This is a genomic window from Chthoniobacterales bacterium, from assembly GCA_035274845.1.
GTDB lineage: Bacteria > Verrucomicrobiota > Verrucomicrobiia > Chthoniobacterales > UBA10450 > AV80.
This window is the reverse complement of record DATENU010000011.1, coordinates 230686-346028: the sequence shown is the minus strand read 5'-3', so window position 1 is coordinate 346028 and position 115343 is coordinate 230686. Positions and strand designations below refer to the sequence as shown.

The window sequence follows — 115343 nt, the reverse complement described above, 5'->3', positions numbered from 1 at the left end:
GCCGGCGGAACGAGGGCTGGTCGAGAAGTTCGAAGATCTGCCGTTTGGGTTTGAGCAGATTGCGCCGCCCTGGTTTGAAATGAGAGCGGAATGGAGCTTTGTGCATCTGCTTGGCTATCTCAGAACGTGGTCGGCGACACAGCGGTTCTTGGCGACTGAGAAGCGCGACCCCTTGGAAGACGTCGAGGAAGAATTGCGGAGGGCTTGGGGAGACGAACCGCGGCGCGTGGTTTGGCCGTTAACGGTCAAGGCAGGCAAAGTCTGAAAATGTCGGAGGGGCTTTGCGCCCCGACCGGGTGCCACCCAAAGGCGCCTTCCACATTGGAAGAGCGACTTACTTGCTTTTCCGCGCCAGCTTTTTTACGGCGGCGTGGCGCCGGGCAAATTCGGTGAAGGGCATTGCCGGCGAGCCCATGACTTTGGTGTCGTCGGGCACATCGGCCAGCACCGCGCTCTTGGCGGCGACCTGAACCCGATGGCCAATCTTGAGGTGGCCGGAAAAGCCGCTTTGACCCGCGACGAAAACGTGGTCGCCCAGCTCGGTGGAACCCGCAATGCCGACTTGCGAGACGAGGAGGCAATGCTTCCCGACCTTCACGTTGTGGCCGATCTGGACCAGGTTGTCGATCTTGGTCCCCTCGCCTATGACGGTTTCGCCCAGGGCGGCGCGGTCGATGGTCGTGCCGGAACCGATCTCGACGTCGTCCTCGATTCGAACAATCCCGATCTGCGGAATCTTGTGATGTCTCCCCTCGTGCATGGCGAAGCCATAGCCGTCCGACCCGATGACGACACCGGCGTGAATGATGCAACGCCGGCCGATGCGCGTGCCGTCATAGATGACGACGTTCGGATAAATAATGCAGTCGTCACCAATCACGGAGCCCGCCTCAATGGAAACACCGTGAAAAATGGTGACATTGTTTCCGATCACGACGTCGTCACCGATGACGGCGAAATGACCGAGGGTGACATTCTCGCCGAGCTTCGCGGATGAAGCGACGACGGCTCTGGACGAAATTCCTGCGGGCACCGGGCGGTTCGAGAACCAGCGCGTCATGACTTTCGCGAAAGCGAAATACGGATCATCCACCCTAATCCAGCGAGGATCGTCACCTTCGAGTTTTCGAGGAACGAGAATGGCGCCAGCCTTGGTGGCGGCGAGTTCGGCGGCGTATTTGCGATTGCTGAGAAAGCTAAGCTGGTCCGCCGCAGCCGAGGCCAGCGGCGCTACCGATGCGATGGATTGATCGCGCGGACCAGCGAACTGGCCACCGACCACATCGACGATTTCTCCCATGGAAACAGCAGGCATCGGCGGAATTGTAGAGCGATCGGCGCAAATGGAAAGCGCCAGAGCGAACAGGCTGGAAGCCTGGCGGCCGAGTCAGGCTGGAAGCCTAACCTCCACCTCTCGAAAAGCTTGAATAGTTTTGCCCTTCCAGCGTTCTATAAAGCTATGAAAAGAACACTGTTCAGTTTGATGGCCGCAGGGAGCATTGCTCTGAGCGGCTTAGTCTTCGCCGGCAGCCCTTCGAGTTACCAGGTCACGGGACCTGTCACCGCGGTAGATGACAGCATGATCACCGTGATGAAGGGCAAGGAAAAGTTTGAGGTAGCACGCGATTCCAGCACGAAAGTGACGGGCGATCTCAAAGTCGGGGACAAGGTGACAATCATGTACACCATGACTGCGAAGGAAATTGAAGTGAAGAGCGCAGCCAAGGCGGACAAATCGGCCAAGAAAGACGACAAGGCAGCCGCAAGCCCAAGCGCTGCGCCGAAGAAGTAATCAAGGAACGCCGGTCAATAGACCGCGTTTGAAGAGGGGGCGGTTTGCCCTTCGGTTGGACTCAGGGCCTTGAGCCTGTCGAAACGGGAAAGCGCCCCTCCTTGGGGGACGGCGCAACGCGCCGTCCCTACCTCCCCTTCCCTCCGAGAAAACTGCCCAAAATGCCGCGCACGATCTGACGGCCCATCTGGCTGGTCGCAGCGCGGGTAGCGCTTTTGAGCATGCTCGTGGCGAACGAATCATGGACGGCGCCACGAGGGCCGATGGTCGGCTTGAAGGCTCCGCTAATCGTGTCGAAAATCGATGGCTGCGCGCCCTCACTGCCAGGAGCCGTCGGCGCCGTGGAGGTGGGAGTCGGAGCGGGCGGCGCGCCAGCCGTCACCGCTTTGTCGGTCGCGCGTGCCTGCAATTTTTCGTAGGCCGACTCGCGGTCCACGGCTTTTTCATAATGCCCGGCAATGCTGGACGACTGGATGATCTGTTTGCGTTGTTCGGGTGTGATAGCGCCTACCTGGCTCCGCGGCGGAACGATCTTCGCGCGGTCAACAATCGTTGGTTTGCCTTCTTCATCCAAGGTCGAGACGAGCGCCTCGCCTACCCCAAGCTCCGTGAGAACTTTTTCGACCTTGAGTTTGGGATTCTGGCGAAATGTCTGCGCCGCCGCCGTAACCGCCTTTTGATCGCGCGGGGTAAATGCGCGCAAGGCATGCTGGACCCGATTGCCGAGCTGCCCGAGGACGACGTCGGGGATATCGAGCGGATTCTGGCTCACGAAATAAACGCCAACCCCTTTCGACCGAATCAACCGGACCATCTGCTCGATTTTTTGTTCCACCGCGGGCTCGATGTCGGAGAAGATCAAATGCGCTTCGTCGAAGAAGAAGACTAATTTTGGTTTTTCCGGGTCGCCGATTTCGGGCAGACGCTCGAAAAGCTCCGACAGCAGCCAAAGCAGAAAGGTCGCGTAAACCCTCGGCGACTGCTGCATTAGTTTCTCCGCGGCGAGAATGTTGACGACCCCGCGGCCGCTCTGCGTTTGGATCAGATCGTCAAGATCGAGCGCCGGTTCGCCGAAAAACTTGTCCGCGCCCTGGGTCTCGAGCTCGAGGAGACTACGCTGGATCGCGCCGGCGCTCGCGGCGGAGACGTTGCCGTATTTGGTTTTGAACTGCTCGGCGTTATCCGCGACGAACTGGAGCATCGAGCGCAGGTCCTTCAAATCGAGGAGGAGCAGGCCGTTTTCGTCGGCGATGCGAAACACCATGTTGAGCACGCCTTCCTGGGTATCATTCAAACTCATCAGCCGCCCCAAGAGAAGCGGCCCCATCTCGGAAACGGTGGCGCGGACCGGGTGACCATTCTCACCGAAGACATCCCAGAAAACAACGGGACACGCTTCGCCTTTGAAATCGGAGATCCCGAGCTCCTTCGCGCGGTCGACGACCTTGGGATTATTACCTCCGGCCTGGCTCATCCCGGCCAGATCCCCTTTTACGTCAGCCATGAAGACCGGGATGCCGCGACTGCTGAAATTCTCAGCCAAAGTTTGCAGGGTCACCGTTTTGCCAGTTCCGGTGGCGCCGGCGATGAGACCGTGGCGGTTCGCCATTTTCGGCAGGAGATAAATCGGTTCTCTACCTTGAGCGATCAGGATTGGGTCGGTCATGATGAGACCAATTTTGCGCGAGAGGATTGGCAGTGTCCAGCACTGCGGCTGTGGCCCTACTGAGAGCTACTCCGCAGCGACTGGCTCGGCGGTGATTTCGGTCAGGGACGGATCGGGCGGCGTCACGTCAATCGGCGCAGGATCGATGGAGATGATGGCAAAACGGCGAGTCTCATGCTCGTCGGTAAGCGTGACTATTTCGCCGAGCTTGTGGCCGAGCAACGCCTGGCCAATTGCCGTCTGATACGAAATGATGCCGCGATCCGGGTCGCCGTCCCACGCGCCGAGGACCGAATAGGTTTCTTCCTTGCCGGTGTCCGCCTCGCGCAAACCGACCACGGTGCCGATGGAGACCTGCGACGTGTCGGGGCTTTCGAAGGCGGTTCCCCGCGCGTTGTGAAGCGCAATTTCCAATTCCGACTTGCGCCGCATTAGAACGGCCTGCATTTCCTTCGCCGCCTTGAACTCGAAGTTCTCGCGGAGATCGCCGTAGGAACGAGCAATGCCGATCTCCTTGCTGTTCTCGGGAATTTTCTTGTTCACGAGCTCTTCGTATTCCGCTTTGCGTTTCTCAAGACTGCTCCAGGAGACTACCAGCGCGGCACTCTTCTCTTCCTTTTGCTCGCCGGTGATCACGCTCTCCAGCTCAGGATAAAGCTTAATGATGCGCGCCAGGAGCGAGCGTTTCGTCAGCTCGTCGAATACCGGGGTCAACATCAGGCGGCGCATGGCGTCCCGGGCGAGGCTCACTTCCGCGCCGTCGAAAATATCGGGAATCAATTCGCGATCGTCGAGCAGGAGATCGCGCAGTTTGCTTCCGCGGCTGGTTTCGTTGTGCTGGTCGCGTTCGAGCGCCGAGAGGATCGCACCGAGCAGGTCGGGAGTGATCAGGTCGCGCCATTCTCCGGCGCGCTCCTTGCAAAGCCAGACGAGCGTTTCGCTCGTCACCGAATGCTCACGAATGCCGCGCTGCAAAAAGGCGCGCAATTCGTCCTGTCGTCCATTTTCGGCAAAGACCCGCGGCAACTGCAGCACCACTCGAGCGTGATTGCTTTGCATGAGTTGCAGGGCGCGCGTGGTCCAAGTCGGGCCAAGCGCAGCCGGCAGGGCCTGCAGGACGCGACGTTCCTTGGAGGCCGGAAGCTTGGGCAGAATCGTGATGAGCCGGGTTTCCTCGTCCGCGATCAGGCGAGCCAGCGTAAGACTGAGATTCGTGGTTTTGAGCTTTGGGCTGCGCTCCAGCAAATCGTCGCGCGCCATCACGAGTTCGAAAACCAGCACAGGATTCAGCCGTTGATTGCGCGCCGCGGCTTCTTCAATCGTGTTAACGATCGGCTGTAACTGCGCCTCCGGTTTGTCGAACTCATTGTGGAACTTAATGATCTGATCGAGCGCGGCGGCCTGCTCCTTCGGCTGGCGGGCCTGTTTAAAGAATGCAATCAGCTCATCCGCTCGCGACACCTTCTCGCCTCGCAACTGGATCGGTTCGTTTTTCTTGGTCGGAATAAAGAAGTAGCCTTCCTTATTCAGGAGCTTCTTGGTCGAATCCCACCAGCGCTTCCACTCCGGCTCGCTAAAAATATCGCCCAGCATCAGTTGGCTGATCTGCGTCAGGGTGGCCGATCCCCCGAGACTTTCGAGAATGTTGCGCATGACCGCCGTGGGATCTTTTTTCACCAGCTCCCTGATTCCGCTGAGGTCGTTAGCTTTCTTGGCGAGAAAATGCTCCGGCGGAATCACCGTCAGATTTTCCGACGCATAGGAAAGCTGCATCGGATGCGCCTTCTTCCCCGGAAAATCGATCAGGATCTGGTTGAGGAGAAGATTCCACTCCGCCACCCGGCCGAATCCCCAGCTTTTGTGCAAACAAAATGTGCCGGGCTGGAGTTTTTCGAGTTGGTCCGCCTGGCGGGCGGTGAGCTTTCCTGATTCAACGAGCTTTTCCAATTCTGCATCCATGCGGGTCGAACAAGCTACGGAGAACCCCCCGGTGCGCGAGAGAAAATTGGTTTCGGGACGCAAACCGACATCGTTCGCCCGGGGAGAACCTTGGTTCGCTCCGGCGGCTAAATGGCGCCCAGGATGTGCTTTATCCCGCGGACAGGAATAACGACCCAATCAGGACGGTTATTGAGCTCATAACCGATTTCGTAAACCGCTTTATCCAGCAGGTAGGCCTCGAGCAGAATCTCAAAGTCGCCCTGATCGGAGGGAATGAACGGCGCCCCATCGGTGGCGTTGAGATAACTCTGCAAAAACGTGCTGCTCATCTGGCGATACCAAAGGTCGGCCCAGCGTTCGAGAAAAGGAACGTCCTCCACCCGCATCGCCGGTTGCCAGAGCGCGCTGTAAGCGGCGTATTGGAATGAGCGCATCATCCCGGCGACGTCCCGCAACGCCGACCGCTTCAATTTCCTTTCACCCAACGCGCGGGCGGGCTCACCTTCGAAATCGAGAATGACAAAATCCTTTCCCGTGGAGAGCACCTGGCCGAGGTGATAGTCGCCGTGAATCCGGATCTTGGTCGCGTTCGCACGTCGATCGAGAATGCGCTGTTCCTGGGCGAGTATTTTCTTTTCCGCGGAGAGGACCTCGGCCGCTTCGTTTCGAAAAGCATCAGGCAGCGTCGGCATTTTCTTTTCGAGCAACGCAAAGGCCCGGCGCAACGAGGCGCGCATATTCTGGTAAACAGAGCGCTGCGCCATCGCGTTGAAATTCTCGGGGGCGAAGCCAGGTTCGTCGGCGCTGCTGGCGAGGGCCTGGTGAAGTTCCCCCGTGCGGCGGCCGAGCAGTTTTGCTTTCTCGGGATAGATTCCGCCGATTAATTCTTCGAGAAGCGGACCAGGCGGGGTCGTCTGGCTTTGTAAATCTGCTTTTCGGGTCAGGACCCGCTCGTAATAACGGCCCACGGCATCGAGGGTCAGCGTCCAGGCATCCCCTTCATTCGCCACCGCGCTTTGGAGCAGGCAAACAACGGTCGGGGCGGTTTTGTTCCGGCGATATTCGATGGCGCCAAGAAACGCCGGGACATTCGGGAATTTCGCACGCTCGGTCAGAAACCGCGTGACCTCGACATCGGGGTTAACGCCGTCCTCGAGTTTCCGATAGAGCTTCAGGAAGAACCGATTCTCGAAAAGCATCGATGAATTGCTTTGCTCAGCGCTGAGCGGCTGAGACGCTGGCACCGCAGACCGCGCATCTTCCGGCAGAGCCGTGCTCGTCAGCCCGGCGACACTCCCCTTCGCTCCAGGCACGGACCGGCTCGCGGTCATCAGCGTGAACAGGCCGCGGCGAAATGACTCGTCGTAAATCGCGTCATACAAAATCGCATCGCTCTCGCCGTGGAGACGGGCGATCACTGCGTGCTGAGCGGAGCGCTCGATGGCGCGGGCCGCATCGTCCCGCGCGATCTGGACTGGGAGCGCATACGTTTCAGTCGGTCCGTCGAGATAACTGACTTCGACGAACCAGATTTGCGCGGCCTCCTGCTTATCTGAGATGGGGATTTGCTCTACGATCCGCATCTCGCGCAACGTTCGCGCCTTCGCGCCAAACCAGCGGCAATTACGAATGTAAATCGGCAAGACCTCACGCTCGATTCGCGAACGCTGTCCATTATCCAGAAGCGCGTCCACCGTCGGGGCGGGATCCAGGGCGGGGATCCTGCGTTCCTTGGAAGCGACCGACGCAGCCGGTTCCGAGCGGAGAACAAACCAGTAATGCGAATGAGGACCCAGCGTGATGACGTACGGCGATTTCCCGATGCGTGGGAAATAGTTCTGGCTAAAAACCTCCATTAGCGCGCAACCGCTGAAGCGAGAGAGGTCGAGCTCCACCGCCTGAGCGAAGCGCGAGAGATTGACGACCACCAGGATCGTCTCCTCTTCGTGACGCCGAAGAAAGGCGAGCACCTTGTTATTCTCCGGATGAAGGAATTCGAGCGACCCGCGGGAAAACGCTCGAAAGTTCTTGCGCATGGCGATGACTCGCCGGGTCCACCAGAGCAGGGACGAGAGGTTCTTCTGCTGGTTTTCGACGTTGATCGCTTCGTAGTGGTATTCCGGATCGATCGTGATCGGCAAATAGAGCTGCTGGGGGTTTGCCTTTGAGAACCCCGCGTTGCGGTCCGGACTCCATTGCATCGGCGTGCGGCAACCGTTGCGATCGCCGAGGTAAAAATTGTCGCCCATCCCAATCTCGTCGCCGTAGTACAAGACCGGCGTGCCCGGCATCGAGAAGAGAAGGATGTTGAGGAGCTCGATCTTGCGGCGGCTGTTGGCCAGGAGGGGCGCGAGCCGCCGGCGAATGCCGAGATTGATCCGCGCCGTGGGATCGTTCGCATAAACGCGCCACATGTAATCGCGCTCCTCGTCGGTCACCATTTCAAGCGTGAGCTCGTCGTGATTGCGCAGGAACATCGCCCACTGGCAGGTGTCCGGTATCGCCGGCGTCTGATCGAGGATGTCGATGATCGGAAACCGGTCCTCCATTTGGAGCGCCATGAACATCCGCGGCATAAGGGGGAAATGGAAATTCATGTGCGACTCGTCGCCTCTCCCAAAGTAGGCGACGGCGTCCTCGGGCCATTGATTCGCTTCGGCCAGCAGCATTCGGCCGCTGAACTTTGCGTCGACGTGGGCCCGCAGTTTGACCAGGTATTCGTGCGTTTCCCGCAAATTTTCGCAGCTGGTTCCTTCGCGCTCGTAAAGGTACGGGACAGCGTCGAGACGCAATCCGTCGACACCCAGGTTGAGCCAAAAATCGAGGACCTTCTCCACGGCCTCGTGGACTTCGGGATTGTCGAAATTCAGGTCAGGCTGATGTGAATAAAAGCGGTGCCAGTAATACGCTTTAGCGACCGGATCCCAGGCCCAGTTTGAAGTCTCGAAGTCCTTAAAGATGATCCGCGCTTCCTTGTACTTCTCCGGCGTATCGCTCCAGACATACATCTCACGCTCGCGCGAGCCCCGCCCGGCGCGCCTCGACTTTTGGAACCACGGATTTTGGTCGGAGGTGTGATTGATGACGAGTTCCGTGATAACGCGCAAACCGCGATCGTGGGCCGCGTCCAGGAAGGCGCGAAAATCGTCGAGGGTGCCAAAGTTCGGATTTACGTCGTAATAATCGGCGATGTCGTATCCATCATCGCGCATGGGCGACGGATAAAACGGAAGCAACCAAAGCGCGGTGACGCCCAGTTCCTGAAGATAATCGAGCTTCTCGATCAGCCCGCGAAAATCGCCAATCCCGTCGCCATCGCTGTCGTGGAACGTTTTGACATGGAGCTCGTAGATGACGGCGTCTTTGTACCAAAGCACGTCATCAACCTGGGTCGGGTTCGCCATGAGACTAGACAGTTGGCGCAAGAAGGCTGGACGCGCAATTGCATTGATCCTCTTCTGTAGCCGTCGCCCTGTGGGCGACGTTCTTATCAGCGACGATTTCCCTCGCGCTTCGCACAGCGAAGCGGCTACAGAAGAATTACTTCTTCGGCATGGCCATGGCGTGCGCGGCGACGCATTGCCATTCGCCGTTTCGCTCCACCCAAGTGTCGGTAAACCGATAGGTGTGTGAGAACGACTTGCCGCCCTTGGTCTTGCCGGTCTCTTTGGCGATGCCGGTGACGACCGCAACGTTGGGCCCAAAGGTGCGAACCGTCATGTCGCTCGAGACGGCAGAGGTGTAAGTGTTGTTGTCTCGTTTCGCTTCGGCCAGAAGCGTGGCCTTATCCCCCGTCTTGCCGCTGGAGGAGGTCCCGATGAAATCGTCCGCGACCATCTTTTCGATGGCGGACGTGTCGTGAGTCAGGAGTGCCGCCTCCCAATGTGATTCCAAGCTCTTCAATTTCGACGCCACCGATCCATCGTCCGCGGCGGAGACATCAACACTTGGCGATGCCTTCGGAGTGGGGCTCGCCGAAGGCATTGCGGTCGGTTTTGGCACCGAAGTCGGCGTGGGGGTCGCAACTGGAGTTGGCTTGGGGGTCGGCTTCGGAGTGGCCGTCGGCTTTGGCTTCGGAGTGGCGGTTGGCTTCGGAGTGGGAGTCGCGGTGGCTTTCGGTCTTGGAGTCGGGCTCGGCCGGGGAGTGGAGATCACCGGCGGCGTTGTTCTGGGCGGAAAGGGACCGGTCGGGGCGAAAGTTTCCGTGGTAATTGGCCGGGGGGTGGTGGGCGCGGTGACCTTCGGCGGGGGACTCAAGGGAACGACCGGGCGAGGGGTGGTCGCGGAGAGTGTGTCCGCCGCTGGAGTCGAGGCAGGAACGGACCGAGGTGTGTTTGCGGTGGGTGGTGTCGTAATCGAGTCCGTGACCGATGTCTTCGGAGTCGCGATCGTGATGGGCGTGGTAGCCGGCGTTTCGGCCGGCAGGAGCGACAAGCTCTCGAAGGGGCTCGGAAGAGGAGTGGCCATCTCGAACGGCTCGGGGGAAGCGGTTTCGAGCGGCTTGACCGAGGCGCTCGGCTTGGCGATGGCGCTCGCCGATGGTCTCGGTTTTGGCGAGGGCGAAGGCGAGGGCGTTTCCACCGGAGCGGCTGGACTCCTCTGAAGGAAGGGCGTGGACGCCGCATCCTGCGCTCGAACGAGAGCGGCGGTGAGGAAAATTGCAGTCGCGAGAACGAGTGAGCGCATGATGATCATCAGATTTTTCTTGGCGGAATTGTTGTGCAGACGCTAGCCCGCGCGCGTCCGAGGGGTCAAGCTGAATACAGTTGGACGGCATTGGCAGTTGCCGCTAGATGTCCCTACTTCATGAGAGGGAACGCACTGGCCAAAAGGGAAATGGAGATCAATAAACCATGGCTCTAGAATTCACTTCCACGACCGGAGCTGACGAAGCGCCGGCCGCGCGAATGCCGGCAGCCGCACCGCCGTTGGAGCCGGGCGCGCCGACCGACCTGGAGCTGATGAACGCCATTCAACGCGAGGATCCCGAAGCGCTTTCGCTTTTGTACGATCGTTACAACGGCATTCTCAAGGCGCTGATCCTGCGCGTGATCCACAACGAAGCCGAGGCAGACGATCTGCTGCAGGAAATCTTCATGGAGATCTGGAACCAGGCTAAGAACTTCTCCGCCCAAAAAGGGAAACCGCTCGGCTGGATGGTTACCCTCGCCCGCCGCCGCGCGATCGACGGTTTGAGGAAAAAGCAGGCTTACGCCCGCGCTGGAGAACGCCTCCAGAGTGAAACCGAGCAGCAGCCCGAGGCCTGGGTCCATAACGCCACCGAGGAGGAGATCGCCTTCAGCGACACCCGCGTCCTGGTCCGGCGGGTGATCAGCACCCTCCCCCCCGCCCAACAGGAGGCCATAAATTATGCATTTTTTCGCGGCATGAGTCAGCGCGAAATCGCCGCAAAAACGAATACTCCGTTGGGAACAGTGAAAACACGCCTCGAACTGGGCCTGAAAAAGATATATGACGGCCTTAAGGAGCTACGAGATGAGCTTTGACGACTTCCAGAACAAGGCGCGTCTGTATGTGATTGGGGCGCTTGAACCAGAAGAGCTTGAGGAGTTTGAGCAAGCCCGGAAGGACCTCGGACAAAAGGGCGAAGACTACATAACCGAGTGCTACTCAATGCATGAAGCCTTCGCGCTCAGTCTCCGGCCCGCCAAGTCATCCGACGCCCTGAAAGAGCGTTTGATGACGATGGTCCGCAACCGGCAAGCATAACCCGATCCGGCCCATTGCCATGAACGGGCCCCTGCCGCGGGGAGCCGGCTAGATTTGCAGTTCCTGCAAAATAAACTCCTGCAGAAAGCCGTAGAAGTTTACCTGGAAAAGACCGAGATCGCGGCGTGATCCGATGGGCGACCGGTAATGATCGCAAAGCTCGCCGTCGGTAAAGTTGTATTTCGCGGCGATAACCAGACGGGCTTGATTCAAGGCGTTCAACCATGCCTCGGCATTGGCGGCCGGGATGCGCAAGGTGCAATTGGCGAATGGCTTTGTGCTTCCGTTGAGCTGCTGGAGATCGGCCGCCACCGTTTCCGTAGCGGTCTGAAAAAGTCGCCGTAGTTCCGGCTCGACGTAAACCTTCCACTCAGCGCAAAGCTCCCGCTCTGAGGCCGGCGCTGGCGAACTGAAAAGACGCTGGTGAGCGCTTTCCGCTCCCTCGGTGTTCGTGCTTTCCGGAATCTGCCGTAACAGCTCAGCCAGAAACGGATCGAGCTCGGAAATCTCGATGCAATCGTCCTGGCGGCGAAACTCCATTTCAGTTGGTCCGTTCGAGCGTAGCCAGGAGCAGGTAGCCGTGCAGCTGCTGGACATACAGCTCGGCGCGCTCCCGCATTCCGCTCCACAGGATGGAACGGCCCAGTTGATGGACTTCGAGCATATGGCGCTCCGCCTTTTCTTTCGTTAACCCGAAGACTTTTTGGAAAACCATCGTCACGTAACTCATCAAATTGACCGGGTCATTGTGGACGACGACTTGCCAGGGGAGATCGATTTCTTCCTCGGCGCGAGTCTCCTGCTCGATCGCCGGATTTTCTACTCCTGACACAAAGGAACTGGACATCGGGGCAAAACGGTTGCGTTGGAATCAGTTGCCCGGAGCTACCCTCGCCATCCCTCGCGTGGCCGCCCACTCATTCTTAAGGCTACCACAGGCTGGGTTCGGTTCAACCGGACGCCCTTAGCGGCAGGAAGCCATCAGTTTTTCCTGGATGCGCTTCATTTCTGCGGCCCCGGCCGGAGTCTTGTCGTCGAAGCCGTGCAAATGAAGCAAGCCATGGACAATGTATAACCGGACCTCGTGCTCGAGCGATGTACTAAAGCCGCGGGCCTGGTTTCGCGCTGTCTCTGCGCTGACGACAATTTCACCGTGCTGAAATGTGATCACATCGGTAGGCCCGGGTTGCTGGAGAAAACGAATATGCAATTCCGCCATTCGCCGATCGGAAACCAGGATGACGTTTAGTTCCTGAAGGTCTGTCAGAATCCCGGACTTCCGGCCCGATAATTTCAGGCATTGCCGCAACGCGCGCTGCGCGAAGTCCTGAAGCGCGACGAGCTTGATCGGCACAATGCGTTGCCGGTTCCAGACTGTGATCGTTGGCTCTCGATCAGGCATGGGAGCGCTCCCGCGATCGAGGTTGAGATGCCGCAATCTCTTTTAGCGAAGTGTACAGCTCCTGCCACCGCGGAGTGACGGCACCGGCAGCCATGGCACGTCGCAGCGGTTCGCCCCAAATCGGCTCAATCTCCAGGGGACGGCGGGCCTCAAAATCAATCAGCGTAGAGGGCTTGTAAGCGCCCATCGCTTCGGTCCGCCTAATCTGCTCCGCGGCAGCGTCCGCTGACAGCGCATATCCGCAGGCATTCGCGGCCGCGATGACTTCGTCCATTAGAGCCAGGGTGGCCTCGCGCAGGTGATCGTCGGCCAGGACCGCGGCCGTATCGATGCCGCCGGCCGTGATTGTGAGACCGTTGAACGGAATGTTCCAAACCAGTTTGCGCCAGCGCTCGAGCAACAGGTTGTCCAGAACCCGGCAAACGACGCCGCTTTCCTGGAACTCCGAAGCCACCTCGTGAGTGCGGGGGAGCGGGCCACCGTTGAATTCGCCGATGGTCAGATGTCCGTGACCGTATTCTTCGATCACCCCTCGCGAAACGCGATTGAGACAAACGAAGCAAAGCCCGCCGAGAACACGATCCGCTCCGAAATGTCCGGCGAGAAATTCTTCGTTGCCGAGACCGTTTTGCAGCGTCAGCAGCATTGTTTTTTCGTGGAGCAACGGCGGAATCAACTCCACGAGATCTGCGTTGGAAGTCGCCTTCACCGCTATCAGAACGAGATCGCACGGACCGATCGCGCTGCTGGAAGCGTAATGTTTGATCTTCGGCACCTGCAGATTTCCTTCCGTGCTCCGAAGGCTGAGCCCGGACTCGCGGATTTCCTCCACATCGCCGCGCATCAGGAAGTGCACGTCCCGTCCGGAATGGGCGAGCTTCGCTCCGTAATAGCAGCCAATGGCTCCGGAGCCGACCACGGCGATACGAAAAGGATGAAGCATTTAGCTCTTCGCCGCTAAAGTGGCCGGCCTTCAGACTGAAAGTTCCGGGTGATGAGCCGCGCGCCCTTGTTGAACGTCACGTAAGCCCAGGCCCATTGCATGAGCACTGCAATGCGATTGCGAAAGCCGACCAGGAAAATGATGTGAACGAAAAGCCAGGCCAGCCAGGCTAGCCACCCGCTAAAGTGGACAAAATTGAGGTCCGCCACCGCCTTGTTCCGGCCAATCGTGGCCATGCTTCCCTTGTTCCAATAAACAAAGCGTTGCGGCTTTCGATCCTCCATCATGGCGATGATATTTCGCGCGGCGTGCCGGCCCTGCTGCATCGCCACCGGAGAAACGCCCGGCAAAGGTTTGCCACCCTGCGGCGTGAAGCTGGCCAGGTCGCCGATTACCTGCACTTCGGGATGACCCGGGATACTCAAGTCCGAGTTCACGATCACGCGGCCTGCCTTATCAACCGGAACGCCCATGGTTTTCCCCACGAACGAAGCGGTGTTCCCGGCCGCCCAAATCTTTACGCGACAGGGAATGAATTCGTCTCCCACTTCCAGGCCCTCCTCGGTGAGATTCTTGGCGTGAATTCCAGTCCGCACTTCGACGCCGAGATCCTGGAGCTGCTTTAAGGCGCTGGCGGAAAGGTCTTCCGGGAAACTGGAGATCACCCGTTCGTCGCCCTCAACCAAAACGACCCGCGCGCTCGATGGATCGATGTGCTTAAAGTCCTTGTCCAGCGTGTAACGGGCGATCTCGGCGATCGCTCCCGCCATTTCAACCCCGGTCGGCCCGCCGCCAATAATCACGAAAGTCATGGCCGCCGCTTTCGCCGCTTCGTCCGTAATCTTTTCCGCGTACTCAAAGGCGAGGAGCAAGCGCCGCCGGATTTCCACCGCGTCCTCGAGACTCTTCAATCCGGGCGCCAATTTCTCCCATTCGTCGTGGCCGAAATAGGAATGACGCGCGCCCGTCGCGAGAATGAGATAATCATATCCGATTTGCCGGTCGCCGAGGCTAACTGTCCTGGCTGCCACGTCGACCGACTTGACTTCGGCCAGGATAACCTCGGTGTTCTTGCACTGGCCCAAAATCCCCCGGATTGGCGCGGCAATATCCGCGGGCGAAAGCGCTGCCGTGGCCACCTCGTAAAGAAGCGGCTGAAATAGATGGTGATTTGTCCGGTCGATCACCGTCATCTGGACGGCTTCTTTGGTCAGCATTTTGGCCGCCTCCAAGCCGCCAAATCCGGCGCCGACAATCACGACGTGCGGTTTCCGCGGATTCGCGTTCTCCATCGGCGCAACTTCCTATGTTGGGAATGGGAAGCGAGCGATTTGTTCCCGGAAAGCGGTTGTCAGGATGCGAAACTGCCTCTATCTTCCGCCCCTTATGCCGAAAGCGATTGCGCGGAGCAAAACTCGAAAATCTGTGGCGAAGCGGTTCAAAATCACCGGGACGGGCAAGGTCCGGCGTCAACACGCCTCCCGCAGGCATCTTCTCTCCTCGAAAAGCGCCAAGCGTAAACGCCATATGGCGAAGTCGGCGGAGGTGGACAAGACGGACACCTACCGGATCAAATCGAACCTGCCATTCGCCTGATCCCTCGGCTTCAGGCGGAGCCGGCGATCTAATAGGCGTTGCCGCGCCGGGAGTGCCCTCGAATCGGAAGAAAGTCCGTTGCGCGATGACTCTCTTTCGCGAACAGTCTGTTTCCGTCAGGGGCTATGGACTGAGGACTTACGAACCCCGCCAGAGCAGGAATGCAGCAACGGTAGTCTGATCCTCCTTGCCGTAGTTCTCTGGCGGACTTTTTTTTCTTTGTAGGCCGTATCTGGGAAACGGCAACATGAGTGAGCGGCGTCTGATACAGTCGCCCTGCAACAATGAAATTGCTAAAGGTCGAGACAGCGCGTTTTCGCATAGTGGTTGAGAAATGCGGCCAGCCGGAGGTGCACACGCTCTGGCAAAAACCGAAGACGGACCGGCATTTCCAGTCGCTTCTCAAAAACCACCGCGTTATGACAGTGCGCCCAACGGGTAGCGGAACCGATTTTGGGGAAGTCGGTTTCCAGCAAAAACCGGATGCGCGCTTTTTGGTCTTTCCAAAATCGCTCAAGCGGTTCGAAGGCAAGCGTATCGTGGGAATCGATTGGGAACTGGTGCAAAGTTGAGCCATGAGCGACAGCATCATCGACGAGGGAAGATTCTCGCAGGCCGCGCTCAGCCCGGACGATCTGGCTCGCTATTCACGGCATCTTATTCTGCCGGAAATCGGCCCCACGGGCCAGCGCCGCATCAGGGCGGCGCGGGTCTTGTGTCTTGGCGCGGGAGGGCTTGGCTCGCCCGTGGCGCTCTATCTGGCCGCTGCCGGCGTCGGCACCATTGGACTGGTTGATTTCGATCGAGTCGATCTTTCGAATCTGCAACGGCAGATTCTGTATGGAACAGGCGACGTCGGAAAAAAGAAAGCGGAGGCGGCCGCGACTCGCCTCCGCGAGGCAAATCCGGAAATCGAGATCATCTCGCACGAATGCCGGTTCACGAGCGAAAACGCGATGCAGATCGTTCCATCCTACGACCTGGTCATCGACGGCTCCGATAATTTTCCGACGCGTTACCTTTCCAACGACGTTTGCGTGTTCGCGCGCAAACCAAATATCTACGGATCGGTTTTTCGTTTTGAAGGACAAGCGAGCGTTTTTGCGCCGCATCTCGGAGGGCCCTGCTATCGCTGCCTTTTTCCGGAACCGCCGCCGCCGGGAGCTGCTCCCAGTTGTGCCGAGGCAGGTGTGTTGGGGGTGCTGCCGGGAATCATCGGGTTAATCCAGGCGACCGAGGCGCTCAAATTGATCGTGGGCGCCGGCGAGACCCTCGCAGGCCGTCTGCTCCACTTCGATGCCCTGCAAATGAGATTTCGCGAATTCAAATTGCGCCGCGATCCGGAATGCCCGGTCTGTGGCGATAATCCCACCATTTTCGCGTCGATTGATTACGAGGAATTTTGCCGGGGACCTGTCGAGAAGGATTGGTTCGCCGTGGAAGAGGAGATTTCGCCCATGACCGTTAGAGAACTAAAAAGAAAAATGACTGATGGCGGAGCGTTCACGCTGATTGATGTGCGCGAGCCGTATGAATACGAGATCGCGCGGATCCCAGGTTCCCGCCTGATTCCCCTGGGCGAACTGGAACAGCGCATGGCCGAGCTTCCCCGAAGCGGGGCGCTGATATTTCAATGTCACAGCGGGGGCAGAAGCGCGGCGGCCGCGCGCCTGGCGCAGGAGGCCGGCTTCGAAAATGTTTACAATCTCGAGGGGGGAATTGACGCCTGGTCCGTTGAGATAGACCCGACCGTGCCGCGATATTGAAGTTGGAGTCGGCACGCCATCGTGCCGGGGGGCCAAGCGACGATTACTCCCAACGGCCTGAGGGCAGGCCGTCTCCATAGGGCCTTCTCTGCGGGATTGTGCTACCGCGCTTCCTGTAATGCTTGCGCCAGCATTTCGGCGCTCGGCGCCTCACTCCACCGCCGGACCAAACGCCCGTGCCCGTCAAAGATGAAAACGGCGAATTCCGAGGAGGTCGGGGAAATTCCTAATTGCGTGCAAGGTTTGCCGTCGAAGTCCGCCACCACAAAAATGTCCTCCCTCGGATTTCGGGTCAGGTGCCGCTCCGTATAGGTTTTCTGCAATTCTTTCGCCTCCGCATCCAGCCGATGGCGGATCATGGCCGAGATCATGCCCCGAAACGGAGGGAAAATGTTCTGCTGAAAATTTACCAGCGTGATCAGCCGGAATTTCGGATCGCCGTAATACTGTCGCGGAACGCGATCCCCGACCGCCTGCGCATTCTCTTCATCCTTTCGCGTCGCGACGGTGATAATCGTGACGTGGCCATCCGCGGTAGAGAGCTGGCGCCGGTCGACGTCAGTAAAGGTCAGCGGATAAGTATTCCCGACGCGCATCTGGACGGCCTGAAGGGTGGCCGTCATGGCCCAGGCAATGAGGAAAAAATATTGCCCGGCGCGCGGAATCGCGCGTAAGGAAACACGATGAGGCGTGGTGACACCGTTGTGGTTCATGCGACAAGTAAACATCTCATGTTTGTGACTCGTTTCCTGAAGAACTTCGGGACTGCTCTTCTCCTTGGCCTTGTTCTCACCTGGATCGGCTGCGACCGGATGATCACTCCCCGGAGCGCGCAAATCATCAAAGACGCCGAAGCCAAAACCGCGGACGGCAATCATCTCCGGGCGATCACGCTTTACGAAAGCGCCCTCGACGATTCGCCGCGCGCCGCGGACATCCACTACCGGCTGGCGCTTCTTTATGACGACAAGATGCACGATCCGCTCAACGCGTTACACCACTTCAAGCGATACCTGACGCTCGCTCCCAACGGTCCGCACGCGGCCGAGGTCAAAAACTTCATGAAGAAGGACGAGATCGAGCTGGGGACGAGTTTGTCGGGCGATTCCGTCGTGAGCCGGGCGGAAGCGGCCCGGTTGAAAAATGAGAACCTGGCGCTGCACAAAGAGATGGATGAATATCGCGCCCGCCATCCGACCGAGAAAGCAGCCGAGATCAAACCGCCGGACAAAAAAAGCGGACCACCGGCAAAGACTTACGTCGTCCGCGAGGGCGACACGCTGGCGTCGATCTCGCGAAAATTCTACAAATCCTCCGGCCGCTGGAAAAAAATCCAGAACGCCAACAAGAGTTTGATCGACGACCCGGCCAAGCTAAAGCCCGGGATGACGCTGACGATCCCGTGAGGAGACATTGGTCGCGAAAGTTAAGGGCGTCCTTTGAGGCCTTTTTTAACGATGTAATCCTTGTATCTTGATCTCCCCGCATGACCACCATCACTCGCATAGCCCCCGATGTCGGTTGGCTGCCCGTCAGCTTCGTGAACGTCTACTTCATCGGCCGGCCCGGCGGCGCGTGGACTTTGATTGACGCCGGTCTTCCAGGCCGAACAACTCAAATTCTGGAGGCGGCGGAAGCCCGGTTTGGCGCCGGCGCGCGGCCGGAAGCGATCGTTCTTACCCATGGACACTTCGATCATGCCGGTTCGGCCCTGCCGCTCGCGGAACATTGGGACGTCCCGATTTATGCCCATCGTCTCGAACTACCCTATCTCAACGGAAAATCGGAATACCCGCCTCCCGATCCGACCGTGGGCGGCGCGATCGCGTTCCTTTCCCGCTTTATGCCGTCGGGATCGCGCAACCTTGGCGGCCGGTTGCGTGAGTTGCAGCCAAACGAAGTGCCCGGCCTGGCTGGTTGGGAATGGCTGGCAACACCGGGCCATTCTCCGGGCCACGTCTCGTTCTTTCGTCCGTCCGATCGAGTTCTTCTCGCTGGGGACGCTTTCGCCACCATGAACATGGATTCGTGGAGCGGACTGGTGACGGGCAAGCAAACTCTCTCCCGCGCCGGGACTCCATTTAACACGGATTGGGAAGCGACACGGCTCTCAGTCAAAGAACTGGCGAAGCTGCGACCGAATGTCGCAGGGTGCGGACATGGCATCCCGCGTCGCGATGCGGAATTGCCGGCTCGAATGGAACGCTTCGTGGAAAGGTTTCGCGCCCCTCTACGCGGGCGTTATGTCCGTCAGCCGGCCCGCACAGATGAGATGGGAATTGTCTCGTTGCCGCCTGCGCCTTTCGATCCGGTCCCGTTCGCCACGGCCGCCGCGCTCATCCTGGCCGGTGTTGCTCTCGGAGCTGGGTATCTCGACGATCAGCGAAGGAAATAGCGCCAAGGCGCTCTGCTTTTGGTAGGGACGCCGCGCTGCGGCGTCCGTAACGTTTTCGCAGCAGTTGTCGGGTTTCTTCGGACGCCGCAGCGCGGCGTCCCTACCCTGGCCTAAGACAGCTCCAGCAGACTTCGCTGCCAGGGAACCAGCAGTGACGTGCTCTGGCTTTCATCCGCGGCCACGGCATCCAACGCTCCCCGGGGCGCAATAAACGACGGCTCGAGCCCATGTTTGTCCGCCACTGCATCGCGACGCCGTCGCAGCTCTTCGGCGGCCCGCTCCATCTCCCGCGTCGGGCGCGTCCCCGAACGCCGCCGGCGAACCGGCCATTCGGATTCCGGCAAACGCAACGCCCTTTCCGCCGCATCGCGAAAACCCTGACGCCGACGCGCGGAAAAATGGCGATGATCGGGAATTTCGCCGGCCGCGAAAGCTTCGGCCGCGCGCAATAACAGATGGTTTTGCAAAATGTGAAAGGCCGGACGGTCCGCTGCCTGGGCTTCCCTGTCGCGCCATTGCCAGAGCTCCCGCAAAATGGCTGAGGCAAGCCCGCCAAGTTTTCCCGAGCCGGAAATCCGCCACACTTCCTCTTCGTCTCGCACGCGGCGCACCGCCGTTTGCTCGAGGGCCCGCTCGCAGGATTGGCGAAACCATTCCAACCGACCGTGATCGCGCAATTCCGTCTCCAGCTTCTCCGCCAGCGGCAGGAGATAACGCGTGTCGTTCATGGCGTATTCCGCCATGTGATGAGGCAGTGGACGCTTGGCCCAGTTTGCCTTTTGCGAGCCTTTCACGAGCTCGACTCCAAAGTAACGCTCCACCAGCGCCGCCAGGCTAAACGCGCGGATCCCCAGCAGGCGCGCCGCGATCACCGTGTCGAAAATTCGGGAAGCAACAAAATCGAGGCTTCGGCGCAAGAGACGCAGATCGAAATCAGCGCCCTGCAAGACGATCTCCTTTGGCGCTAGAGCCGCCGCGAGCGGCGCCAGATCGACTTTCGCCAGCGGATCGATCAGGAAATCACCGCCCGGAACACTGATCTGGATCAGGCAAAGCTTCTCGAAATAGCAGTGCAGACTGTCGGCCTCTGTGTCGACGGCAACGCGATCGAGCGTTTCCAGTTTCGGAAGCAGCTCCGCGAGTTGTTCGTCGGTTTCAATCATTCTTCAAAATTCCAAATCCCAGGCACCAAATCCAGATAACATCCAATATTCAAATCCCGAATTCTTGCTCGGAGTCGCCGTTTTTTTCATTTCGCCGGATTGTGATTTGAAAATTCCTTGGGATTTGGTTTTTGGATCTTGGGATTTCTGCTCAGCGGAGTCCGCTGAGCAGCAGCTCGGCGTTCGTTTTCGTCGCCTGCAGGTTGTCGATCAGTTTCTCCATCGCCTCGATCGGCGGCAGCGCGGCCATCGCCTTGCGAAGCAATTGCACGCGTTCCCATTCCTCGGGGTGGTAAAGCAAATCCTCCCGGCGCGTCGCGGATTGCATGCAATGGATCGCGGGATAAAGCCGCTTTTCCACCAGCGAGCGATCGAGATGCAGTTCCATGTTCCCCGTGCCCTTGAATTCCTCGAAAATCACCTGGTCCATCTTGCTGCCGGTATCGACCAGGGCCGTAGCGACAATCGTCAGGCTGCCGCCCTCCTCGCAATTACGGGCCGCGCCAAAAAACTTCTTGGGTTTTAGAAGCGCTTTTGCTTCCACGCCGCCGGACATCGTGCGGCCTTTGCCGGTCTGGAGAGAATTATAACCCCGCGCCAATCGCGTGATGCTGTCGAGCAGGATCACCACGTCCTTCCTCTTTTCGACCAGGCGTTTTGCCCGTTCGAGCACCAGCTCGGCAACTTCGACATGGCGCCGTGAATTCTCGTCAAAGGTCGAATTATAAACGTCGCAATCCACTTCGCGCTGCAGGTCGGTGACCTCTTCTGGCCGCTCGTCCACCAGCAGAATGATAAGGACGATCTCGGGATGATTTACCCGAATCGCCTTCGCGATCTCTTTCAACAAAATCGTTTTTCCCACCCGCGGCGCCGCCACGATCAAACCACGCTGACCGCGCCCCAGCGGAGTGAGCAAATCCACCGCTCGCGCGCTGATCGAATTCGTCTTGGCGTTCTCCAGCAAGATTCGCCCCTGCGGATAAAGCGGCGTCAGATTGTCGAACGCGGTCGGGGCTTCCCATTCTTCCGCGGGAACGCCTTCGATGGTCGTGATCTCATCGAGCATGATCAGCTTCTCGCGATCGCGCGGCAGCCGCAAGGTTCCGCTGATTTTCTGGGCCGGGCGCAACTGTAATTTCTGGATAACGGCTCGTGGCACTCCCACGTCTTCCGGCACCGGAAGAAAATTCAGGCGCGGCCAGCGGAGGACACCGAATGAATCAGGGCCGATATCGAGAAAACCATTCGTCGTGATCGGAATTCGGCGGCCCAGGGCGGCGCGAAGCAGGTCGAGAACGAGATGATGTCGCGAACGGCCGGCGTGGACCCGCAGCTCAAAAGTTCGGCAGAGCTTTTCGATCTCAGCCGCATCAAGGGCTTGGAGCTCATTGAGGTCGAGGCTCGCGGGAAGGACCGGGCCCTCACGGGTCGCTTCAGGCAGGTCTGCCGCGGCCGTGTTCCCGGCATGCTTCGGGGTTGCGTCTGCCGCCGACGCGGCAGCAGGCGCCTCCTCCGGAGTTGTTTCGCTTTCGTTCATCTAAGTTCTAACGTCCCTCGGTCCACAGTCGCGTCAGCAAACGCGCCTGCTCTGCCAGCGGTTCGCGTCCGCCGTTGTTCCAAACCACGTGGTCGGCCCGACTGATCTTTTCTTTGAGTGGCATTTGCGCATCGATCATCTGTTGCGCTGTCATTCGATCCAGGGAAGCTCCCCGCCGCACAAGGCGCTCGAGCTGCACCTCAGGCGAGCAGGCCACGACCACGACCTGGTCGCACAACGTTTCACCGCCGGTTTCATAAAGAAGAGGAATGTCAGCAAAAAATAGCTCGGTGGAGTGGCGACAGCGTTCGGCTTCGAGGCTCCACTGACGGCGGATGCGCGGATGCAGGATTTGCTCCAGCGCGCGTTTCTTTTCCGCGTCGGCAAACACTATCGAGCGGATCGCCGCCCGGTTCAAGTCCCCGCCGCCAGAATAAACGGATGGGCCGAATTCTGCCTCGATCAGTCCCCTCACCTCCGGGTCGCGATCGGCCAGTTCTCGCGCGGCCACATCGGCGTCAAAGAACCGCGCCCTCGGAACGATCTCGCGCAAGGCGGCCACGAAGCACGTTTTCCCCGTCGAAATTCCTCCCGTAATTCCTATAGCCGGCATGCGCAGATATGAACACCTCTCGCTTCGCTGCGGCAATGTCGAAACCCTGGATCGACGTTATTTAGCGAAAACAACCATCCAATATTCCTAGGCGACGGCCTCTCGGATAATGAGCCCGGACTTCTCCAATCCCTCGAGGATTTCGCCGATCCGGTCCGCGGACACGCTTTCAACTGCTGATGCCACCTCATGGCCATAAAAACGTCGCCTCCGGGCAATGTATTTGAGCGCGAGCGTTCCCTCAACGGGCAACTCGGTTCGTCTGGTTTTTCGGCCGATCTTCGTGATCAACCGGACCTTCTTCTCGCCGTCCGCTTCGATCACCTGCGTGCGATACTTGAGTGCTCTTAGCTCAAATGACGCCGTTAGCGATGCGCCCCACTTCGCCAGCAGGTCGTCGGCGCTCATCCGATCCGCTGCAGTCTGGACTTCTTGGATCAACTTCTTCAAGCGCTGCCGCTTCTGGTCCTGCCCGGCGGTCGACCCAAGACCAAAGGCTAGTTCACGAGCGTCATCAACTGCGTTCAAGTGCGCCTTGATTTCATCGCCAAGCAGGTCACCCCATGAAGGCGGCTCGACGGTGTAAAGAAGCGATAGCGATGGCTCGTGATTGACAGTCGCATGCCAATAGCCCGGATGCAGATACACGAGGGTGCCTGCGCGCGCCTCGAAGCTCTTGGATCCTCTCGGCATCTTCGACGGCAAGGGCTGCCTTGTATAAGCCGCCATTTCGGGGTCCACCTCCATCCCAACACTCCAGCCAGCGTGCGGATGCCTGAGATGAGTATTCTTTGCCATTCGCCATTCTTTGGCGCCAATTAGTTGGATGTTGATAGTCACGTTTGGATCAAAATGAACTGCCGAGCCCGCTCCCTTTGATACGAACGCCTCAAAGAACACCTCGTCTCCTCTCAGGCCCAAATCGAGTTCGAGACGGCGGGCAAACGGTTCGAGGGCAGGGACGTGCTCTTCCACATGCGACAGGTAAAGGGTGTAGCCGCTCTCATAAAAATCCGATAACTGGTGCGCCTCGGCTTTAATCAATGGGTTCTTGGTATCCCGCGGCGCCCAAGCTTCCGCGGTGCCGCGCCACACCTCCAGGATTGCCTCGATACTCCGGAGTGCTGGAATTTCCGCGATTTGGCTGAACCGTTTTATCGAACCGTGCCCGACGTACGGTTGCTTTTGCCAGTACTTGGCCATGAACTCGCCCGGCGACAGCGGATGCAGCAGTTCAGCCAGTCCGAATGTTCTCATCGTTAGCCTCCATTACCAGCCATCAGAACTCACCGAAGATTCCGCCCCTCAGGCAGAGCTTTCGGGCTGGAGAGAGGCACGTCATTACGAGAGGGGTTTCTGGGGGAAGGGTCGCATGAAAAATGGGCAGAAATGGTGCTCACTTTCAATCCTAAAGTGCAAGCGGCCACATCGGCGTCAAAGAACCGTGCCTCCGGAGCGTCTGGTTAAACGAGCCGCGCCAGGCGTTCCGCTACTTTCGGACTCGAGGCCTACGGTGCGCCGCGATCGTAGACTTCCACAACACCGACGCCGGTGCCGTTGTCCGCTCCGGAAAGGAGCGCGGTGTAAGCGCCCGGTGGCAGGGTGGCCGCGATCGCGGATTCGAGCTGGTTTGTCGGCGCCAGGCCAGCGGCGGTCAGTTCCGCCGCCTGGGCCGGGCTGTCCTGCCAATTGTTGTTCGAAACCAGGAGCGTTCCATTGCTATCCCGCAATTCCAGCATCGGATTCGCCAGCGCGTTCGGCACCCCAAAGCTGGTCAAGCTCGGCCCGATTCCGCGCGCAACGATTCTATCACTCGCGCTATTACCTCCCAACTGGAAGCCGGCGATTACGATGTCGGCCCCAGTGCCGACAAGACCTCGCGTGCTGATATTAGCCAGCTTCGAGGGAAGAGACTGGCCGACATCATAAACCTCAACGACGCCAATCCCGACCCCGTTATTTTTTCCCTTGATAATGGCTGTGTAGGCTCCGGGAGGCAGGGTCGCACAAATGGCTGATTCGAGACTATTCGACGGCTGAAGGGAGCCACCAAAGTCAAAACAACCGCTTTCCGGCCAATTATCGTTCGTCATGGTGGCAAACCCTGCTGGACCGTGCAGCTCGAGCATGGGATCGGCCAGCGGATTCGGAACTCCAAAACTCGCCAAGGAAGGTCCGAGACCCCGGATGAGGACCGATTTGAGAGAGGTGCCGGTAACAATAAAGCCCGCGATCCCCACATTATCACCGGTCTGGACATTCAGGCGCGTCGAGAGATTGAGAGGCTGCGACGCGGGGGTAGGTGTAGCCGTCGGCGTCGAGGTTGGCGCTGGAGTTGACGAAGCCGTAGCGGTTGGAGTCGGGGCCGGGGTTCCCGTCGGTGCCGGCGTGGCAGTCGGCGTTGGCGTCGGACTGCCGCAGGTCCCATCCGAAGCCGGAGCTTGAATCGGAACGGTCATCGGCGTCCCGGTCTTGAAGAAACCAACCGTCGCATTGGCTGACTGCGGCGGCTCGGGCGAATCGAAACGGAAAGTGTAGGACGTGCTCCAGCGAACCGCATTCGCGTTCTGGTTTTGCGCAAACGTCTCCGTGGTCCAGGTCACATCGCTGGCCGTCTGGGCGGGAGTCCAAGGGGTGTTGCTATAGCCTGTGTTGCCCACCGTGCCATCGTTGGCGAAACCGGGACTGTTTTGCGGCGCATGAAAACCGACGTTACTTACCGTGGCCTGGCATCCCAGCGGAACACTGAGCGACTGCACCGCGCGATCGAGGTTCTGATTGTAGATAACGTACTCGTAATGATAGAGCCCGGACGTCGGGCCCGAGACTTTGTAAGCAATGAAGGCACGGCCATCGACGCCGGGCGCGGGCTCGATGGGGACCACCGTCGCTCCCGTCCAGGCGTTGACTGCCGGGGACATTCGAACTGTGGAACCCACCGTGCTGAACGAAAAGCTGGTCGTGCCGGTCACATTGAAACGCCGGTAGGAAGCGTTGTTATACATGTTGCATTGCCCGGGATGGCTTTGGCACCAGGTGTACTCGTGCGGGGCGACGTACTGGACCTCCGCATAATAGGTGGCGCCCGGATTCAGCGACGTGTTCAAATCGGCCATTTCCACCGTGAGCCGATGGGCAACCCCGTTATGGGTGTGGCCGGTATGGCTGTTCGCCGTTGAAGGGAAGGCGCCCGTGAACGGATTGATCCAGGCTCGCGAGCCTAATTGGGTAAAGAGCGCGCCCGTGCTGGCCGCGTAGGTGTCGGAGCAGTTCTGCCCAAGCCTCGACTGGTCTGGATATTCCTGGCAGGCGGTGCTACAGACCTGGAACTGGTCGGCCCCGAACGCATGCTTTGCCCAGCCCTCACCGATTTGCTCGAAACGCTCGGTGTTGCTTGCTCCGCCGTTGACTCGGTAGAGACTCTGCATAATCACCGGATGATCGACATTCGGCAGCTGGAAGAAATTGATTGGCTCGTCGCCCTTATTGCAGGAGGTCGGTGCACAGGTAAGCGCTATCTGCGTGCCGACAGTGCTACCGGAAACTTGCACCAGCCCGGAGAGGTCTCCGGTAATGATATCGGGTCCCGGGACAAGAGCGCCATCTGGATCGCTCTCAGCCGGCAGGGTGGTTGAGCGGGCCGCGCCGTTGACCAGCGTCGTGACCTGGATCGGAGACACGTTCGTGCTGACGGAAATTTCGCCCACCATCGCACCCGCATCCGCTGGCCGGCCCACCTTGGCCGCATAATCCCGCGACATCAACAGCCTTCCGCTCTCGATCTTCAGTGAACGGGTCGCGGCATCGTATTCGTAGAGATGTCCTTCGACATTGAAAAAGGCAAAGCCCGTTTTCGCGTCGCGCACCACCAGGTCATTTGATTCGTTCGGGGCGATTTGTTCCAGGACGAGCTGGCCGGATGACGAATTCAGCGGCTCCGGAAGAATGACGGAGTTCTGGCCGATCAACGGCATCGACCCGGCCTCGGGTCCACGGAGCGCGTCGTTAAAAACCTTGATCGTGAAAAAGGAATTGGGCGCCACGTCGAAACGGAGCGTTTCCCGTTTCGCTTCCGAGGCGTCAGTGCGTTTCCCATTGAGCCGGTCCAAATCGAGATTCATCGCCACACTTCCCTTCGTGACGACCATTTTTTCGAAGGTCCCAGTCTGCCCGTTTGAATTTTCCTGCGGAACACGACCCGCGGATTTCTGCCAGCAAAAGGCGACGAGCAAAAGCAACGGCAGCGTGAAGTAAGCGAATATTTTTCTAAGCATTGTCGTAATCCTGCGGTTTATGTCTGTTCGGAAAGCGAGGCATCCCTTCCGTCAAGACGACGGTTCGCGCGTAACGCGAGCTCTGAGAGACATCTTACATAGGATGCGCACCAAAGCAGTTTCTTTTTTCAATTTTCTCTTACTCCCGCGCTCCGGAAAAAATGCGTCAGTCCAGCTTGTAGACCTCCACCAAACCGACGCCGGTCTGGCCGTTTTTGCCGGCCACGATGGCGGTGTAGCTCCCCGGCGGAAGAATGGTGATCACGATCGATTCGAGATCGTTCGAGGGTGCCAGGCCCGTCGCTCGGATTTCGGTTTCCTGCGACTGGCCCGTCGAATCGTTGATCTTCCAATTGTCGTTCGTGGCAATCGGGTCGCCATTGGCGTTGCGCAAAACAAGAGTGGGATCCGGTAACGTTTGCGGGACAGACAAGGAGGGACCGATCGCGCGCATCAACACTTTGCCGCTACCCGTGCCGGCCGGTCCGAGAATCAAACCGCCGATCATGACATTGTTGCCCATATCGACAAATCCGCGCGTGCTGATGTTGCCCAGCTTCGAGGCGCTTGCCTGGTCGAGGTCGTACGCTTCGACCAAGCCGATGCCGGTCCCGTCATTCGCTCCTCTGACGATCGCGGTGTAGGCGCCGGGCGGCAGCGTCTGGACCATGGCCGACTCCAGGTCGCTCGTTGGAGCAAGTCCGGTCGCCCGGAGCTCAGCCTCCTGCGACTGGCCGGTCGCGTCATTGATTTTCCAGTTGCTGTTGGTCACCACACTGCCGTTCGGGAAATGCAATTCCAGGGTTGGATCGGATAACGCGCCTGAAATCGGCACTGATGGGCCCATCCCCCTCAGCATTACTTTCTTCGAGAAACCCCCGGTAATGATGAGGCCGCCGATCAATACGTTGTCGCCGGTCAGGACATTGAGCCGGGTGGCAATGTTTAGTAACTGGGTCGGAGCGGCGCCCCCGACCAGATCGTAGCCCACGACATCGAGGTTAATGCCTTCGGGCGACGTGGCGGTGACATCCGAATACTGGCCCGGGCAGCTTGAAGCATTTTGGACATACGGGTTGACCTGCGGGCAGGGATCACTGAGCCAATCTCCGAAATCCTGGCCGGCAGTCTGGTTGAAATCGACGATGTTGGTCTGGCCGCCGTTGATCGAAAAATAGCGCGAGCCACTGCTCGTCGTGTTGCGCACCCCGGGGGAAGCCCAACTGAAGAGGTCCTGGGGTTCAAGATTGGAACTGACTCCGATGTACGATGAGAGACCGAGGACCTCATCGATCTCGTGTTCGAGAGAGCGGACCGCATCGAATTTGTTCGACGGGGTCGGACGGGTAAACTGGAAGCCGACGCTGGAATTCAAGGTCACGATCCCATCGTACGGACCGCCCGCTCCGACATTCCCGTTGGAAAACATTGCGGGCGGGGTGTTCAACCCGACGGCCCGGCCATCCGCGCTCGAGGGCTCCACCGAAGTGGAGAGCGGGCTCGTCGGCAGGGTGGCATTTGCGCTGCTGTCATTCGCCGTTTTCGCATCCGCTCGAAGCGCGTTCACGTAGGTGTTCCACGGGATCGTATAAAAAACGAACCGGCTCGAAGCGACGACGCCGGCAGGCAAGGGGGTACCGCCGGGATTGGTCGACGCAAACCGGAAATAGATCGAGACCGTCATCGACTCGCTAAACAGGGCCTGATAATTCGCGATGGCCTGGTTGATGGCCGATTGAATCGCGGCCGAGTTTGGATTGCTCGTGATCGAAGTGTCGAAGGTCGGATTGATCACGAGCCCGGTGGTGGGAACCTGCGGGGCGGATCCTGCCTGAGGCTTCAAAGTTGGGGCGGTATAAGATTCAGGCTCCCCGGCGGTAGCGGGCGGCGGGTTGTTTGCGAGAACGCTGCGCTCTCTCACTCCCATGTCATAGGGCGGGACCGTGATCGGCGAACCCCCGACGTCGCCCTTCGACTGCGGCACTCCCATCACCCCCACACTAAGCACGACGAAGAGCGGCAAAATCGCTCGCGCAGCCCGGCAAAGTGCGGCTGTTATCGGCAAACGCAGCGCATTGAAGGGCATCATCATGAGCGAATACACGGTAAAGTAATCGCTCCCGGCGTATCGAATAGGAGAATCCCATTCTTTAAGCCAGCAAACGAGCAGTGTATTTACGCGAACTACGGAACGTGTCAACCGCCGCTTTTCCGCCCTAAATGCTATTTCTTCGTGAACGGCACCTCAGGCAGGATCGGAGGTTCGATCACATCCTCCGACTCTTCGATTTCTTCATTCGAGTTTACCGGTTGGCCTCCGGGACTGATCAGGCGTGCCGTCACGAAGATGATGAGGTTCCGTTTGATATGTTGATCGATGTTGGTGCGAAAGAGGCGGCCAACCAGAGGGATGTCTCCGAGGAACGGGGTGCGGTCTTCGGTCTTTTGCACGTCTTCGCGCATCAGGCCGCCCAGCACCACGGTCTGCCCGTCCCAGATACTGACGCTTGTGGTTACCTTGCGCGTGCTAAAAATCGGCTGGTTGATGACATTTGGCGTGATGACGTTTTGGGGGGTCGTTCTAACAACGCTCGCCACCGTGTCCAGGAAAGATGAGGAAGGTGAGAGGATCGGACTGCCATAATTAATGAAGCCCTCGAACTCGACCACCTGAGGCACGAGATTCAAATCGATCGTGATGCCGTCCGGGCCAATGACGGGTTCCACCTCCAGGGTCACACCGGTGTTGCGCGTCTCGAAGGCCGTCGGCGTCGTGGGAGTAACCGGCACGCTGGTGGTCGAGCCAATTGGAATAAGGTCTCCGACAACGTTGGTGCTGTCCGTTTTCACCGCCCCAACCGTCTGCGGGATCTGCGGCGGCTGAAATTGCGTCGGATAACGAAACTCCCGAACGATCTCGATGATGGCGCGCTGTCCGCTCTTGGTCATGACCCGCGGCGCGGAAAGAAGATCGACCCCCTTCTTCTGATTGAGCGCGCGCACCACAACTTGAAATTGCGGATCCGTCAACAATCCACCGAGCCCAAAGATGCCGGGAGTCAGTGCCTGGGAAGCGCTGACTCCCTGCAGCAGGGAATCAATCGCGCTGCCATTGATCGCCAGATTCCCACTGCGATTCCCTGCCGTCACCGGATTCAAACCGGAGACCGGAAATGGATAATCCGCCTGGTTGACCGCCGTCCCAGTCCCGGTGGTGCCGCCGTTGCCGGCCAACTGGTTGTTGCCCCCAAAAGTGAACGGGCCCAGGAGCCAATCGAAACCCAATCCTTTGAGATTGGTTTGGGTGATTTCGACAAATTTTGCTTCGATCTCCACCTGTTTCGGCCCGGAGATGTTGGCCTGCTCCACGATCGCGTCCACCAGCTCAAGGTTGTCGGTGGTGTTCCGCACGATGAGGCGACTGGTTTGCGGAAGAAAGTTCGCGCTCGATCCGGGCACCGAAAAGGAAACACCCTGGCCCTGCAAAAACTCCTTCGCGCCTTCGCGGTTTACGAGCAAACGGCCGCCCGTTGATTCCTGCGTGTCCTTGGCGGTTCCAGTCATGGTCAATGCCGCTTTGGCGCCGGTGGTCGAGGGTTGATTCAAGGCCGAGCCACTCGGATTGAGCGATCCACTGATAAACCCCGGAGGCACCCGATATTGTTTCGTGATCAACTCATTGCTCAGTTCGCTCAGGGGAACGATCGAGACGGCATAGGGCTCGATCTTCACTTTCAGGCCGGCCTGGCTGGCGATGTAACGCAACGCTTCTCCCAAAGGAATTTGATTGAGCGTGATGGTAATCCGCGCGTCGGCCGGCAAATGTGGGGCTGCTGCAACAGACTCGTTAGGCTCCGCGGAATGATCTGCCGCCGCCGGGCTCGAGGTCGCGATCGTTTCGACATGAGCGCCCGGCGCGTTCAGACGCAGAACAATATCGACGCCCTTGCGCCCGTCCGCTCCGGGGTCGTTTTCCTCGGCCTGTTGCCGGAGGAATTCGAAGGCTTCGCGAACGCTTGCGTCCCGGAATTCGATTCGCGGAATGACGATCGTGTTCAATTTGTGCGTGATGCGCGCGGTCCCCGTCGCGTCTCTCGGAAACGTGTCGGTGTTAGTTCCGATGGTCTCGCCATATTTTTTCACCGGCTCTTCCCAGGCCTTTTGCACCTGCCACAACTGGCGCGAACGCGTTTCGTTGTAGGCTTCCTCGCCGTAGTGCGTTTTCGTCAGATTGATTTTCTCTTCCCCTCGCCGCGCCGCGACGTTGTAGGGATCGAGATTCAGGACCTGCTCGTATTTCTTAAACGCGAGGTCGTAACGCCCGCTGTTGTAATAGCCGTCGGCGTCGCTCAGCAGTTTCTTCACTTCCTCGACCCTGGCGATAAACCTCGGTCCAATGGTCCGGTTGAAATATCCGGGCTCCTGGAGGTGGGCCAGCAACTCAGCCGCGGGCCGGCAATTCGGATCGTAGCGATTGCCCAGAATTTCCCGGCAAATCGCTTCCGCCTCGGCGTATTTGCCCTCGGCAATCCGCTGCTCAGCCAGCTTGAGTCCGCTCGCACAAAATCCGCTCACGGCTTCGTCGTGAGGTTTTTCGCTTACCAGGGCGTCCGGCAGATATTGCAACGCCAGCCGAAACTCCTCGTGGGCCACGACAAAATTCCGTTCCGCCATGGCCGCCTTGCCCCGTGCGAGCGCTTCTTCGCCTCGCGGAAACGCCGCCTGGCGCCGCGCCGCTTCACGATCCGCGACCGTGCGGCTGTTTTGGGCGAACACCACCGCGCAGGACAGTTGCACAATTGCCATCGCGATGAATTTCCATGACCAGCTGTCTGATGTTGTTTTCATAAGGGGGGAACCAAGTAGGGGGTCTTATTTCTAACTAGGAGGGCCGCTTTCCAAGACGCCCTCCCAAATCTTTCTCCTCGGGTGCACGTTCTTCATGGGGTAAGCGGACCTACTTCGATCGTTTCGTTCGGCTTTTGCAGGTCGACGATTACGGCTTTGTCCGGATGTACTTCCACCAGCCGGTATTTGATTTGCCCTTCCGGATTCAAACTGAACTCGTGGTCCTTCCTTACCGCGAACTCTCGCCGCGTTCCCCAGAGATAGACAAAATTCGCCACCACCTCCGGGGAGATCATCACCTTCTCCTTCACCAGGCTGAATTGCTCGCGCGCTTCCAAATTCTCGAGAAGCAACTCGGAGACATCGACTTTCGTGCCGTAGCGGTTCGTCTCGTATTTCTCGCTGAATTTCACGAGCCGGAACTTGGTCCCGCGAATGACATCGCCGATCCTGAGAAACTGCGTCGGCTCTTTCAGGTCATTCGAGTTCAACGCAAAGGTGTCGTTGACCCAGGAAGCGAAAACGAGATGGAACGGCTCCCGGGCGGATGATTTCATCCTGAGCTTCGCGATGAAGGCCGGATGTGAAGCCTTGTCCCTCGGATCGGTACGGTATTGCCATTCCTCGAGGTTATTGAAGCCGTCGGCATCCGGATCCTGCCGAAGGACATCCGCTTCTGCGATGGGCAGGGCGAACTGTTCCAGCCAGTCGTTAGGCACGGGCGGATGGATGTCCGCGGATTGCAACGTTGCCGGCAAGCCATTCGCGCCGATAAAATGTTTCTCGGGAACGAAAAGGCCGGAACGGCCATTGAAAGTCCATTGGGCCGGCCGCCGCAGGCTCTCCATCGCTTCCCTCATTTCGACTGCTTTCGTCGGTGGCGACGCGTTCTTGGGCGGAGGCGACGACGGCCGCGCTGAAAATTCTGCGCTGAATCCAGAGAGATTGCGCACGATGAAGAACGCCGAACCCAGGAGAAATAATACGGCTACGAGCGCCGCCCCCCGATCGTAATGAGCGCGGATCCAGGTCATAAATTCTTCTGTAGCCGCGTCCCTGTGGGACGCGTGAGAGAAAACGTCGCGCACAGAGCGTTTGATGCGCGTCCCACAGGGACGCGGCTACAGCAAAGGCAGCGCACCGCCGTTTTCAAAACACGAACCTCACAATCTCGATTTTCGCCGTCGTCTCGATCCGCTCGTTTCCCACAATGAAATTGAGCCCAGGTTGCGGAGAAGACTTTGCGGCTGGAGGCCCAGGCGGAGTGGTGGAAATAATCCCCGGCGTGGCCTCCGGGACGGGCTCGTGCGGAGGCCCCTTCAGCTTCTCGTTTCGGACATGCAAAAGCCGAATGATGCAGAATTGCTCTTTCGCGCCGGCAATTTGATTGAGGACCCGGCGAGCCGCGGCCGGAGTGGAGACAAACGTGGCTTCCACGACGTTGCGGGCGAATGGTGGGGGCGGCGGCCTCGCTGACGTCGTGGTAATCGCCGGCGAAGGGGTTGGAATCGTCGATAGCGATCCCTGCTCTTCCGGCAACGGCGTCCGACGAAAAGCAGTCAACGCCTCTATCTGGTCTTCGATCAAATCATTCAGGAACCACTCGATCTGGCTGAGCTCCTGCCCCAGCAGCGGCGCCGCGAATTCATTCGGCAGCGCGGCGGCAAATTCTTCGAACCCCAGATAGAACTTGTCCGGCAACTTTACCTTACTGGCCCGCGCCTTCTGGACGATCGCGGACACCGCCACCCGAAGACGGGATTGGAATTCGTTCGGCTTCATCGCGGTCGCTGGCGCCACGCGCGATCTCAACTCCTCTTTGAGTTTGGCGAGCGCGATCGCGTACTCCTCAGCGTCTGCTTTCACCGTCCGCAGATTTTCCTCGCTGGGATACGGCGTGAGCCGTTCCAGTCGGTTCAGCTCCGCCGAGGTGCGATCGAATCGCATTCGGGCCGCATCCCAATGGCTCTTCGTGCTGAAGAGAAACCAGGCGGCTCCCAGCGCACCGGGCGCAAATAAAATGAGAAGCGCGCCGAGGAAACGGTTCGCGCGAAGCCAGTTCGTCAACGCTTTCATGGCAACGAAACCGCCTTCCTCAAATCGAGGCGCAGCTCATAGGGAAAGGCCCACTCCGTCTCATTCGGCGTGGCCGGCTTGATCACCTTGGCCTGGTTATTCGGATCGATGGCAAACCAGGGCGACTCGACCAGGTTGCGAAAATAATCGACCACCACTTCCTGTTGCCTTGGATTGAACAAATAGAGACCGCGCACCAGCAGACCGTCCAGGGCCGGCGGCGATGGAGTTGTTCCCGGGCGCAAGGGCGACACCGCCGGCATCGGCGCCGCGATCGGCCGGGTCGGGTAATGGTCTGAAGAGGCGATCTCTTTCCCGTTCGACGTCGGCACAAGTTCGGTGATCCAGATGTCTTCCCTGGGCAGGCGGGCATTGAGGTCCTCAATGATCTGAGGCCAGAAATTGCGATCGTTGATCGCGGCCACGAGCGGCCCGGAAACGCCATCCAGCGCCCCGGTTTCCTTACGCACCCCGTTCAATTGCCTTTCGATGCGTTGCAGCGCTTCAACCTTTTCCTGGAGACGCGCCGTGGCGCGGTCCGCGGCCTGCCTCGCCCAACTGAAATAGGCGCCCCAACTCAGCAGCCCCAGGACGAAGCAGGCCGCCGCCAGCACAAAATACGGGCGGCGCCGCTCCAGTTCCTGCCGCCGCGCGACGCTGGACGGCCGCAGATTTAGCTTCATCGGGGAAGGGTGCGCGGCCCGCAGAGCGAGACCCACCGGTTCGCCCAGCAGATGGCGGCACTTGGGATCCAGAGCCGCTGAGCCGGCGATGGCCACTTTGCGCAGAGGATCAAAAAAATCGACCGGCAGTTGCAGCTTTTCCTGAAAGAATTCCAGAATGCCCGGCGTGCCGGCCACGCCACCGGCGAGAAAAACGTGTTCCGGGCGATTACCGCGTTGCTGGGAGCAGTAATGCCCAATCGAGCGCGTCACTTCCGCGTGCAACCGCCCCAGGAGGTTCTGGGTAATTTTTGCCACCCGGGCAGCATCCTCATTCGTCGAAGGCTCTTCCCCATTGGAGCCGGCTACCGGATTGCGCTTCTTACGAATTTCGGCTGCGGCAAATGATTCCCCAAATTCCCGGACGATGGCGGCGGTCGCTGAGCTTCCGCCCAGGGGAACACTGCGCGTGAAGATTTTGCCGGGCTCGACAAAGAGCAGGTTCGTCGTGCGCGCCCCGATATCGACGAGGAGCGAGCATCCGTTCAACTCGCCATAACTGAATTGAAAGGCGTTATAGACCGCCATCGTCGCCAGATCCACAACCCGGGTCCGCAGTCCCGTTGCTTCCACGGCACGATTGATCTCGTCCAGCACCTCCGCCTTTACGGCGACGAGCACCACTTCGATTTGCTGACCGGCGCCGCCGCCAACAAGCTGGTAATCCCAGACCACTTCCTCGAGCGGGAACGGAACGTTTTGTTGCGCTTCGAAGGCGATGATCCGTTCGGTTTTTTCCTGGCCGATAGCGGGCAGTTCGACGAACCGCGAGAAGACGCATTCTTCGGCAATGGTGTAATTGACGTCGCCGCTCGTGATCTGAAGCTCTCTCAGCATGTCGCCAACCGCCGCCGTAACCTGGGCTGGCGTTATCCCTTTGCTGGCTGGTTCGACAAAAACGTCGCGCGATAAATAGCGGCACAGAATCAACCCGCCTGGCGGCTGGGCGCGAAACTCCGCGAGCTCGATGCTCTGCGAACCAAGATTGAGCGTGATGATGCGTGTCCGGGGGGACATGGCGAAGGGGGAACTGGATTGAGTTCCATGATTTGGTCGTAGCGCGTCAGATAAGGCAAGCCGAAAAGACGAAACGTTTGCAGTTGACTGCGCGCTTCGAGCCAACCACGATCAAGTCACCCCTTCGAATTTCCTCCCGCCCCCAATCCGCTCACCCCTTCCTCCGCCCCCCACCCCAAAAACAACCCACAGAAAGAAACCCCTGGAAAACCCCACAATGAAAACGAAACCCTCGCTTGTTCGCTCAATCGGCGCCCTCCTCGGGCTCCTGGTGTTGGCCGCGCTCCCAACCGCCCTGGGAGATCTTTGCAATCCGGCTCATGATCCAACTTGTGAACTGTATTACGGCAACCCCGTGACCGTTGAACTGGAAACGGATTGTCCCGTCGCTGCGACCATCTTTTATACCATAACCTTTAACGTGGCGAACAATACCGATCCTTGCCACTTTGGAAGCACCCCATGTAGCGACGGCGTTACCCATGCGGTTCCCAATGGCACCCACGTTCCAATTGGAAGCAGTGGCAGCACCCATATCCGGATGGTTGCCTGGAAACTGGGCATGTATGACTCAAACGTAGTAGTTTGCGACCAGACGCCCTAATGACGGGCGGCCTCGGGCCGTTGCTCGTCAGATTTGCTTTCGGACCCGTCGCCCGCGCCCAGCGACGGGTCGGCAGCCGCGGAAATAATCGATCGTCTTCACGATTCCCTCTCCGAAATTAACCTTCGGCTCCCAGCCGAGGACCTAGCGAGCCCGGGTGAGCAGCCGCTCAACGGGGGCCGGGGAGGTGTGGCTCCATCTTCAACACGGCTTCAATGTTATCCTTGATTCCGCGCCGAACCACCCAGCCTTTTCCCTCGAGACCTTCCGGCCCCTTGATATCCGTCCATTTCCCGTCTGCTTTCAAGACGGCGAGGCGGGAGCAGCCATAATATTGCGCCTGGTCGCCGCCTGGTTCGTCGAGATGCGCGAAGGAAAGCGCCATCGTGCCATCAGCAATCTGATAAATGAGCAGGTGCAGCAGAACCGAAGCGCCGAGGTTCGGACTATCGGCTGTAGAATTGCCCGCGATCAGCACCTCCTGCGCTCGCTTAACGGCAAGCCAATCCCACTCATGGTTTAGCTCCGAATGAATTACTCTGATCCCGGAGAGATGGGTCCCGGTCAACTGCGCGCGGACCACGATCCATCCTTTGACCGGGGAAATGAGCAGACTCTGGTAGAACTTGGGACTGATCGTTCTTTGCAATACCCGCGTCGGAATGACACGCATCTCCGGCAGAGTCCGAGTCTGGGCAGCGAAAGCGCTATCGACGAAAACGGCGCAGATCACGCCGAGGAATAAGGTGAGGAGACCGGATTTTGTCGGCGATGAGGTTTTCATAAGAGGAGAGATTTACTTTCTGGGTTGTGGCGGCCGAAAAACGCTATCGAATGCTCCCCAGCCCTATCTGGTGTCCCTCGAAACCCCAAGCACAAAATCCGAAATCCCAGGAAAATTCCAAAGCACCCAGTAGGGCGAGGTGATCGGCGTTGACTCCCTCTGCGCGGGAACTTTTGCCGAGATTCAAGCGACGGCGGTTACAAACCGCCGTTGCTTTTGGGGCGGTTTGAAAAGCGCCCCTCCTTGGTTTTCAAATCGGGGAAGCAAACTGCTTTTTCCCCTTTTTGGATTTTGAGGCTTACCTGGGATTTGGGATTTCGAATCGGCGTTAGACGATTCGTTCGCCCAGCTCGCCGCGCTCCAGGCAGCCCTTGAAATAGTCGATCGTTTTCACGATCCCCTCCTCGAACTTCACCTTCGGTTCCCAACCGAGCACTTTCTTCGCGCGCGTGATGTCCGGCTGGCGGACTTTCGGGTCGTCCACCGGCAACGGCTTGTATTCGATCTGCGATTTCGTTCCGGTGATCCGAATAATCTCTTCCGCGAATTGTTTGATCGTCATTTCCCGCGGGTTCCCGATGTTCACCGGCTCATGAAAATCGCTCATCGCCAGCCGGAAAATTCCATCGATTAGATCCGACACGTAACAGAACGAGCGCGTCTGCGAGCCATCGCCAAAGATGGTGAGCGGCGTCTCGCTCAACGCCTGGCCGATGAACGCCGGCACCACCCGCCCGTCGCGCAACCGCATCCGCGGGCCGTAAGTGTTGAAGATCCGGACGATCTTGGTGTCGATCCCGTGATAGCGGTGGTATGCCATCGTCATCGCCTCGGCGAACCGCTTCGCTTCATCGTAAACGCCGCGGGGTCCGATCGGGTTCACGTTCCCCCAGTAATCTTCCGTCTGCGGATGAACGAGCGGATCGCCGTAGCATTCCGAGGTGGAAGCGAGGACGAATGTCGCCTTCTTCGCCTTGGCGAGCCCGAGCGTGTTGTGCGTCCCAAGCGCGCCGACTTTCAACGTCGGGATCGGCAGTTCCAGGTAATCGATCGGGCTGGCGGGCGAGGCGAAATGGAACACGTAATCGATTTCCTCCTCGACCAGGATGTAGCTCGAGACGTTGTGTTTGATGAACCGGAAATTCTCGTTCCCGCCCAGATGCGCGATGTTCGCCGGGTTCCCCGTGATGAGGTTATCGATCGCAATGACCCGATGCCCCTCCCCCAGGAGCCGGTCCGTCAAATGCGATCCCAAAAACCCCGCCCCACCGGTGACGACTGAAACTTTTTGTGCGGACATGCTCCGCATTTCTTAATTCGAGACCGATTCCTTGGCGAGCGATTTTCGGTTGCCAAGGTGGATCGAGCGCTCCGCCGCTCGATAATTGAAGCCCCGCAGCCGAAACACATCATCGAGCGGCGGAGCGCTCGATCCACTTGGGCCTGTCTTCACGTCGTCATCACTCGGGCAAGGCGACTTTCTAATTGTCGCCAGGGACGGTAAGAATATGCTCCGGCCAGGTTCCCGCTGCGAGCTTATCTATACAGCCGGCCGAGTCAGGCTGAATGTCATCAGGCTCAACATTCATGAGCGAGGATCCCCTCCAGTATGCTGGGTTTGGCGTACGTTTCCTTGCTAACCTGTTGGATTTCGTCTTTTTCTTGCCGCTCTTGGCATTGACCACCTGGGCCAGTTCAAACTTCCGCCTCTTCGGGGTTTACTACATTTCGCCGGGGACGTTGTTCGGATTGTTTTACCATGTCTACCTCGTCCAGCGTTACGGCGGCACCCCAGGAAAGCTTATCGCTGGCATTCGCATCCGCAGGTTGGACGGCGAAACAACTGGATATCGCGAGGCGGTCCTGCGCTACCTTCCGGACGCCGTTCTTGGCGTTCTTGCCGCCGTCGCTATGATTCTTCCGAGGCTTCAGGTCAGCGATGCCGAATATAAGTCTCTGCCCTTTCGGGAAGTGAACAGGCGCATGATTCAATTGGCGCCTGCATGGGCCACGCCTTTGCGGTGGATTACGCATACTTGGGTCTTGAGCGAGCTCGTCGTATTGCTGACTAACCACAACGACGTGCGATCCACGATTTCATAGCAGGAACGGTGGTTGTTCAAACATCGGTCAACCAACCGCTCCAGCCAGCAGCCCCCCGGTAATCAATTGAACAAGGGAGAACTGGCAGGCGGTTCACCTCGCCACCGCGAGTCCGTCCAACCGGCGGACACGGCGAATTCGTCTCCTGAGAATCTTTAAATCTCGGCGGTTTGCTTCGGGTAGACTAGGCGCTGGCAATTCGATACGATTACCTCGTGAGACTTGTTCTCCCCATCGTCGTTGCCGGATTGGTCGCTGCGCAAGCGGTGGCGGCCACAGACCATCCATCAGTTGGTGAATTGCTGGCCTTGAAGGGACCGGCGTTGTTCAAAGCGGCCGATGACGCGGATTCCTCGCTTGAAGAATATTCCACCGCGGACTTGATCAGGATGACAGCGAAGCTGGGCGACGAACAAAAAAATGCCTCCGACAAAGATCTTCCAACTCCCTGGATAGTATTCTCCCGCTTCTTCGAGGCAGCCTGCGAGAAAGCGACCTCGAAAGAGCTGGACCAGGTCATCGACATTTACGTGCGGCTCCCGCAGGGGGCGAATGCCAAGACATTTCCTTTTCCGACGTTGGCCGCGGCCTGGATTGCGCGCGAGATCGCCCCTCTGGATCTAAAGGTAACCATCCCGCAGGAAGACATATCGCCTAACCCAAGCATTCAGGATGCATCGCCGGAATTGATTTCCGCGTGGAAGCTTTACAAAAACGCCACGCGCAAGGCGGACAAGCTCCTGCAAAGAGAACCGGACGCGCGCACGATCAGCTTCCAGACAAATGAAGCAGCGTTTCATCGACTGATCGATGACGTGCTCCTGAAGCGCGGCGACAAATTAGTCGAACGACTGGCTGAATTCACGTGGGGCGGCTGGTGTGGAACGGGCGCTGGTTCCCTGGGCGAACCACAGTCGATCGGAGAGTTCATGGCGCTCTTGCAGGAGCGCCGTCTCGACGAAGCCGTGGGAGCCGCGATTCGAATGGCAACCGAAAGGCCCGTTAGGGTTGGGGACAAGAATCCGAGTGCCCGAATTCAGTTTTTGAAAAAGTGCGGCCTCGATTGGGAAGCAATTCTCGCCGGAAGCTTATTGAAGGTCGACGATTCTGAATTCCCTGGCCTCTGGTACACACCGTCGCTTACCGAACTTGCGGCTTACGGTTCCGAACGCTCCTTGGCGTTCATCTCCGAACTAGCGCTGCGGGCAAACCCCAGAGAACGGCGCGAGTACACTTATGCTTTGATGGCTTTTCTCCCGCCGGATCCTGACAAGCTTGTTTGGTCATCGGGCGACATTATTCGTCCGGTCGCGATCACAATCCCTACTGAAGCGAAGGCCAGGATTGTCAGCCTTCTGCGTACTTTTGCCGAATCGAATCCGGACCGGGACATAGCAGAAGCGATTGTGGCTGCTCTGGCCCGCGCCAACTCCCCGGAGACGAAACCCGCCTTGCGTGTTTTGTTAAATAATCCGTCTGAGCGAGTCGCCGAAGACGCCGCAAAGGCGCTCAGAAAACTGGGCGAAGATGTCCCTCCACCTGCCCGCCGGCCGGTTCGGTTCAGAATTCTTGCCAACGGCAAACCGCTTCCGTCTGGCACTTCAGTGAACTGGGGGCTTTTCGCAGGGACTTGCCTCCTCTCCGCTTTCGCTGACGTGGACTCAACGGGCATTCTCAACCTGGCTCGCGAGAATTTTGTGAATCGTCGCGATGCCATCACCATCGAACTCCGTAACGGCGAGTTCAGGGACGTAAAGGCGCTGACTTTTTCCGTGCAGCTTCCGATTCCACAGAATTTGGATGAACTGACAGACGTGAACGTCGACGTGGTCGCGATGCGATTGCAGATTGAGCCAAGCCGCAAGCAGTCTCCGGAGCAATCCGAGGCGCGAGTACGTATTCAGAAACATAACAAACCGGATAGTGAGGAGGGCGAAGCTTATTGGGACCTGCCAATGAACGAATTTCAAGCGCCTCTTGCCGAGCCCGTCGTTTTCTCTATCCAGAAGGGCACGTATAACCTGGAGGTTCTGGCATCTGGCTCGGCACGACATCGCAGCCTATTCGACGCGGTAATGCCTGAAGGAGCAATCCACGTTTCCCTCGCCCCGGGCGCAGATCTCCGTTTCGAGCCGATCCGCCCCGATGGCGAACGCGAGACTTCATGGATCCTTCTCCAGGGCGGCAAGGAAGTTCCTGATTATCGCGTGATTCTCGACGAGGACAAGCCTTACCGAGGACTGCCGATCGGCTATTATGTTCTCCACATTAATTCGAGCGTCGAAGAAGCGGCGCGACGGGGCGACGATTTTGCGCCGCTCCAGCCTTATGCCGGCAAAGATATTCCCTTCCGGATCACAGCGGATACTCCGGTGATCGATCTCGGCGAAATTCGCCTCGACCCGGTTAAGTAATCCGTGATTTCGATGTTTCATTAGAGTCTCTCGCATGAACTCCGGTCAGAAGCGGGCCATGGCAACATTGTTGGTTCTGCCGAGCCTTGCGCTTTACGGATGCACACGTTCGCGTGAGGCTGCGGGAGAAATTCGGCGCGCGTCACTTCACTCCGGCGTTTGCACAATTCACCACGTCCCGCTTCGCCGGGTTACGATGTACGAATTCAGTGACTCCGTGCCATCGGATCCGAACCTGACGACTTACAAACTTGAGAGGCAATTTCCAAACGCCGAACTAAGACTCGAGCTCAAGAAGTCGCGTGAGTACCGCAAGGCTGTAAAAGGGGCGGTGTGTTCGGTCTGTCGGCAGCAAAGCGAGAAATACCTTGCCAGTCATCCCGATGCACCGTGATCCGATGCATGACCGGGCCAGAGAGCTGATTAGTGAGCTGCGCCTGGAGCCTCATCCCGAGGGGGGCTACTTCCGGGAGATTTTCCGATCGGCGTTTAAGGTCCAGCCGTTGGATGACAGATCAGCGCGGTCCGCGTTGACGACGATTTATTTCCTGCTCCTGAAGGGCCAGCACAGCCGCTGGCACCGGGTCGCTTCGGACGAGGCCTGGCATTTTTACGAAGGCGATCCGCTCGTGGTCTATTGGATCGATCCGCAGAATGGGGTGCACGAAGAGGTGCTCGCCAGCGGGGCGCGAAAGGGCCGTCCTGTTTGCGTGGTTCCGGCGGGATGCTGGCAGGCGGCGAAGCCGCGCGGTGAATTTAGCCTGGCGGGATGCACGGTCGGCCCGGGATTCGATTTTCAGGATTTCGAGATGGTTTCTCCGGGGTCGGCGATGCTGGCTCGGATCACGGCGCTCAACCCGGAGTTTCGCGAGCTGGTTTAGCCGACACCAGGCAGGATTTCATTCGGACTCCCGCTCGCGCGTCTGTTCCGACGGCGCAAAAGCTCCTCAAGCGCGGCTATCGCCTGGCCATTCGTTGCAACTGGCCTGCCCGCACGAACCACCTAACCAATCGACGGAGCCGATCGCGAGACCGCGCCCTCATCAGCGGTCTAACGACTCCGGTCCATCCCCTTCGTCAAATTGTTATCCTGGTGTTGCTGCAGATTATTGACCTGTTCCTTGGTGACGTTGCGTGAGTCCTCAGCCGTCTTTCTGTCCGCCGTCGGAGCCACCTGCCCAGTGATGTTCAAACCAGCTCCGACCACTACCTTCAGGGCCACTCCGCCACCGAAGAAATTCTCTCCCGGAACAGTGGCAGCCGCGACCTTCTTCGTCCCCGCGGAGACGACGATCGCGTAATGGTTGCCCTTCATTCCGCCGCTACTCGATTTGAACTGCACGACGTAATTGCCGGGCTTGAGATTCGCGGTCGCAAAGGTCCCGTTCGCATTAGTCGCGCCTTTGAAGGCGGCTTTGCCGCCGGCGTCCGAAACCGTCACGTCCATGGGAGGGACCCCGCCATAGGCCATACCGGCCCCAAGGAGAACAAAAGAGAGCAGGATGCCACGGATCAGGTTCGTCATGTGAGGGAGAGTGGCGGCAGGGCAAAGGATGTCGAGGATAAAAGGGGAAACAGGGTTGCCCATGGCTTGATCAACCATCGCGATTGCCCAATTCGGTTGCTTCGGGCAGGATGCGCTCCGTGAGAAGTTTTTTGATTTCGCTGGCTGCCGGGCTCTTAATTTGGGCTGCGATCTGCCTGGTCGCCATCGCCTACGAGCCCAGCCACGTCGGTTCCCTGGTGGCGACGCTGGAAATCGTCGTCGCCTTGGTCCTGGCTATCGTTGCCTGTCTGCTTCTGCGACTGCGTTAAAATTTTCCTCCACTCATGGACCAGCGTTTCCTCTCCGAACGATTCCCGCGTTCGTCGGCTTACAGTCCGGAGTGGGTCGTCGCCAGCGTCAGCAGCGGCGCGAATGCCCTTCGGATCACGGAATGGCTCACGGAGAAACTCGAACTGCGACCGGGCATGCGCGTGCTGGACCTCGGCTGCGGACGGGCGGCATCATCCATTTTTCTAAACCGCGAATTCGGAGTGCAGGTTTGGGCGACCGACCTGTGGTTCGACGTTTCGGAGAATCTTCAGCGGATCCGGGATGCCGGCGCGGAAAGCGGCGTCTTCCCAATTCACGCCGAGGCGCGGTCGCTTCCCTTTGCGAAGGAGTTCTTCGACGCGGTGGTCTCGATTGACTCGTTCGTCTATTACGGAACGGACGACCGTTATCTGAATTACCTCGCCCGCTTTGTGAAACCGGGCGGCGCGATCGGCATCGCCGGGTGCGGATTGATGCAGGAGATCGAGGGCGAGGTGCCCGAGCATCTGCGCGCCTGGTGGGAGCCGGGAATCTGGTGCCTCCACTCGGCGGCCTGGTGGAAGCGCCATTGGGAGAAGACCGGTATCGTGACGGTGGAAATCGCCGACGACATGCCGGAAGGCTGGCGGGAATGGCGGGAATGGCAGCGGACGATCTGCCCGGAAAATGCCACCGAGATTCAGGCGGTGGAAGCGGATGCCGGAAATTACCTGGGCTACGTTCGCGTAATCGGCCGCCGGTCGGCTGGCGCAAAGCTGGAAGAGCCCATTGCGTCAATGCCATTCCAATACACGCACGCGCCGCTGCGGCGGGAGTCGTCGCAATAATTCCTGGCGCGAGCGACGCGCAGACGGTTGCCGCTCATTGAATTCCGTTGCCTCTTGGGCACCCGGCAAGTAAAACCGGGCGGGCTTGGCCTCCTCTATGGCGCGTGACGTTTTCATTTCCCACTCGGCCCAGGATAAAACAGTAGCGGAAGCCATTTGCACGGCCCTGGAAAATGCGGCGATCCGGTGCTGGGTGGCGCCGCGCGATGTCCGGCCGGGGCGTTCGTTCCCGGGCGAAATCACCCGGGCCATTCAACAATGCAAAGTGATGGTGCTGGTCTTTTCCAGCCATTCGAACGCCTCGGAACAGGTGCTGCGGGAAGTGCAGCTGGCGGTGGATTCCCACCTGCCGATCGTCCGGTTCCGGATCGAGGATGTCCCGCTCACCGACGACCTGAGATATTACCTCAGCACGCCTCATTGGCTCGACGCCCTGACGCGTCCGGTATCGAAACACATCCCGCGCCTCGAGCTGGCCGTGAAGGAATTGCTCGAGCAAGCGGCCGAAGACGACGGCGCAAAGGCGGCTGTCGTCGCTAGCGCGCCGCCGCGATCATCTGCGGCCGGGAGTGAGCGGCAGACCGATGCAACCCAATCTGCTGGCCGCGGAAAGGTGCTGGCGATCGCCTCGGTGCTGGTCGTTCTCGCCCTCGCGGCCGCTGCCTTTGTCTTGCGCCGGCAGCCGGCGCCCGCGATCCCAAAGAGTGAGCCAACGGCGGCCCCAACCGTTCAGCCGGTGCGCACGCCCGAGCCAAGGCCAAGTCCAACCTCGACCCCAGAGCCGACGCTGGCCGTTGCTTCACCCACAGTTACCCCGGCCAGCAGCGTCGCACCGACCCACCCGGACAAGGCAGGTCCCGCCCCCCGGAACAATCGAACCTGGAAGGCGTGGATCGACGATTTTGTCCATTGCTACGTCCGAAGCAGCGAATCGAGTGACGTGGATCTCGCCACCTCGTTTTTCGCGCCGAAGGTAGACCTTTTCGAGGAAGGCATAAAACAACTGGATTCCATCCGGCGAGACACGGAAGCCTACAACGCGCGTTGGCCGTCGCGCCGCGCGACGATTCGCGGAGACGTCCAGCTGGGTGAAAAGGCGCCAGATCGAAATTACACGGCCCGCTTCGAGGCAGACTATTACGTGGAAAATCCGACCCGTGGAGAATGGATCAATCTTGCTGTGCTGGTGGATTTGCAAATCGCGATCACGGACGGCGTGCCGCGGATTACTTCGATGAAGCAAAAGACCCTCCGGAAAGAAAAAGGAACGATGCAGCCGAGGTAGCGGCGTTTTACCTGCCGCTGGTATAATAGGCCGGGAGCCGGACTTCTTTCACAGAATTGGGTTGGAATCGCCACCGGGAAAAGGCCCTGACGCAATTGCCATCCAGGATCTTGTGCCCGGTGGATTGAAGAATCTCAACGCTGGCAACGGTGCCGTCACTGCGAACGTTCAGCAGGAAAATCCCGATCTTCAGATGCCAATTCGTGCTCGTGTAAGTGCCGGCCGGCCAATATTGCCGTCGAACCAGCGGCGCGATCTGTGAGGCTGACAATTGCCTCCCGTCGGGCGTGGTGGCGGCAAAGAGCGATCGCCAGAGAGCGTCAGGAATCGCGAAAGGGTGCTCGATCTCCGGGATATGAGATCCTATTGGCGGCGCCTTCGCGGCTGAAGCCGGGCCACTCGACGCCAGGTTGATGACCAGGATTAGCAACCCGAGAGCCAACGGCCGAAGGAGCATACTCCCCAATTCGTCAGTGGTCCGAGATTTCATTGAAGATTATAGACTTCAACCAGACCGATTCCGGTGCCCCCATTCTTGCCGGCCAGGATGGCTGTGAACGCGCCCGGAGGCAGCGTGGTGAAAATTCCTGCTTCCAGATTATCCTGAAGCGCCAGACCGCGGGCTGAGAGCTCCGCTGCCGAGGCGGCATCATCCTGCCAATTATCGTTCGCAATCAGTGTGGCCCCATTGCTGTCGTGCAACTCCAAAGTTGGATCGGCCAGGACATTGTTCAGCCCTGCCTGGCTTAGGGACGGCCCGATGCCACGGATAGCCACTCGTGAATTGCCGCTGCTGCCTCCAAGGATGAAGCCACCGATCATCACGTTGTTATCTGTCCGAACAAATCCCCGCGTGCTGAGGTTGGCCAGTTGCGAATTAGCAGCCTGACTGTTGTCGTAAATCTCGACCAAGCCTACGCCGGTAGTCTGGTTCTTCCCGGTGAGAATGGCGGTGTACGCTTCGGGCGGGAGAGTAACCAGCATCACCGATTCCCGGTCATCGGTCGGCTGATAGGGGGTGCCCTGGATCTGAGCTGCCTGGGCGTCTCGCCAATTATCGTTTTGGAAGATCACCGCGCCGTTGACTCCATGCAGCTCCAGGACGGGATCAGCCAGAACATCGCCGATGCCGAAACTGCCAAGGGAAGGACCAATCCCCCGGAGCACCACTGTCTTCGGATCGCTCCCGGTGATAATGAAGCCACCAATCATGGCGTTGTCTCCTATCTCAACTCGCAGGCGCGTGGAAATATTTAACGCCTTGGCCGATGTTGCCGTGCCACAATTGCCATGGACGTTGAGAACGATGTGCATGTTGGGGCGACCGAGCGCCGCGGTATCAGTCGGCGTCGGGTTCCCACAGTTTGCCGAGCTGGCATAGCTCGGGCCGGTTTGGGCCGCAGCATTCGAACCGATATAGAAGGCGTTGTTGGCGGCCATTCCGTTTGGGGTAAAGACCTCCATCACCAGTTCGGACGTCCCAGCTGGGACCGTAACGGTCAACGGCACGTTGAGGACACTCTGCGACTGATCCATCACCGTGATAGTCTTCGTGGCGATCTGGGTGCGACTGCCGCCCGGGAATGCTCCCCCGCTGTTTGTGTAGAGACGGACGGTTACCGGCTGCCCCAACCCGTTTCCGCTACTACAGGTTTCGATGCCGAAGGAAACCCCCGTAACGTTGTATTGCTGCGAGCCCGTGAATGTGGCCATGTTGAAGGCCCGCCAGTAACTAGTGTCAAAATGATTGGTTCCGTTGGTGCACGCAATTGAGCCCGGAGTAATGGCCTGGCTGGTGGAATGGGTAATTGTCGAAGGGCAACTTTGCGCTGGCGCCGCGGCGGCCGCCGGATCAATGGCCAGTGAGTTGAGTTCTCCACAGCCTAAAAGCAACAGAATGGCTGCGATGACGGTAGTGGGACGAGAAGACATGGACCAAAGCGAATAGCCTCAGGGTTCGCCAACACTAATGCATCGGCCACCGTTGCGGCGCCGGATGTGTTTCCGCCTGGCGATCCCGCCCGGAACACCGCCCCAAATCGAAGGCTTCAGACCAAATCGGCGAAGCTCTCGTAAAGGGCGCGGCGAATTCGTTTGGCGGCTTTGCCGGTAAGTTCGAACGGTTCGTCCATCAGCCTCAATGCAAAAGGAATCAGAGCGTCCTTTTGTCGGGGGAGTTCGATGGCGCCGATGTGGAACGACCGGATTTTTCGGAACGGCCAGCGGTCGAAAAACCATTCAGCGCCGTAAGGAGCGCCAGCCTCCAGCGATGCGCCCGCTTCCTGCATTTCCTTCCCACAGGTCCCGAGCTGGATGTCGTGCAACACAATCCAACCCCCGCCCCGCACATACGGGGCGAGCCGAAGCACGTCGAGCAACGGCCAGGGATGCCGGTGGTCGGCGTCGATGAAGGCGAGGCCGAATTCATCGGGCCCGGCAAGTTGCCGGACAAAATCCGATTCGCGTCCGGCATGAATGCGCACCGTGGACGCTAGATCCGGGATCAGGTTGGGAATTTCGAAGCCGACCTCTTTGGTTTCATCGATGAGACAATGGGTCTGGGCGTCGATGGTTTCGACGGTGATGTTCCTCGGGCGACCTGAGGGCAGGCCGGCTCCAGCCAAGCGGGCTCCATGCTGGCGATGGATGGCGGCGGCGAGAATTGCGGCGGAAAAACCGGTCAGCGTTCCGATCTCCAGGACACAGTGAGGAGCGAGGATGCTAACCAAGGCCGTGAGAAAGAAATAATCGCGCGAGCCGATGCCTCCCGGATACCGGACATTTTCCCGATCGACCATGGCGTGAAGAAAATCGAGCTCGCCGGGCGGCGGAATTTTGCCGGAGCACCCCAGCTCGTCGGCAAGCTGGCGATACTTAATCTCAAATTGCTCGAAGCTCCCAAATTCACCGATGTCGAAGCACCGGCCGGTCGCCGGCCGCGGATTATTTGCGAGAGCGCGTCTTATCATTCCAGCAATGGCGAAGCGGCGCCCGCCGGGGGCATACCGCAGCACATCGAAACAACGGGAGAGGGAAAGGTTCAAAATCTCAGCTGGCTCACCCCGGTTAGAACTCCGCGCAATTCATGATAACGCGGCCGCGACAGATCTCGCTCCGGCAGATCACCTTGCACTTCTCGTGAAACGCCTTTGCCCCACAGACGGGACAAACAATTGCCGACGACTCTTCCGCGCCAGAAAAAGCGGAGTCATGGGCCGGTGGCAAACCGGCCTTCGAGTTTTCTTCCATGCTCAATCGTTCCTCCACGTTATCAGCCCGATCCTGTTGGCCGGTTGAAAAATTGACGAGCCATTTCCATTTGTCATCCCCAGCGCGCTCGCGGAATCTCTGGGCAATCCGAACCTCAGTCATGCGCATCCTCTCTGGCATTCAACCGACCGGCATTCTCCATATCGGGAATTATTTCGGGATGATGCGTCCAGCGATCCAGCTCCAGGAAACGAAGGGAAACGAGACGTTTTATTTCATCGCGGATTACCACGCTCTGACCACGATCGATAATCCGGAGACGCTCCGGGCGAACAGCCGCCAGGTAGCACTGGACTTCCTCGCCTGCGGCCTCGACGTCACCCGGAACGCGCTCTTTCGGCAAAGCGACGTGCCGGAGGTGACAGAGCTCACCTGGATTCTGTCGACCGTGACGCCGAAAGGTCTTCTCGAGCGCGCTCATTCCTACAAGGACAAGGTCGCGCGTGGCCTTCCGGCCTCGGCGGGACTCTTTACTTACCCGCTCTTGATGGCGGCCGACATTCTGATCTACGACAGCGACCTAGTTCCGGTGGGAAAAGACCAGAAGCAGCATCTCGAGATGACGCGCGACATGACGACCAAGTTTAACGAGACGTTCGGAGGCGGCCTCAAGCTTCCCGAACCGTACATTCAAAGCACGACGGAAACAGTCCCCGGGGTGGACGGCCAGAAAATGAGCAAAAGCTACGGGAATACGATCGATATTTTCGGAAACGAAAAGGAAACGCGGAAGCGAATCATGAGTATGGTGACGGATTCGAAGCCGGTGGAAGCGCCGAAAGACGCGGCCAGCTCCACGATCTTCCAGCTCTATTCCCTGCTGGCGACGCCCGCCGAGATCGAGGAAATGCGCGGCCGCTTTGAGAAGGGTGGGACCGGTTACGGCGATTTCAAGAAGCAGCTTTTCGAAAAGCTTTGGATGTATTTCGAACCGATGCGCAAACGCCGGGAAGAAATCCTGAAGGAGCCCGGTTACATCGACGAGGTGCTTAAGCGCGGCGCAGCTCGCGCGAACGAGGAAGCTGGCAAAGTAATGAAGCGCGTGCGCGCCGCCGTGGGACTCGCTTAGCGGGTGCCTGGCTATGGCGTTTGCGGATAGGGCGCGCCGACTCTCTGAAAATCCTCTTCGATCTTTTCCCTTAAGACTGCCGAAGGGGTGACGGCATCAAAACCCCCGAAATCCAGGTCGACTCTCGAAAACCCAGCAGCTAGTTCAAGGCGCTTCACCTTTGTAGTCTTGTCGCCGACGTCCTCCGCCCACTGGCGGTATTCCACCGCCATCAGGTGGTTTATCCAAGCTGTGCGCTCCTTGCAATACCCTCTCTCCCGCTGATAACACGCGCTGCTATCCCCGTCCCGTTCGCCCGTCGGCAAACGGCGCTCATTCGCGAGATATCTAAGAAAATACTCGCGCATTCGATCCCTGCACAAAAGGGAGTGCGAAGCGTCGTTCGCGGCCTTCAATCGCCAGACTTCCCCCTGAAAATATAGCCCGTGGCCGTTGTCGGGATCTTGCTCGACCAGAACCCTGGCAAGCTCCAAGACACAATCGAACTCCTGATCGCCGAACTTGTTCTTCATGGTTGAGGCGGCGGCGGTAAGAAAAGCCGCTCTCTGAGGACCGGCTCTAAACAGGGACTCTCGCAGGACTTGGGGATCGCATTCGCGCGAGACCTTTTTTTCGAGGACGGGCTTTTCCGGTTCCTTCGGTTTCTCTCGTTTCGGAATCCACCAGGGAATCGTACCGCCGGCGACCAACGTGACCAGGATTGCAGTGACGATTTTCCAAACTGGACTTTCAGACTTATCGCCCGGTTCTTTCTTCGGTTTTTTCACGGAGGGTAAGGGGTCTAAGAGATTCCAGGCGCTGCGCTTCTTGCTGCGTGAGCCTGCTGCATTCGCGTTGCAGTGTATGTGGAAATAATCCTGTTCTTCAAGCCAACGGTGACGGCCGAGGGGCTGCGTGGCCGGGGGTCGCCGGTCAACGATCAGAAAAAATCCCGTTTGGCGAAATTCGGGACGAGCTTCTCGTTCACATAAAGGCCGTCCGACATCGAAGCGCGGCCGTTCAGGCAAAGAGGCTTGGTCGCGTCCACCAGGATGAAACCATATTTGCCCGTCAGCAGTTCGTGGATTTCGCCGAACCACGAGCCCCCAACGTATTGGGGCAAGTAGTTCAGTTCGATCAGGACGAATTTCGTTCGCGCCAAAGTCTCCGCGGCGCCGGCGAGCGCTTCCCTTTCGTATCCCTGCACATCAATCTTGAGCAGCGAAATCTCCGGCAAACCCGAGAGAAGGCTGTCCAACGTTCGGACCGGGCATTCCACCTCCGACTCAACGGTCCAGTTGCCGCCGATCAGCTCCCGCATTTCCTCGCGCGGCGGGAGGACCGAGGCGCCGGTCGAATCGCGAGTGACGCGCAGCGTCGTGGTGCCATTCTCGGCGCCGATGGCGACGTTGTGCAGCTCGACGTTTGGCCGGCGACCAAACTTTTCCTGCAACTTCGCGAAGGCGACCGGCCCCGGCTCGACCATGATCAATTTCTCGGGCGAAACCAGGTCGAGAAAAGCATTGCTCCATTGGCCCACGTTCGCGCCGATATCGACGACGTAACGCAGACCCGGCCAATGACCGGGCGGAAAGAGCGTGAGCCCGGTAATCTCCGCTTCGTGCAGGAGCCAGTCGCTCCGCCACCAATCGGCGATGGACAAATCGCGCCCCAGCTCGTGCAAGCGACGCCGGTTGCGCATGATTTCCACGACGCCAAACGGCAAGACGTATTTCACCAGTTTGCGAAGCGCTTTCACAAAGTGCGATCTGCCAGAATCCCGAGCTTTGGCAAGCCGCGACTAGCTCCCGGCTTTTTCGAGGGCCGGCGGACGTGAGTCGCCCGCTTTCAGCTCCGCGAAGATCAACCGGCCCGCGCCAGTTTGAAGGGCGCTGGAAACGACAATCGTCGCCACTTTCCCAAGGTAGGCGCGCGCATGGTTCACCACGATCATGGTTCCATCCGGGAGATAACCGACCGCCTGGTGCGCTTCCCGGCCTTCCTTGACGAGACTCAATTCCAGCTCATCCCCCGCTACCGCATTCGGACGCAACGCCCGGGCGAGATCGGCCAGGTTCAGCGTGCCAACCTGCTGGAGGCGCGCGACCTGGCAAAGCGCCACGTCGTTCGTGAGCAAGCGCGCCTGGAGAACCTTGGCGGTGCGGACCAGGCGCGCGTCAGTGGAAAGGTCGGCGTCGCCGGTTGTTTCATGGATGGTCAGTTCCAGCTCGCGGGATTGCTGGAGCTTGTTCAGGATTTCGAGGCCGCGCCGGCCTCGTTCGCGTTTCAGAGAATCGCGGGAGTCAGCCAGGGTCTGCAATTCGCTGAGAACAAAGCGCGGAACGATAAGGGCGCGGCTGAGGAAGCCGGTGGCGCAAAGCTCGGCGATCCGGCCATCAATGATGATGTTGGTGTCGACGACGATCGGCTCGTGTTGCGTCGTCTCTCGTGCGAAGCGGACGTAAGGAATGATGAGCGAGAATTCGTCGCGATTGCTGCGCATGGCCAGCATCATGCCGAGATAACCGAAGGCGCAATAGACAACGAGCCGCGCCGCCCATTGCACTCCGTCGCTTTGGTAACGAAGGATGTCGGAAGCGACGAGGAGATTCGCGAAGAGCAGCCCGAGCAGCAGCCCAAAAGTCGCGGACGAAAAGGCGCGGAGCGAAAGACCCTTGAGAAGACGGTCGGCCAAAACGATGACGAGCCCAAAAACCACTCCGATCAAAACTCCCGGGACCGAGTTTCCCTGGATTTCCGCGGTGACAATTCCGCCGATCGCGCCGCAGAAGGTGACAAACAGCGCCCGCAACAGATTAACGGTGAGCAGCGGTGTCATCAGCGTTTCGCGGGTTTGCGCGGCGGGTTCTGTTCGCGTTCGACCGCGGTGCGCGCCTCATCTTTCGCGGCGCTGTCGCGATAGAAAAGAACGCCATGCGCTCGCAGGTTGCTGACCAGCGCGCGCAGATCTTTGGCAAGGCCCTGGTCGTTCATCAACGTGGCCAACATCCCTTTGCCATTTGTCGCCTGCTGGAAAACCTGGGTCGCCGCTTGAATTGTCTTGCGAGCATCGGCAATGGCCACCTGGACATCGTCCGCCGCTTTCTTCGCGGATTCCATCGTTCCGCCCGCCTTCTCGATCACTCCGTCGATCTTCTGGCTGGACGCGGCGAGCGCCGTCGTGGTGGCTTTCAAATGCTCGATACTGACTTTGAGATTTTCCATGTTCTCAGGCGACAGCGCCTGGTCGTTCAGGCGGGTGATGGTGGCATTCACATTCTGGACGGCCGTCCGCAGATCGTTGACCAGGAAGCCGCCCTCGCGAGTGAGATCGTCGAGGCCTGTCTCGCGAGTGCCTTCGACCACCGTGTCCTTGCCAATGAACTCGGTCGGCGTGCCCGCTGGCATCGTTACCGAAACAAACCGGTCCCCGAGCAATCCGGAACTACCCACCGTAAACCGGCTGCCGACCGGGATTTTCACGTAATCGAAAATTCTTAACGGCACCGCGACCCCCTGGCCCGATTGGAGGAGCCGAGGGCCGCCCGAAACGCGCCCGATCTTGGCGCCTGCCAGCAAAACGTCGGAGCTTTTCAGGAGACCGCTCGCGTCCGGGAATTCCACCGTGAGCCCGTAGTAGGTTTTGAAGCCTTCGCCGACCCGGCCAAATTGAATGACGAGCGCCGCCAGCACCGCCAGGCCCGCGAGAACAAACGCGCCTACTTTCAGTTCCAATGTCTTCTCGCTTTGACCGGTTGCCATCTTATCAAGGGGCCTAACGGAGACAGCTTATCACGGGTTGCTGGCGCGTCAGCCAGTTTTGACTATCGCTCGGAGCGGCCGAGCAAGAAATCCTGGATTAGCGGGTCCTGGGAATTATCCAGCTCCTGAGGCGTGCCATAAAAATAAATCCGGCCTTCATGCAGATAGGCGATGTGATCCGCGATGTGAAACGCGCTCTTCATGTCATGCGTGACCACAATGCTGGTGACCTGGAAGCGCTTCTGAAGGCGGCGAATCAAATGATTAATGCTGTCCGACACGACCGGATCGAGGCCGGCGGTTGGTTCGTCGTAAAGGATACAGGAGGGCCGGCGAATAATGGAGCGCGCCAGGCCTACTCGCTTCTTCATTCCGCCGCTCAAGTTCACCGGCATTTTCTTTTGTTCACCCTCCAGCTCGATGACCTCGAGAATCTCGCGAACCTTCTCGCCGATAATCTTCGGATTGCGCTCACCTGCTTCGCGCAGCGGGAAAGCGATATTCTCTTCCACCGTCATCGAATCGAAGAGCGCGCCGCCCTGGAAGAGGATGCCGATCTTGGTTCGGATCGGGGCCAGCTTTCGTTCGCTGAGCCCGATAATATTTTGCCCCTCGATCCAAATCTCGCCGGCATCGGGCTGCATCAATCCGATCAGGTGTTTCAAGAGCACGCTCTTCCCGCCGCCGCTGCGCCCGATGATCACGAGCGTCTCTCCCTTGGCGACGGTCAGGTCGATGCCGCGCAATATCTCCTGGCGCCCGATGCGCTTCATCAACCCGCGCACGTCAATCATGGGGGAAGAAGAGTTGAGAGTTTGGAGTTGAGAGTTGCCGTTCGACAGGCTCAGGCCCTGAGCGGGAGCCGAAGGGAGAGCCGCTGCTTCTGGCGAGGTCGCGTTCGTTTCGAAAGTCATCTCTCAACTCTCAACTAGTAACTCTCAACTTTCCTCCGCCCTACTGATACCCGGCCGGGAAAATGATGTTGAGGCCCATGGTCAGGAAAAAATTGAAAATCAGGACCGCGAGAGAGGCGTTCACGACTGCTTCCGTTGTCGCCCGACCGACACCGACGGCGCCTTCGCGGCTCGTCAGGCCTTTGTGGCAGCTGATAAAAACGATGAGGAGCGCGAAACAAAACGCCTTGGTCAGACCCATGACGATGTCGCGCATTTGGGTCCAGCGGACCATGTTCGCGACGTAATAGGTCCCGTTCACGCCTAACAGGTAGATCGCCACGAAATATCCGGCGGCAATTCCGATCCCGATGCATTCCGCGACCAGGAGCGGCATCGAGAGCATCATGGCCAGAGCTCGCGGCACGACCAGGTAGTCGATCGGATGCACGGCAAGCGCGCGCAAGGCGTCGATCTGTTCCGTAACCTTCATGGTCCCAATTTCGGCCGACATCGAGGCCCCGACGCGGCCGGTTACCATCAGGGCCGAAAGCACCGGACCGAGTTCACGGCAAACCGAAACGGAAACCACAGCGCCAACCGCGGAGCCCATGCCGAGCTTGTTAAATTGAAAAAAGGTCTGGGCTGCGAAGACCGCTCCCGTGAAAGCGCCGGTGATCATGACCACCAGCTGCGAGCGCAATCCAATCTCGACAATTTGGTGCATGAACAGCCGCCACCGAACCTTGTGAACGAAGATCGAGGCAATGGTCTCAGCCGCCAAAACGACGATCTCGCCCACGTAAACGAAGAACGAAACAATCGAGGTGCCGAGGGCGGTGGAAGCGCGAGCGAACATCTGGAGATGGCATCGTAAAAGGGAGCGCCACGCGATGCAAAATCTGAATCATATCGCGGCGAACGCGCCCACTGGAGCCGGCACGCCATCGTGCCGGAGAGATATGCTGCGTCCTTCCACCACGGCCTGAGGGCAGGCCGTCTCCAATCGCGGCGAGCCGTCTCCAAAGCGATTGCGCGCCAGACGGGTCTGCGATAAAAGGAAACTGTCCATGATCAATCGCGTGTTCCGTTTCGTGCTAGCCCTCAATGTCGTCCTCGCGGCCTTCTTCCTCGCCGGATGTGAAACCACCTCTTCGGCGGGAATCCAGCAGTCACGGGCCGAGGCGGCCCAGCGCATCGCCGCCGAGCCGCCCGGCGATTATTTTATCGGGCACCGCTACTTCAAAGGATCGGTCTTCAAATTTTGGGGCTACGTCCGCAAGCCCGGCCAGCCCTGGAACACGGCCCAACTGGTCGTGCTTAACGAGAAACAGAAACTTGCGCCTGACCGCGAAAAGCTCAGCTTCGGCAGCGACAATAACTACGAATATAAACTTTTTGGCTCGTTCAGCGGCCAGACGGTTTACGAGCCGGCCAGCAACGGCTTTTATCCGGAATTCGTCCTGAAAGGATACGAGCTGATCTCGACGAATCCGGCCCCGATTTTCCGCAGCCAATACAGCGACCGCGCGCGCGCCTCTATCGGCCGCATGCAGATAGAAAAGCCCGAGTAGTTATCGTGGCGGCGCGCAACTCCCGGGATCCACTCGCCGAGGAGTTTTTTCGCTACCTCGAGGTAGAGCGAAACGCTTCGAGCCGCACGCTGATCGCCTATCGCCAGGCGCTCCAGGGGTTTCGCGCCCAGCGAAATGGGTCGTGGCGCAACTACCGGGCGGATGATTTTCGCGATTATCTGTTCGAGCTGATGAAGAAAGGCCAGGCGCGTTCTTATATTCGCCTCCAATTCTCCGCCTTTCGCACCTTCTACCGTTTCCTCGTCGAACGAAAAAATCTGGCGAGCGACCCTGTCCGGCAGCTGCAACTGCCGAAGGCTGAAAAGAAGTTGCCACTGGTCCTGACGCAAAAGCAGATCGACGAATTGTTGACCGCTCCCTTGCGGATCGAGAAACACCGGACCGCCCCAAAATGGATGCCGCTGCGTGACGTCGCGATTATGGAATTGTTCTACAGCAGCGGCTTGCGCCTTGGGGAATTGGCTTCGTTAAATGTGGCGGACCTGGACGTTTACACGGAATCGGTCCGTGTCCTGGGAAAAGGCCGCAAGGAACGGGTTTGCCCCGTTGGCGCGCCGGCCTTGGAGGCGGTTTCGCGCTACCGGGCTGCGGCCAACGTTCAGAGCGGACCGCTGTTCATCAACAAACTGCGCCGCCGGATTTCGTCGCGCTCCATCTGGCTGATTCTCAAGCGCTATCTGCGGCACACCTCGATCCCGGTCGCCGTAAGCCCGCACAAACTGCGGCACAGTTTCGCCACGCATCTGCTCGATAGCGGCGCGGATCTGCGGAGCGTGCAGGCGCTACTCGGCCATGCGAGCTTGTCGACGACGCAGATTTATACGCATGTCACCGTGGAGCGGTTGAAGAAAGCGTACTCTGACGCGCATCCTCGAGCGTGATTTCGACCTGTGAATGGTGACTGGTGATCAGTGAATGGAGACACCATTCACCAGTCACTGATCACCATTTACGCTAGCGAAAGCTCAACTTGCGCTAGCCGCCGCACTCCCGTGCGGCTCGGCCACGTGAAATCCGAGTTTGTCGTCGCCCGCCACTGAAACTTCCACGATATCGCCGGCTTTCACCGCTCCCTTGAGCAGCTCTTCGGCGAGCGGATCTTCCAGGTAACGCTCGACGGCTCGGCGCATGGGGCGCGCCCCGTAGGTCGGATCGTATCCCTTGTTGATGACAAACTCGTGCGCCGCTTCGTCGAGAACGATTTCGATCTCCTTCAGCTTTAGCCGGCGTTTTACCTTGTCGACCTCGAGGTCCACGATCTTGAGCAGGTCCGGTTTGCCCAGGGTGCGGAAGACAATGATCTCATCGAGCCGGTTCAGAAACTCCGGCTTAAAGACCCGCTTGGTCTCCTCGAGAATCTTCTCCCGCATCGTTTCGTAATCCTGCGTATCCTTGGGCGCTCCGAATCCCATGGTGGTCTGGCGCCGAATCAGATCGGCCCCCGCATTCGAGGTCATGATGATGATCGTGTTCCGGAAATCGATCTTCCGGCCCAACGAGTCGGTCACTTTGCCATCTTCCAGGATCTGGAGCAGGAGATGCATCACGTCCGGGTGCGCCTTCTCGACTTCGTCGAAAAGGACCACGGAATAGGGCCGGCGGCGGACCGCTTCGGAAAGCTGGCCACCTTCCTCATAACCGACATATCCCGGCGGCGAACCAATCAGGCGCGAGGCCGTGAACTTTTCCATGTACTCCGACATGTCGATCTGGATGAGCGCGTCGGCGTCCCCAAACATGAATTCCGCGAGCGTGCGCGCCAGGAACGTCTTGCCGACACCGGTCGGGCCGAGGAAGACAAACGAGCCGATCGGGCGCTTCGGGTCCTTCAAATCCGCCCGCGACCGTCGCAGGGCCTTGCTGATCGCGGTCACCGCTTCGTCCTGGCCAATGACGCGCTGCTTCAATTCCGCTTCCATCGCGAGCAGCTTCTGCGTTTCCTTCTGCTCCATTCGCTGGAGCGGAACGCCGGTCACCTTCGAAATGATGTGCATCATGTCGTCGGCGGTCACGAGCACTTCCTTCTCTTCCCGTTCTTCGCGCCACTTCGCCAAAATGCTGTCGAGCTTCTCCTTGGCCTGCTTTTCCTTGTCCCGCAGCGCGGCCGCCTTTTCGAAATCCTGGGCTTTGATCGCCGCTTCCTTTTCGACGCGGATCTCTTCGATCTCCTTTTCGATCTCCTTTACGTCGGGCGGCCTGGTCATGGCGTTGATCCGGGCGCGCGCGCCAGCTTCGTCCATGACGTCAATGGCCTTGTCCGGCAAAAATCGGCCGGTGATGTAACGCTCGGAAAGTTTTACCGCTGTCTCCAGGGCCTCATCCGTCAGCTTGGCCTTGTGATGCTGTTCGTACTTCGGCCGCAACCCCTTCAGGATGAGAATTGTCTCGTCGATGGTCGGAGCATCCACTTTCACGGTCTGGAAGCGCCGCTCGAGGGCCGCGTCTTTTTCGATGTACTTGCGATATTCGTTCAGGGTGGTCGCCCCGACACATTGCAGCTCACCGCGGCTCAGGGCCGGCTTGATAATATTCGAGGCGTCCATGGCCCCTTCGGCCGAGCCCGCACCGACGATCGTGTGCAGCTCGTCGATGAAGAGGATGACATTCTTGGACCGGCGAATCTCGTCCATCACCGCTTTGATCCGCTCTTCGAACTGGCCGCGGTACTTCGTCCCGGCCACCATCAGCGCGAGGTCCAGAGTGACCACTTTCTTATCCCGCAATAATTCCGGGACGTTGCCGCTCGCGATTTCCTGAGCGAGGCCCTCCGCTATCGCAGTCTTGCCCACCCCCGCTTCCCCGAGCAGCACGGGATTGTTCTTCGTCCGCCGGCAGAGCACTTGAATGACGCGCTCGATTTCGTTGTGCCGGCCAATCACCGGATCGAGCTCGCCTTTCTTGGCCAGCTCAGTCAGGTCGCGACCGAACGCGCGGAGGGCCGGCGTCTTGACGTCCTTCTTCCCGGAAGAGGGTTCGCCCCCTTCCTGGTCGGCTTCCGCCGGGGTAAAGTTGGGATCGAGTTCCTTGAGAATTTCGTTTCGGGTCCGCTCGATATCGACTTCGAGGCTCTTGAGGACCCGCGCGGCAACGCCTTCGCCTTCCCGCAAGAGACCGAGCAAAATGTGTTCGGTCCCCACATAGGAATGGTTGAGCGCTTTCGCTTCCTTCCCGGCCAGCGCGAGAACTTTCTTCACTCGCGGCGTGTAGGGAATGTTCCCGACCATCTTGGTCTCCGGCCCGGAACCCACCTGCTTCTCGACCTCCATCCGCACGGTTTCGAGATCGAGACCCATCTTCTGGAGAACGTTGACGGCAACGCCCTGGCCAAGCTTGATCAGGCCGAGCAACAAATGCTCGGTCCCGACGTAGTTGTGGTTGAAGCGGTCGGCTTCTTTTCGAGCGAGAGCCAGAACCTGCTGGGCTCGCGGCGTGAAATTATTCATTGGTTTGCGGCTCGGGACTCGATCCGTTTTCCGATTCCTTCGCCACTTTAGTAATATCAGGTTTAGGGAAGACTCGCAAACGCTCGCGAATAATCTGGGCCCGTAAATGGTCTCGCTCCTCGGCGTTTAGCTTCTGCTGGGAACTTTTTTGCAAGTGCGCCGGCTGGGTATCGATGAAAAGTTCGTCGATCGGCAGGCGGCGATCTTCGGGGAAAGCTCCGAGATCGACCCCGAGCTTAATGATCGACAAAAGGTTGAGCGCCTCCTTCGAAGTCATCGCGTGGGCAAAAGTGAGCACGCCATAGGCCCGGCCGATCTGGTCCCAAAGCGTGTTCGATTTTTTCTGGATCAGCATCTGGCGCGCGTCGTGTTCCTTTTCGATGATGGTCTCGATGACTTTGCTGAGGCGGCTGATGATCTCTTCCTCCTTCTCGCCGAGGGTGGTCTGATTTGAAATCTGGAACAGGTTCCCCATCGCTTCGGTGCCTTCGCCATAAAGACCACGAACGGCCAGGCCGATCTTGTTCACGGCTTGAATGACCTGGTTGATCATTTCACTCAGGACGAGCCCCGGCAGGTGCAGCATCGCGGAAGCGCGCATCCCGGTTCCCACGTTGGTTGGGCAGGCGGTGAGATAGCCCAGCCGCGCGTCGTAGGCGAAATCGAGTTTTGACTCGAGCGTGCTGTCGACCTTATCGACGAGCTTGAAGGCGCTTTTCAACTGGAGGCCGGAGCGAATCGATTGCATCCGGAGATGATCTTCCTCGTTCACCATGATGCTGAGGGTCTGGCGCCGGTTCATGATCACGGCGCTGCCCACGCCTTTCGCGGCGTGCTCCCGGCTGATCAGATGGCGCTCGACCAGCACCTGCTTTTCGAGCGCGGAAAGGTCCTGCAATAATTCCGAAAACGAATCCTGCATCTCCGGCAGTTCTTCCACGCGCGGCTTGATCAATTCGAGAATCTGGGTGCGCTCCGCTTTCTTCGCCCAACCTGGGAAAGCGCGCTGCTTGAGATTGCGAGCGAGCCGCACCCGGCTGCTGATCACGATCTGGTGGTGCGGCCCTTCTCCCCGGAGCCATTCGCCCCCGCTGGCCATGATGTTCGCGAACTTCATTGGGTCAGGAAGTCTTCTCGTGTTCGAGCTGCTTGATCTGGTCGCGCAAGGCCGCGGCGTTTTCGTAATTCTCGTCGGCCACCGCCTTTTCCAGGTCCTCGGTCAACGCCCGCATCCGGTCGTCCAGCTCGATCTCGCGGTGCGCGCGCTGCGGGAATTTGCCGACATGCTCGGTCCCCTTGTGCATCGCCTTGAGCAAGCTGCCGAGGCCTTCGGCGAAAGTGAGGTAACAGGCGCTGCAACCGAGCCGGCCCGTCTTCTTGAAATCCGCCTGGGTGAAACCGCACACCGGGCACTTCTGCGCGGGCGCCCCTTTCTCGATCTCTTCCGCGGCCCCTATCCCGAGAAGGAGGTCCGCCAGGGCAAATCCAGTCGGATCCTGCACCCCTTTCTCTTTCGAACAGGCGTCGCAGAGGTTCACCTTCTGCATTTTGCCCTCGAGAATTTGGGTCAGGAAAACTGTCGCATCATTGCATTTGCAAACGTCGCACAACATCTCGCTAGATTAGACCTCGGAAAGCCGGAAACATTCAACCCGGCACTCTTGAGCACCTTCTGCGCCGACGGCGTTTTGCGCGGAATCAGGCAAAGATCGGAGTGCCGGTTTCGCGCGTCATTTCCCGGAATCGGCCGATCATTCTCACCGTGATCGAACCAGGCTTTCCGTTTCCAATCATGCGCCCATCGGCTTTGATGACCGGGATTAATTCCGCCGCGGTGCCGGTCAAAAAGCACTCGTCCGCGACGAACACATCATGGCGGGTAATGTCGGTCTCGGTGATTTTGAGGCCGAGTTCCGCGGCGATATCGAATACCACCGAGCGGGTGATTCCGCGCAGCGCCCCGGCCGCAATGGGCGGAGTGAAAATCTGGCCGCGCTTGATGATGAAGACGTTGTCGGCCGTGCATTCGGCCACGTTGCCGGCGTCGTTCAGCATGAGCGCTTCATCGGCTCCGGCGAGGTTCGCTTCGATCCGCGCCATGACGTTGTTCAAATAGTTAAGCGACTTCACGGCCGGATTCAGAGCCGCCGCGCTCGTCCGCCGCGTCGCGCAAGTCACCACCGTCAGGCCTCGTTCGCAAACTTCCTTCGGGTAAAGAGCGATGGTCGTCGCGATGATGATGACGCTCGGCCGTTTACATAGCGCCGGATTCAATCCCAAATTGCCAACCCCGCGCGTGACGATCTGCCGGATATAACCTTCGCGCAGCCCGTTGCGGCGGATCGTCTCGAGCAGGGCCTCGGTCATCTCTTCCCGAGAGATCGGGATCTCGAGGCAAATCGAGCGGGCCGAATCCCAGAGGCGGTTGTGATGTTCTTCCAAACGGAACACCCGGCCGTTGTAAAAGCGGATCCCTTCAAAAATCCCGTCGCCATAAAGAAGACCGTGGTCAAACACGGAAACTTTGGCCTCGGATTCGGGAACAAACTTCCCGTCCAGATAGATCGTGAGTTCGCGCGCGGGGGCAGGCGCCGTTTGTTTCTGCGAATCAACCGCAGGCTTAACCGGAGCTTTCGCCGTCGTCTTCTTTTGTTCCGGTGCGTCAATGACCGCTCCACCACCAATCGAAGTTTTTGTTAGCACGAAAAAATCTCCGGCGATTCGGCGGGCAATTCAAGTGGGAAAGCTACCGAGGCACTCGCCCGGAAATTTCGACACCAACTCAGGCGAGGACGCCATCCACGATGCGAAGCTGCCGGTCACCGAGTTCGGCCAACCGGGTGTCGTGCGTCACCACGAGGAGCGTTTTTTTCCGGCTCCGCGCCAGCTCCAGCAACAAATCGATGATCGTGTCCCCGGTCTTCGAATCGAGGTTGCCGGTCGGTTCGTCGGCGAAAATGATATCGGGATCGTTGGTCAGGGCGCGCGCGATAGCGACCCGCTGCTGTTCGCCCCCGGAAAGTTCGGCCGGCAGATGGTGCAGCCGATCCCCCAGGCCGACGTCCCCCAACGATGCCGCCCCCGCCGCCGGATCTCTTTTTCCATTGATCATTCCGGGCAACATGACGTTCTCGAGCGCCGTCAATTCCGGGAGCAGAAAATACCCTTGGAAAACAAACCCCATCTTCCGGTTCCGCATTTCCGCTTGGGACGAGGAGCTGCCGGTATAGAGCCGGCGCCCTTCAAATTCCACGGTGCCGGATTCAGGCCGCTCCAATCCGGCAAGCGTATAGAGCAACGTCGTTTTTCCCGCCCCCGAAGCTCCGCAGAGGAAGACCGCTTCGCCATGGGCAACCTCCAGGGAGATCCCGCGCAGGACTTCGATCCGGCGCGGGCCGATCCGAAAAGAGCGCCGCAGATCGCGCGCGATAAGTTGCGGGTCAGGCATTGCGGCTCAGCATTGGCTGAATCGGCCCCGCGCGCAATCCGCCTTGTCACCAAAAAAAGCCGCCCGACGGGATCCCCATCGGGCGGCTGACCTTGGTTATGTCCGTCGTCAGTTAAGCCCGAGCGACTCCAGGGTCGGCCCGTCAATGGCGGAAGTGACTGGCAAACCGTGGTCCTGTTGATAATTAGCGAGGGCCTCCCGGGTGGCGGGACCGATTAATCCATCGACTTCGTCGCGGTAATAGCCCTGCTCCTGGAGCGCGCTTTGGACATTCGCGATCACCTGCCCCGGATCCAAATTGTTGTATCCATAGATCGGCTCATCGTAGGCATAGGTGCTGTAATACGGATCGTAGCCATACGCCGGGTACCAATAATTGTTGTTCCAGTAGTAATAGCCTCCGCCAAAAAGGGCGATCCGGCTGTAATGGCTTCTCCACCAGTGGCGGTCGTGGTGGCGGCGGTCATGGTGGCGACGCGCCTGCTCAAAAGTAAACGTCCCCGAGGTGTTGTTATGGTTCTGCCAGTTCCGGTGCCGGTCCGTTCGGTTCTGCCAATCGCGATTTTGCACATTGGTGTTCGATTGCGTCGTGGTCGTCGGTTTTTGCGGCGCCATCGGACGTCGGGTCCGCCAATCGGTGTTCGGCGTCGTCACGTCTGTCTGGGCCAGCGCAGTCGACCGCGGCGCATTCTGGTTCGGCACCCTGACCGGCGGATTATTCGGCACCCGGGTCCGCGCCTGCACGTTGGGATTGTAAACCTTGTATTGATTGGGCGGCTGAACGCGGTTCTGCATTTGCGGCGTCACGTTCACGTTCCGCTGGACCCTTGGGGTCTGCGGAATGGTTCGCGGCTGAGCGTTCACCTGCCGGGGCGCCGGTGGCGCCGGGCGATTCTTGCTCTTCGGCTGCTTCACCGCGTCCTGGTCCTGTTCGGCGGCGCCGAGAACGGACCCCATCGAGATCGCGCAGGAAAGAATTGAAAGTAGGAATGTTTTCATAGTTGTACTCGCAAAGGTTAGACAGAGGCCGCCACCGTTTATTCAACTCCTTTGGTAACGCGAGGGGGCTCGCTGCTTCGTCGGTGGAAAAACAATCAATGTCTTGACACTTCGAAGCCGTTTTCGTAAACCCGACCCAGATTACGTCCCCCGACGTTTCAACGTATCTTCGGCCGGGCTCGTGGAGCCCGTGGGGCTGAACCTTCGCTGGAAGGCCGCTTAACGCGATCCCCCACCAAAATGAACTCCTCAGTCAGCTTCTCCTGAGCTCTTTCCTCTTCCCTTTTTCCCTCTGCCTTCATCCTTCTGAATTCTCATTTGAGTTTCCGGTCCCCCTGAACACCACCCCTTCCCCATGAAAAATCAAATCAGTAGCTGGAGTTTGCGGAATGTCGCAATTCTTTTGTTCGTTCCTACGCTGTTTCTTTCAGCATCGCCCAGTTTTGCACAAGTCCATGTTACTTCAGATGGCCCCATATCGACGGCGAGCTACACCACGTTGAAAGACGCGTTCGCGAAGATCAATGAGCGTCAGCACACCGGCGTGATCAGAATTGATATTACCGGCAACACGACCGAAACGCTCACCGCAGTCTTATTTGCCAGCGGGACAGGCTCGCCTCCATCTTCTTACGACGAAATTTCGATTAAGCCGAGTGGCGGTGCATGGACGATTAGCGGCAATCTTCCGGGCCAGCCTTTGATTGACCTGGACGGCGCGGACAGAGTGACGATAGACGGTTTGAACCCGCCAGGCACGCCCGGGAACTCCCTCACGATCTCCAACGTCAGCGCTGCCTTGGGAGCCAACACGATTCGGTTCCGCAATGACGCGACGGACAACATTATCACGAGGTGTACGATTCTAGGATCATCGACTTCTTCGAACACTAATCCCGGCGCGACCATTATCTTCAGCACGGGAACCACCACAGGCAATGACCGCAATACCATTTCCATGTGCAATATCGGACCAGCCGATCCGCTACACCCCCCGACCCAAGCCATCCGTGGATCGGGTAGCATAACAAACGCCGAGATTCGAAATAGCATTGTGAAGATTGAGAATAACAACATCTACGACTTTTTCGGCACCGGCAAAACTAACACCTCAGGCATTGGGGTTGGCGACGGGAACGACGATTGGACGATCTCCAATAACCGGATCTACCAAAGGGTCAGTCGAACCTTTACCGCTGCGGGCCGCTATGCCGGAATTGTGGTGAATACCGCCACCCCTTCGGGCGCCTTTACGATTACGGGCAACAGGATCGGGTTTGGCGAAGCCGACGGGACCGGAACAACGATCATCACCGGAACGGGACCACACGGCCTGGAAAACCAATTTAGAGGCATTGAAATATTAAGCGTCAGCAAAGTTGTGGTGACGACCATTCAAGACAACACCATTTCCGGCATTCGCCAAACAGCCAAGCACAATGATCTTAATTCTCCAGTATTCATAGGGGTAAACATGAGCAACTTCATTTTTAACGATGACCCCGGCGGATTGATCCATGCAATAGACAATACCATCGGTAGTTTGGATGGCACTTTGGACGGATTCCTTCCATCCAGCATCGTAATTGATTCAACCTCAACCAGATCAGATCGTAAGACTATTGCTACTGTGAGAGGCTTTTCCAATTTCACCGAGCAATCCACCACCATTTCCGGCAACAAAATCGGTTCAATAACGATACAAGGCCCGCCAGCCGTCGCCGGGATGTTGGGATTCGACGGAATTTACGTCAATCCGAATTTCGACACTAACGGGACAATCACCAACAACATCATCGGTGGCACACTTCCCAATGGAGTTATTACTAACACGCAGACTGGCACCTATGTGATGACCGGAATTCGATCGCAGCGTGCTCATGCCAGCCCAATCAGCGGAAACCTTATCCGCAACATGACCAGCCATTCGAACGGTCCGGGGCTTTTGTTGACCGGCATTACCTGCGGGGGCAGTGCAGGCTCAAACACCATTTCGCAGAACACCGTTCATTCTCTGTCCGTTGCGTCCGCGACAGGGGGCAGTGCCATCTTTGGCATGTCGCTGAATTTCAAACAAAACCGTAATGCAGTCACGCGCAATTTTGTCCACTCGCTATCAATAAAAGCCGCTACCGGATCGTTGGTGGGTATCCATGGCAGCTTTTTCCAAGGGAACTCAAAGGCAATTTACGCAAATAATATGGTGAACCTTGGAACAGATGCTAACGGTATGCCAGTCTCGCCAGGCGTAGCGGTGTCAGGAATCAGAGAACGCGACTCCCTGCTCACTAACGGAACGAACGACTTTATTTTCAATACTGTTTACGTCGGCGGCGAGGGGTCCGGCGTCGCAAACAGCTATGCGTTCATCAGTGAAAAGCTAAACACGCCCGGGAGCTCGCTTCGGAACAATATTTTCTGGAATGAGCGCAGTCACACCGGTCCAGGCAAGAACTACGCGATTGCCATTGCCGGAACCGGACGGTTAACCTCGAATTTCAACGACCTTCGCGCTAACCTCACCCCCGGCGTTGCTGGACTTACCGGATTGGTTATCAATCCTCCACAAGACCTCCCGACTCTCGCCGCCTGGCGGATGTTCACGGGTCAGGACGTGAATAGCATCGACCTTGACCCATTGTTGATAACCCCAATCGGCACTGCGGAAACAGTCAATCTCCATGTCCTGCCAGGGACGCCGGTGCAGGCAATGGCCACGCCTAGCTCTATCACGACAGACTTTGACAATGACCTCAGACCAACTCCCCCCCTCCGGCCCGACATCGGCGCGGACGAGATATCCTGCTCCACGACCAGTGTGATCCCGAACTCAGACCGCATTACGATTCCGGATCCTGATCTGATTCCGAGCGACGGCTCCGGTAATGCCACGCCTTACCCGTCGATTGTCACGGTCGCAGGCCTTGGCCTGATTTCCACCCCAACCGGCAGCGTTCAGGTGAAGATCCATCAGTTCACCCATACTGCCCCCGATGATGTTGGGGTCGTGTTAGTGGGGCCGACCAGCGCAGCTCTGCTCGTCCAAGATGGCGCGGGGGACAACACCGGCATGGATGAGGTTACCTACACACTCAACGACATCGGAGTCATGCGATTACCTGACCTGGGCTCCTGGCCAGAGGGAACGTATAACCCCACCAACTACTACTTCCCACTCGATATTTTTCCTCAGGTGATGGGATACGGCAATCCAGGGCCTGTCCCGGCAGGCGCGCCGACCTACGCGACCTTCGCTTCCGTGTTTGGCGGGACAAACCCGAACGGCGATTGGAAACTGTACGTTCGCGATTTTGCGCGCCAGGATGTCGGCCTCATTACTGGCGGATGGACTTTGATCCTCACAACGGACCTCGCCTGTCCGACACCTTCAGCTTTGGCCTCAGCTCCACCTACATCTAGCCCGATGCCAACACCTATTCCGGCGTCGACACCCGCCACAATTCCAACGACGACGGCAGTACCGATTCGAACACCCGTTGCAACTCCAGTCGTCGCAGCAACCCCTGACCCCACAGCGGCGGCGACGACAAGGCCGACGATAACTCCGATGGCGACACCTGCCCCGGCACCCGCGGAAATCGCGACGCCAACTTTGCTGCCCACCACGCAGACCATCAACCTATCCGCTCGTCTGCGCCTTCAGACAGGTGACAATGTTGGCATTGCCGGGTTTGTCATCGCCGGAAGCGCTGCCAAACATGTGCTTGTCCGGGCGATTGGACCTTCGTTGGCACAATCAGGTATCTCCGATTCTCTAGCCGATCCAGTGCTGAGCCTGCACGGTCCAGGCGCTTTTCGCACAATCAACAACGACAACTGGAAGGATACTCTGGGGGCAACAATCCAAGGAACTGGCATGCCGCCTGCGAATGACTTCGAGTCGGCTATCGACGCTACGCTTGCCCCCGGAGCGTACACCGCGATCGTCCAAAGTAAGGATAACACTTCGGGGTTGATCCTGATTGAAGTCTACGACCTCAATCAGGGAATTGCGTCGAAGCTGGCCAATCTGAGCACTCGCGCCTTCGTCGGCACGGGTAACGACATCGTCATCGCAGGCTTCCGGCTGAGCGACAATGTGATCGAGGACAGAATAGTGGTCCGTGGAATCGGGCCGAGCCTGACCGCCTTTGGTGTCCCAAAGGCGCTGGCTGATCCAACGTTGGAGCTGCGCGATGGCAATGGAGCACTCCTTCTTGCGAACGATGACTGGCAGGATAACCCGGCCCAGGCCGCGGAACTGACAGCAGCAGGCCTCGCGCCGACGAACCAATTGGAGTCCGGTGTAGCCGCGACGCTACCGCCCGGCCCTTACACCGCGCTGCTTAGGGGACTGAATAACGGCACTGGTGTTGGTCTCGTTGAAGTCTATGACCTCGGGCCGTAGCACGGTAGCGGCGGTCGGCTGAACGCCGGAACGCATTTGAAACCCGGTGGTCATAGAGGGGACGGCTCGCCGTCAACGCCGTTGGCGCATTGCCTCGAACAGGACAATTCCGACGGCGGTGGCGAGATTCAGGCTGCGGGTCCCTCGCATCGGAATGGTGAGTAATTCGTCGGCATGATCCCGAAGCAGGGGTTCAGGCAGGCCTTTGGTTTCGCGTCCGAACACCAGGAAATCGCCAGGCCGAAAATGAATATCGTAATAGGCCCGGTCGGTTTTCGTGGTGAGCAAAAAGAACCGGCTGCTCGCGTTATCCTGGCGAAGCTGTTCGAAAGAATCCCAGAGCCGCAGGTCGACTTCCTTCCAGTAATCGAGCCCGGCCCGTTTCAGTTCGCGATCGTCGATCGAAAATCCAAGCGGCTTGACCAGATGCAAGGTCGAGCCCGTCGCCAGGCAAAGCCGGCCAATATTGCCCGTGTTCGGCGGGATCTCCGGTTCGACCAGGACGACGTTGAACATTGGAATTGCTGTAGCGGCGGTCTCTTGACCGCCGCGATCGCTCATTGCCGCTCACGCAATCGGCGGTCAGAGACCGCCGCTACAGATCACAGCTTGCTCGCGACGAATTTCTCCAGCTTCACGATATCCGCCGCGAATTTCCGAATTCCTTCCCCGGTCTTTTCGTAAGCCATCGCGTTGTCGTTTAGCCCGTATCGAAATGTTTTCTCGTCAAGCTGAAGCTTGTCGATCTTTCCCGACTTCGCTTTCTCGGGATCGAGTTTGCGCTCGATCGGGTCGGTGGAATCCGAGAGCTCCTTCATCAGCTCGGGGCTAATGGTCAGGCAATCGCAGCCGGCCAGCTCCCGAATTTGCCCTGTGTTCCGGAAGCTAGCGCCCATCACCTCGGTCGTGATCCCGAACTTCTTGTAATACGAATAAATCTCCGTCACTGACTGAACGCCGGGATCTTCCGGGCCCGAGTAGTCGCGCTTCATTTCTTTTTTGAACCAGTCGTAAATCCGGCCGACGAAAGGCGAGATGAGCTGAACCTTGGCTTCGGCCGCCCGGACGGCCTGGACGAGGGAAAACATCAGCGTCAGGTTGCAGCGAATTCCTTCTTTTTGCAGTTGCTCGGCGGCCAGCAATCCTTCCCAGGTCGACGCGATCTTGATCAGGATGCGCTCGCGCTCGATCCCCTTTTCCTCGTAAAGCTTGATCAGTTGCCGGCCTTTGCTAATCGAGCCTTCGGTATTGAACGAGAGCCGTGCGTCGGTCTCGGTCGAGACGCGTCCGGGCACGATTTTCAGGATTTCGCAGCCGAACTTTATCAGCAGGTGATCGATGATGTCTTCGATCTGCGCCGCTCCCGATAATCCGGAATTCTTTCTCTCCGCCAGCACATCATTCAGGAGTTGGAAATACTGTTCCTTCTGCGTCGCGGCATAGATGAGGCTCGGGTTGGTCGTTGCATCCCGCGGCTGAAACTCCTTGATGGTCTGGAAGTCGCCTGTATCCGCGACGACCACGGTGAATTTTTTCAGCTGCTCGAGCTGGCTGAGTTTTGTTTCAGTTTTTTCTTCGGCAGTGGCTGTCGTCATGACGGTGGCTCCCTCCTTGAGAGCGAAAGCGCATTTACGGGCGTCTTCGCTGATAACGTAACGCCGGCAAAAAAGGCCGACAACGAGAAACTACGGCCGATCGCGGACCGGATCAGGGCAAGGCGTAAACCTCAACAAGGGCGTTTCCAGTCCCGTTATCTTTTCCGCGCACAATGGCTGTGTAATTGCCCGGCCAAAGAGAGAGAATCACCGCGGCGTCGCGATCATCCCCCGGTGCAAGACCGGTCGCGACAATTTCTCCTTCCTGATCGGAACGCCAGGCATCATTGGCGGCGATTTGCCCGTCCTGATCGTGTATTTCCAGCGTCGGATCCTGGAGAGGATTGGCCACGCCGGCCTGCGCCAGGCTCGGTCCAATCCCCCGGACGATGACCCGCCGTTGACGCTCGCCCTTAATAATGATCCCTGCGATCATGACATTGTCGCCGGTGCCGACCGGGCCGCGGGTGGAGATATTGAGGAGCCCGGGGGAATAATCGGTATCGACGTTGTAAACTTCGACCAGACAATTCCCGCTGGTGCCGTCCTTTCCGCGAACGACGGCAGTGTAGGCCCCTTCCGGAAGCGTGGCGGCAATCACGCTATCGGCTGTGGTCGTCCCGCCCCACGGAGGTGACAAACGATAACTGCCAATTTCACTTTGATCTGAATACGGCAGGTCTGTGAAGTTATCATTGAACGCGAGCCGTTCGCCGCGGTCGTTGAAAAGTTCCAGGGTCGGGTTAGCGAGACGATCGGGGACCACGTTTCCCAGTCCGGGACCGATCGCTCTGAGGATCAGTCGTTTGGGTCCGCCCCTGAGAACAAATCCGGCGATCAGCGCATCATCGCCCGTGCTGGTCCGCGAGCGTGTGGAAACGTTGGCAAAGCGGGTTTGGGTTCCGGCGGGGCTTCCCGCTGTAGGAACGGCCAGAAAAGGTTCGAGATGGTAGGGCCCGTGGAACCACCCCTGTCCGACAATCCAGCCGTTGTTGTTAATGCCGGTTGCGCGCCAAAACACCCATCCATCGCCGCTGGCATCGAGCAGGCTGTCCAGGTCGTACATGACTCCGTTGTGGTAAAGAAACGCGTTACCTGAAGTGCTCTGCCAAACCTCCATATTCTTCGCGTCAAACTGTCCGACGACGTCGCCCGAATCGTTAAGGCCACTCACCTGGCTGAATCCCGAATTGAACAAATCGACGTCCGACGTGACCCCATCCTTAAAAAGGAAAGCATGGGTGTTGCTTACGATGACCGGCCCGGAAGGCAATGAAGAGGCCCCGGCAACGGCTCCTGAGGAATTGATGAAAAGATCATAGACGAACTCGCCGCCCAAAGTGGGAATCAGAGTCAATTGTCCGTCGGCCAGAACCCGAAAAGGATAGCGATGTTCGTAATAGTCCGACGTGGTGTAATAGCCCGCGATGTCACCGGCATCGTTAATGGAGGTGACCCGTGGTTTATAAAGCCCAAAATTTCCGAGATCGACGGTTTCCCCTGTGTTTCCGTCGTAACGATAAATGCTCCGGAACGTGCTCGCGTAATCATAATAGGTCCCGACGATGGAGCTGTTTGAATTGATGCTGCGCGCTGTACTGTAAACTCCACCTCCTGGGAAAGTGCGAGCGCCCTGGGGGAGAGCAACGCCGAGGGTATAGCCCGACCCCAGTTCGACTTCCAGAGCGGCCGATCCATTGCTGTTCACTGAAATTACAGAGGTCGGATATGAACCATAAACGGGATCGGGATAAGTCGTTACAGTGCCGTCACGCAATATCGCTCCGATGTTTTTGTTGTTCACCTTGAGTGTGCCTCCTATGACGCCAGAATCGCTGATCGAGCGTGGTTCGCCGTTAAAAACCCCATTCGATAAATCCTGCAGACGGTAGACGGTGTAGGCGGGGGGAGGAGGAAGAGGCGCGTCGGCGGATGACACGGCGATCATAGCCTGGTTCAAATTCAGGGCCCAACCGACGGCTACAAAACGGCCAGCGCCATCGAAGGCCACCCCGCGGAAGTCGTCGACGTAACTGCCGTAGTGCCCCCGCCCCGTCCAGTACTCACCTCGTTCTGAGGTCCAGATGCCGGCGCTCCCGTCCACGGCCACGAAAACGCCGGCTCCACAGCAGATAGCGTGGACGTTACTTGAAAGATTGAAATATCGATCTTTGGGCCCATCGGACGCCTGAAAGGTGTGGCCGGCGTCGACCGAAAAACTCGCGTAGTTCCCGGCTCCCGCCACGTGGCGAACGCCGTCAGTCGCAATGAGGGTGCCATAGCCATTCGATCGCCATTTCCATTTGATGCCGTCCGCCGATGAATGGATACCGCCGCCGGTCGTTGCCGCGAAAAATTGGTGGTCGAGATAAGTGAGATGCACAAGGCCGCTGAGCGGCGCTCCGGGGTCCGGGTAATGTGCGATCGTGACGGGGTTAAACGACGTTCCATCGGTCGAAACCAAAACCACGGATGAGGTGGGCGCGGCCGTCATGAAGCGCCCTTCGCCGAAGGCCACGGTCGCGAAGGCAGAACTTTGTATGGGCGTGCCACTGGTGTTCGTGACAACTCCTGGCACCCAGGTAATTCCATCGGGCGACGTCAGGATGGGCGCGTTTTGATTCTCTTTCGTAACGACAAAACGGCCGTTGCCGAAAGCAATCGCCAATAAGCGGTCCCCCGTGCCGCTGCCGCGGCGAGTCCACACTTCACCGTCGGGGGAAGTCAAAATGACTCCGTAATCGCCGACAGCGACGAAGAGCCCGCTCCCGAACGCAACCGCGTTCAAAGGCGTGTTCAAGTTACTCGGTTTCAGCTCCCAGTGCGATTGGCCGAAACCGGTCGCGGCGAACGTGAGCAGCGACACGAGAGTGAGGCTACGGGAGATGACCAAACGGTAGATTGGAAGGAGTCGCTGAGCCGGGTTCAAAGGGAAGGACTTGGGTTCGAATCGAATTGTAGGTTGCTCGTCGCCTCACGAATTTTGATCTGGGTTATCCCTGACACCGTGGGCTGTTCGAGGTCGTTCTATTGGGGGAGGAAGCCTCGGTCGAGACAATTCCCAATTAGCGATCGGGGTTACGCCGAGATTGGCTGACGATCTGCCGCGGGCCGCTTGGAACCGAGCGCATGCCGGACAAAATTCTGGCCGATTTCCCACATCGGGCCGGGGAATTTGCGGCACTCCGTGAGGACATCGTCGAGCGCGTTGACGAACAGCTCGACTTCCCGTTCGCGGATGATGAGCGGCGGCAGAATCTTGATCACGTCCATCGCGTGACCGGCGACCTGGGTGAGAATGCGATGCTTGCTCAGCATCTGGGTCACGACCATTTGGGCGAAGAGAACCTTGTCCACCTTGTGAAGGAGCTTCCAGCCCATCTTCAGTTTGAATTCGGTGGGCTCATGAAACTCAACGGCGATGATGAGCCCTTTGCCCCGGACTTCCTTGATGAAAGAGTGCTTCGAGCGCAAGGCATCGATACGCTCCAGCAACAGCGCGCCCATCTTCGCGGAGTTTTCGACCAGGTTCTCGTCGTCGATCACCTCCAGGGAGGCGAGCCCGCACGCCATGGCCAGATTGTTGCGGCCGAAGGTGGTCGAATGAACTACGCACCGGTCCATCCGGCTGAAAGTCTTCTGGTAAATTTCGCGCCGGGTCACGATCGCGCCGCACGGGACGTATCCGCCGCTCAGACTCTTCGCGAGCGTGATGATGTCCGGCTCGAGATTCCAATGCTCGAACCCGAACATTTTTCCCGTCCGCCCTAGACCGGTCTGGATTTCGTCGCAGAGAAATAACGTCCCGTGTTTGCGGCAAAGCTCCTGCGCCCGGATGAAAAAATCCGTCTTCGGCGATTTGCACCCCTTTCCCTGGACCGGCTCGATGACAAAGGCGGCCACGTCCCGTTTCGCCAGCTCGCGCTCCAGAGTCTCTATATCGTCGAGAGCAACGCGCGTCTCAAATCCCGCCATGAGCGGCCCAAACCCTTCCGTGAAACTTTCGCAGCCCATCAGGGAGAGCGAGCCAAGGCTGAGGCCATGGAAGGCGCTCTCGAGTGAAATGACGCGCTTCCTTTGCGTAGCGGCCCGCGCGAATTTTAGGGCCCCCTCCATTGCTTCCGTCCCGGAGTTACAAAAGAAAACCGCGTCGAGATGCGGCGGTGTCCGTTTGGTGACCGCCTCGGCCAGGAGCCCGCTAAGCAACGAACAATCCATCTGGACCATGTTCGGCAGGTCGAGCTCGAGGACATCGCGAATGGCCTTCTTCAGAACGGGGTGATTCCGCCCAATATTGAAAACGCTGTAGCCGCTCAGGAAATCGAGGTAGGCGGCGTTATCCATGTCATAGAGATAAGCGCCTTCCGCGCGGGCATAGACCTTGTCGAAGCCGATCACCCGCTGCGCGGCGACGAGGGTGCGGTTGAGGTGGCGCTCGTGCAGCTGGTAATTCTCCCCCAGCCGCGCTGCCACGATTTCCTTCAGATCGAATGCCATGGGGTTGGTTTTAGCCGATTTAGGGGCGAAACGCAACGCGCGCCGCCCGGCCCAGAGACAAAAAGGCCGCGGACTTCGCACGGAAATCCGCGGCCCTCAAGTTTGATTATTGCCGTTGATTAATCGTCGACCACGACGCGATTCACGACGCGGGCCTCGCCAGTGCCGTCATAATAAACGTGCACCTTTGTGCCCGGCTTGATCGTGGTGGCCTGGATCTCGGCACCGGCACGGTTCAGGAAACGGGCTGTCTTACTCAGCGCATAGCTGATTGGACCGTCCGGACCATTCCGACGGACCACAATCGTTTTGCCTGGTTCGAAGGTCGTCACCGTCCCATCCGTCGAGGTCGTGGTGGTGGTGGTGGTTGATTCCGACGTGACGGGGTTCTTGGTCGTCGTCGATTCAGTGGTAGTTGTGCTCGTTTGGGCGAAAGCGAATGGCGCGATCGCGGCGCAAGCGAGAATTAGGATTCCCTTTTTCATATTAGTTCCCTCCTATGGGTTGTTGTTTTGACTGCGGGTTTCATTCCAACGCAGCCGCCGGGGCGCTCGAGCAGAGCGATGCCGGTCCAAGGTTAGACACGAGCCGGGCCGCTCCTATTCAATCTTTCCAATTTTTTAGCGGGTTGAGCGCCCCGGCACATCAGCTAACGTGCGCAACAGATGTCCGTTACAACTGATCCAGTAGTCACCCCTGAAATTGTCGCCAAACACGGCCTGATGCCCGAGGAATTCGAACGCATCAAAGAAATTCTGGGGCGCGACCCAAATTTCACCGAGCTCGGCATTTTTTCCGTAATGTGGAGCGAGCATTGTTCCTACAAAAATTCACGGCGCGAATTGAAGAAATTTCCCACCTCGGGCCCGAACATTTTGGTGAAGGCCGGCGAGGAAAATGCGGGCGTCGTCGATATCGGGGACGGGTGGGCGGTGGCGTTCAAGATCGAAAGCCACAATCATCCGAGCGCCATCGAGCCGTTCCAGGGCGCGGCCACCGGCGTCGGCGGGATCATTCGCGATATTTTCACGATGGGCGCGCGCCCGGAGTTTTGCCTGAATTCGTTGCGCTTTGGCCCGATCACCGGCAACTCGCCGAATGTGAAGTCAAACCGCCGCCTGTTCAGTGGCGTCGTCGCCGGGATTGCGCATTACGGAAACTGCATCGGCCTTCCGACGATCGGCGGCGAAATTTATTTCGACGAGAGCTTCGAAGGAAACCCGCTGGTGAATGTTTTTTGCCTGGGCGTGCTGCGCCACGAGCAACTGGCTCGCGGCGCGGCGAGTGGAGTTGGCAACCCGGTCTTTTATGTCGGCGCCGAAACCGGTCGCGATGGGCTGGCCGGCGCGGCGTTCGCTTCGCGAGAGTTGACGGACGAATCGAAGCAGGACCGGCCCGCCGTCCAGGTGGGCGACCCGTTCAAGGAAAAGCTGCTTTTGGAAGCCTGCCTCGAACTTCTGGCGACGGACGCGGTGGCCGGCATCCAGGATATGGGAGCGGCCGGGTTGACCTGTTCGACCTGCGAAACCGCCAGCCGCGGCGGGACCGGCGTCGAAATCGACCTGGCGAAGGTTCCCAAGCGCGAGCCGGGGATGACGCCATACGAAATCCTGCTCAGCGAATCGCAGGAGCGCATGTTGATCATTGCCAAGCGCGGCAAGGAGAATGTCGTGCGAGAGATTTTCGATAAGTGGGATGTGCCGTGCGCGGAGATTGGCCGGGTCACGGATGACGGCATGATGCGCGTCCGAAACAACGGATCGCTGGCCGCCGAAATTCCAGCGAAACCGCTCGCGGATGAAGCGCCGCTCTATTCGCGGGAAGCGAAGAAAGGAACCGCGGATAACACGGATGACGCGGATTGGATGCAGAAAATATCCGAGTCATCCGCGAAATCCGCGGTTGAATCTCTTCGCCAACTGCTGCGCGAACCGACGATCGCTTCCAAGAACTGGGTTTATCGCCAATACGACCACATGGTCCGAACCGGCACCGTGGTCTGGCCGGGATCGGATGCCGCGGTGTTCCGGGTCCGGGCAGCAAACAAGATTTTGGCTGCGACCACCGATTGCAATTCGCTCTATTGCGCGCTGGATCCGCGCGAGGGCGGGCGCATCGCCGTCGCCGAAGCGGCGCGCAATCTCACCTGTTCGGGAGCAGCGCCCCTCGCCGTGACCGACAATCTGAATTTCGGAAACCCATACAAGCCCGAAAACTTCTGGCAGTTGCGGGAAGCGGTGGAGGGTCTTGCCGAAACCTGCCGCGCCTTCGGCACCCCGGTCGTTGGCGGAAATGTTTCCTTATATAATGAAAGCCCCGCTGGTGCGGTCGACCCCACGCCCACCGTCGCAATGGTCGGATTGATCGACGACGAAGCCCATATCACGACACAGTTTTTCAAAGCCGCGGGGGACGTCGTTATTCTCGTGGGCGAAATCGGCCACGAGATGGGCGCGACCCATTTCCTGAAGGTTTGCCACGGCCGCAAGCAAGGGTTGCCTCCCCGGCTCGACGTCGAGCGTGAACTTGCCGTCCAAAATTCGGTCCGCGAACTGATTCGAGCCGGGCTGGTCAGGAGCGCCCACGATTGCTCCGAGGGCGGCCTCGCCGTCGCGTTGGCGGAGTGCTGCTTCAATCCGGCGGGACTCCTCGGCGCCGAAATCCGTCTCGATAGCAACGCCCTGCGGATCGAACAAATCCTCTTCAACGAGTCGCAATCCCGGATTCTGATTTCGGTCGCGGAGGACAAAGCCGCCGAGGTCTTGGAACGGCTCAAGAAATCCGGCACGCCGGCGCAACGCTTGGGCGTGACGGGAGGTGAATCTCTTTCAATCGCCATCGACCAGGAATCGGTGCGCTGGCCCGTCGCTGAGTTGCACGACGACTGGGACAATTCCATCGAACGAACTCTGGCTGCGGATTGAGGCGGCAAAAAATACCGCTTACGCCTGGAAGTTTTGGACGTAGGGCAGGAAGACAGCCAGGCCACTCAACGTTGCGTAAGCGACGGCTTCCTCGTTAGTGAGGTCGCAGTTGACGATGAGATGGACAGCCCAGAGCGCCGAGGCGCGATCGCCGCTCGAGCAGTGCATCAGCAACGGTTTAGGAAGTTGATTGAGCACGGCCAGCACAGCTCCGGCCCTGATATTGAATTGATCCTGGGGCATTCCATGGGGAAACGGGATGTTTGCAAAACTCATTCCCAACTGGGTGAGCGTCGTGTCTTCTTTTGGGTCGAAAGCCGGATAGGGAGGCTTGGCGATCTCCGTGGCGTCCCTAAGAGAGATGACGGACTGAATCCCCAGTTCGCGCGCTACGGCAAGGCCGGCTTCGGTCGGCTGCGCCGTCACATAGAAGTTGCGGATTTGCCAGCAATTCAGTCCGGCGCTGACAATCGGAGCGGTGACCTGAACCGGGGAGAAATCGCCCATTGCCCCTCCGTTTTAGCCGAATGTCGCGCCGACACCAGAATATTATTGGAACCGAGCCGAAGGAGTGATTGAACCTAGGCTCGGTTGATGGAATGTACGCCTACAATGTCGCCTGATTTCCCGAAGGAAATTAAAACGCCGGAAACGCATCCGTTTCCCCAGCACGAGTGCGGCATCTTCGCGGTCTTCGGCCACCCGAACGCCGCCGTCCTGACCTATTACGGGCTCTTCGCGCTCCAGCATCGCGGCCAGGAAAGCGCCGGCATCGTCACGAGCAAGGGCCCCGGGTCGACCTTTCAACTGCATCGCGACATGGGACTCGTGTCGCAGGTTTTCGGAGCCGAGGAGCTGGATCGGCTGGCGGGAACGCGCGCGGTGGGACATACACGGTATTCCACCACCGGATCCAGCACCCTGAAAAACGCGCAGCCGTTCGTGGTCGACTGTTTCCGCGGCCAAATCGCGGTGGCCCATAACGGCAATCTCATCAACGCCGCGCTTCTCCGTGACGAGCTGGAGCGAAAAGGTTCCATTTTCCAAACCACAGCCGACAGCGAGATCATCCCGCACCTCCTCGCCCAGCCCTCGAAGAATGGCGGGACGCCCCTGAGCGTGCTCCGCCGGCTCGAAGGCGCGTTCAGCCTCGTCATCATGAGCGAACGCGAGATCATCGGCGTGCGCGACCCGTTCGGCTTCCGCCCGCTGGTTCTTGGCAAGCTCGACGGCGCCTACATTCTGGCCTCCGAGACCTGCGCCTTCGATCTCGTCCACGCTGAATACATTCGCGAAGTGAAACCGGGCGAAGTCGTCATCATCAGTGAAGACGGCATTCGCTCCGAGTGGCCGTTCCCCCAGCAGACGGAGGCGTTCTGCATGTTCGAGTACGTTTACTTCGCGCGGCCGGACAGCATCATCGGTGGCATTAACGTCGCCAAGGTCCGCACCGAAATGGGGCGCGAGCTTGCGAGGAGATTCCCCGTCGACGCGGACATCGTCGTGCCGGTGCCCGACTCGGGGAATTATGCCGCCCTTGGTTTCGCCCAGGAATTGAATTTGCCCTACGAGCACGCCTTCGTCCGCAATCACTACATCGGGCGGACCTTTCTTCAGCCCAGCCAGCTCATCCGCGATTTCGATGTCCGGGTGAAATTGAACCTGATCAAGGAAGCAGTGGAAGGAAAACGCGTCGTGGTGGTGGACGATTCGATCGTCCGGGGCACGACCGCGCGGGCCCGCGTCGTGAACCTGCGGGAAGCGGGCGCGAAGGAAGTGCATATGCGGGTGAGTTGCCCGCCGCACCGTTTCGCCTGCCATTACGGGATCGACTTTCCCGATCCGGAAAAACTGATCGCGAACCAAATGCCAATGGAGGAGATCTGCAAATACCTCGGGGTCGACAGCCTCGGTTATCTGGATGTGGAAGGAATGGTCCGCGCGACGGGCAAACCGGTAGACAAGTTTTGTCTCGCCTGTTTTACCGGTAACTACCCGCTGCCCGTCGATCCGGAGCTCGACAAATTCATCATGGAAAAACGCGAGGGCCGCTCGAAAGCGCTGGCTGCGGAAGAAGGACACCCAAACCTCTTCGCGAACTTGAAATGATTGTAGGGCAGGCGCACCGCCTGCCGAGGACTTGGTAACCGAGGCGGTTGCCCTACAAAGACAGAATCGAATCCGCTCGACATGATCAAGAAAAAGAAAGCTTACGCGCGCGCCGGCGTAGACGTTGACCTGGGCAATCTGGTTAAGCGCCGCATCCAAGCGCGCGTCAAAAGCACACATGGCCCGGAAGTGCTGGGAAAAATTGGCGGCTTCGGCGGCTTGTTTGCTCCGAATTTTTCCGGAATGCGCGAACCGGTGCTGGTCGCGAGCGTCGATAGTGTCGGGACGAAACTGAAGGTCGCCTTTGCGCTCGACCGCCATGACACCGTTGGCGCCGATATGGTTAACCACTGCGTCAACGACATCGCAGTCCTCGGAGCCCGGCCGCTTTTTTTCCTCGATTACATCGGCGCGGCCAAGCTGGAGCCCCGCGTTTTTGCGGAGCTGCTGAGCGGACTCACGAAAGGGTGTAAACAGGCAGGTTGCGCCTTGATTGGCGGAGAGACGGCGCAATTGCCCGGCATGTATCGGAAGGGCGAGTACGACCTGGCGGGCTGCATCGTGGGCGTGGTTGAGCGATCGCGCATGATCGATGGGAGCAAAATCAAGCCGGGCGACGTCGTCCTCGGGCTTCCCTCGAACGGTCTGCACACCAATGGCTATTCTCTCGCGCGCCGGATTCTTTTCGAAACAATGCGCCTGACCCCTGCCTCCAAAATTCCGGGACTCAAGCATTCGTTAGGCGCGGAGCTTCTGCGGGTCCACCGGAATTACCAGCCGCTTCTGGCGAAATTGCCCGCCGGAACCATTCACGGTCTTGCCCATATCACCGGCGGCGGGTTGATCGATAATCCGCCGCGCGTTCTGCCGAAGGATTGTGACGCGGTCATCCAGACCAAAAGCTGGCGTGTTCCGGCCATCTTTGAGTACCTCCAGCGACAGGGAAACGTCGATCCGGCCGAGATGTACCAGGTTTTCAACATGGGAATCGGCATGGTGGCGATGGTGGCGGAAAAAAACGCGGAAGTTACCGCGCGGCGTCTCAAAGCGAAGCGCATCGGCCGGATCGAGCGCGGCCGCGGCAGGACGCGGCTCGTGTTTTAAAGCCTGCGGTCCTGAGAAATTGGCGTTTTCGGGAAACGTCTTACAATTAAAAGATGGAAAAGCGGCAGCTCGGCCAGACGGACATGCAGGTCTCGGTCCTTGGTTTTGGTGGCGCCGAGATTGGGTTCGAAGGAGCGACCCCGGAGACCGTCGAACGCCTTCTGCGCAGCGCGCTTGATGCCGGACTGAATGTGATCGACACGGGCGAATGCTATGAAGGGAGTGAAGAGCTCATCGGGAAGACCGTTGGCGATCGCCGGGCGGACTATTATCTTTTTACCAAGTGCGGCCATCCCCGCGGCGTGGGAAGCGAAGACTGGTCGCCGCCGTCCCTGCTCGAAAGCATCGAGCGAAGTTTGCGGCGGTTGAAGACCGATCGTCTCGATCTTATCCAGCTCCATGGTTGTTCGGAAGCCGTCCTGCGAAAAGGGGACGCGATCACGGCGCTGCAAACCGCACGGGAAAAAGGATTCGCGCGCTACCTAGGCTACAGCGGCGACAGTCTCGCGGCGAAATACGCGGTAGAATCCGGCGCGTTTGATACCCTGCAAACGTCGATCAACATCGCGGACCAGGAAGCGCTCCAGCTGACCTTGCCCCTCGCGCGGCAAAAGCAGCTAGGAGTTATTGCCAAGCGTCCGATCGCCAATGCGGCCTGGAAAGAGAATCACAAGCCCATCGATTCCTATCATCACGTTTACTGGGACAGGTTGCGCAAACTTCATTATGAATTCATCCGGCAGCGCGATCTCGAGGAATCGATCGCCCACGCGTTGCGGTTCACTCTCAGCGTTCCCGGTGTTCATACGGCCATTGTGGGAACCGCAAAACCCGAACGCTGGTCGCAAAACGCAAAAATGGTTGAAGCCGGCCTGTTAAGCGATGCGGAATTCACCGCGATCCGAGATCGGTGGGAAGAGATCGCTCCTGCTACCTGGATCGGCCAGACCTGAATAAGTCGCGACCCGGACCACTCGGGATGCCCATTCGGAATTGACGGCTGTCTCCTAAAAGCAATCAACGCGAGCCTCCGAAAGGAAGCTCGCGTTGATGCACTAAGTCGAAATTTCGGCTACTTCCTTCCAGCAGCTCTTCGTCGGGCCGCCCATCTGGCCTTCATCGCTTCCGAAAGCCTTCTCCGGCCGGCGGCAGTAAGGCCGCCACCTTTCTTACCGGACGACTTGGCAGGGCTACCTCCGCCAGCTTTTCTCCTCGCGGCCCAGCGCGCTTTCATGGCTTCGGAAAGCTTCCTTCTGCCCGCGGCCGTGAGGCCACCTGTCTTAGCCGGCGGCTTTGCTGCCGAGGCGGTAGTTCCTTTCCGTCTCGCCCAGCGCGCCCTGGCGGCGGCGGCCAGTTTGGCGCGGGTAGCAGCCGACATCGGGCGCCGAGTACCTCCGGAGCGACGGCGGGATCGCCGCGCGCCACCGGAACTGGTTGAGCCACCAAAGAGACTCGACAACCGATTTTCGAGCGCGGCAATCTGCTGCCTGATGGAAAGTGCTTGCGTTAGTTTTTGAAGAGATAAGTCCATGGTGCAGTAGATAGCTATCGATCCAGGAACTGCAAGCGAAATACTACAATAACTTGACCAAGCTAGACGTAGTTACTTGTTCAACGTAGAAGAAGAATACCAAAAGAAATTACAAGCACGGTTTCATTACCTAGTTATACTGGAAAACTTCGACGGGCGGTTAGCTCAGTGGTAGAGCGGCTGGTTTACACCCAGTAGGTCGGGGGTTCGAAACCCTCACCGCCCATTTCGACACACACCCTACCGATAGAGTAACTCAGCTGGTCAGCTGGCAGATGCCTGAAGACGGGCCATGGTGGCCTGTTTTCGGCCAAGCCAGATGCTGAGCCCGCACCAAAGGGCAACGAAAGGGACCGCGATGAAGCTCGTGGCGCTAATGTCGAAGCCGCGATCATGCAGACCGCGATACGACCATGCGCCGATTTGATCTCCGGCCCGGTAGGCAAACGTATCGATAAAACTCTTCGCCTTGTACTTGTCCTCGCGCCGCAGGACGGTGAAAAGGACTTCCCGTGCCGGTCGCGTCAGGGCAAAAGTGGCGGCCCGGCGCACGATCTGAAAAACGGCGAGCACAACTAGAATAGGCGTGAAACCAATAGCGGCAAAACCGATCAGGCTCAGCGCCGGCATCAGGACAAGGGTTGGCCCCACCCCAAGCCATTTCAGCAACCGCCCGGTGAGAAAAATCTGGATCAGAACGGTGAGCGTGTTGACCGCGAGATCGAGCTTGGCGAAGAAAGCGGTGCGGGTGGCGCTGTCCTGAATTTGAAACTTAGTCAGATCGGCCTGCTGAAAATAGGCCCAGGTTGAGGTGGAGGTATAGAGGAGGATGAAGACAAGCAGTCCCATCAGGTAAGGCGACCGGCAGATATGGACGAGGCCCTCCCAGACAGTTCCTCCCATCGGTTTCTCGGAACTCTGCGACTGCGGCTGCTCCTGGCCGGCGGGATTCGACGGAAAAAAGCGCACCGCCTGGGCCGCGATCTCAAGCATGACCGCACAAATAAGGAGAAATACTCCGGTGGTAACGCGATGGACCAGAGATGCGGTGATGATGGGGCCGAGAATTCCACCCAGCGATCCGCCGACCGCAATAAAACCAAAGAGCCGCTTTCCCTGCTCGGCCGTGAAGAGATCGGTCATGAAAGCCCAGAAAACAGTGGTGGCGAAAAGATTGAACACACTGACCCAGACAAAGAAGCAACGCGCGAGCAGTGGTTGCTGCGCCGAGGGAAGAGCGCGCATCAGCAGGTAGAAAATAACGAGATTCGCGATGAAGAAACGATAGGCGATCGGGATGAAGCGCCGACGGGACATGCGCGCGACGATGGCGGCGAAAAGAGCGTTGGCCACCAGCATGGTGATAAGCACCGCGGTAAACATCCAGGGTAGATTCTCGATGCCGCTGCTCGCGCCAATTTCATCTCGAATTGGGCGGATGACATAGTAGCCGCCCAGGACAACGAAATTGAAAAGAAAGGCAAGCCAGAGGGCACGGACCTCGCCTGGCCGAACATCGACGAATTTCTTTAGAGTGCCTGCGACGAATTTTTTCATGGCAGTCTCTCAGCTAGCTCCAAGGCAGGCTAGGAGGGGCGCTTATGCCAGGCAGCGAGAACTTCCTTTTCGCGCTCGGGCGAAAGCCCGGCCTTTAGCTTTGCCTGGCGCTCGGCCGGCTGCGACTTGAACCAGGCCAGCGTATCCCGCGCTGTCTCGGCGAGAGGACGAAAAGTTAGTCCCTTGCCGAGAGCCGCTTTGATGCTGATTCGCCCCATTCCCGCCTCCTCGCCGCGGGGCGGCACCCAGACAGGCATGTCCGACCACGGCGCGACTTTCTCGGCTTCAAGAAAGTCGGTGTTCACCCAGGTGAAATTCGCGCTCGATTTGTTGGCGCTCTTGATTCCTTCGAGCATCGCGCCCACTCCGAGGGTCTTGTCCGGGCCGGTGGCGTTATAGATGCCGGTCTCGCGTTTTTCCACCATGCGAATGACCCACTCCGCCAGGTCGCGCCCGTCGATGAACTGAACCGGATCGCTGGGATCGCCCGGCGCCATAACCTCTCCCCCGCGATCGATCCGCACGGGCCAGTAAGTGAACCGGTCTGTCTCATCACGAGGCCCGACAATCAGACCCGGCCGAACAATCAGGGTCTGTTTCGGGAACCATTTCTCCGCCTCCTGCTCCGACAGCGCCTTCAGCGGTCCATATAACGCGAATTTCGACGCGATAATGCTTTCGCGCGATTCCTTCATGGCGTCTGCGCCGGTGTATTTGGCAAGGGGCGCGTTTTCTTCGATCCCCGCTTTCGTGGTATCGCCGTACACGGAAATCGTGGAGATAAAGACGTAGCGCTCCACGTTGCCTTTGAGGACTTGGGCAGCATCACGCACCCAGACGGGAACAGACGTCGGGTTATCGATTACGACATCCCATTTGCGATCTTTCAAGGCATCGAGCTGGCCGTTACGATCGCCGATCAGTTGTTCGACCCCGTCGGGCAGCTCACCCGGATGCGTCTTGCCCCGGTTGAAAACGGTAACCTTATGTCCGCGCTCAAGGGCATAACGAACCTGGAACGGTCCGGTAAAGCCCGTGCCTCCAAGGATAAGAATGCGCATCGGCTTGGGCTTTTCTTCTCCCCGCGCCGGGCCAGGAAATCCGAGAGTGAGAGCGCCGCCGGCCGCGGCCGAGACCTTGATGAAATTTCTTCGAGTGGTGGATGTCATGCGAACCAGGAGCATGGTGGGCGTTTCCGAGGAGCGCAACTGGAGACGGCGCGCCTCAGCGCCGTTCCTTCAAACCATTCAACGCTCTTTATCGTTGACGCTGAGGCGACCGGCGCGCTGAATCACCCCATGGGAAACCTCACTGGCGGTCTGATTAGCGGTTTGATCTTCGGCGCGATCGCTGTCGCGACGATGTTGCCAATGCAATTTCCAGACAAACCCACCGCGCTGCTCGCAGCCTTTACGAGCCGATTTGGAATAGGTCTCGCGATTGGCTGCGTCGTACTGCCCTGGCCCGGTTGGCTGGTCGGAGTGGTTTTCGGACTTCTCCTAAGCATCCCCAGCGCGCTTATCACCAAAGCCTACGCGCCGATCCTCATCATTGGGACGATTGGCGGCGCGATCATCGGCGGTATTCTCCACGGTTGGAAGTAACGCTATGCGGACCTTATTAATAATCGCCAGTTTGGGCGCGACGCTTTTCCTTACCGCCTGCGGCGGAACTGACCGCCGTCATCCCGTGGATCAAGCGGCCACGAGGTCCGCGCCGCACTACCTTGAACTGCGCTCCGAGGCTTCCGCTTCAACACTTCACTTTCCCCGCGGCGTCTACGTTCTCGATTCGGAGGACGGCAATGGCTACTACTACCGGGCGCCGCAAAAGATTCGGGAGCGCTCCTTTTATGGTGGATTGCCTCACGAGGGCGGCATTTTCGTCTCCAAGCGAAACCAACGAAAACTGCGCGGTTATGTAATCATGCCGTACGGTCTGACCCACGTCGGCAACCTGTCGTCAGCTAACTATCAGTTTCGATATTGACCTGCGCGGATGAAGGCCGAGAAAATGTCGCGCCGCGAAGCCGCCCGTTTGCTCGGTCGAAGCGCGGCGGGCGCAATTTTGGCGAACACCGTCCTCGCCGCCGGGAAAACGAACGCCATGGAAAAGCTCTCCATCCTGGAACGCATCATTCCCTCTTCGAAGGAATCGGTCCCGGTAATTGGCCTCGGCACGTGGCAGGCGTTTGACGTTGGGCCAAATCCCGCTGAACGCGGACCGCTCGAGGAGGTGATGGGCCTTTTCGTGAAACTGGGCGGCCGGATCGTGGATTCATCACCGATGTATGGCCGGGCCGAACAGGTCGTCGGCGAGATCGCCACGAAACTCGGATTACACAAATCGCTCTTCCTGGCGACGAAAGTATGGACGACCGGAAAAGAGCAAGGCATCGCCTCGATGGAAAAATCGCTCACGAAACTCCAGACGAAGCGCATCGATTTGATGCAGGTGCACAACCTGGTCGATGCCGCGACGCATCTCGCAACCTTGCGTGATTGGAAAGCTCGGGATCACACCCGTTACCTCGGAATCACTCACTACACTTCCAGCGCCTACCCGGAGGTAGCGAAGCTTCTTCGCGCAGAAAAGGTCGACTTCGTGCAGATCAACTATTCGCTTCTCGAACGCGAGGCCGAAAGGGAAATTCTACCCCTCGCCCAGGAACGCGGCGTTGCGGTCATCGTGAATCGCCCGTTTGCCGGTGGTAACCTCTTCGCTCGCGTCCGCCAGAAACCGCTGCCGGCGTGGGCCGCCGAATTCGACTGCTCTTCGTGGGCCCAGTTTCTTCTCAAGTGGATCATTGCTCATCCCGCAGTGACCTGCGCGATTCCCGCCACGAGCAACGCCCGTCACTTGGAAGACAACATGCAGGGCGGCGTCGGAAACCTACCTGACACAAAGATGAGGCAGCGCATGGTGGAGACGATTGAGCGGCTCTGAGCCGCCATCATCTTCCTGTTATGAGGCGGGTAGGACGCGTCCCGTCACTTCGCCGAAGCCAATCCGATACCCGTCGCCCTGCGCCCAGCCTGTGATGGTCAGCCTGTCCCCATCTTCCAGCCACTTTCTGGTTTCGCCATTGGGTAACGCCAGAGGATTTGCTCCCCGCCAGGTCAACTCCAGCATGCAGCCACGCGAATCTTCCGTCGGCCCACTGATTGTTCCGCTCGCCAGCAAGTCGCCCGGCTGAAGATTGCAGCCATTAACCGTGTGATGGGCGAGCTGTTGCGCAATGCTCCAGTAAAGGTTTTGAAAATTCGTCCGCGTGATGACATGCGGATCCCCCATCGACGCGGTCTGGATCCGCGCCTCGAGCTGAATGTCATAGGTGTAATCATTCGGCGCCCGCAAATACGGGAGCGGCTCCGGGTCCTGGGCAGGCAGCGATTTCCGAAACGCTTCCAAGGCATCCAGGGTAACAACCCAGGGCGAAATGCTGGTGCAGAAATTCTTGGCCAGGAAAGGTCCCAGCGGCTGGTATTCCCACGCCTGGACATCACGCGCGCTCCAATCGTTCATCAGGACAAGGCCAAAAATATGCTCCGTCGCGCGCTCGATCGGGATCGGCGCGCCGAGTGGATTGCCGGGGCCAATGAAAAACGCCGTTTCGAGTTCGTAATCGAAACTCCGGCTCGGTCCAAAAACCGGCGTCTCGGCGTTGGGCGGCTTTGTTTGCCCGTAAGGCCGACGCACCTCCGCGCCACTCACGACGATGGAGCTGGCCCGGCCGTGGTAGGCCACCGGAAGCCATTTCCAGTTTGGCATCAGCGCGTTCTCCGGACCGCGCAACATGGTCCCGACATTATGGGCGTGGTGATACGACGAATAAAAATCGGTGTAATCGCCGATCCGGGCCGGCAATAGCATCGTGATATCGGTTTGCGCGTGGAAAGCCCGAGCGCGTAACCCTGCGTCATCCCGAACAGTCGCGGTCTCCGCGGCGAGCAATTGCTGGATCACTTCGCGCGCCTTGCGCCACGCCGGCTGGCCGAGCGCGAGAAATGCGTTCAACGCGCTCTCGGAAAACACCCGGCGTTTCTGAAATTCGGGTAAATCGAAATGCCCGGCTTCCTCGAGAACGGAAAGATCGAGAACCAAATCGCCGATCGCCACCCCAACCCGCGCCGGTTCCTGCCCCGGTTTGAAAACTCCAAACGGAATATTCTGGATCGGAAAATGCGAATCCGGTGCGACTTCGATGAATGATTTGAAGGGAGCAGCCATCACTGGAGAAATTTCAGGGCGCGCAAATCTTCGCGCGGTTCATCAAAGCTACAACTGCCGAATGTGGTGACGCATCGCCGGCGGTCTTCCAGCCGGTCCGTGTCGATCTTCCAATCGCGCCAGGCAAAGAATTCTTCCTCGAACCGGAACGAGCTGGCGTTTTCGTCTTCGAGCATGGCCGCAGCCTGGGCGGCCTCCCATCTGTGTTCCGCTGCCAGCACGGCCGCCCCCAGCACATTCAGAAAGCCGTGCATCTTGGTTTGCACCTCCTCCCGATATTGCCGAAGCGGGTGATGCAGCCCGGCCGTGAATTTGACCGGAACCTGATGGGTCGAGGGTGTAACCAGGGCGGGAGCAATCTGCGCCGAAGTTGGAAAAGCGTCAGCGGTCACTCCCCCCGTGCGCATCTTGTAGCCGAAGGTCGAATAATCGGCGTTGGAATTGTGTTCCGCGAGTAACTCAATAGTTCGTTCCGCCCTGTCCGCCGGTGCTTCCCAGAACACCGGTAAATCTCCCACGATCGACCGGGCCTCTTCCAATACGCCGGCATCGGCATCGTCGGGCAAAAACATTTCGAGCTGGTTGATCGAAACCAGATCGACGTTGTGCGTTGCGAGAGCGCGAATAGCCGCGTGAATCTCGACAAGCGAAGCGCGAAATGCCGTCGCATTCTCCGTCGTCGGGCCCAGCGCAGAGACCGAAAGCGGATGCGCTGGTTCGAACAGGGAAAGCAAATTTTTTGCGGCCTCGAACTGCGCCACCGGCAGAACGAACGCGTTCAGCATCCAATTGTCCTCCATGCGAACGTAGCGCGCTTGATTTGCCAGGGCCGGCTCGAGTGCGAGAGCGCAGGGCGGGAACATTCCCGCGTAATCGATCGAGCGCGCCAGCAAAGCGCGAAGGGAAGCAGCGGGCATGATCAGAATACAACGGCGGAATGGCGGCTTTCGTCAACCGCGGTTCAAGCGCCGCTCCATGCTTCGCGATGTTGCGGAAGATCGTCCGTGATTTCGTCCCAGGGCGCCCGTGAATCCACGTAAGTATGAAATTGCGGCCGGATGCCCGGGTCATCGTCAAACGCGCCCATCCGAATGGAAACCTGATCGCCGTCCGGCCAGTCGCCGCCGAAAAGGCTCGAACCGCAGGTCTCGCAAAACGCCTTCACGGCTCCCTCCCCTTTGCCATAAACCCGGATTAGCTCTCCACCCTGGAGCAGCTTGAATCCTTCCTTCAGGACGCGCGCCTGCGTGCAGACGGCCGTCCCGGAATGTTTTCGGCAACGATCGCAATGGCAATGGCTGGCTCGCAGAAAGGGCTGATCCACTTCGAAGCGCACTCCCCCGCAGAGACAGCTGCCTCGAATTTCCCCGCTCATCAAGCCGTGTCTCAAGGTGGATCGAGCGCTACGCGCTCGATGACTGCAGCGTTCGCTGCGGAGATTCGCCGTTCGAAAGAAATCCGACGCGTCAAAAATCGCGCGACGTAGCGCGCGATCCACCCAATGTGCCTTATGCCAGACGCCAATCCCGGCCGGGAATCGAGCGCCTCGGGACGTGCCAAACTCCGCGACGGCACCATCATTTTTTTGTCTTCGCCTCGACCCAGGCAATGACGTCCGCGGCATTTTCGCCCGAATAGCCGGAAGACTCAGCGACGACTTTGCCGGCCGGATCCAGCAGAACAATGGTTGGGTACCCCTTCTCTTCGATCCCAAATTCCTTGTAGAGGCGCTCGTTTTGCTTCATCACTTCGACGGTTTGCTTCTTTCTTTTCGGGAAATCGACCTCGACCAAGATAAGGTGTTTATCGGCGTAAGTGAGAAATTCCGGCCGGGAGAACGCCTGGTTGTTTAATTCGATACAGGGGCCGCACCAGTCGGACCCGGTGAAGTCCAGCAAAACGGGTTTGTTTTCTGCCTTCGCTTTCTCAAGGGCCTTGGCAAAATCCGTCTGCCAGTCAGCAGCCGGGGCCACAACAGAGGTCGCGAAAAAGACCAGGGCGACGAGAAGAAGATTGCGGTACGACATGGAGCGATCATACCTGAGCGGGCGGCCGCCCACAAGTTTGTCGGAAGCACTTTCGAAACCGGCGTCCCTGCGAGTTGATCGCATTGCGCAGGCCTCGGCATTATCCGGTATGGACACCGCGCCGGTCTCCCGCTAGCGTTTTCAGCTTCTTTCCGCTGTCATGTCTTCAAAGTCGCGTGCCTCTGCTGCGCCCTCGCTGTCCGAAGATGGCCTTTTCCAGAACGCCTTCGAGCACGCGGCCATCGGCATGGCACTGGTAGCGCCGGATGGAAAATGGCTCCGAGTGAACCGTTCCATCTGTGAGATCACGGGATACTCCGAGGAGGAATTGCTCCAGCGCACTTTCCAGGACATCACTCACCCGGACGATCTCGATCTCGATCTGGCCAATGTGAAAAAGATGCTGGCGGGAAAGATCGACGCCTACCAGATGGAAAAACGGTACTTCCACAAAAGAGGCGCAATTGTCTGGGTGCTCTTGAGCGTGTCGCTGGCGCGGGATGACAAAGGCAAGCCCCGTTTTTTCATCAGTCAGATTCAAGACATCACCAGTCGCAAGGAGAGCGAACGCCAGCTCGGCGAGGCCTCGGCCGAGGTAGTAAAACTGCGAAAAGGCCTGCTCAAGATTTGCGCCTGGACAAAGCGGATTGAAATCGACGGCCGGTGGATCTCAGTCGACGAATTTCTCAGCGATCATCTCCACCTCAAACTCACCCACGGCATGTCCGTGGAAGGACAACGGATCTTCCAGAAAGAATAACCACTGGCAACGGGGTCGATACCCAAACACCTAAACCCTTAATGATACACCCATGAAAACAAGATTATTTCTGCCCGCTCTTCTCCTGACGCTCTCCGCCTTTTTCCTGCACGCTGGCTCGCCGGCGGACGAAAAAGCCTTCCTCGATAAATACAAGGCCGCTTTCGAAAAGGGCGACAAGGCTACGCTTGAGTCCTTTCTTTACACCAAGGACGCACATCCGATGGCGCTCGAGTTTTTCAAAATGATGCAGTCAGAGGGCGCTGGCACGGCCAAGATATCGAAGATCGAGCTCGTCGATCTCACCCCGGAAGATGTAAAAAAAGCAGGAGAAATTCAGACAGGACCTAACGGCAGCAAGACTCAGCTCCCATTGAAACCGACCAAGAAACTCAAAATCTCGGTGGAGACCAAAGACGCCAATGGCAGTTCCTCGAGCTCGACCGAGAATTTTGTCGCGGAGAAAGACGGCAATTACGTCATTCCCGTGCCGGCGAAAGCTAAATAGCCGTTCGCTTTTTTCCTCGTTCTCGCCGTCATGCGGTCGGGATAGGCGGCGGGAACACCGCTGGGCTCGACTTTGCACCGAATTTGCCAGCCCAATTTACTTTCGCCGTTGCGGCCATCAGGAGCGCCAGGGTCACGATTGCGCCGATGGTGATCGTCAAGCCGGTTAGTCCTTCGAAAAAGAAGCTGTAGCTGAACAGGATCATGTAGGCGAATTGCGCGATCGCGCCAAGCTGCGCGTAGCGGCGTCCAGCGGCGGCGAAAAGGTAGCCGTTCACCAGGACAAGCGACACCAGAGCGGAAACTCCGAAAGCCAGGGCCAGCGGAACCAGGTCCACGAGATAGGCGAAGAGCAACTGGAAGGCGAAGCAGCCGGCCGCGAGAAAGAAATAGTTCATCGGGTGGAGGCTGATCCGCCAGACCATTCCCATCAGAACCAGCACCGCGAAAAAGAAGAGGAGCGACACTGGCGCGAAAAATGACATTCGCGACGCGACCGGACCCGGGTTCGCCACTGACGGCATCCCCATCGCGATCGACTGGGCATTGATCACGTCGGGATACGACCAGACGAAATGCCAGCCTTGGGAGGTCCGCGTCCGCTCGGTGGCCGATCCGGTCCCGGCGGGAAAATCGAACTCGGCAAAGTCCGTCGTCATGCCGAGGCGGAAATTTTGGATTCGCGAACTGTTGCCAAAGGTGTAGCCCCAGCGCTCGGTCCCCCGGGACTTGTAGGCGACCACGAACTTCGCGCTTGCCCCGGGCGCCAGCGTCACCGCGTCGGTAATGCCTTCCGCGGTCTTATTATTTCCCGCGGCCGGTTTGCCATCGATGGTGAAAGAGAAGTCGCTGTAGCTTGCCTCCGCGGCGGGAAACTCGAAGCGGACATAGATCGTTTGCGTGATCTGAGTGGGATTCTGGACACTGTATTCGCCGCGAAAATCGACGAGGTAGGTGCGGTACCAAAGCAACCCCTTTTTCTTCGGTTCGTAGCGCAAATCAACCGAGACATCGCTTTGCGAAGGCTGAACCAGATGACGGCCGTCCGCGCTTCCCGGCGAGTTATAATACGTCACGGGATGCGGCTGGATCATGATGGGCCCCCACCCGCCGGTCACAGCCGGGCTGCACTTGTCCACCGAACCACCCGAGCGCACGACAACGCTGGTGCCGAGGATGAACCAGCCGATCGCGGTGCTGACAATGATACAGCCGATGGCAAGAAGTCTTGGGAATGTCATATGCGGTTAGCCTTTCTCTTGCGGAGTGAATTTTTTCCGGGCCGCCGGAACCTGGCGCGAAGGCGGCTGCGTTTGGATCGGCCGGCGAGCAGGCGCTCGAGCCGTTTTTCGATATGGGTCAGTCTCATGGTCATTATTTGTTAGGGTGCGGTTTTTGGTAGAAAAATTCGGCGCGCGGTCTTTCGTTTTTGCAAAGCTCCTTGTGCAACGGGATGGCGCGCGAGGTCGCGTCGGTCTTATCGCAGGGCGTGGATTCGACGTTCCCTTCGAAGGCCGCCACCTCGTAGGCGACCGGGATTCGCAACTCCCAATCGAGCCAGTGCACCAACAGGTCGGTTTGCGGAAGCTCGACCGCAACCTGGCCGGAAACGGGTTTGAACGCCGGCTTTTTCGCGGTGTAGGAGAGGGACACGGCACTCACCTGCTTTGCTGCGGGCAGGGCGAACTCGAGGACGCGTTCTCCGCGATCAATCGGTTTTACCGGCTGACCATCGATTTTCGCCGCCAGCAGTTCGCTTCCTTCCGGAAGGTCGACGCTCCAGCGCAACGCGCGTTCGTGACGAATGCTGTAATCGACTTCCGTCAACAAAGCTCCGTCGGAAACGATTCGCGTCTTCGCGTTCGCCGTTTCCACGACCGCCTGCGCGGTCTCCACCAGCGGCAGCCATTTGGCCGCAAGCGGCGCGTCGCCGAGGACGATCAGCGAAGTTTTTCCCTCCACTTTCTTGAGCATCCAGGCGGGCAATTGACGGGGCCCGGCACCCTGGGCCGTGCCAGAGAGTTCGAGACCGGGCTCCGTTACAACCGCAAAGAGAGGTGGATTGTTTTCACCATCGAGCAGACGCGGCGCTTTCAAGTTCCATTCCTTCCCGGTCAGCGACTGCGGCGCACCATATGCAATCTCCACCTGGCGCCGCAGAACGTCGCGCGTTTGCCAGCGCAAATGGAGCCGGCGCGCCTGGTTCTCCGCCTTGCTCACCCGCCAATGATCAAGATCGGCGCCCGTGACTTTCGTAACCTCGAACCCAGCCGGCAATTCCAGCTCCATCGTTAACCCGGAGCCGTTATCCGTATTCGCGGCGAGACGCCCCTCGTAGTTTAGCTTTCCCTCCGCAAAGCTGACCAGAGCCTGCGCATCGAGATTCCAGCGGCTGAGGATGGGCGGCGTCACCGGCTTTTCCGGCACGAGCTCGAATTCAATTCGTTCCCGCGCGGGCAATCGGTAGGTGATGCGGTCCTTCTCCGCGGAGAGCTGGGTTGCATCTGGAATGCGCAGCGTCTGCTTTTCCGGAAGCCCGGTGACGGAGAGCGTGTTGATGGCAGCCGGCGCCGCTTCGAGGACGAAGCGGGCGCCTTCGGTCGCGCCATTGAGTTTGACGGCGAACCTGAGACGGAGCTTTTGTTTCCCGGGCCGATTGGTGACGAGCGCGTAATGGTTTTCGCGGACGATCAATTGCACGTCCACAGGCTCGACTTCGTCGACCTGGGTTATCGCGCCGAGAAGTGGGATCGTGATCCATTCGTCGGTGAAGCTCTCGATCTCGTATTCGACGACGCCGGCCGCGACCTCGCCTTTCAGGGCAACTTGATAACGCGCGGAAAGAAGCGCCGACTCCACCGGCGGTTTGCGTCTTTCCGGCGTCTCGTGTTGGGCCGCCTGCCAAAGCGCCTTCAATTCCGGATACGGCAGGGTGACTTCGGCTGCTTTTAGATCGGGAACCGGAGCGGTTGGGGCGCCGAGAGCGCACGTTGCAGCCATCAGGAGGGCCAGCCGCGCAAGAATCTTTGTAACCATGTCCCTAGATTCGCGCGGGACTGTGAAGCCTTGATGAAGCTCGCGTGAAACTTCGATGAAGTTTCCGGACAGAATGCAGCCCTTGCCGGAGCGACGCCGCTAGGCCGCTGGAAACGTCACCGCAAAGGTGCTGCCGCGACCCATTTCACTCTCGACGGAAATCCGGCCGCCATTGGCGGTCGCAATGGATTTCGCGATCGCCAGTCCGAGGCCGGTGCCGCGATTCCCAGTGCGTGGATTCGCCGTGGTGAAGAAGCGATCGAAAATCTTCGGCAGGAGTTCCGGTTCGATTCCCGCTCCTTCGTCGCTGACCTCGAATTCGACAACGCCCTCCCGGCGGCGGCCGCGGAATCGAACGGCATGCCCGGCCGCGGTGAATTGAAGCGCGTTATCGAGCAGGTTCGTGAGCAGTTGTTTCAATTGCATCTCCGCGACTCGCACCGGCATCGCGTCCTCAGGAATTTTCGCATTGAACTTCAGCCCAAAATCCGCGGCGCGTCTCTGATACATTTCCACCATTTCCATGGCAACCGGGCGGGCGTCGATCGGCGCCACTTCCGTTGCCGCCGGCTGCGCCTCAATCCGCGACAACTTCAATAATTCGGTTACGATCCGATCGAGGCGCGCCACCTCACTTTGGATATTTGTAAGGAACTTCGCCCTCGCCGCCGGATCGTTGCTCGCCGGCCCCTCCAGCAATTCTGCGGAGCCCCGGATCGCGGCCAGGGGTGTTTTCAATTCGTGGGAAAGATTGGTCGCCATTTCTTCGACGTAGGCTTTGCCTTCCAGCTTTTCCCGCATCCGCTCCACTGCGCGCGCGAGGGTGCCGAGCTCGCTCCGAGTCCATGTCTCCAGGCGCACGTTGCCTTCGCCGGCGGCCACGCGTTCCGCCCGCGAAGCCAAGTCCCGGATGATCCGGGTGATGTAAGCCGAAAGGACATAGGCCATCGCCGTCGCCAGAATCAGCGCGATCAACCCCGGCAGCACGAAGCCCGCAAGCGAGCGCGAGATGAAATTCCGGATGCGGTTGGTCGATTTCGAAACGCTGACCGCGCCGACAATTTTGCCGTCCACGAACACCGGCAGAGTGCTGTAAATGTTTACCCGCTGATGCGGCTTATCGAGTTCCCAGCGGGAGCCGTAGTGGCCGCTCAAGGCATGGCGAACATCCTCCAGTTTCGAAAAATCCTGGTTCGTTGCGACCCCTTTGGTGTCGAAAAGGACACGCCCAGTGGAATCGTATGCCAGCAGTCGCGTATCGACCTCGGCCCGGGTGAAGTCGAACAGCCGCGCCTTGATTTCGTAAGTCTCGTTGAGGTTCGAATAAACCCGGGACAGCTCCGCCGCTACTTTCGCGGAATCAGCTCCGAACTCCCCGTGAAGGCGCGCGTACAATTCGCTGACCACCGCGGCGGTATCGATCATTCCCTCCTCGGTCGAGTGGAGGTAACTCGTCTCGATACTCGACCGCACTTTCCACGAAATGTAACCGAGCGGCAGGATCAACACCGCCAGGTGAAAGACGAACACCTTCCAGTGAATACTGTGCAGACCGGGCAGGCGCATCTAAAGCTCCCGTGCCCGGTAGCCGATTCCGCGGACCGTTTCGATGAATTCGAATTTGCCAAACTTCTTCCGCAGACTCTTCACGTGAACGTCGATGGTGCGATCGGCCACCAATCCTCCATCGCCCCACGCGCGGTTAAGCACCTGTTCGCGCGTGAAGACACGGCCGGGATGTTTGACGAGCAGTTCCAGGAGCTTGAACTCCTGCGCCGTCAGGACAATTTCGCGCCCGCCGGAGCGGACCCGAAATTTTTCCAGGTCGATGGTGATCGGGCCATACCGCCACTCGCTTTCGCTTTTCGTCTCCGCCGCCGGAGACGCGGCGCGCTCGTGGCGTCGCCGGATCGCTTTGATCCGCGCCAGCAGCTCACGCGGACTAAACGGCTTCACCACATAATCGTCACCACCGATTTCGAGGCCTACCACGCGATCGATCTCATCGCTGCGCGACGTAAGAAAGATAATCGGCACGTCGGAATACTTGCGGACGGTGCGGCAAACCTCGAAACCGTCAATATCGGGAAGCCCGACGTCGAGGACAATGAGGGCCGGAGACGAGCGCTTCGCTATTTCAATCGCTTCCCGCCCACGCTGCGCCGTCCGCACTTCATGGCCCTCGGCCTTGAGCGCATATTCCAATACATCCGAAATGCGCGGATCATCTTCCACGACAAGAACATTCATGGAGCCCGACACGGTAAAGGATTTTTCGGAGATACGCGGATAGTGCGCAGAAAGAAACAGGCTCTCCGAGCCGGGCCTAGGTGTCGCCGCGTCGTTTCATTCGGGCGCCGAGCAGGACGGCGGCGCCGCTCAAAATCGGATTAACGAAATGCAGCCAGAGCGGCGTCACGGCGAGGCTCATTGCATCGAACATTCCAACTTCGCCGGCGCGAACATTCGGCGCGTCAGGATTGCGTTTCAGCGCCGAGAAACACTGAATCAACGCCAGGAGAAACACGATGAGCGCGAAAATCTGGCAGGTCCGCCAGCTTTTGCTGATGGCCGCGCACAGGTAACCGGAGAACATCGAAACGATAAAACCGATGACCAGGGTCAGGACAATCCACATCATGGAAACCTCGTAACTGTCCGTCTGGAAAACGCGCTCCACCCCAAGGAGAAAGTAGAGGCAGGTAAAGATCGCCATGAACACGGCGAACATGACGATGTAACTGACGATGATCGCGATGATGGATTTCAACATGGGACGGAGTGGATTGTGACGGCGTGAGAATAGCGACCCGGCGACACGAGAAGCCACTCAAAACTTCAGCCACGGAAGGGCGTCCAGATCGACGTTGCCGCCCGTGAGGATGATCCCGACCCGTTTGGAGCGGCAATCAACCATGCCCTCAGGGATTACGGCGTAGGAAACTGCCGCGGAGGGTTCGACTACGATCTTCATCGTCTCCCAGATCGTCCGCATGGCCGTGACAATGCCTGCCTCGCTGACCGTCACGACGTCGTCCACGTAACGTTTGATCAGGTCGAAATTCGGCTCGCCGAGATCGGTTCGTAATCCATCTGCAATCGTATTCTTGTCTTCCTGGCGAACGAGACGTTGCTCCCGGAATGACTGGGCGGCGTCATCGGCGCCGCTGGGTTCGGTGGCGATCACTTTGATGCTCGGCCGCAGACTTTTGGCCGCGACCGCTGTCCCCGAAAGGAGACCGCCGCCGCCAACTGGACAAAGGATGAGATCGAGGTTGGGGACCTCCTCAAGCAACTCGATCGCGGCTGTGCCCTGCCCCGCCATCACATCTTCATTTTCGAAAGGATGAATCAACTTCGCGCCGGTTTCCGCGATGACGCGCGCACAAGCTTCTTCCCGAGCGCGCTGGTTCGGTTCGCAAAAAACAATCCGGGCGCCGTAACCTTCGACCGCGCGCACCTTCACCTTCAAGGTGTTGGACGGCATCACGATATGGGCCGGGATTCCGCGCAGCTTCGCGGCCCGGGCCAAAGCCGCCGCGTGATTGCCCGAGGAATGGGTAGCGACGCCGCGCCGGGCCGTTTCCTCCTCGAGCGAAAAGACCGCGTTCGTCGCCCCGCGCGCCTTGAACGCGCCCACCTTCTGGAAGTTTTCGCACTTGAAGAAAAGTGAGGCTCCGGCCGCGGCGTCGAGGCGCTCGCTGGTCAGCACCGGCGTTCGGTGGACGAATGGCCGAATGCGCTCGTGCGCGGCCCGAATTGATTCGAGGTCGACAGACATATTAGCAGCGCGGAGGCGCTTCTTTGCCGAGCAGATTGCCCACGGTCATGCGTTCGGAGACCGGCTCAAGCTCGGCAATAAATTTGCAGAATCGCTCGGAAAAAACCGCGGAGCGTTTGCTCAGGTAGTAATCGATTCCCGGCGTGTTCACGTAATGCTGGAGCAGCTCACGCCAACCAAGCCAAAGCTGGGTGTCGAGCAATCCATACACGTAATGGTAATGGATCGTTTCCAGGGCCTTGAGGAATTGATGGGCGGCGTGGAAAAATCGGGCCTGATCTTCCGGAGATAGCGCGCCGAGATTCTCCAAGCCGGTCCGCCAGACGCGTCCCAGCTCCGCGTTTTCCATGAACGGCTTGGTAACATCCCGCAGCGCCGCCGCGGCTGCGTCCATCGCCGCGACCCGCGCAACGCGGGTGCTGCTGCGCAGTTGCACCGCCAGATAGAGGACCGAGACCACCACCGCGATCGAACTGATCAGCTGCGAAATGGCGTTGATGGCGTCCCAATTCATCTCGCCGCAAGCTAGAGAACTAGCCGCCAGATTTCCACTCGCGAAATTACGAAAGCGCCCGGATCGTTAACCGCGCCCTCATGAATCCCTACGCCAGGCCCAAAGAGAAAAAGATCGGCGCGAACCGACCCAAGATTTCGCATTCGCCGAGCGAGCTGGAGACGCGGACGCGCCAGCAGCGCCAGGTCGAAAAACAAGCGGTCGCGGCGGAGCGGCGAGCCATCAAGAAATCGGCAAGGAGACATCTCAAGCAGGAACTGGAGGAGGAAATTTCGAAGCTCGAAACTCGAAATCCGAAACAATAACCGAATCGGAAATACGGAAAACGGTTTCGCACTATTCGCTCTTTCGGAGGATGGCACCGAGCTTCGTATTTTGAGCTTAAAAGCGCACAACCCGGCTCACATCCTGCTGTTCAAGCGGGCCGCCATGAAAAGCTCATCTCAAGCCCACCTCCTCTCCGACAACTTCATCGATAGTCGCCGCCTGATTACCGGCCTAAAGCAGGCTCTGGATGTGAATTACGCCCGGGTCCTGGGCGCAGCGAAAGACCAATGGGAGCGATGCTTCGAAGGCAACGATCCCAGCGACGCCTGCGTGAGCGTGCGAATCACTTCTGGTAAACCCACGGCGGGTGTGATCCGGAAACCGGCGGTCCGCTTCCTAAACGTACATCCGCGTCGATTGCTGGCCTAGGTCACCAGAGCCTTTCTGGAGACGGCACGCCTTCGTGCCGTCGGGAGCCAGCCTCTTTCCTGATCAAGCCTCTCTCCTCCGGCCTGGTGGCAGGCCGGCTCCATCTCACGGCGTCGCTCCAGGCTGGGCGCGGTTGTATTTCTTCAAGAGCTCGCGCACACGGTCGTGCGAGAGAGCTTCCACGCGGTGATCGTCCCGGCCGGTCATGCTTTGATTGTCGATGAGCGCATTGACGACTGCTTCCTCGGTCGCCTGAACCGTGGCGTCGAAAATTGGATCGAGCCGGTCGTTCGGAATCGTTTCGACTGACCGGGTAAGCTTCTCGGGATTGGACGCTTCCGGGTTTGCCGTCGAAAAGGCGAGGAACAAATCGCCGGAACCGTTGCCGGAAACTGTCCCGGTGCGCGCGAGGCCGAGCGAAACCCGCCGGGCAAGGCGCTTTAGTTGGTGAGGCAAGAGGGGCGCGTCCGTCGCGACTACCGCGATGCAGGAGCCGTTTTCTCTCTTGTAAACGCTGCCCGGAATTTCCGTCCCGACGGGCATACCCGCGATAGTGAGCTGCGGTCGCCGCCCAAAATTCGCCTGGAGCAAAACCCCGACGGTGAAAGAACGCGGAGGAGCGTCCTTTTTCTCGCGCATCTCGATCTTGCGGGAGGCGGTCCCAGTTCCGCCCTTGAACTCATAACAGACCATCCCGGTTCCGCCGCCGACGCTCCCTTCTTCGATGGCGCCGCCGTGAGCGGAGTTGAGCGCGTTGAAAACGTGCTCGGGCTTTACGTGAAATCCGTTCGTATCGTTCAAAAAACCGTCCCATGTTTCCGCGACGACCGGCAGACTCCACGCAAAGCCGAGCGTATCTGCACCACCCCGCGCCACTCGCCAGGCAATGATCGCATCACGGACGACGCCGACGCTGTGGGTGTTAGTGATCGCGATGGGCCCTTCCAGGAAACCACCTTCCTCCAGCCAGGCCGTGCCGGTCATTTCGCCATTCCCGTTCAAATTGAAAACGCCGGCATAAACCGGGTCGTCCGTTTTCCCACGCGGGAGGATCATGGTGACCCCCGTTCTGACCGGACCTTTGCCGACCTCGAGCTTACCTTCGCCGCTGATCAACGTGCTATAGCCGACCTCGACGCCGGCCACGTCGGTGATGGAATTAAGGGCGCCCGGGGTGCCGTCAAAAGGAATGCCGAGAGCACGGGCGCGAACCGCGGTTTGGCTGGGTGGTGGAGACGTCTGCGGTTCGCGGGCGGAGAGGGGCGGCGTTAGAAACAAAGCGACCGCGAGAATGGAGAGACGTGGCGAGATGATTGTCATAGCGAAGGGCAAAACGTCCAACGCCCAACGCCCAACGTCCAACGCCGAATGGAGGAAAGCGTAGACGCAAACCAAGGAGCGGCGGTTTTCTGATTTCTGTTTTCGCGGACGATTGGCCGGATTAGATTCGAGGTGTGAGTTATCAGGTTTTCGCGAGAAAGTACCGCCCGCAAACATTCGACGATCTCGTCGGCCAGGCTCACGTCACGCGCACGCTCAAGAATGCCGTCGACCAGAACCGGCTCGCCCATGCCTATCTCTTCGTGGGACCGCGCGGGACGGGCAAGACATCCACCGCCCGAATCCTCGCGAAAGCGCTCAACTGCGTGAAGGGGCCGACGGTTACGCCGTGCGGCGTGTGCGATAGCTGCAAGGAAATCGCGGCCGGCAACAGCCTCGACGTTCTCGAAATCGACGGGGCCAGCAACAACGGCGTCGAGCAGGTGCGCGAACTGCGGGACAACGTCCGTTACGCGCCGACCAAGGGGAAATTCAAGATCTACATCATTGACGAGGTGCACATGCTCTCGGCGGCGGCGTTCAACGCCTTGCTCAAGACGCTCGAGGAACCGCCCGCGCACGTGAAATTCGTCTTCGCCACGACCGAGCCGCAGAAAGTGCTGCCTACGATCCTGAGCCGGTGCCAGCGATTCGATCTCCATCGCATCCCGGCAAACCTGATCGCGCAGCATCTCCAATTCATTGCCGGGAAAGAAAAGATCGCACTCGATCCGACCGCAGCCCACGCCATCGCAAAAGGCGCGGATGGCGGATTGCGCGACGCGGAGTCGATGCTCGATCAACTCGTCGCTTTTTGCGGAGAAAACATTGCCGAGTCCGATGTCCTGAACGTTTTCGGATTTACGAGCGAACAGACCGTCGCCCAGTTCACCGAAAAGATTTTGCGCGGCGACACGCCGGGCGCGCTCGCGCTGCTCCATGCCGAAGCCGATAGCGGCAAAGACATGATGAAGCTCATGTCCGATCTGATTTCGTATCTGCGCGATTTACTCGTCGGCAAAGTGAAACCGGAAGCGCTGGCGGAAGACTTGAATCCGGATCTGCAGGAATCACTCGAAAGCCAGGCGGCGCTGATCGAAACGGATCGGCTCCTCGAATTGATCGATCAATTCGCGGCCGCGGAAGGACGAATGAAATGGGCGCCCAACAAGCGGCTCCATTTCGAAGTCGCCGTGATCAAGGCGATCCAAACCCTGAGCCAGGTGACGTTGAACGACGTCATCGAGAAACTGGCCGCGTTGCGGAATGGGAAAGCCTCGACGGTCACCGGGAGCTCCCTTGGAGCCGGGATCGGTGATCCCGGCCCGCCAGCAGCAAGAACGAAAGCTCCCGAAAAATCTGTGGAAACGCCTGCACCGGCCGGGATCACCGATCCCGGCTCCAACAAGGTGCAAGAGCAACCGACCATTGATCCGAAGGAGGCCTGGCGAAAGACCGTGGAGAAAGTCCGCGCCACTCGGCGTTTGATCGCGGGTTGGGTAGAGGCGGGCACGGCGCTGGGGATCGAAGGTCGCTTTCTGATGGTCGGGTTCCCGCCCGAACAAAAAGCCGCAATGGAATCGCTCTCCATCCCCAAGACCCGCGATTACATCGACGCCGTTCTAAAAGAAGTGAGCGGCCAGGATTGGAAAATAAAGTTTGTGATCAAGGAAGGGCTGCCGGTCACCGCGCCGGTGGAAACGGCCGCGCCAAAAAAGGCGGAAACCCAGGCGACCTTCCAGGACGACCCGCTCATTCGCGAGGCGTTGGAGATTTTCAAGGGCGAAATAAAAACCGTGACGGACTGACTGCGAACGTTTCGCGAGGATACCACTTATGAATCTGAACAAGTTAATGAAGCAGGCGCAGAAGATGCAGGAGCAGATGGCGAAAACGCAGGCCGAGCTGGAGGACAAAACGGTCGAAGTCCAGGCAGCGGGCGGGAAAGTGACGGTGGTCGCCAACGGCGCCGGCGAAGTGACCTCGATCAAGATCGCGAAGGAGATCGTCGATCCTGAGGACGTGGAATTTCTGGAGGAAGCAGTCCTGAGCGGCGTGAAACAGGCGATCGCGCAAGGAAAGGATCTCGCTCAAAGCGAGATGACCAAGATCACCGGCGGCCTGGGTTTGGGCGGATTGGGACTGTAGGGCAAGCGCGTCGCTTGCCGGGGGAAAATCGTGGCAGGCGGAGCGCCTGCCCTACAATCGCTGGAGCTGCGCTTTGTGCTGCTCAAAAACACAAACCTCCCGAATCCCGAGCTCCTGCATCTTCTCCGCGAGCCGCGCATAGTTCTCCCCGAGCTGGACGTGGGAATGGGCGTCGGAGGCAGTGGTGAACCGGATTCCCTTCTCCATGGCGAGCCAGATAATCTCATCGGAGGGATAAAGCTCTTTCACGGGCTTCCGCCAGCCGGCCGTCGATAGCTCGATGGCGAGTCCCCGCGCAGCAACGAAGTCGAGCGTTTCGGCAACCAGATCGCGAACCGGCGCCCTCGATCGATGGCCGTGGATCTTGATGAGGTCCAGATGCGACAGGCAATCGACCAGCCCAGTCCCGGCAACTTCCCGGATGCGGCGAAAATAATCGGCGTAAACCTCGTCGATATCGCGTCCGGAAAATTGTTCCGCGCCGGCCGGGACGCTGTCGAACATTTGATCGGGCCGGTCCAGGTAGTGAACCGAACCGAGGACGAAATCGAGACGTTTCCAATTCTTTTCCACCCATTGCCGGCCTGCGGCCGAAGTCTCCGGGTCGTTATCCAGCTCGAGCCCGGCGCGGATTTTTATGTCAGGATTTGCGGCCCGCAATTTTTCGAGCTCATCGAAATCGATCCCGGCGTGGTAGCGATCGTGATCCGTGAACGCGATATCGGTCAGCCCGCGTTCGCGCGCGCTATCCACCCACGGTTGGAGCAACGCCTGGGTGAAGGGTTGAACGCGATGCCCCTGGGGATGGCTGTGGTAATCGGAGAATAAATGCAATGTGATTGGTGATTAGTGATTGGTGAATAGATAGGCAACCACTCACTCATCACCAATTACTATTCACTTGGCGCGCGGAGCGCGCTACGGCGCCGTCAGAAATTTCTGCCGGACGCGGAGCTCAGGGTATTGCGGAAAGAAAACCTCGGCGATGAAAACTTTGTTCGCGGTCAGGTCGCGGGTCGCGATCGTTTCGGGATAATTGATGTGCTCCAAAGGATTGATCAGGACCGTGCCAGCTTTCTCCTCGAAGGCATGGTTGTCGGTCCAGGTGGTGAGAATAGCGTCGGAAGAATTTCGCAGATAAATCTCGAACCGTTGTTCAGTGGGAAAATCGAGAACCACCGCCTTCTTCGATACGTTCCGCAGCGTCAGGTTTATCTGCAATTGGCGCACCTCGGAGAGTTTCACGGGTTGCGGTGAAAGTTTTAGCTCCAGGACGAGACCGCGGAGCCGCGAATCTTTATAAGTCGGCACCGGATTGGACTGAAAGGGATGGAGCATCCGGGTGAACCAGCCGCCTCGCCGCTCGGGCGTCGGTTCCTGGGCGGAAAGATCGCCTGCAAGTGCCAGCGAGAGCAGGGCTAAGACAAGCGAACGGCTCATGAGCGGCTAATCACCAAACGTTGCAAATAGTGTCAAACCCTTTATCAATCCCGCCATGAGAACAGCCGGATTCGCCGCCCTCATGGCCTTAATCGGCCTGCCAATTGTCGCGCAAACCCAGACGCCCCTCAACCTCGTTCTCCCGACCGAAAACGACGCCATTTTCCGCGGGGATGGGGAGGCCTTTTACCAATACATCGAGCGGGATTACCAGGGAGTTAAATCGACGCCCTGGGAAGGCGGCCGTTATGGATTCGTCCGCAATCCGGTCGAGACAGGGAGCGGCATAGTTTACACCCGTCTCCACGAAGGAATCGACATCCGTCCCCTCCAGCGAGACGCCCAGGGAGAGCCGCTGGACGCCGTGCGGGCCATCGCCGGGGGCACCGTGGTGCATACCAACACGGTCCCCGGGTTTTCGAATTACGGACGATACGTGGTGGTCGAGCATAATTTCGACGGCTGCAAATATTACAGCCTCTACGGCCACCTGAGCTCAATCGCCGTGCACACCGGGCAAAAGGTCCAGCCGCGCGACCAGCTCGGCGTGATGGGTCATACCGGCGAAGGTTTGAACCAGGCCCGCGCGCACGTCCATCTAGAGCTGAACCTGCTCTTGAGCCGGCATTTTGAAGCGTGGCACGACAATTTTTTCAAAAACGATCCAAACCACAACGGCCTCTATAACGGACTGAATCTGGCCGGACTCGATATTGCCCGGCTCTATCTGGCTCTCCAAAAACAGCCTGGCCTGACCATTCCGCAATTCCTGGCCGAGGAGGAAACACTTTATCGAGTGCTGGTCCCGGCTTCGAAAAACTTCGACCTGGCAAAGCTCTATCCGTGGATGGTGCGACAAAAAGCGGAGGGCGAACAGGGCAGCTGGGAGATTTCGTTCAACCGGGCCGGGGTTCCCCTCAAAGTCCAGGCAAACCCAAAAGTGGTTCCGGAACCGGAGCTCTCGTATCTGAAACCGGGCGGAGTCAATTCCGGCCTCCTCACGAACGAACGGCTGTCGGGCCGGGGTGCGAGCGCCCATCTCACGGAAAAAGGAAAGCAGTTTATGCGGCTGCTGACTTTTCCGGATTAAGGTAGGGACGTCGCGCTGCGGCGTCCGTCGGAACGCGCCATTATCCGGAGACGCCGCAGCGCGGCGTCCCTACCCGGAAATTAGCAGGATGTCGGCACGCGTTGCGCGAGCGCGACCGCGTGCGGGATCGCGCCCAAAACGAAACCGAGACATTCCACCGCGCCCGATGGCTTGCCGGGCAGGGCCAGGACGAGCGAACGGTCCACGATCGCGGCCAGACTGCGGGACAGAATTGCATTCGGCGTAATCTTCATCGATTCACGCCGCATCGTTTCGCCAAACCCCGGAATCTCCACCCGCATGATGGCGCGAATAGCTTCCGGTGTGACGTCGCGCTCGGCTACACCGGTCCCACCGGTCGTCAGAATCAGGCCGCACCCCTGATTTGAGAACGAGCGAATTGTCTCCTGGATGCGCGCGGCTTCATCCGGAACGATCGCTTCACTCAAAACCTGCCAGCCATAGTTCTCGGCCGCCTCTTTCACGGCCGGTCCGCCCAGGTCCTCGTATTCGCCGGAGGTGGCGCGGTCCGAGATAGTGATGATGCCGACGGTGATTTGCATGGTCAGGAGAGGCCAATGACGAATGACGCATGTCGAATGACGAAACAATGACGAAGCACGAATGACGAAAAGACCACGCGGCAGTGGCTTCGGACTTCGGGTTTTGTCATTCCTTCGTCATTCGTCATTCGAGCTTCGTCATTCTCAACGACTCACAGCGCTCTTTGTTTTTTCCACCAACCGCACATCGCCGATCACCATCTCCTTATCCAACGCCTTGCACATGTCGTAGATCGTGAGCAACGCGACGCTGACTCCGGTGAGCGCTTCCATTTCGACACCGGTTTGGGCGACTGTGCGCGCGGTGCAGCTGACTTTCGCGCCATCCTTCGCCAACTCGATTGTGACCTGCACGTCACTCAGCGGGATCGTGTGGCAAAGCGGGATCAGGTGTGCGGTGCGCTTGGCCGCTTGAATCCCGGCAAGGCGCGCGGTCGCAACCACATCGCCTTTCGCGATCTCGTTCTTGCGGATCAGCGCGACCGTTTCCTTCGCCAGGGTAATGCGCCCTTCTGCGACAGCCGTGCGCGCGCTCAACGGCTTCGCAGAGACATCGACCATCTTCGCCCGATGATCGCCACCGATGTGACTCAGCCCTTTCTTCTTCACGTCACACGCCACATGTCACATGTCACTTCCCCAATCACCCTCCGATCGCCACCATCATTCGGCCCGGCGAATAGTTTCCGCGAAAGTCGTGTTGCTCGGGTTTGCGTTCGACCACATCGAGGAAGAAGCGCCTCAGCTCGGCATCGGTCGCTCCCGCACGCAAGACTTTCATGATATCGAACTCGAGGTAACTGCCGAGGCAGGGTCGCAGTTTTCCGTCACAGGTGAGTCGCAGTTTGTTGCAGCTCTCGCAAAAATGCAGATTGGTCATCGCCCCGATGAAACCGAGGCGTTGGTCCCTCCCGGCGATCCGGTAGTAGGTCGACGGTCCATTGGTGCGGAACGACGGCTCGGGAATCAGCGGGCCGTAGCGCGACTCGAGCGACCGGCGCGCTTCCGCCACCGGCAAGAAATTGCTCTCATCGAGAACGTCGCTGTGACTCACCGGCATCAACTCGATGAAACGCAGGATGAGATCTCGGGCGGCGGCGAATTCCACGAGCGGAACGAACTGGTCTTCGTTCCGGCCGCGCATCAGGACGCAATTCAGTTTGATGAGCGGAAACTTCGCGGCAATCGCGGCTTCAATTCCATCGAGCACCTGCGGCAGAAAATCGCGGCCCGTTGTTTGGGCGTAAGCCTCGCGGTCGAGAGTATCGAGCGAGATATTGATGGAATTAACGCCCGCGCGACGCAATGCCTGCGCCATCGGCTCGCCTGTTCCGGTCGGGCGCGCCAGCAACGTGCCATTCGTGGAAAGTCCAAGGTCGTTAAGCCCGGGGATCATTGGCAGTTGGTGAAAGAAACCGAGCACGTCCCGCCGGGTAAGTGGTTCGCCTCCGGTGATCCGCACCTTCGTCACCCCAAGCTCCGACGCGATCCGGATCAACCGAAGCGTTTCCTCGTAGGTGAGGACATCCTCGCGGGCGAGCCATTCCTGTAATTCCCGCGGCATGCAATAAGTGCAGCGCTCGTTACAACGGTCGGTGATCGACACCCGCAGATAGGAAATACGATGACCGAATCGATCCTCCATGGAAGCGCAACGTTACGGTCGCGCCCGGGTTGAATCAAGATGGCACCGATTGACTCAACCAACGACCGAAGTATCTTTTTCAACATGAAGCGTCAAATTTCTTGGTGGGCGCTGACAGTTTCTCTTTGCGCCAGCGCGTTGTTTTTTTCCGGTTGTGCCACTCCCGAACAGCGGATCACCGATCATCCGCAGATTTTCCAGAGCCTTTCTCCTCGCGACCAGGATTTGGTCAAGGCGGGCAAAATCCGGGAAGGCATGACGCCTGACGCCGTTTATCTGGCCTGGGGGACGCCGGACCAGAAGGCAACGGGGGTGGCGCGCGGGCATTCAGTCGAGACGTGGATTTACAACGATTACTACTACGCTAATTCGCCTTACCCGTATCCCTACGGGCCGTATGGATATGGCGGCTACTTTGGCGGCGGCGCGGTGTTCCATCGCCACCACGGCCACCATTACGCGATTATCGGTAATCCCTGGTACGATCCATTTTTCTATTCCTACATTTCGCCTCGAGTCGCTTATCCATCGAAGACGGTCACGTTCACCGGCAACCGGGTCGTCTCAATTCAGGTGATGACCGAGCCTCGGCATTAATCGCCGCCGCGACGATTACCTCGCGGATTGATACGCGCCTTCAGCGCTCGCGACTAATCAATGACGGATTCCTGGGGCGTTGCCCCAGGCTAGCTTTGAATCGCGCCTGCGGCGCTAACGCTCACCGCTGCGACTAACCGAAGCCCGCGTCAAGGGCGCGCCCTCAATATCAGCCTGGGGCAGCGCCCCAGGATAGGATGATAGAAAAATCGGAGCGCTGAAGGCGCAGTGACGGGCGTCGCATCGGAACTCGTTGGCCGCGGACAAGGATCCGCGGGGCTAATTGAGATTGTAGAGCTCGATTAGGGCGATGCCGGTTGTGCCGCCTTTGCCCCGCACGATTGCCGTATAGCTGGTCGGCACCAGAGTCATTAGGATGGCGGAATCACGATTGTCCTGCGGCGCGAGTCCGCTGTTGATGATTTCCTGCTCCTGATCGCTCCGCCAATCATCGTTGGAAGCCAGCAGAGTGCCGGCGGCATCGCGAATCTCGAGAGTCGGATCCTGGAGCGCGCCAGGAACCCCCGCTCCTGCCAAATCGGGACCAATCGCGCGGATGACTAACTTCTGCGGAGCGCTCCCGTGGATAATTGTCCCACCGATCAGGACGCTGTCGCCCGTCCCGACGCGGCCACGGGTGGAGATGTTAAGAAGTTCAGTGGAGTTATCGCCCGAGCCGAGTTCATAGATTTCCACGGTGCCGATGCCGACGCCTCCGTTAGACCCGCTCACCTCCACGGTGAACTGCCGATTATCCACGAAGGGCGAGCCCAGGATAGGCGTTAGCACCGCTGCTTCCAGATCATTCGCCGGCGCCAACCCGGTATCGCGGATTTCCTGCTCCTGCGAAGTTTTCCAATTGTCGTTTTGAGCGACAATCTGGCCGTTGGAGCGACGGACCACGAGTGTTGGATCCGCCAGCGCGCCACTCACGTTCAAAGAAGGCCCCAGGGCCCGGATGAGTAACGTTCGTAAGAAGCCATTCCCGCGGATAAAGCCGCCGATTAGAACGTCATTGCCCGTTCCGACGTACCCGCGGGTCGAAATATTGGCGGGTTCCACCCTGTCATCCGAAGGGAAAAACTCGGAAGTCTCGTTTTCAGGGTTGGTCGCGGTGACGGTAATGAATTGATCCGCCAATGTCTGGATTGGGAAAGAAAAGCTGAAGGGCGCATCACCAAAGCTGTTCGTCATTACTTTCTCGGTCCCGAGCAGGGTTTGAGGCGCTGTGATTGTGGCCCCGTTAGCGAAAAACTGAAGGGTGAAGTCCGTGGAAGGCGTGCTGTTCAAGCCGCCTGTCACGGTTGTGCTCTCCGGCGTTCGCGTGACGGACAGGATAACCGGAAAATTCTGCACCTGATCCACGTCGCCAAAGTCGTTCTCCGTCCGTCCATGTGGTCCGATGTCGATATCAATGGATGAGTTGCCGTAAAACAGGTTTGAGAGAATCGAGGTTTGTCCAGCCAGAACCCCAGTCGTGTTGTAGGCGATCACATTGCCCTGCCCAGGCTCGAGGCCCCCGATGGTGTCAAAACCTGCGCTAGTGATTCCTATTCCGTTGCCAAAAGATGGACTTCCATCGGGCAATAGCCCGATCAGGTTTCCGCGGATGATCGAATTTCCTGAAAATGCCTGAATCGCAATTCCATTGTCAGCAAAGACATTTCCGGCGCCGGGTTCTCCGGTGCCAATGATGCTGTGCCCCGTGCTTATGGCGGTATCATTTCCATATCCTTGCCGGAAGCCGCTCGCATCGGTCCCGAAGTAGTTGCCAATTATCGTTGAATTCACCCCGGCGAATATGCCGACGCGATTCCCCGAGATGAGATTGCGAGCGGCGGGAGTATTGCCACCAACCGTGTTCCCAGTGCCCCCGAAAAAATAGATGCCGTAATCATTGCCGTTCAAAGTAACGCCGTCCGGCGTGAGGCCGATAAAGTTCCCCTCGACCCGGTTCCGGAAGCCATATTCTGGAATAGCGCTGCCGATCGAAATGGCTGCATAGTCCGCGTCCGGCCCGGAAAATCCGGTAAACGAGAGACCCCGGACCACGCTGTCATTGCCGTACATCAGCAGGGCGCCGGAGCCTTTGGCGAACGGCCCGCCACCATCCAGCTCAATCAGGATCACCGCGTTGTTTCCGACGGTCAGGGTGTTCGGACTCGCGCCGGGTTGAGTGTACCCGTCGACGGTGATGGAGGAACCAACCGCGACCCCCTCCTTATTCAGGTCAATGATGTGGACGCCGGGGCCCGGAATGTCGAAGACGATTTGATGTGGACCTGCAACTGAGTTGGCGTCGTTCACGGCCTGCACGAGCGAGCCGGGCCCGCTGGAGTTGCTATTCACAACCGTGAAAACGCCACCGTCGCCAATCCCCGGGAAGAAAACCAACACCGCAACGGCGGTCACCCAACGGCGGGGGCATTTCATGAGATGGTTTATGGACAGCACGCTGAGCGAACACAATCTTTTCTTACGCAGACCGAGAACAATCCCGACTCGCGATTGCGGGCCTCGCGGTTTCCCAAATTGAGGGAGCTTCGACGCAGACCGTCGCCCTTTTTTAATCGCCAACGCCGCAATCTCGACCCTTATTAGCCTCTCAATATGCCACGATTGTCCGCGCGCGTTTCCATTCTCCTGCTCTTCGGTTTTCTTGCCGTCTATCTCCTGCCGATGTTCCCGCATGGCGGGTCGGCGAATGAGTTGACCCGCTGGGCAACGGCCGCTTCGCTAGTCGAACATCGGTCGTTTGAGATCTCCTGGACGGAAAGCTTGATTGGGAAAAATGTCGATACGGCGCGGGTAGGCGAGCAACTCTACTCCAACAAAGCCCCGGGCACCGCGGTCCTGGCGGCACCGTTCTATGCGCTGACCAGAATTTTTGTCGGACCGCCCAATCCTTCGAACATCCGGACAAGCTGGTTTGTCATGCGCCTGGTGATTGGGACGCTGCCGCTGCTTCTGCTCGCACTCTGGTTCCATCGAAAAGGCGGGAATGAATTCTCGCTCGCGACGGTCCTGTTCGCGACGCCGCTCTTTCTTTATAGCCTCTTGTTTTTCTCCCACGTCTTCGTTGCCGTAGTGGTCTATTTCGCGTTTTGCCTGCTCTACGACTCCGACCGCGCCACCCCGAAAAAATGCCTCTGGGCCGGTCTGCTTTCCGGGCTTGCGGTCACTTGCGAACTTTCGTCGCTCTTTGCGATTCTGATCTTCGGCGCCGGGCTGCTCTTCACGGGGAAACGCGAACGCTATCGGCGCATTGCCTTTTTCGTCCTGGGCGGTGTGCCGTTCGCGATTCTGCTTCTCGTTTACAACAACTCGCTTTTCGGTTCACCGTTCTCGGTCTCTTATGCGCACGAGAGTTTTCCCGAGTGGGCCGAGGTGGCGAGCCAGGGCGTCTTCGGAATCGGCGTTCCAACCCCATCCAATGCGTTCCTCCTTCTCCTTTCACCCGCACGCGGCCTGCTCTTTTTCTCGCCGATTCTTATCCTGGCCATCATCGCGCATTTCACCGGGCGCGAACGCTCCACGCTCCGCCATCGAATCAAAACCTGCGCCGTCGTTTTCTCCTTCCTCCTCATGTGTGGACATGGCGCGGCGCACGGTGGCTGGGCGATGGGAGCGAGATATTTGATCCTGATTTTGCCCTTTCTGCTCGACTCGTTGGTGCGCGGCGATCTCGCCCGATTCTCCGTCCCTCTCCGGGGAGCGTTGTTCGCCGTTTCTTTTCTGCTCTGCACGATCCCGGCCCTCACGTTCCCTTTTCCGCCGCCGGAATTCAGTTTTCCCCACAACAATTTTTGGAGACCCCTTCTCGTCAACGAACATTGGTTCACGCCGACGCTGGGAAATGCTCTCGGATTGCCGGCGAGTGGCATCAGCCTCCTTCCCGTCCTCCTCGCGTTCCTGGGCGTGATTTGCCTGGTTTGTCTGAACGCGCGACAACGGAACGGTTTTGTTCTTGGAGTCCTGGCCGGTTTTGTCGTGGTGGGAACGTATGCCTTCCTGCCGAATCTGGATGACAAAGAGACCCAATTCAGGCGCGCGACCATCGCCGAGCGATTTTTCCGCCCGGCAAATCGTCTGGAACCCATTCGGCGCGAGGCGACGGCCGAAAAAGATTGGAAGACCTTGCGGCGAATCAATGAGTCGGAATGGAACATCGCGGACACCCGCGCCTCGGCGCCCGACGATTTTCCTTACTTGGAAACGAGGACTCTTAACCCCTCTCCGGTTGCGGAGTTGAAAAATGTCCTGGCCCTTCAGCAGACCGGGAAGGGCGCTGAAGGCGAACAGATCCTCCAGAACGCGAAAGCAAAGTATCCGTACGGGCGTTGCGAAATTTCCACCAATCTCGCCATCATTTATTACACCACGAACCGCAAAGAGCTGGCCCTGCAAGAGCTCGAGAGCGTTCAGTCGCTCGTCGATAAAGCGGCGAGTCCAAACTGTGCCCGTTCGCAGTTCCTTCTCGGTTCGCTCTATCAGGAGCTAAGCCGAAACGAAGACGCCCTGCGAGTTTTTCGTCAGTTCATGGCGAATACCGAAGGGGCGACCGACCCGGAGACCAAGAGTTATCGCCAGAAGCTCTCCGGAGCCGGGCTGTAGACTCTTGTTGTTCGGCCAGGAACACGCGATGCTTGGCCGATGTCGTACGCCTCATTTCGACAGTTTATCCAGGCGCTCGATGCGGCGGGGGAACTGACCCGCGTTTCGGCGCCGGTCGAGACCGATTTGCTGGTCTCGGAGTGGGCGAACCGTGAGATGAAAGCGCCGGGCGGCGGCAAGGCGCTGCTTTTTGAGAATCCGACCGTCGACGGCAAGCCCTCCCAGTTCCCGGTTGCGATCAATACCATGGGATCGCGCAAACGGATGGCGATGGCGTTGAAGGTCGGCAATATCGACGATGTCGCCCAGGAGATTCAGCTCATCCTCAAGGCGAAACCGCCGACCGATCTCCGCGAAGGTTGGAGCCTCCTCAAACAGGGTCTCAATTTGCTCCATGCCCGGCCAAAGCATGCGAAGGAGGGCGCATGCCAGGAGGTGTTCCACCGGTTTGAAGAAGCTCCAACTACCAGCGGCTCTCAACTCTCAACTCTCCCTTCGGCTCCCGCTCAGGGCCTGAGCCTGTCGAACGGCAACTCTCAACAATTCTCTCTCCGCGATCTGCCGATCTTGAAATGCTGGCCGAAGGATGGCGGGCGATTCATTACCCTGCCGAATGTGCATACGCGCGATCCGGAAACGGGGGCGCGCAACGTCGGCATGTATCGCATGCAGGTTTATGACGACCGGACAACCGGGATGCACTGGCAGGTGCACAAGGTCGGGGCGCGTCATGGGAAGCGTTACTACGAGCGCGGTGAGCGGATGCCAGTGGCGGTTTGCCTGGGAGGCGATCCGGCCTACACCTTTGCCGCCACCGCGCCGTTGCCGGACGGACTGGACGAGATTCTCTTCGCCGGATTTCTTCGAAAAAAATCAGTCGAGCTGGTGCCGTGTAAGACGGTCGATCTGGAAGTGCCAAATGATGTCGATTTCGTGCTGGAAGGTTATGTCCAACCGGGGGAGATGCGCCCGGAGGGACCGTTTGGCGACCACACTGGGTATTACACGGCGGTCGAGGATTACCCGGTCTTTCATTTAACGGCCATCACCCATCGCCGCGACGCGGTTTATCCCACCACGATTGTCGGCATCCCGCCGATGGAAGATTTTTACATGGGCGACGCCAGTGTCCGGATATTTCTGCCGGTCTTCAAAATGAATTTCCCGGAGCTGGTGGACATGACACTGCCGCCCGAAGGTGTCTTTCACAATCTGGTCTTCGTCAGTATCCGGAAACAGTATCCGTATCAGGCTTTCAAGGTGATGCACGGCCTCTGGGGGATGGGCCAGATGATGTTCAGCAAATACATCGTGGTGGTGGATGAAGACTGCGACGTCCATAACACGAGCGAGGTTCTGTTCCGCCTGTGCGCGAACACGGATCCGGAACGCGACAGCACCATCATTCGGAATCCAAGCGATTCGCTCGATCACGCGCCCAGCTCACAAAATATCGGATCGCACATGGGTTTCGACGCGACCCGAAAGCTGCCCGGCGAGAATTATCATCGTTCCTGGCCGGAACTGCTGAAGATGACCGACGAAGCCCAGGCGCTCGTCGACGCGTTGCGGAAACGGTAGGGATATCGCGCTGCGATGTCCGAGAATCCTCAAAGCCCGCGAACGCCGCAGCGCGGCGTCCCTACCATTGCGTCCCTGCCTTTACGGCTTGCGGAAGTAGCCGCCGCCGACCGGGTCGTCGACGAGGCCACCGTGCGGAACGTGACGCAGATCGTAAACGCGATGCGGCGGATACGGGCTCACGTATAGACCTGGACGCTCTGTTGGCCGGGCAAACGGAAAGCCGCCACGAGGATGCGGACCGTAACGGACTGCGTTCGCTTCGTCGATCGAAGCGCCAATGAGCGCGCCGGTGTTGGCGCCGATCAATGCCCCTACGGCGGCGCCTTCAGCGCTATGATGCGACGTGAGTCCCCCAATAACCGCCCCGGCGGCTGCCCCCCAGCCGGCGCCCTGGCCGGTGGCCGTTTCACACGAGGTAAAGGCCACGGCGACAAACAGAGCCACGGCAATCATAACTAAAACATTCTTCTTCATAATCCCTTGGTAAATTGGTTGGAGAAATTCTGACGGATGCTCAACCCCTCGCATTCAAGCAAAGTCGAAGAAGTTGGCCGGCTACGCGGCCGCTTTTTTCGATCTTGCTGAGCCTGTACTCCTTATCGAAGACCCGAAACCCGTCCCTCTTCATGCGCCGCAGCAGAGCATGATAGACCGACGCCATGATTTCCGCGGCCACCATCGAACGGCGATCTTCCCGCGGCAGCAGCGCGGCTGCTTTTGCAAAAAAATCCTCCGCGCGCTCGCTTTCGAATTCCATCAGGCGCACGAAGGCTTCGTTGTAATTACGCGTCCGCAGATCCGTCTGGGAATAATCGAAGCGGGCCAGGTCCGCCTGCGGCAGATAAATCCGGCCGTTCTCCAAATCCTTGCCGACGTCGCGGATAATATTCGTCACCTGCAAAGCTAACCCCAGTTCGATCGCGTAGTTGCGGCAGGCAGGATTGCGATAGCCGAAAATCTCGATGCTCACCAGGCCGACGGCGCTCGCGACGCGGTAACAGTAGAGCCGCAGCTCCTCAAACGTTTGATAGCGGACGTCGCCCAGATCCATCTCCACGCCATCGATGATCTCGTCGAGCATCGGCGGCGTGATCGCGTACTTCCGGTAGAGTCCCCGCACATCGCCCGCGAGGGCCGGCTCGTTCTCGGTCGGTTCCCGAATCCATTTTCGCCAGGCGCGCAGCTCCTCCGCCTTTTGTTCCACGGTGGTCTCGGGCGAGTCTGCGATGTCGTCGATCACGCGACAGAACGCGTAGAAGACGGTGATGTCGTTCCGGCGCTCCCGGCCGAG

At 58.7% G+C, this 115343-nt stretch carries 106 protein-coding genes, 1 tRNA gene and 1 other RNA gene (2 of these 108 only partly in view); 40 read left to right on the top strand and 68 right to left on the bottom strand.

Annotation, left to right across the window (positions count from 1 at the left end; translation table 11 throughout):
* On the top strand, positions 1-265 hold the 3' portion of the coding sequence (locus VJU77_08150; protein HKP03326.1) for a class I SAM-dependent methyltransferase. Its footprint begins 560 nt before the window's first position; the window shows 265 of its 825 coding nt (coding positions 561-825); its start codon lies beyond the left edge, outside the window; the stop codon is at positions 263-265.
* A 69-nt stretch (positions 266-334) separates the two neighbouring features.
* Here VJU77_08150 and lpxD read toward each other — a convergent pair whose 3' ends face one another.
* Complete coding sequence (lpxD, locus tag VJU77_08145; GenBank protein HKP03325.1) at positions 335-1315, bottom strand: UDP-3-O-(3-hydroxymyristoyl)glucosamine N-acyltransferase; 981 nt, start codon at positions 1313-1315, stop codon at positions 335-337.
* A 144-nt stretch (positions 1316-1459) separates the two neighbouring features.
* Between lpxD and VJU77_08140 the strand changes: the two genes are divergently transcribed.
* Positions 1460-1792, top strand: coding sequence for a hypothetical protein (locus tag VJU77_08140; protein HKP03324.1), 333 nt, complete (start codon positions 1460-1462; stop codon positions 1790-1792).
* Positions 1793-1919: 127 nt separating this feature from the next.
* Here the strand turns inward: VJU77_08140 and VJU77_08135 are convergent, their stop codons facing one another.
* The 4 genes from VJU77_08135 to VJU77_08120 all read right to left on the bottom strand — a co-directional run bounded on the left by VJU77_08135 (position 1920) and on the right by VJU77_08120 (position 9383).
* Complete coding sequence (locus tag VJU77_08135) at positions 1920-3458, bottom strand: helicase HerA-like domain-containing protein (protein ID HKP03323.1); 1539 nt, start codon at positions 3456-3458, stop codon at positions 1920-1922.
* Between the two features lie 66 nt (positions 3459-3524).
* Positions 3525-5417, bottom strand: a complete 1893-nt coding sequence (locus tag VJU77_08130; protein HKP03322.1) for a GreA/GreB family elongation factor — start codon at positions 5415-5417, stop codon at positions 3525-3527.
* A gap of 107 nt (positions 5418-5524) precedes the next feature.
* Complete coding sequence (gene treS, locus VJU77_08125) at positions 5525-8803, bottom strand: maltose alpha-D-glucosyltransferase (GenBank protein ID HKP03321.1); 3279 nt, start codon at positions 8801-8803, stop codon at positions 5525-5527.
* Positions 8804-8939: 136 nt separating this feature from the next.
* On the bottom strand, positions 8940-9383 hold the full coding sequence (locus VJU77_08120) for a nuclear transport factor 2 family protein (GenBank protein ID HKP03320.1): 444 nt from the start codon (positions 9381-9383) through the stop codon (positions 8940-8942).
* Here VJU77_08120 and VJU77_08115 point away from each other — a divergent pair.
* From VJU77_08115 to VJU77_08105, 3 genes are all read left to right on the top strand, one after another.
* Positions 9364-10002: a hypothetical protein gene (locus tag VJU77_08115; GenBank protein HKP03319.1), complete on the top strand. Its 639-nt coding sequence runs from the start codon at positions 9364-9366 to the stop codon at positions 10000-10002. The two genes, VJU77_08120 and VJU77_08115, sit on opposite strands and share 20 nt — an antisense overlap.
* Before the next feature lie 250 nt (positions 10003-10252).
* Positions 10253-10906 carry a sigma-70 family RNA polymerase sigma factor gene (locus VJU77_08110; GenBank protein HKP03318.1) on the top strand — a complete coding sequence of 218 codons (654 nt, stop codon included), beginning with the start codon at positions 10253-10255 and terminating at the stop codon, positions 10904-10906.
* Positions 10896-11129, top strand: a complete 234-nt coding sequence (locus tag VJU77_08105; GenBank protein HKP03317.1) for a hypothetical protein — start codon at positions 10896-10898, stop codon at positions 11127-11129. Before VJU77_08110 ends, VJU77_08105 begins: the two co-directional genes overlap by 11 nt.
* 48 nt (positions 11130-11177) lie before the next feature.
* Here VJU77_08105 and VJU77_08100 read toward each other — a convergent pair whose 3' ends face one another.
* The 5 genes from VJU77_08100 to VJU77_08080 all read right to left on the bottom strand — a co-directional run bounded on the left by VJU77_08100 (position 11178) and on the right by VJU77_08080 (position 14766).
* Complete coding sequence (locus tag VJU77_08100) at positions 11178-11669, bottom strand: DUF2017 family protein (GenBank protein ID HKP03316.1); 492 nt, start codon at positions 11667-11669, stop codon at positions 11178-11180.
* Position 11670: 1 nt separating this feature from the next.
* On the bottom strand, positions 11671-11976 hold the full coding sequence (clpS, locus tag VJU77_08095; protein ID HKP03315.1) for an ATP-dependent Clp protease adapter ClpS: 306 nt from the start codon (positions 11974-11976) through the stop codon (positions 11671-11673).
* A 117-nt stretch (positions 11977-12093) separates the two neighbouring features.
* Positions 12094-12531 carry an rRNA maturation RNase YbeY gene (gene ybeY, locus VJU77_08090; protein HKP03314.1) on the bottom strand — a complete coding sequence of 146 codons (438 nt, stop codon included), beginning with the start codon at positions 12529-12531 and terminating at the stop codon, positions 12094-12096.
* Positions 12524-13474, bottom strand: coding sequence for a 2-dehydropantoate 2-reductase (locus VJU77_08085; protein ID HKP03313.1), 951 nt, complete (start codon positions 13472-13474; stop codon positions 12524-12526). The genes ybeY and VJU77_08085 overlap by 8 nt, the downstream gene beginning before the upstream one ends.
* A 14-nt stretch (positions 13475-13488) precedes the next feature.
* Positions 13489-14766 (bottom strand): NAD(P)/FAD-dependent oxidoreductase, encoded by a 1278-nt coding sequence (locus VJU77_08080; protein HKP03312.1) that lies wholly within the window; start codon positions 14764-14766, stop codon positions 13489-13491.
* A 94-nt stretch (positions 14767-14860) separates the two neighbouring features.
* Between VJU77_08080 and rpmI the strand changes: the two genes are divergently transcribed.
* The 4 genes from rpmI to moeB all read left to right on the top strand — a co-directional run bounded on the left by rpmI (position 14861) and on the right by moeB (position 16836).
* On the top strand, positions 14861-15070 hold the full coding sequence (rpmI, locus tag VJU77_08075) for a 50S ribosomal protein L35 (GenBank protein ID HKP03311.1): 210 nt from the start codon (positions 14861-14863) through the stop codon (positions 15068-15070).
* A gap of 114 nt (positions 15071-15184) precedes the next feature.
* Positions 15185-15279: signal recognition particle sRNA small type (gene ffs, locus VJU77_08070), an RNA gene on the top strand.
* Positions 15280-15354: 75 nt separating this feature from the next.
* Positions 15355-15642, top strand: a complete 288-nt coding sequence (locus VJU77_08065; protein HKP03310.1) for a hypothetical protein — start codon at positions 15355-15357, stop codon at positions 15640-15642.
* Between the two features lie 3 nt (positions 15643-15645).
* A complete protein-coding gene (moeB, locus tag VJU77_08060) occupies positions 15646-16836 on the top strand; it encodes a molybdopterin-synthase adenylyltransferase MoeB (GenBank protein HKP03309.1) in 1191 nt (396 codons plus the stop codon).
* Between the two features lie 101 nt (positions 16837-16937).
* Here the strand turns inward: moeB and VJU77_08055 are convergent, their stop codons facing one another.
* A complete protein-coding gene (locus VJU77_08055) occupies positions 16938-17549 on the bottom strand; it encodes a hypothetical protein (GenBank protein HKP03308.1) in 612 nt (203 codons plus the stop codon).
* An 18-nt stretch (positions 17550-17567) separates the two neighbouring features.
* On the opposite strand from VJU77_08055, the gene VJU77_08050 reads away from it, so the two are divergent.
* Together VJU77_08050 and VJU77_08045 are read left to right on the top strand one after the other, a co-directional pair.
* Positions 17568-18242 (top strand): LysM peptidoglycan-binding domain-containing protein, encoded by a 675-nt coding sequence (locus VJU77_08050; protein ID HKP03307.1) that lies wholly within the window; start codon positions 17568-17570, stop codon positions 18240-18242.
* 80 nt (positions 18243-18322) lie between these two features.
* Complete coding sequence (locus tag VJU77_08045) at positions 18323-19231, top strand: MBL fold metallo-hydrolase (protein HKP03306.1); 909 nt, start codon at positions 18323-18325, stop codon at positions 19229-19231.
* A gap of 110 nt (positions 19232-19341) precedes the next feature.
* On the opposite strand, the gene VJU77_08040 is transcribed toward VJU77_08045, so the two are convergent.
* The 10 genes from VJU77_08040 to pilM all read right to left on the bottom strand — a co-directional run bounded on the left by VJU77_08040 (position 19342) and on the right by pilM (position 35484).
* Complete coding sequence (locus VJU77_08040; GenBank protein HKP03305.1) at positions 19342-20394, bottom strand: HRDC domain-containing protein; 1053 nt, start codon at positions 20392-20394, stop codon at positions 19342-19344.
* A 151-nt stretch (positions 20395-20545) separates the two neighbouring features.
* Positions 20546-21934 (bottom strand): transcription termination factor Rho, encoded by a 1389-nt coding sequence (gene rho / locus VJU77_08035; protein HKP03304.1) that lies wholly within the window; start codon positions 21932-21934, stop codon positions 20546-20548.
* Between the two features lie 7 nt (positions 21935-21941).
* Positions 21942-22547, bottom strand: coding sequence for a dephospho-CoA kinase (coaE, locus tag VJU77_08030; protein ID HKP03303.1), 606 nt, complete (start codon positions 22545-22547; stop codon positions 21942-21944).
* Between the two features lie 87 nt (positions 22548-22634).
* On the bottom strand, positions 22635-23642 hold the full coding sequence (locus tag VJU77_08025) for a cupin domain-containing protein (GenBank protein ID HKP03302.1): 1008 nt from the start codon (positions 23640-23642) through the stop codon (positions 22635-22637).
* Between the two features lie 413 nt (positions 23643-24055).
* Positions 24056-26821, bottom strand: coding sequence for a hypothetical protein (locus VJU77_08020; GenBank protein ID HKP03301.1), 2766 nt, complete (start codon positions 26819-26821; stop codon positions 24056-24058).
* A gap of 166 nt (positions 26822-26987) precedes the next feature.
* Complete coding sequence (locus VJU77_08015; GenBank protein ID HKP03300.1) at positions 26988-28925, bottom strand: NF038122 family metalloprotease; 1938 nt, start codon at positions 28923-28925, stop codon at positions 26988-26990.
* Between the two features lie 119 nt (positions 28926-29044).
* Entirely contained in the window at positions 29045-31669 is a 2625-nt protein-coding gene (locus VJU77_08010) for an Amuc_1098 family type IV pilus outer membrane protein (GenBank protein ID HKP03299.1), read from the bottom strand.
* A 92-nt stretch (positions 31670-31761) separates the two neighbouring features.
* Positions 31762-32703 carry an Amuc_1099 family pilus-like system protein gene (locus VJU77_08005; protein HKP03298.1) on the bottom strand — a complete coding sequence of 314 codons (942 nt, stop codon included), beginning with the start codon at positions 32701-32703 and terminating at the stop codon, positions 31762-31764.
* Between the two features lie 115 nt (positions 32704-32818).
* Positions 32819-33745, bottom strand: a complete 927-nt coding sequence (locus tag VJU77_08000) for an Amuc_1100 family pilus-like protein (GenBank protein ID HKP03297.1) — start codon at positions 33743-33745, stop codon at positions 32819-32821.
* Entirely contained in the window at positions 33742-35484 is a 1743-nt protein-coding gene (gene pilM, locus VJU77_07995) for a type IV pilus assembly protein PilM (GenBank protein ID HKP03296.1), read from the bottom strand. The genes VJU77_08000 and pilM overlap by 4 nt, the downstream gene beginning before the upstream one ends.
* Before the next feature lie 217 nt (positions 35485-35701).
* On the opposite strand from pilM, the gene VJU77_07990 reads away from it, so the two are divergent.
* Positions 35702-36088, top strand: a complete 387-nt coding sequence (locus VJU77_07990; GenBank protein HKP03295.1) for a hypothetical protein — start codon at positions 35702-35704, stop codon at positions 36086-36088.
* 169 nt (positions 36089-36257) lie between these two features.
* Here VJU77_07990 and VJU77_07985 read toward each other — a convergent pair whose 3' ends face one another.
* Together VJU77_07985 and VJU77_07980 are read right to left on the bottom strand one after the other, a co-directional pair.
* Entirely contained in the window at positions 36258-36872 is a 615-nt protein-coding gene (locus VJU77_07985) for a hypothetical protein (GenBank protein HKP03294.1), read from the bottom strand.
* A gap of 328 nt (positions 36873-37200) precedes the next feature.
* Positions 37201-38172, bottom strand: a complete 972-nt coding sequence (locus VJU77_07980; GenBank protein ID HKP03293.1) for a UDP-glucuronic acid decarboxylase family protein — start codon at positions 38170-38172, stop codon at positions 37201-37203.
* Positions 38173-38459: 287 nt separating this feature from the next.
* Between VJU77_07980 and VJU77_07975 the strand changes: the two genes are divergently transcribed.
* The 3 genes from VJU77_07975 to VJU77_07965 all read left to right on the top strand — a co-directional run bounded on the left by VJU77_07975 (position 38460) and on the right by VJU77_07965 (position 42270).
* On the top strand, positions 38460-38975 hold the full coding sequence (locus VJU77_07975; protein ID HKP03292.1) for an RDD family protein: 516 nt from the start codon (positions 38460-38462) through the stop codon (positions 38973-38975).
* Positions 38976-39190: 215 nt separating this feature from the next.
* Positions 39191-41389, top strand: a complete 2199-nt coding sequence (locus VJU77_07970) for a HEAT repeat domain-containing protein (protein HKP03291.1) — start codon at positions 39191-39193, stop codon at positions 41387-41389.
* 398 nt (positions 41390-41787) lie between these two features.
* Positions 41788-42270: a cupin domain-containing protein gene (locus VJU77_07965; protein HKP03290.1), complete on the top strand. Its 483-nt coding sequence runs from the start codon at positions 41788-41790 to the stop codon at positions 42268-42270.
* Positions 42271-42440: 170 nt separating this feature from the next.
* Here the strand turns inward: VJU77_07965 and VJU77_07960 are convergent, their stop codons facing one another.
* Positions 42441-42992, bottom strand: coding sequence for a carboxypeptidase-like regulatory domain-containing protein (locus VJU77_07960; GenBank protein ID HKP03289.1), 552 nt, complete (start codon positions 42990-42992; stop codon positions 42441-42443).
* Between the two features lie 41 nt (positions 42993-43033).
* On the opposite strand from VJU77_07960, the gene VJU77_07955 reads away from it, so the two are divergent.
* The 3 genes from VJU77_07955 to VJU77_07945 all read left to right on the top strand — a co-directional run bounded on the left by VJU77_07955 (position 43034) and on the right by VJU77_07945 (position 45317).
* Positions 43034-43204 (top strand): hypothetical protein, encoded by a 171-nt coding sequence (locus VJU77_07955; protein HKP03288.1) that lies wholly within the window; start codon positions 43034-43036, stop codon positions 43202-43204.
* A 15-nt stretch (positions 43205-43219) separates the two neighbouring features.
* On the top strand, positions 43220-44032 hold the full coding sequence (locus VJU77_07950; GenBank protein HKP03287.1) for a methyltransferase domain-containing protein: 813 nt from the start codon (positions 43220-43222) through the stop codon (positions 44030-44032).
* A gap of 97 nt (positions 44033-44129) precedes the next feature.
* A complete protein-coding gene (locus tag VJU77_07945) occupies positions 44130-45317 on the top strand; it encodes a TIR domain-containing protein (GenBank protein HKP03286.1) in 1188 nt (395 codons plus the stop codon).
* A gap of 7 nt (positions 45318-45324) precedes the next feature.
* Here VJU77_07945 and VJU77_07940 read toward each other — a convergent pair whose 3' ends face one another.
* The 4 genes from VJU77_07940 to VJU77_07925 all read right to left on the bottom strand — a co-directional run bounded on the left by VJU77_07940 (position 45325) and on the right by VJU77_07925 (position 48689).
* Positions 45325-45807: an energy transducer TonB gene (locus VJU77_07940; GenBank protein HKP03285.1), complete on the bottom strand. Its 483-nt coding sequence runs from the start codon at positions 45805-45807 to the stop codon at positions 45325-45327.
* Positions 45804-47249 (bottom strand): hypothetical protein, encoded by a 1446-nt coding sequence (locus VJU77_07935; protein ID HKP03284.1) that lies wholly within the window; start codon positions 47247-47249, stop codon positions 45804-45806. Before VJU77_07935 ends, VJU77_07940 begins: the two co-directional genes overlap by 4 nt.
* 116 nt (positions 47250-47365) lie before the next feature.
* Positions 47366-48286, bottom strand: a complete 921-nt coding sequence (locus tag VJU77_07930) for a class I SAM-dependent methyltransferase (protein ID HKP03283.1) — start codon at positions 48284-48286, stop codon at positions 47366-47368.
* A 97-nt stretch (positions 48287-48383) separates the two neighbouring features.
* On the bottom strand, positions 48384-48689 hold the full coding sequence (locus tag VJU77_07925) for a hypothetical protein (protein ID HKP03282.1): 306 nt from the start codon (positions 48687-48689) through the stop codon (positions 48384-48386).
* Here VJU77_07925 and trpS point away from each other — a divergent pair.
* Entirely contained in the window at positions 48688-49656 is a 969-nt protein-coding gene (gene trpS / locus VJU77_07920) for a tryptophan--tRNA ligase (protein ID HKP03281.1), read from the top strand. The two genes, VJU77_07925 and trpS, sit on opposite strands and share 2 nt — an antisense overlap.
* 11 nt (positions 49657-49667) lie before the next feature.
* Here the strand turns inward: trpS and VJU77_07915 are convergent, their stop codons facing one another.
* The 6 genes from VJU77_07915 to VJU77_07890 all read right to left on the bottom strand — a co-directional run bounded on the left by VJU77_07915 (position 49668) and on the right by VJU77_07890 (position 55149).
* Complete coding sequence (locus VJU77_07915; GenBank protein HKP03280.1) at positions 49668-50423, bottom strand: hypothetical protein; 756 nt, start codon at positions 50421-50423, stop codon at positions 49668-49670.
* Between the two features lie 152 nt (positions 50424-50575).
* Positions 50576-51394, bottom strand: a complete 819-nt coding sequence (locus tag VJU77_07910; protein ID HKP03279.1) for an FkbM family methyltransferase — start codon at positions 51392-51394, stop codon at positions 50576-50578.
* A 42-nt stretch (positions 51395-51436) separates the two neighbouring features.
* Positions 51437-52474, bottom strand: a complete 1038-nt coding sequence (locus VJU77_07905; GenBank protein HKP03278.1) for a PIN domain-containing protein — start codon at positions 52472-52474, stop codon at positions 51437-51439.
* Positions 52474-53397 (bottom strand): MlaD family protein, encoded by a 924-nt coding sequence (locus VJU77_07900; protein ID HKP03277.1) that lies wholly within the window; start codon positions 53395-53397, stop codon positions 52474-52476. The genes VJU77_07905 and VJU77_07900 overlap by 1 nt, the downstream gene beginning before the upstream one ends.
* A gap of 62 nt (positions 53398-53459) precedes the next feature.
* Positions 53460-54191: an ABC transporter ATP-binding protein gene (locus VJU77_07895; protein ID HKP03276.1), complete on the bottom strand. Its 732-nt coding sequence runs from the start codon at positions 54189-54191 to the stop codon at positions 53460-53462.
* Positions 54192-54351: 160 nt separating this feature from the next.
* Positions 54352-55149: an ABC transporter permease gene (locus tag VJU77_07890; GenBank protein ID HKP03275.1), complete on the bottom strand. Its 798-nt coding sequence runs from the start codon at positions 55147-55149 to the stop codon at positions 54352-54354.
* 211 nt (positions 55150-55360) lie between these two features.
* Here VJU77_07890 and VJU77_07885 point away from each other — a divergent pair, with 211 nt between their 5' ends.
* A complete protein-coding gene (locus tag VJU77_07885; protein HKP03274.1) occupies positions 55361-55864 on the top strand; it encodes a hypothetical protein in 504 nt (167 codons plus the stop codon).
* 5 nt (positions 55865-55869) lie between these two features.
* Positions 55870-56766 (top strand): site-specific tyrosine recombinase/integron integrase, encoded by an 897-nt coding sequence (gene xerA / locus VJU77_07880; GenBank protein ID HKP03273.1) that lies wholly within the window; start codon positions 55870-55872, stop codon positions 56764-56766.
* Positions 56767-56850: 84 nt separating this feature from the next.
* Here the strand turns inward: xerA and VJU77_07875 are convergent, their stop codons facing one another.
* The 6 genes from VJU77_07875 to VJU77_07850 all read right to left on the bottom strand — a co-directional run bounded on the left by VJU77_07875 (position 56851) and on the right by VJU77_07850 (position 63775).
* Positions 56851-59328, bottom strand: a complete 2478-nt coding sequence (locus VJU77_07875) for an ATP-dependent Clp protease ATP-binding subunit (GenBank protein ID HKP03272.1) — start codon at positions 59326-59328, stop codon at positions 56851-56853.
* Entirely contained in the window at positions 59321-60445 is a 1125-nt protein-coding gene (locus tag VJU77_07870) for a protein arginine kinase (protein HKP03271.1), read from the bottom strand. Before VJU77_07870 ends, VJU77_07875 begins: the two co-directional genes overlap by 8 nt.
* Positions 60446-60449: 4 nt before the next feature.
* Positions 60450-60941: a UvrB/UvrC motif-containing protein gene (locus tag VJU77_07865; protein HKP03270.1), complete on the bottom strand. Its 492-nt coding sequence runs from the start codon at positions 60939-60941 to the stop codon at positions 60450-60452.
* 85 nt (positions 60942-61026) lie between these two features.
* Positions 61027-62031: a branched-chain-amino-acid transaminase gene (ilvE, locus tag VJU77_07860; protein ID HKP03269.1), complete on the bottom strand. Its 1005-nt coding sequence runs from the start codon at positions 62029-62031 to the stop codon at positions 61027-61029.
* Positions 62032-62110: 79 nt separating this feature from the next.
* Complete coding sequence (locus VJU77_07855) at positions 62111-62776, bottom strand: ABC transporter ATP-binding protein (GenBank protein ID HKP03268.1); 666 nt, start codon at positions 62774-62776, stop codon at positions 62111-62113.
* A gap of 108 nt (positions 62777-62884) precedes the next feature.
* Positions 62885-63775 (bottom strand): peptidoglycan-binding protein, encoded by an 891-nt coding sequence (locus VJU77_07850; GenBank protein HKP03267.1) that lies wholly within the window; start codon positions 63773-63775, stop codon positions 62885-62887.
* 355 nt (positions 63776-64130) lie between these two features.
* Between VJU77_07850 and VJU77_07845 the strand changes: the two genes are divergently transcribed.
* Positions 64131-68183, top strand: a complete 4053-nt coding sequence (locus VJU77_07845) for a hypothetical protein (protein HKP03266.1) — start codon at positions 64131-64133, stop codon at positions 68181-68183.
* 72 nt (positions 68184-68255) lie between these two features.
* On the opposite strand, the gene VJU77_07840 is transcribed toward VJU77_07845, so the two are convergent.
* The 5 genes from VJU77_07840 to VJU77_07820 all read right to left on the bottom strand — a co-directional run bounded on the left by VJU77_07840 (position 68256) and on the right by VJU77_07820 (position 74760).
* Positions 68256-68744 carry a tRNA (cytidine(34)-2'-O)-methyltransferase gene (locus tag VJU77_07840; protein HKP03265.1) on the bottom strand — a complete coding sequence of 163 codons (489 nt, stop codon included), beginning with the start codon at positions 68742-68744 and terminating at the stop codon, positions 68256-68258.
* A 41-nt stretch (positions 68745-68785) separates the two neighbouring features.
* Positions 68786-69778 (bottom strand): transaldolase, encoded by a 993-nt coding sequence (gene tal, locus VJU77_07835; GenBank protein ID HKP03264.1) that lies wholly within the window; start codon positions 69776-69778, stop codon positions 68786-68788.
* 112 nt (positions 69779-69890) lie between these two features.
* Positions 69891-72644, bottom strand: a complete 2754-nt coding sequence (locus tag VJU77_07830; protein ID HKP03263.1) for a hypothetical protein — start codon at positions 72642-72644, stop codon at positions 69891-69893.
* A 212-nt stretch (positions 72645-72856) separates the two neighbouring features.
* The gene (locus tag VJU77_07825) at positions 72857-74275 is read right to left on the bottom strand and encodes an aspartate aminotransferase family protein (GenBank protein HKP03262.1); all 1419 of its coding nucleotides are present in this window, start codon (positions 74273-74275) and stop codon (positions 72857-72859) included.
* Between the two features lie 119 nt (positions 74276-74394).
* Positions 74395-74760, bottom strand: a complete 366-nt coding sequence (locus tag VJU77_07820) for a hypothetical protein (protein ID HKP03261.1) — start codon at positions 74758-74760, stop codon at positions 74395-74397.
* A 180-nt stretch (positions 74761-74940) separates the two neighbouring features.
* Here VJU77_07820 and purL point away from each other — a divergent pair, with 180 nt between their 5' ends.
* Entirely contained in the window at positions 74941-77199 is a 2259-nt protein-coding gene (gene purL, locus VJU77_07815) for a phosphoribosylformylglycinamidine synthase subunit PurL (GenBank protein HKP03260.1), read from the top strand.
* Positions 77200-77217: 18 nt separating this feature from the next.
* Here purL and VJU77_07810 read toward each other — a convergent pair whose 3' ends face one another.
* Positions 77218-77706 carry a sulfur transferase domain-containing protein gene (locus VJU77_07810; protein ID HKP03259.1) on the bottom strand — a complete coding sequence of 163 codons (489 nt, stop codon included), beginning with the start codon at positions 77704-77706 and terminating at the stop codon, positions 77218-77220.
* A 105-nt stretch (positions 77707-77811) separates the two neighbouring features.
* Between VJU77_07810 and purF the strand changes: the two genes are divergently transcribed.
* The 4 genes from purF to VJU77_07790 all read left to right on the top strand — a co-directional run bounded on the left by purF (position 77812) and on the right by VJU77_07790 (position 82169).
* Positions 77812-79308, top strand: a complete 1497-nt coding sequence (gene purF, locus VJU77_07805; GenBank protein ID HKP03258.1) for an amidophosphoribosyltransferase — start codon at positions 77812-77814, stop codon at positions 79306-79308.
* 81 nt (positions 79309-79389) lie between these two features.
* A complete protein-coding gene (purM, locus tag VJU77_07800; protein ID HKP03257.1) occupies positions 79390-80412 on the top strand; it encodes a phosphoribosylformylglycinamidine cyclo-ligase in 1023 nt (340 codons plus the stop codon).
* Between the two features lie 53 nt (positions 80413-80465).
* Positions 80466-81365 carry an aldo/keto reductase gene (locus VJU77_07795; protein ID HKP03256.1) on the top strand — a complete coding sequence of 300 codons (900 nt, stop codon included), beginning with the start codon at positions 80466-80468 and terminating at the stop codon, positions 81363-81365.
* Positions 81366-82097: 732 nt separating this feature from the next.
* Positions 82098-82169 (top strand) — tRNA-Val (locus tag VJU77_07790).
* A 38-nt stretch (positions 82170-82207) separates the two neighbouring features.
* Here the strand turns inward: VJU77_07790 and VJU77_07785 are convergent.
* Both VJU77_07785 and VJU77_07780 read right to left on the bottom strand, forming a co-directional pair.
* Entirely contained in the window at positions 82208-83500 is a 1293-nt protein-coding gene (locus VJU77_07785; GenBank protein ID HKP03255.1) for an MFS transporter, read from the bottom strand.
* A 29-nt stretch (positions 83501-83529) separates the two neighbouring features.
* Positions 83530-84669 carry an NAD-dependent epimerase/dehydratase family protein gene (locus VJU77_07780; GenBank protein HKP03254.1) on the bottom strand — a complete coding sequence of 380 codons (1140 nt, stop codon included), beginning with the start codon at positions 84667-84669 and terminating at the stop codon, positions 83530-83532.
* Between the two features lie 129 nt (positions 84670-84798).
* Between VJU77_07780 and VJU77_07775 the strand changes: the two genes are divergently transcribed.
* The 3 genes from VJU77_07775 to VJU77_07765 are packed head-to-tail and all read left to right on the top strand — an operon-like array spanning position 84799 to position 86446.
* Entirely contained in the window at positions 84799-85104 is a 306-nt protein-coding gene (locus VJU77_07775; protein HKP03253.1) for a hypothetical protein, read from the top strand.
* A gap of 4 nt (positions 85105-85108) precedes the next feature.
* Positions 85109-85489 (top strand): hypothetical protein, encoded by a 381-nt coding sequence (locus VJU77_07770; GenBank protein HKP03252.1) that lies wholly within the window; start codon positions 85109-85111, stop codon positions 85487-85489.
* Positions 85490-85498: 9 nt separating this feature from the next.
* On the top strand, positions 85499-86446 hold the full coding sequence (locus tag VJU77_07765; GenBank protein ID HKP03251.1) for an aldo/keto reductase: 948 nt from the start codon (positions 85499-85501) through the stop codon (positions 86444-86446).
* Between the two features lie 18 nt (positions 86447-86464).
* On the opposite strand, the gene fahA is transcribed toward VJU77_07765, so the two are convergent.
* From fahA to VJU77_07745, 4 genes are all read right to left on the bottom strand, one after another.
* Positions 86465-87730, bottom strand: coding sequence for a fumarylacetoacetase (gene fahA / locus VJU77_07760; protein HKP03250.1), 1266 nt, complete (start codon positions 87728-87730; stop codon positions 86465-86467).
* Positions 87730-88647: a hypothetical protein gene (locus tag VJU77_07755; protein ID HKP03249.1), complete on the bottom strand. Its 918-nt coding sequence runs from the start codon at positions 88645-88647 to the stop codon at positions 87730-87732. The genes fahA and VJU77_07755 overlap by 1 nt, the downstream gene beginning before the upstream one ends.
* 44 nt (positions 88648-88691) lie before the next feature.
* Positions 88692-89120 (bottom strand): GFA family protein, encoded by a 429-nt coding sequence (locus VJU77_07750; protein ID HKP03248.1) that lies wholly within the window; start codon positions 89118-89120, stop codon positions 88692-88694.
* Between the two features lie 187 nt (positions 89121-89307).
* A complete protein-coding gene (locus tag VJU77_07745; protein ID HKP03247.1) occupies positions 89308-89757 on the bottom strand; it encodes a thioredoxin family protein in 450 nt (149 codons plus the stop codon).
* 160 nt (positions 89758-89917) lie between these two features.
* On the opposite strand from VJU77_07745, the gene VJU77_07740 reads away from it, so the two are divergent.
* Both VJU77_07740 and VJU77_07735 read left to right on the top strand, forming a co-directional pair.
* Positions 89918-90517: a PAS domain S-box protein gene (locus tag VJU77_07740; protein HKP03246.1), complete on the top strand. Its 600-nt coding sequence runs from the start codon at positions 89918-89920 to the stop codon at positions 90515-90517.
* 52 nt (positions 90518-90569) lie between these two features.
* Positions 90570-91025, top strand: a complete 456-nt coding sequence (locus VJU77_07735; GenBank protein HKP03245.1) for a hypothetical protein — start codon at positions 90570-90572, stop codon at positions 91023-91025.
* Positions 91026-91053: 28 nt separating this feature from the next.
* On the opposite strand, the gene VJU77_07730 is transcribed toward VJU77_07735, so the two are convergent.
* The 7 genes from VJU77_07730 to VJU77_07700 form a co-directional block, all read right to left on the bottom strand.
* Positions 91054-92265 carry an inner membrane CreD family protein gene (locus VJU77_07730; GenBank protein HKP03244.1) on the bottom strand — a complete coding sequence of 404 codons (1212 nt, stop codon included), beginning with the start codon at positions 92263-92265 and terminating at the stop codon, positions 91054-91056.
* 133 nt (positions 92266-92398) lie between these two features.
* A complete protein-coding gene (locus VJU77_07725; GenBank protein ID HKP03243.1) occupies positions 92399-94060 on the bottom strand; it encodes a hypothetical protein in 1662 nt (553 codons plus the stop codon).
* A 99-nt stretch (positions 94061-94159) separates the two neighbouring features.
* Positions 94160-95626: an ATP-binding protein gene (locus tag VJU77_07720; GenBank protein ID HKP03242.1), complete on the bottom strand. Its 1467-nt coding sequence runs from the start codon at positions 95624-95626 to the stop codon at positions 94160-94162.
* Entirely contained in the window at positions 95627-96322 is a 696-nt protein-coding gene (locus tag VJU77_07715) for a response regulator (protein HKP03241.1), read from the bottom strand. It abuts the gene before it with no gap.
* Positions 96323-96386: 64 nt separating this feature from the next.
* Positions 96387-96833: a hypothetical protein gene (locus tag VJU77_07710; protein ID HKP03240.1), complete on the bottom strand. Its 447-nt coding sequence runs from the start codon at positions 96831-96833 to the stop codon at positions 96387-96389.
* 57 nt (positions 96834-96890) lie between these two features.
* Positions 96891-97841, bottom strand: coding sequence for a pyridoxal-phosphate dependent enzyme (locus tag VJU77_07705; protein ID HKP03239.1), 951 nt, complete (start codon positions 97839-97841; stop codon positions 96891-96893).
* 1 nt (position 97842) lies between these two features.
* Entirely contained in the window at positions 97843-98355 is a 513-nt protein-coding gene (locus VJU77_07700; protein ID HKP03238.1) for a hypothetical protein, read from the bottom strand.
* Positions 98356-98435: 80 nt separating this feature from the next.
* On the opposite strand from VJU77_07700, the gene VJU77_07695 reads away from it, so the two are divergent.
* Positions 98436-98660 carry a hypothetical protein gene (locus VJU77_07695; protein HKP03237.1) on the top strand — a complete coding sequence of 75 codons (225 nt, stop codon included), beginning with the start codon at positions 98436-98438 and terminating at the stop codon, positions 98658-98660.
* A 124-nt stretch (positions 98661-98784) separates the two neighbouring features.
* Positions 98785-99051, top strand: a complete 267-nt coding sequence (locus tag VJU77_07690) for a hypothetical protein (protein HKP03236.1) — start codon at positions 98785-98787, stop codon at positions 99049-99051.
* 105 nt (positions 99052-99156) lie between these two features.
* Here the strand turns inward: VJU77_07690 and VJU77_07685 are convergent, their stop codons facing one another.
* Positions 99157-100371 carry a P1 family peptidase gene (locus tag VJU77_07685; GenBank protein ID HKP03235.1) on the bottom strand — a complete coding sequence of 405 codons (1215 nt, stop codon included), beginning with the start codon at positions 100369-100371 and terminating at the stop codon, positions 99157-99159.
* Positions 100372-100505: 134 nt separating this feature from the next.
* Here VJU77_07685 and dnaX point away from each other — a divergent pair, with 134 nt between their 5' ends.
* Together dnaX and VJU77_07675 are read left to right on the top strand one after the other, a co-directional pair.
* On the top strand, positions 100506-102179 hold the full coding sequence (gene dnaX / locus VJU77_07680) for a DNA polymerase III subunit gamma/tau (protein HKP03234.1): 1674 nt from the start codon (positions 100506-100508) through the stop codon (positions 102177-102179).
* Between the two features lie 28 nt (positions 102180-102207).
* The gene (locus tag VJU77_07675) at positions 102208-102519 is read left to right on the top strand and encodes a YbaB/EbfC family nucleoid-associated protein (protein HKP03233.1); all 312 of its coding nucleotides are present in this window, start codon (positions 102208-102210) and stop codon (positions 102517-102519) included.
* A gap of 51 nt (positions 102520-102570) precedes the next feature.
* On the opposite strand, the gene VJU77_07670 is transcribed toward VJU77_07675, so the two are convergent.
* Complete coding sequence (locus VJU77_07670; protein HKP03232.1) at positions 102571-103353, bottom strand: histidinol-phosphatase HisJ family protein; 783 nt, start codon at positions 103351-103353, stop codon at positions 102571-102573.
* A gap of 84 nt (positions 103354-103437) precedes the next feature.
* Positions 103438-103959 carry a BsuPI-related putative proteinase inhibitor gene (locus VJU77_07665; GenBank protein HKP03231.1) on the bottom strand — a complete coding sequence of 174 codons (522 nt, stop codon included), beginning with the start codon at positions 103957-103959 and terminating at the stop codon, positions 103438-103440.
* Between the two features lie 55 nt (positions 103960-104014).
* Between VJU77_07665 and VJU77_07660 the strand changes: the two genes are divergently transcribed.
* Positions 104015-105049, top strand: coding sequence for a M23 family metallopeptidase (locus VJU77_07660; GenBank protein ID HKP03230.1), 1035 nt, complete (start codon positions 104015-104017; stop codon positions 105047-105049).
* A gap of 80 nt (positions 105050-105129) precedes the next feature.
* Here VJU77_07660 and VJU77_07655 read toward each other — a convergent pair whose 3' ends face one another.
* From VJU77_07655 to moaA, 3 genes are all read right to left on the bottom strand, one after another.
* The gene (locus VJU77_07655; GenBank protein ID HKP03229.1) at positions 105130-105612 is read right to left on the bottom strand and encodes a MogA/MoaB family molybdenum cofactor biosynthesis protein; all 483 of its coding nucleotides are present in this window, start codon (positions 105610-105612) and stop codon (positions 105130-105132) included.
* A gap of 144 nt (positions 105613-105756) precedes the next feature.
* Positions 105757-106233, bottom strand: a complete 477-nt coding sequence (moaC, locus tag VJU77_07650) for a cyclic pyranopterin monophosphate synthase MoaC (GenBank protein HKP03228.1) — start codon at positions 106231-106233, stop codon at positions 105757-105759.
* Positions 106234-106255: 22 nt separating this feature from the next.
* Positions 106256-107257 carry a GTP 3',8-cyclase MoaA gene (moaA, locus tag VJU77_07645; GenBank protein ID HKP03227.1) on the bottom strand — a complete coding sequence of 334 codons (1002 nt, stop codon included), beginning with the start codon at positions 107255-107257 and terminating at the stop codon, positions 106256-106258.
* Positions 107258-107341: 84 nt separating this feature from the next.
* Between moaA and VJU77_07640 the strand changes: the two genes are divergently transcribed.
* On the top strand, positions 107342-107854 hold the full coding sequence (locus VJU77_07640; protein HKP03226.1) for a hypothetical protein: 513 nt from the start codon (positions 107342-107344) through the stop codon (positions 107852-107854).
* A 279-nt stretch (positions 107855-108133) separates the two neighbouring features.
* Here VJU77_07640 and VJU77_07635 read toward each other — a convergent pair whose 3' ends face one another.
* Entirely contained in the window at positions 108134-110287 is a 2154-nt protein-coding gene (locus VJU77_07635) for a hypothetical protein (GenBank protein HKP03225.1), read from the bottom strand.
* 177 nt (positions 110288-110464) lie between these two features.
* On the opposite strand from VJU77_07635, the gene VJU77_07630 reads away from it, so the two are divergent.
* The gene (locus tag VJU77_07630) at positions 110465-112468 is read left to right on the top strand and encodes a tetratricopeptide repeat protein (GenBank protein ID HKP03224.1); all 2004 of its coding nucleotides are present in this window, start codon (positions 110465-110467) and stop codon (positions 112466-112468) included.
* A 39-nt stretch (positions 112469-112507) separates the two neighbouring features.
* On the top strand, positions 112508-114049 hold the full coding sequence (locus VJU77_07625; GenBank protein ID HKP03223.1) for a menaquinone biosynthesis decarboxylase: 1542 nt from the start codon (positions 112508-112510) through the stop codon (positions 114047-114049).
* Positions 114050-114130: 81 nt separating this feature from the next.
* Here VJU77_07625 and VJU77_07620 read toward each other — a convergent pair whose 3' ends face one another.
* Both VJU77_07620 and VJU77_07615 read right to left on the bottom strand, forming a co-directional pair.
* Positions 114131-114505, bottom strand: a complete 375-nt coding sequence (locus VJU77_07620; protein HKP03222.1) for a glycine zipper domain-containing protein — start codon at positions 114503-114505, stop codon at positions 114131-114133.
* Positions 114506-114566: 61 nt separating this feature from the next.
* On the bottom strand, positions 114567-115343 hold the 3' portion of the coding sequence (locus VJU77_07615) for a squalene/phytoene synthase family protein (protein ID HKP03221.1). It continues 60 nt past the right edge of the window; 777 of the gene's 837 nt are visible here — the last part of the coding sequence; the start codon falls outside the window, past its right edge; its stop codon occupies positions 114567-114569.

Excerpts from the sequence above, each read along its gene's own strand:
- lpxD (HKP03325.1), bottom strand. The coding sequence starts at position 1,315 with ATGCCTGCTGTTTCCATGGGAGAAATCGTCGATGTGGTCGGTGGCCAG.
- VJU77_08140 (HKP03324.1), top strand. The coding sequence starts at position 1,460 with ATGAAAAGAACACTGTTCAGTTTGATGGCCGCAGGGAGCATTGCTCTG.
- VJU77_08135 (HKP03323.1), bottom strand. The coding sequence starts at position 3,458 with ATGACCGACCCAATCCTGATCGCTCAAGGTAGAGAACCGATTTATCTC.
- VJU77_08130 (HKP03322.1), bottom strand. The coding sequence starts at position 5,417 with ATGGATGCAGAATTGGAAAAGCTCGTTGAATCAGGAAAGCTCACCGCC.
- treS (HKP03321.1), bottom strand. The coding sequence starts at position 8,803 with ATGGCGAACCCGACCCAGGTTGATGACGTGCTTTGGTACAAAGACGCC.
- VJU77_08120 (HKP03320.1), bottom strand. The coding sequence starts at position 9,383 with ATGCCTTCGGCGAGCCCCACTCCGAAGGCATCGCCAAGTGTTGATGTC.
- VJU77_08110 (HKP03318.1), top strand. The coding sequence starts at position 10,253 with ATGGCTCTAGAATTCACTTCCACGACCGGAGCTGACGAAGCGCCGGCC.
- VJU77_08105 (HKP03317.1), top strand. The coding sequence starts at position 10,896 with ATGAGCTTTGACGACTTCCAGAACAAGGCGCGTCTGTATGTGATTGGG.
- VJU77_08100 (HKP03316.1), bottom strand. The coding sequence starts at position 11,669 with ATGGAGTTTCGCCGCCAGGACGATTGCATCGAGATTTCCGAGCTCGAT.
- clpS (HKP03315.1), bottom strand. The coding sequence starts at position 11,976 with ATGTCCAGTTCCTTTGTGTCAGGAGTAGAAAATCCGGCGATCGAGCAG.
- ybeY (HKP03314.1), bottom strand. The coding sequence starts at position 12,531 with ATGCCTGATCGAGAGCCAACGATCACAGTCTGGAACCGGCAACGCATT.
- VJU77_08085 (HKP03313.1), bottom strand. The coding sequence starts at position 13,474 with ATGCTTCATCCTTTTCGTATCGCCGTGGTCGGCTCCGGAGCCATTGGC.
- VJU77_08080 (HKP03312.1), bottom strand. The coding sequence starts at position 14,766 with ATGGAGAACGCGAATCCGCGGAAACCGCACGTCGTGATTGTCGGCGCC.
- rpmI (HKP03311.1), top strand. The coding sequence starts at position 14,861 with ATGCCGAAAGCGATTGCGCGGAGCAAAACTCGAAAATCTGTGGCGAAG.
- VJU77_08065 (HKP03310.1), top strand. The coding sequence starts at position 15,355 with ATGAAATTGCTAAAGGTCGAGACAGCGCGTTTTCGCATAGTGGTTGAG.
- moeB (HKP03309.1), top strand. The coding sequence starts at position 15,646 with ATGAGCGACAGCATCATCGACGAGGGAAGATTCTCGCAGGCCGCGCTC.
- VJU77_08055 (HKP03308.1), bottom strand. The coding sequence starts at position 17,549 with ATGAACCACAACGGTGTCACCACGCCTCATCGTGTTTCCTTACGCGCG.
- VJU77_08050 (HKP03307.1), top strand. The coding sequence starts at position 17,568 with ATGTTTGTGACTCGTTTCCTGAAGAACTTCGGGACTGCTCTTCTCCTT.
- VJU77_08045 (HKP03306.1), top strand. The coding sequence starts at position 18,323 with ATGACCACCATCACTCGCATAGCCCCCGATGTCGGTTGGCTGCCCGTC.
- VJU77_08040 (HKP03305.1), bottom strand. The coding sequence starts at position 20,394 with ATGATTGAAACCGACGAACAACTCGCGGAGCTGCTTCCGAAACTGGAA.
- rho (HKP03304.1), bottom strand. The coding sequence starts at position 21,934 with ATGAACGAAAGCGAAACAACTCCGGAGGAGGCGCCTGCTGCCGCGTCG.
- coaE (HKP03303.1), bottom strand. The coding sequence starts at position 22,547 with ATGCCGGCTATAGGAATTACGGGAGGAATTTCGACGGGGAAAACGTGC.
- VJU77_08020 (HKP03301.1), bottom strand. The coding sequence starts at position 26,821 with ATGCTTAGAAAAATATTCGCTTACTTCACGCTGCCGTTGCTTTTGCTC.
- VJU77_08010 (HKP03299.1), bottom strand. The coding sequence starts at position 31,669 with ATGAAAACAACATCAGACAGCTGGTCATGGAAATTCATCGCGATGGCA.
- VJU77_08005 (HKP03298.1), bottom strand. The coding sequence starts at position 32,703 with ATGACCTGGATCCGCGCTCATTACGATCGGGGGGCGGCGCTCGTAGCC.
- VJU77_08000 (HKP03297.1), bottom strand. The coding sequence starts at position 33,745 with ATGAAAGCGTTGACGAACTGGCTTCGCGCGAACCGTTTCCTCGGCGCG.
- pilM (HKP03296.1), bottom strand. The coding sequence starts at position 35,484 with ATGTCCCCCCGGACACGCATCATCACGCTCAATCTTGGTTCGCAGAGC.
- VJU77_07990 (HKP03295.1), top strand. The coding sequence starts at position 35,702 with ATGAAAACGAAACCCTCGCTTGTTCGCTCAATCGGCGCCCTCCTCGGG.
- VJU77_07985 (HKP03294.1), bottom strand. The coding sequence starts at position 36,872 with ATGAAAACCTCATCGCCGACAAAATCCGGTCTCCTCACCTTATTCCTC.
- VJU77_07980 (HKP03293.1), bottom strand. The coding sequence starts at position 38,172 with ATGTCCGCACAAAAAGTTTCAGTCGTCACCGGTGGGGCGGGGTTTTTG.
- VJU77_07975 (HKP03292.1), top strand. The coding sequence starts at position 38,460 with ATGAGCGAGGATCCCCTCCAGTATGCTGGGTTTGGCGTACGTTTCCTT.
- VJU77_07965 (HKP03290.1), top strand. The coding sequence starts at position 41,788 with ATGCATGACCGGGCCAGAGAGCTGATTAGTGAGCTGCGCCTGGAGCCT.
- VJU77_07960 (HKP03289.1), bottom strand. The coding sequence starts at position 42,992 with ATGGTTGATCAAGCCATGGGCAACCCTGTTTCCCCTTTTATCCTCGAC.
- VJU77_07950 (HKP03287.1), top strand. The coding sequence starts at position 43,220 with ATGGACCAGCGTTTCCTCTCCGAACGATTCCCGCGTTCGTCGGCTTAC.
- VJU77_07945 (HKP03286.1), top strand. The coding sequence starts at position 44,130 with ATGGCGCGTGACGTTTTCATTTCCCACTCGGCCCAGGATAAAACAGTA.
- VJU77_07940 (HKP03285.1), bottom strand. The coding sequence starts at position 45,807 with ATGAAATCTCGGACCACTGACGAATTGGGGAGTATGCTCCTTCGGCCG.
- VJU77_07935 (HKP03284.1), bottom strand. The coding sequence starts at position 47,249 with ATGTCTTCTCGTCCCACTACCGTCATCGCAGCCATTCTGTTGCTTTTA.
- VJU77_07930 (HKP03283.1), bottom strand. The coding sequence starts at position 48,286 with ATGATAAGACGCGCTCTCGCAAATAATCCGCGGCCGGCGACCGGCCGG.
- trpS (HKP03281.1), top strand. The coding sequence starts at position 48,688 with ATGCGCATCCTCTCTGGCATTCAACCGACCGGCATTCTCCATATCGGG.
- VJU77_07925 (HKP03282.1), bottom strand. The coding sequence starts at position 48,689 with ATGACTGAGGTTCGGATTGCCCAGAGATTCCGCGAGCGCGCTGGGGAT.
- VJU77_07905 (HKP03278.1), bottom strand. The coding sequence starts at position 52,474 with ATGACACCGCTGCTCACCGTTAATCTGTTGCGGGCGCTGTTTGTCACC.
- VJU77_07900 (HKP03277.1), bottom strand. The coding sequence starts at position 53,397 with ATGGCAACCGGTCAAAGCGAGAAGACATTGGAACTGAAAGTAGGCGCG.
- VJU77_07895 (HKP03276.1), bottom strand. The coding sequence starts at position 54,191 with ATGATTGACGTGCGCGGGTTGATGAAGCGCATCGGGCGCCAGGAGATA.
- VJU77_07890 (HKP03275.1), bottom strand. The coding sequence starts at position 55,149 with ATGTTCGCTCGCGCTTCCACCGCCCTCGGCACCTCGATTGTTTCGTTC.
- VJU77_07885 (HKP03274.1), top strand. The coding sequence starts at position 55,361 with ATGATCAATCGCGTGTTCCGTTTCGTGCTAGCCCTCAATGTCGTCCTC.
- VJU77_07875 (HKP03272.1), bottom strand. The coding sequence starts at position 59,328 with ATGAATAATTTCACGCCGCGAGCCCAGCAGGTTCTGGCTCTCGCTCGA.
- VJU77_07870 (HKP03271.1), bottom strand. The coding sequence starts at position 60,445 with ATGAAGTTCGCGAACATCATGGCCAGCGGGGGCGAATGGCTCCGGGGA.
- VJU77_07865 (HKP03270.1), bottom strand. The coding sequence starts at position 60,941 with ATGTTGTGCGACGTTTGCAAATGCAATGATGCGACAGTTTTCCTGACC.
- VJU77_07855 (HKP03268.1), bottom strand. The coding sequence starts at position 62,776 with ATGCCTGACCCGCAACTTATCGCGCGCGATCTGCGGCGCTCTTTTCGG.
- VJU77_07850 (HKP03267.1), bottom strand. The coding sequence starts at position 63,775 with ATGAAAACATTCCTACTTTCAATTCTTTCCTGCGCGATCTCGATGGGG.
- VJU77_07845 (HKP03266.1), top strand. The coding sequence starts at position 64,131 with ATGAAAAATCAAATCAGTAGCTGGAGTTTGCGGAATGTCGCAATTCTT.
- VJU77_07840 (HKP03265.1), bottom strand. The coding sequence starts at position 68,744 with ATGAGCGATCGCGGCGGTCAAGAGACCGCCGCTACAGCAATTCCAATG.
- tal (HKP03264.1), bottom strand. The coding sequence starts at position 69,778 with ATGACGACAGCCACTGCCGAAGAAAAAACTGAAACAAAACTCAGCCAG.
- VJU77_07825 (HKP03262.1), bottom strand. The coding sequence starts at position 74,275 with ATGGCATTCGATCTGAAGGAAATCGTGGCAGCGCGGCTGGGGGAGAAT.
- VJU77_07820 (HKP03261.1), bottom strand. The coding sequence starts at position 74,760 with ATGAAAAAGGGAATCCTAATTCTCGCTTGCGCCGCGATCGCGCCATTC.
- purL (HKP03260.1), top strand. The coding sequence starts at position 74,941 with ATGTCCGTTACAACTGATCCAGTAGTCACCCCTGAAATTGTCGCCAAA.
- VJU77_07810 (HKP03259.1), bottom strand. The coding sequence starts at position 77,706 with ATGGGCGATTTCTCCCCGGTTCAGGTCACCGCTCCGATTGTCAGCGCC.
- purF (HKP03258.1), top strand. The coding sequence starts at position 77,812 with ATGTCGCCTGATTTCCCGAAGGAAATTAAAACGCCGGAAACGCATCCG.
- purM (HKP03257.1), top strand. The coding sequence starts at position 79,390 with ATGATCAAGAAAAAGAAAGCTTACGCGCGCGCCGGCGTAGACGTTGAC.
- VJU77_07795 (HKP03256.1), top strand. The coding sequence starts at position 80,466 with ATGGAAAAGCGGCAGCTCGGCCAGACGGACATGCAGGTCTCGGTCCTT.
- VJU77_07785 (HKP03255.1), bottom strand. The coding sequence starts at position 83,500 with ATGAAAAAATTCGTCGCAGGCACTCTAAAGAAATTCGTCGATGTTCGG.
- VJU77_07780 (HKP03254.1), bottom strand. The coding sequence starts at position 84,669 with ATGACATCCACCACTCGAAGAAATTTCATCAAGGTCTCGGCCGCGGCC.
- VJU77_07775 (HKP03253.1), top strand. The coding sequence starts at position 84,799 with ATGGGAAACCTCACTGGCGGTCTGATTAGCGGTTTGATCTTCGGCGCG.
- VJU77_07770 (HKP03252.1), top strand. The coding sequence starts at position 85,109 with ATGCGGACCTTATTAATAATCGCCAGTTTGGGCGCGACGCTTTTCCTT.
- VJU77_07765 (HKP03251.1), top strand. The coding sequence starts at position 85,499 with ATGAAGGCCGAGAAAATGTCGCGCCGCGAAGCCGCCCGTTTGCTCGGT.
- fahA (HKP03250.1), bottom strand. The coding sequence starts at position 87,730 with ATGGCTGCTCCCTTCAAATCATTCATCGAAGTCGCACCGGATTCGCAT.
- VJU77_07755 (HKP03249.1), bottom strand. The coding sequence starts at position 88,647 with ATGCCCGCTGCTTCCCTTCGCGCTTTGCTGGCGCGCTCGATCGATTAC.
- VJU77_07745 (HKP03247.1), bottom strand. The coding sequence starts at position 89,757 with ATGTCGTACCGCAATCTTCTTCTCGTCGCCCTGGTCTTTTTCGCGACC.
- VJU77_07740 (HKP03246.1), top strand. The coding sequence starts at position 89,918 with ATGTCTTCAAAGTCGCGTGCCTCTGCTGCGCCCTCGCTGTCCGAAGAT.
- VJU77_07735 (HKP03245.1), top strand. The coding sequence starts at position 90,570 with ATGAAAACAAGATTATTTCTGCCCGCTCTTCTCCTGACGCTCTCCGCC.
- VJU77_07730 (HKP03244.1), bottom strand. The coding sequence starts at position 92,265 with ATGACATTCCCAAGACTTCTTGCCATCGGCTGTATCATTGTCAGCACC.
- VJU77_07725 (HKP03243.1), bottom strand. The coding sequence starts at position 94,060 with ATGGTTACAAAGATTCTTGCGCGGCTGGCCCTCCTGATGGCTGCAACG.
- VJU77_07720 (HKP03242.1), bottom strand. The coding sequence starts at position 95,626 with ATGCGCCTGCCCGGTCTGCACAGTATTCACTGGAAGGTGTTCGTCTTT.
- VJU77_07710 (HKP03240.1), bottom strand. The coding sequence starts at position 96,833 with ATGTTGAAATCCATCATCGCGATCATCGTCAGTTACATCGTCATGTTC.
- VJU77_07705 (HKP03239.1), bottom strand. The coding sequence starts at position 97,841 with ATGTCTGTCGACCTCGAATCAATTCGGGCCGCGCACGAGCGCATTCGG.
- VJU77_07700 (HKP03238.1), bottom strand. The coding sequence starts at position 98,355 with ATGAATTGGGACGCCATCAACGCCATTTCGCAGCTGATCAGTTCGATC.
- VJU77_07695 (HKP03237.1), top strand. The coding sequence starts at position 98,436 with ATGAATCCCTACGCCAGGCCCAAAGAGAAAAAGATCGGCGCGAACCGA.
- VJU77_07690 (HKP03236.1), top strand. The coding sequence starts at position 98,785 with ATGAAAAGCTCATCTCAAGCCCACCTCCTCTCCGACAACTTCATCGAT.
- VJU77_07685 (HKP03235.1), bottom strand. The coding sequence starts at position 100,371 with ATGACAATCATCTCGCCACGTCTCTCCATTCTCGCGGTCGCTTTGTTT.
- VJU77_07675 (HKP03233.1), top strand. The coding sequence starts at position 102,208 with ATGAATCTGAACAAGTTAATGAAGCAGGCGCAGAAGATGCAGGAGCAG.
- VJU77_07665 (HKP03231.1), bottom strand. The coding sequence starts at position 103,959 with ATGAGCCGTTCGCTTGTCTTAGCCCTGCTCTCGCTGGCACTTGCAGGC.
- VJU77_07660 (HKP03230.1), top strand. The coding sequence starts at position 104,015 with ATGAGAACAGCCGGATTCGCCGCCCTCATGGCCTTAATCGGCCTGCCA.
- VJU77_07655 (HKP03229.1), bottom strand. The coding sequence starts at position 105,612 with ATGCAAATCACCGTCGGCATCATCACTATCTCGGACCGCGCCACCTCC.
- moaA (HKP03227.1), bottom strand. The coding sequence starts at position 107,257 with ATGGAGGATCGATTCGGTCATCGTATTTCCTATCTGCGGGTGTCGATC.
- VJU77_07640 (HKP03226.1), top strand. The coding sequence starts at position 107,342 with ATGAAGCGTCAAATTTCTTGGTGGGCGCTGACAGTTTCTCTTTGCGCC.
- VJU77_07635 (HKP03225.1), bottom strand. The coding sequence starts at position 110,287 with ATGAAATGCCCCCGCCGTTGGGTGACCGCCGTTGCGGTGTTGGTTTTC.
- VJU77_07630 (HKP03224.1), top strand. The coding sequence starts at position 110,465 with ATGCCACGATTGTCCGCGCGCGTTTCCATTCTCCTGCTCTTCGGTTTT.
- VJU77_07625 (HKP03223.1), top strand. The coding sequence starts at position 112,508 with ATGTCGTACGCCTCATTTCGACAGTTTATCCAGGCGCTCGATGCGGCG.
- VJU77_07620 (HKP03222.1), bottom strand. The coding sequence starts at position 114,505 with ATGATTGCCGTGGCTCTGTTTGTCGCCGTGGCCTTTACCTCGTGTGAA.